The sequence below is a fragment of the Streptomyces sp. LMG1-1-1.1 genome, assembly GCF_040815545.1.
Lineage (GTDB): Bacteria > Actinomycetota > Actinomycetes > Streptomycetales > Streptomycetaceae > Streptomyces.
The window spans coordinates 115,344-225,572 of record NZ_JBFPNH010000001.1 but is presented as its reverse complement, the minus strand read 5'-3'; the positions used below and the strand labels follow the sequence as shown (position 1 = coordinate 225,572).

Below are 110,229 nucleotides of genomic sequence, written 5' to 3'. Positions count from 1 at the left end.
CCGGGCTCCGGCGAGGTGGTGGCCGACGCGCTGACCCCGTCGGCCTCCGCCGAGGCCGGCGCGGGCCGCGAGGTCCGTTCGGTCGGCGTCGCCGGCTCGGGCACGATGGCGTCAGGCATCGCCGAGGTCTTCGCCAAGGCCGGTTACCAGGTCGTCCTGGCCGCCCGCTCCCAGGAGAAGGCGGACACCGCCAAGGCCCGGATCGCCAAGTCGCTGGCCCGCTCCGTCGACAAGGGCCGGATGACGGGCGAGGCCCGTGACACCACGCTGGGGCTGATCACCGCGGCGGGCACGCTCGACGCGTTCGCCGAGGTCGACCTGGCCGTCGAGGCGGTCGCCGAGGACCTGGAGATCAAGCAGGAGCTGTTCGCGCGGCTCGACAAGATCTGCAAGCCGGGCGCGGTGCTCGCCACCACGACCTCCTCGCTGCCGGTCGTGGCCTGCGCCCGCGCCACCACGCGCCCGCAGGACGTCATCGGGATGCACTTCTTCAACCCGGCGCCGGCGATGAAGCTGGTCGAGATCGTCCGTACGGTCCTGACCGCGGACGACGTCCACGCCACCGTCCGCGAGGTCACGGCGAAGATCCGCAAGCACCCGGTGGACTGCGGCGACCGGGCCGGCTTCATCGTGAACGCGCTGCTCTTCCCGTACCTGAACAACGCGATCAAGATGGTCCAGGAGCACTACGCGACCCTGGACGACATCGACGCGGCGATGAAGCTGGGCGGCGGCTACCCGATGGGCCCGTTCGAGCTGCTCGACGTGGTCGGCCTCGACGTCTCGCTCGCGATCGAGCAGGTGCTGCACCGCGAGTTCCGCGACCCGGGCCTGGCCCCCGCCCCGCTCCTGGAGCACCTCGTGGCAGCCGGCTGCCTCGGCCGCAAGACGGGTCGCGGCTTCCGCGAATATGCCCGACGCTGAGCCCCGCACGCCCGGCTGGGGCGGTCTGCTGAGCTCCCCGGGCACCGCCGGTGCCCCGGGGGGCTCCCCGCCCCCACCTGGGCACACTCCCACTCCGATGCAGTACGTTCGGACCATGCCCAAGGCCGCGAAGACACCCCGTGCCACGTCCACGTCCGACGCTCCCGAGAGCGCGGCGGGCACTCGTGCCGCCGCCCAGCGGCTCAAGATGCGCCGGGAGCTCGCCGCGGCGGCCATGGAGCTCTTCGCCACCAAGGGGTACGAGGCCACCACGGTCGACGAGATCGCGGCCACGGCCGGGGTCGCTCGGCGGACCTTCTTCCGCCACTTCCGCTCCAAGGAAGAGGCGATCTTCCCCGATCACGACGACACGCTGGTGCGGGCGGAGGCGGTGCTGAACGCCGCCCCGCCGCACGAGCACCCGCTCGACACGGTGTGCCGGGGCATCAAGGAAGTCATGAAGATGTACGCGGGGTCGCCCGCGGTCTCGGTCGAGCGCTACCGGCTCACCCGTGAGGTGCCGACGCTGCGGGAGCGCGAGATCGCCTCGGTGGCCCGCTACGAGCGGCTGTTCACCCGCTATCTGCTCGGGCACTTCGACGAGCGCGACCACCACGACGGCAACGACGACCCGCTGCTCGCCGAGGTCGCCGCGTCGGCGGTCGTCACGGCCCACAACCACGTGCTGCGCCGCTGGCTGCGGGCGGGCGGCCAGGGCGACGTGGAGGCGCAGCTGGACCACGCCTTCGCCATCGTCCGGGAGACCTTCGGCTCGGGCATAGGCGCGGGCCGTCCGGCCCCTTCCCCGCAGGCCGAGCCCGCGCCCGTCGCCCGGGTCTCCACCACCGGCGACGTGGTCGTCGCCGTGGCCCGTACGGACGCACCGCTCGACGAGGTCATGCGCACGATCCAGCAGGCGCTCAAGGAAGCCTGAGCACCGTTCCACGACGAGGGCCGCCCCCGGTTTCCGGGGGCGGCCCTCGTGCGTTCGCCCAGCTCAAGGGCGGTTTCGATCGATCATCGCTCATCCGTGACGGGCAGATTGCATCTGAGTGAAATTGTTGGCACGCAGTGCCTTGTCAGGTGACACGGCGTGCCATACGTTGATGTTGTCCGGGTGGCCGGCGCGCAGAGATCACACCTCGTGCGCCGGCTGTCCCCACAAGCCGCCCCCGTGCTCCTCGGGCAGGGGGGACCCCCGGCTCGTGCGCCCGGACGCCTGCGTCACAGGCACCCCGCGCTCCACCACACAGCGCAGCCACCGCACCACCCAGCCGAACCGACGGCACACCTCCACAGCAGCAGCACTCACCGCCGTAACCCCCAGGCGTCCCTCCCTCAGGACGCTCACCGCCGGAGGCAACCCGTGAAGGAAATCCTGGCCGCGATCCAGTCGCAGGACGCCACGTCCGCCGACTTCGCGAACATCCCGCTCCCCGAGTCCTACCGGGCCGTGACCGTCCACAAGGACGAGGCCGAGATGTTCGCCGGCGTCGCCAGCCGCGACAAGGACCCGCGCAAGTCGCTCCACCTCGACGACGTGGCGCTCCCGGAGCTCGGCCCGGGCGAGGCGCTCGTGGCCGTCATGGCGAGCTCCGTCAACTACAACTCGGTCTGGACCTCGATCTTCGAGCCGGTGTCGACCTTCGGCTTCCTGGAGCGCTACGGCCGCCTCTCCGAGCTCACCAAGCGCCACGACCTGCCGTACCACGTCATCGGCTCCGACCTCGCGGGCGTCGTCCTGCGCACGGGCCCGGGCGTCAACGCCTGGAACCCGGGCGACGAGGTCGTCGCGCACTGCCTCTCGGTCGAGCTGGAGTCCTCCGACGGCCACAACGACACGATGCTCGACCCCGAGCAGCGCATCTGGGGCTTCGAGACCAACTTCGGCGGCCTGGCGGAGATCGCCCTCGTCAAGTCGAACCAGCTCATGCCGAAGCCCGGCCACCTGAGCTGGGAGGAGGCGGCGGCCCCGGGCCTCGTCAACTCCACCGCCTACCGCCAGCTGGTCTCCCGCAACGGCGCCGGCATGAAGCAGGGCGACAACGTCCTCATCTGGGGCGCGAGCGGCGGCCTCGGCTCGTACGCCACGCAGTTCGCCCTCGCCGGCGGCGCCAACCCGATCTGTGTCGTCTCCTCCCCCGAGAAGGCCGACATCTGCCGGTCCATGGGCGCCGAGGCGGTCATCGACCGCAACGCCGAGGGCTACAAGTTCTGGAAGGACGAGAACACCCAGGACCCGCGGGAGTGGAAGCGCTTCGGCTCCAAGATCCGCGAGCTGACCGGCGGCGAGGACATCGACATCGTCTTCGAGCACCCGGGCCGCGAGACCTTCGGCGCCTCCGTGTACGTCACCCGCAAGGGCGGCACCATCACCACCTGTGCCTCGACCTCGGGCTACATGCACCAGTACGACAACCGCTACCTGTGGATGTCCCTCAAGAAGATCGTCGGCTCGCACTTCGCGAACTACCGCGAGGCGTGGGAGGCCAACCGCCTGATCGCCAAGGGCAAGATCCACCCGACGCTCTCCAAGGTCTACTCCCTGGAGGACACCGGCCAGGCCGCCTACGACGTCCACCGCAACCTCCACCAGGGCAAGGTCGGCGTCCTCGCCCTCGCCCCGCAGGAGGGCCTGGGCGTGCGCGACCCCGAGATGCGCGCCCAGCACATCGACGCCATCAACCGTTTCCGCAACATCTGAGCCCGGGACCATAGATGACTGAGCGCCAGAAGGACCGGCCGTGGCTCATGCGGACCTACGCCGGTCACTCCACCGCCGAGGCGTCCAACGAGCTGTACCGGCGCAACCTCGCGAAGGGTCAGACCGGCCTCTCGGTCGCCTTCGACCTGCCGACGCAGACCGGATACGACCCCGACCACATCCTCGCCCGCGGCGAGGTCGGCCGGGTCGGGGTCCCCGTCTCGCACCTCGGTGACATGCGCAGGCTGTTCCAGGACATCCCCCTGGAGCAGATGAACACCTCGATGACCATCAACGCCACGGCGATGTGGCTGCTGGCGCTCTACCAGGTGGCCGCCGAGGAGCAGGGTGCGGACATCACCAAGCTCCAGGGCACCACCCAGAACGACATCGTCAAGGAGTACCTGTCGCGCGGGACGCACGTCTTCCCGCCCGGCCCGTCGCTCCGCCTGACGACGGACATGATCTGCTACACGGTCAACAACATCCCCAAGTGGAACCCGATCAACATCTGCAGCTACCACCTGCAGGAGGCCGGGGCCACGCCGGTCCAGGAGATCGCGTACGCGATGTCCACCGCCATCGCGGTGCTCGACTCCGTCCGCGACTCCGGGCAGATCCCCCAGGACCGGTTCGGCGATGTCGTCGCCCGCATCTCCTTCTTCGTGAACGCGGGCGTCCGCTTCGTCGAGGAGATGTGCAAGATGCGCGCCTTCGGCCGCATCTGGGACCAGATCACCCGTGAGCGGTACGGCATCGAGGACGCGAAGCAGCGCCGGTTCCGCTACGGGGTCCAGGTCAACTCGCTCGGCCTGACCGAGGCCCAGCCGGAGAACAACGTCCAGCGGATCGTGCTCGAGATGCTGGCCGTCACCCTCTCCAAGGACGCCCGCGCCCGCGCCGTCCAGCTCCCCGCCTGGAACGAGGCCCTCGGCCTCCCCCGGCCGTGGGACCAGCAGTGGTCGCTCCGCATCCAGCAGGTGCTCGCCCACGAGTCCGACCTGCTGGAGTACGAGGACATCTTCGCCGGCTCCCACGTCATCGAGGCCAAGGTCGACTCGCTCGTCGAGGAGTGCCTGGCCGAGATCGGGCGGATCCAGGAGATGGGCGGCGCGATGGCGGCCGTCGAGTCCGGCTACCTCAAGTCGCAGCTGGTCTCCTCGCACGCCGAGCGGCGCGCCCGGATCGAGGCCGGCGACGAGAAGATCGTCGGCGTCAACATCTTCCAGTCGACGGAGGAGAACCCCCTCACCGCCGACCTGGACACCGCGATCATGACGGTCGACCCGGCCGTCGAGGCCCGGGTGGTCGGCTCGCTGAAGTCGTGGCGGGACAACCGCTACCAGCCGCCGTTCAACCACCCGCGCCCCTGCAAGGCCCTCGAACGCCTCAAGGAGGCCGCCAAGGGCACCGGCAACCTCATGGAGGCCACCCTGGAGTGCGCCCGCGCCGGCGTCACCACCGGCGAGTGGACCGGGGCCCTGCGCGAGGTGTTCGGCGAGTTCCGGGCGCCCACCGGCGTCTCCTCCGCCCCGGTCGCCGTGACGGCCGAGGCCGGCACGCCGCTGGCGGTCGTACGGGAGAAGGTGGCGCGGACCGCCGAGGAGCTGAACTCCGGGCGGCTGCGGCTGCTCGTCGGGAAGCCCGGCCTCGACGGGCACTCCAACGGCGCCGAGCAGATCGCCGTACGCGCGCGTGACGCCGGTTTCGAGGTGGTCTACCAGGGCATCCGGCTGACCCCCGAGCAGATCGTCGACGCGGCGCTCGCCGAGGACGTGCACTGTGTGGGTCTGTCGATCCTCTCCGGCTCCCACTCGGAACTCGTCCCCGACGTCCTGGACCGGCTCCGCGAGGCCGGCGCCACCGACATCCCCGTCATCGTCGGCGGGATCATCCCGAACGCCGACGCCGCAGAACTGAAGCGCGCGGGTGTGGCCGCCGTCTTCACACCGAAGGACTTCGGTATCACGGAGATCATCGGCCGTATCGTCGACGAGATCCGGACAGCTAACAAGCTCAGCCCCCTGGAGGTCCCCGCATGACCAGCCCCGTGAACCGGCTCCGCCCCCGCCGCTCCTGCCTGGCGGTTCCCGGCTCCAACCCGCGGTTCCTGGAGAAGGCCCAGGGCCTCGCCGCGGACCAGGTCTTCCTCGACCTGGAGGACGCCTGCGCCCCGCTGGCCAAGCCGGACGCCCGGCACACGATCGTGAAGTTCCTCAACGAGGGCGACTGGACCGGCAAGACCCGCGTGGTCCGCGTCAACGACTGGACGACCCACTGGACGTACCGTGACGTCGTCACCGTCGTCGAGGGCGCCGGCCAGAACCTCGACTGCATCATGCTGCCGAAGGTCCAGGACGCCCAGCAGATCGTGGCGCTCGACCTGCTGCTGACCCAGATCGAGAAGACGATGGGCTTCGAGGTCGGCAAGATCGGCATCGAGGCGCAGATCGAGAACGCCCAGGGCCTCACCAACGTCAACGCCATCGCGCAGGCCTCCCAGCGCGTCGAGACGATCATCTTCGGCCCGGCCGACTTCATGGCCTCCATCAACATGAAGTCGCTGGTCGTGGGCGAGCAGCCGCCCGGCTACCCGGCGGACGCGTACCACCACATCCTGATGAGCATCCTGATGGCCGCCCGCGCCAACAACCTCCAGGCGATCGACGGCCCCTACCTGCAGATCCGCAACCAGGAGGGCTACAAGGCCGTCGCGCGGCGCGCCGCCGCCCTGGGCTTCGACGGCAAGTGGGTGCTCCACCCGGACCAGGTCGCCGCCGCGAACGAGATCTTCTCGCCGTCGCAGGAGGACTACGACCACGCCGAGCTGATCCTCGACGCGTACGACTACTACACGTCCGAGGCGGGCGGCAAGAAGGGCTCCGCGATGCTCGGCGACGAGATGATCGACGAGGCCTCGCGCAAGATGGCCCTGGTCATCTCCGGCAAGGGCCGCGCCGCCGGCATGCAGCGCACCACCAAGTTCGACGTCCCGGAGGCCTGAGCACCATGCAGTTCGGTCGTACCTACGAAGAGTTCGAAGTCGGTGCCGTCTACAAGCACTGGCCCGGGAAGACGGTCACCGAGTACGACGACCACCTCTTCTGTCTGCTGACGATGAACCACCATCCGCTGCACATGGATGTGAACTACGCCGAGAACACGACGGACTTCGGCAAGAACGTCGTCGTCGGCAACTACATCTACTCCCTGCTGCTCGGCATGTCCGTGCCGGACGTGTCCGGCAAGGCCATCGCCAACCTGGAGATCGAGTCGCTGCGGCACGTGGCGCCGACCTTCCACGGCGACACGATCTACGGCGAGACCACCGTCCTCGACAAGACCCCGTCGAAGTCGAAGAACGACCGCGGCATCGTCTACGTCGAGACCAAGGGCTACAAGCAGGACGGCACCCTCGTGTGTGTCTTCCGCCGCAAGGTGATGGTGCCCACCGAGACGTACATCAAGGAGCGCGGCGGCGAGCAGCCCGGCCGCCCCGAGCTGATCGAGCCCGCCAAGAAGACGGAGAAGTAGCCATGGCCCGACTCGCCCAGACCGCCGGGCTCACGGACGTCCAGCAGGAGATCCTCAAGACCGTCCGGGAGTTCGTCGACAAGGAGATCATCCCGGTCGCCACCGAGCTGGAGCACCGCGACGAGTACCCCCAGCAGATCGTCGACGGGCTCAAGGAGCTCGGCCTCTTCGGTCTGATGATCCCCGAGGAGTACGGGGGCCTGGGCGAGTCGCTGCTCACCTACGCGCTGTGCGTGGAGGAGATCGCCCGTGGCTGGATGTCGGTCTCCGGCATCATCAACACCCACTTCATCGTGGCGTACATGCTGAAGCAGCACGGCACCCAGGAGCAGAAGGACTACTTCCTTCCGCGGATGGCGGCCGGCGAGACCCGCGGCGCGTTCTCGATGTCCGAGCCGGGCCTCGGCTCGGACGTGTCGGCCATCACGTCCAAGGCGGTCAAGGACGGCGACGAGTACGTCCTCAACGGCCAGAAGATGTGGCTGACGAACGGTGGAACGTCAACGCTGGTGGCCGTTCTCGTCCGAAGTGACGAAGGACACCCGGAGGGCACCGCCCCCCACAAGTCGATGACGACCTTCCTCGTCGAGAAGGAGCCCGGCTTCGGAGAGGTCCGCCCCGGCCTCACCATCCCCGGGAAGATCGACAAGATGGGTTACAAGGGCGTCGACACGACCGAACTCATCATGGACGGACTGCGCATTCCGGCCAATCGGGTACTCGGCGGGGTCACCGGCCGAGGGTTTTACCAAATGATGGACGGCGTCGAGGTCGGCCGCGTGAACGTGGCGGCCCGTGGTTGCGGTGTCGCACAGCGTGCTTTCGAACTCGGTGTCTCGTATGCCCAGCAACGTCACACTTTCGGCAAGGCCATCGCCCAGCACCAGGCGATTCAGTTCAAGCTGGCCGAGATGGCTACCAAGGTCGAGGCCGCTCATGCCATGATGGTGAATGCAGCACGCAAAAAGGACTCCGGGGAACGAAACGACCTGGAAGCAGGGATGGCGAAGTACCTCGCCTCCGAATACTGCAAGGAGGTCGTCGAGGATGCCTTCCGCATTCATGGTGGGTACGGGTTCTCGAAGGAGTACGAGATCGAGCGTCTCTACCGCGAGGCGCCGATGCTGCTCATCGGTGAAGGTACCGCCGAGATCCAGAAAATGATCATTGGTCGTCGGCTGCTCGAGGAGTACCGATTCCAGGGTTGATTGTCGCGTTTGAGTCGTTTCGGCCGCGAAGAAGATCACACCCTGTGTTCGTCTTCCGGCCGTCGACTCGGTTCCTGGCTTGCCCAGTTGCGCCCCGCAACCGATAGCATCGCCGGAAAGCCGCCGTCCCCCCGTTGCCAGCGCGGCATCATCCGCTACGAAGGTCATCCATGCCCCACAGCCAAACCTCTGCACACCGCGACAGCCTTGCCGGCGTACGCCTCGCGCGCGGAGCATCGCCGTGGCTCCTCCCGACCGTCGCCACCGCGGCGCTCAGCCTCGTGCGCGCGCGCAAGTCGAGGCGCGCCGCGGCCATCGCCGTGCCGACCACCGCACTCGCGGCCGGCATGCTGTGGTTCTTCCGCGACCCCGAGCGCGAGATCGCTCAGGGCCGGGTCATCTCCCCCGCCGACGGTGTGGTGCAGAGCATCATGCCGTGGAAGGACGGACGCACCCGGGTCGCCATCTTCATGAGCCCGCTGAACGTGCACGTCAACCGCGCACCGCTGGCCGGCACGGTCACGTCCGTGGAGCACGTCCCCGGCGGGTTCGTCCCGGCGTTCAACAAGGAGAGCGAGAACAACGAGCGCGTTGTCTGGCACTTCGACACCGAACTCGGCGACATCGAGATGGTGCAGATCGCGGGCGCCGTCGCACGGCGCATCGTGCCGTACATCCCGCAGGGGACGAAGGTCGAGCAGGGTGACCGGATCGGCCTGATCCGCTTCGGCTCGCGGGTCGACATCTACCTCCCGGAGGGTGTCGAGGTCGCCGTCGAGGTCGGGCAGGCCACGACCGCGGGGGTGACTCGCATTGACCGTGATTGATCCCGACACACGGGCCTCCGAGTGGGGCGCCGACGCCGACGCGGAGGCGGCCGAAGAGGCCGAGGAGATGCCGCTGTCGCTGAGGCTGTCCATAGCGGACGCCCTCACGCTCGGTAACGCCACGTGTGGCTTCATGGCGGTCTACTTCACGACGACCGGCATCCTGATCCCGCACCTCACCGGCAGCACCGAGACGGGAATGGCCCGCAACAGCGCCGCCACCGCGGTGATACTGATGCTGTGCGCGGCGATCTTCGACCTCTTCGACGGCATCGTGGCGCGCAAGCTCCGCAGCTCGCCGATGGGTGCCGAGCTCGACAACCTGTCGGACCTGATCAGCTTCGGTCTCGCCCCGGCCTACTTCGTGCTCGTGTACGGCATGGTCGCCGACGACGCGCAGCAGAAGGTCTCGGCCGTGGCCGCGATCGTGGTGCTGCTCGCGGTGGTGCTGCGGCTGGCGAGATTCTCCTGCGTGACGATGAAGGACGGCATGTTCCAGGGCATGCCGAGCCCCTTCGGCGCGCTGACGGTCGTCTCGATCGTGCTCCTCGAGCTGCCGTTCATCCCGACGCTCCTCGCGATCATCGGGGTGGCCTGGCTGATGGTGAGCCGGGTCGAGTACCCGAAGCCGCGGGGCATCCTCGCGGTGGCGATGCTCAGCTGGATCGTCGGTGCGATGGCCATGCTGGCGGCCTGGGCGTTCGACGCTCCGGGCGGGGCGTTCCTGCTCCAGACCGGCTGCGCCCTCCAGGTCGTGCTGGGCGCCGTGATCCCCCTCTTCGCGACGGCCCGCCGGGTGAACACCTTCCGCGACAACCGGCGTGAGAGCCGGGAGGCACGGACGGCGCAGCTGCCCTAGCGGACGAAGCGGTACGAGAAGGGCCCCGGGAGGCGATCCGCCTCCCGGGGCCCTTTCGCGTGCCCTGGCCGCTACCCGAGGCGCTTGTAGTAGAGCGTGGTGGGGCGCAGGGTGCCGGACGGGTCGGCGGCGAAGTCCGGGATGGTGCCGGCGGCCGTCCAGCCCGCGCCGCGGTAGAGGCGCTCGGCGGGGCTGTCGGTCTGGGTGTCCAGGACGAGCAGGGTGAGGCCGCTGGCGGCGGCGTGCGCCTCGGCCGCGGCGAGCAGGCGCCGTCCGAGGCCCCGGCCCCGGGCCGAGCGGTGGACGAGGAGGCGGGCGATCTCGCCGCGGTGCCTGCCGTTGGCGGTGCCCGCGCGGACGAGGGTGACGACGCCGAGCGGGAGCCCGTCCGGGCCGAGGGCCGCCCAGACGTCCCGTACGCCCTCGGCGGCCTCCTCGGCGACCCGGGACCACCAGGCGGCCGCCTCGGCCGGATCCAGGGGTGCCGTGAAGCCGACGGAGGCGCCGCCGTCCACGGCGTCGACGAGGAGCGTGGCGAGGCCGTCGGCGGCATGGGCGCGCACGGCCGCGGGGGACAGCCGCTCCACGGCGTCGAGCGGCCTCTCCAGACAGAGCAGGTCCGGCCGGTCGTCCCAGGGCGCCACGGTGGCGAACCCGAGGCTCTGGTAGAGGGCGAGCGGCTCGTCGCGCCAGGACCACACCGTGAGGCGCACGGCGGGTGCTCCGGACGCGGCGGCCCGGCGCAGGGCCTCGGCCATCAGCGCCCTCGCGAGACCCTTCCGCCGGGCCTCGGGCGCCACCCAGAGCCGCTTGATCTCGGGGGCGCGGCCGTCGCGGGGGGCCTTGAGGACGACGCAGCCGGCCGGCGCGTCGGCGCCGGCCGGGGTGGCGAGCAGGACCGTGTCGGCGGCGAAGGCGGCGGCCGGGTCCTCGGCCTCGACGCGGTATACGGCCGGGAGCTCGGCGACCGTCCCCACCGCCGTCCCCTTCTCCGCCTGGTTGACCAGGTGGTAGGCGCCGAGCAGGTCGGCGAGCCGCGGGTGGGAAGGGTTCTCCTCGATGCGTGTCTTCATGGGGCCGAGCTTCACACCGAGATGTTTCGGGCACGTGAAGATCACCCGCGCCCGCGACCCTGTGGGTCCCGGGCGGGTTCCTGGCGGGTCCCGGTCCGCCCGGGGCGGCGGACCGGGTGCGGGATCAGGGGGTGTAGGACTTCGCCGCGTCCGAGACGAACGGCTGCCGGACCGTGCGCATGCCGCCGGGGACGGACTTGTCGGGCTGGAGGATGACGGACTCGCGGGACGACGGTGCCTCGGGGTCGCCGAGGTCGTGGGTCATGCCGAAGCCGGCGTCGTGGGCCTTCATGGTGAGGAGGGCCTTGTCGACGCCCTCGCGGGTGAGGTCCTTGTCGGCGCAGGCCTTCTTCAGCGCCTCGCCGAAGACGCTCGCGGCGGTCCAGCCGGCGACGATGCCGTTGTCGAGGCCCTCGCCCGGGTAGGCCGCCTGGTAGTCGGCGACGAGCTTCTTCGCGGTGGGGGTGTCCGCGCCGATGGGCAGGCTCGGGGAGGCGAACCAGTACATCTTCTCCAGGGCGGGCCCGGCCTGGGTGCCGAGCAGCTGGGGGGCGAAGGCCGAGTTGTTGCCGACGACCGGCACCCTGAGGCCGGTGGCGGCGGCGACGCCGACGAGGGAGGCCGCCTGGCGGGGTCCCGCGCTGATGACGACGGCCTTGACCCCGGCCTGCTTGAGGGCGGCGACCTGCGCCGACATGTCGTTGTCGGTGGGCTTGATCTTCTGCTCGACGACGGTCAGACCCGCCTTGCCGGCCGCGTACTTCGAGCCCGTGAGCGCGTTCTCGCCGTAGTCGCCCTCGAAGTAGACGTGGCCGAGCTTGTCGCCCGCCTTCAGGCCCTTGTCCTTGACCAGGAAGTCCACGGCGTTGATCGTCTCGACGTCGTACGTGGCACCCAGGACGCGGATGTACGGCGAGCCGAGCAGCGAGGCCGACCAGGCCTGCGGCAGGACGAGGCCCTTGTCCTGGCCGTCGACGCGGGACTTGACGGCGGCGACGAACGGGGAGCCGATGAACTGGGTGTAGCCGACGACCTTCGGCTCCAGCTCGGTGTAGGCGGCGAGCGCCTTCTGCGGGTCGTAGCCGTGGTCGCGGACCGTCAGCTCCAGCTGCCGGCCGCAGATCCCGCCGGCGGCGTTGACCTGCTTCACGTACAGCTGCTGGGCCTGGGTGACGCTCTTGCCGAGGGTCGCGTACACCCCGGTCATGTCGGTGAGCGCGCCGAGGGAGATCGTCTTGTCCGTGACGCCCTCGCCGGTCTTCACCCCGCCCGCGCCGGTCTCCTTGCCGTCACCGGTCTTCGCCTTGGAACTGCATCCGGCGGCGGTGAGCGCGACCAGTGCGGCGAGCGCCGCGGCCAGGCCCCGCACGGCCTGTCGTCCGTGGTTCATCGTGCCTCTCCTGAGGGTCGGTCTGACGTGGGGGTCTTGCGTGTCCGGGCGGCGAGGCGGACCAGGCCGCCGGGCAGGAACAGCACCACCGCGACGACGGCGGCGCCGTACAGGTAGCGCGCGGCCTCCCCCGGTGCGATCCCGCCCGTCCCGGGGGCTGAGACCAGGGGCAGGGCGTCGCTGTAGCGGGTGAGGAGCTGTGGCAGGAGGGAGACGAAGACCCCTCCTGCCACCGCGCCCGCGACCGAGCCGAGACCGCCGATGACGATCATGGCCAGGTATTCGAGGGACAGCGCCATGCCGAAGTACTCGGGCACGGTGCGCTGGAAGACCAGGGCGAGCAGCACGCCCGCCAGGCCCGCGTACATGGACGACAGGACGAAGACGGCGGCGCGGTAGCGGGCCACCGGGATGCCCATGACGCCGGCGGCGATCCGGTGGTCCCTGATGGCGTTCATCGCCCGCCCGGGACGCCCGCCGAGCACCCCGCGGGCGAAGAGGACACCGCCGGCGAGCAGCACGAGCCCCAGGTACCAGAGCTTCTCGACGGCACCGAACGGCACCTGGGCGACGAGGAGTTCCGTGTCGTCGAAGGTGAGGCCGAAGAGGGAGAGCGGGGGCACGGCGCGGCCGTTGTAGCCGCCGGTGACGTCGTGGGCGTTGAACAGCACGTGCTGGCCGATGAAGATCAGCGCGAGGGTGGCGATGCCCAGGTACGCGCCGCGCAGCCGCCCCGCGATGGGGCTGAACACCCCGCCCGCCAGGCCCGCCAGGGCGACCGCGAGGACCGCGGCGAGCCAGCCGGGCAGGCCGAGGCCCGCCAGGCCGTCCGCGCCGTCGCCGGCGAAGGCGCAGTAGCCGTAGGCGCCGACGGCGAGGAAGAAGGCGTGCCCCATCGACAGCTGGCCGGTCGCGCCGGTCAGCAGGTTGATGCCGACGGCCCCCAGCGCGGCCGCCATCGCGAACAGTCCGGCCTGGAGCCAGAAGCGGTCCAGGTAGAACGGGAGCGCGGCGAGCAGGAGGCCCGCGGCGGACCAGCCGTACACCCGGGTGCGGACCCGGACGGCGGGGCGGGTGAGGGTCTCAGACACGCGCGAGCTCCTTCGTGCCGAACAGTCCGGCCGGGCGGATCAGCAGCACCGCGACCATCACCAGATACGGGGCGACGTCGCCGATCCCCCGGCCGAGGAACGCCAGGTCGCCCTGGTAGCCGGTGGCGAGGGACTCGGTGATGCCGACGAGCAGCCCGCCGACGAGGGCGCCCGTGGTGGAGTCGAGGCCGCCGAGGATGGCGGCGGGGAAGGCCTTCAGGGCGGCGAGCGACGTGGCCCGCTCCAGGCCGGGGGTGGGGAAGACCGTCAGGAACAGCGCGGCGACGGCGGCGAGAGCGCCGGCCACCGCCCAGGCGCCGAGCGACACCCGGCCGAGCCGGATGCCCATCAGGGCGGCGGTCTCCTGGCTCTCGGCCGCGGCCCGCATGGCCACGCCCCAGGACGTGTACCGGAAGGCGAGCAGGAACGCCGTGATCAGCAGGGCGGCGGCGAGGAGCGCCGCGATCCGGGTCTCGGCGATCGTCACCGGGCCGACGGTGACCACGGCGTCGCCCCACGGATCGCCGAGGGCCAGGATGTCGGTGCCGATCCGCCGCGTCAGCTCCGTGGCGAGGAGGATGTCGACACCGATGGTGACGATCGCGAGGACGCTGTGGTCCCCGCCCCGGTGCCGGCGCATCACCAGGAACTCGACGGCCGCGCCGACCACCGCCGCGCCCGCCACTCCGGCGAGCAGCGCGGGCCAGAAGCCGATCGTGTCGTGCAGCACCGCGGTGACGTAGCCGCCGGCCAGCAGGAGCGAGGCGTGGGCGAAGTTCACGACCTCCGTGGCGCGGAAGATCACCACGAAGCCGAGGGCGATGAGGGCGTAGATCGAGCCCAGCGAGACGCCGTTGATCAGGAATTCGGCGAAGGTGCTCACGCGGCGGTCTCCTCTCCGAGGTAGGCGCGGACGACCGCCGGGTCGTTCTGCACGTCGGCGGGTGCCCCGTCGGCGATCCGGCGGCCGAAGTCGAGGACGGTCACGGAATCGGCGAGCCGCATCACCAGGCCCATGTCGTGCTCCACCAGGAGCACGGAGATGCCGAGGCTGTCGCGGACCCCCGCGATGACCGAGGCGGTCCGGCGCCGCTCGTCGGCCGTCATCCCGGCCACCGGCTCGTCGAGCAGCAGCAGCTTCGGCTCCATGCACAGGGCGCGGGCCAGTTCGGCGAGCTTCTGCTGCCCGTACGGCAGCGAGCCCGCGGGCCGCGCCAGCTGCTCCTCCAGGCCCACGAAGGCCGCGATCTCCCGGACCCTGGCCCGGTGCCTCGCCTCCTCGCGCGCCGCCGACGGCAGCCGCAGCCCCGCGGCCAGGAAGCCCGTCCGGGTCAGCCGGTGCCGGCCCAGCATCAGGCTGTCCTCCACGGTGGCGCGCGGCGGCAGCGCCAGGTTCTGGAAGATCCGGCCGACCCCGAGGTCCGCGATCCGGTGCGGCGCCAGGGCGGTCAGCTCGTGCGGGCCGAACCGGACCGAGCCCCCGGTCGCCCGGTAGACGCCCGAGAGCACGTTGAAGCACGTGGACTTCCCGGCTCCGTTGGGTCCGATGAGGGCGTGCACGGTGCCCGGCCGCACCGTGAAGCCGACCCCGTCGAGAGCGGTCAGCCCGGCGAACCGGACGGTGACGTCGCGGACTTCGAGGGCGGGGACGTCGGGCCCGGGCGGTACGGCGGCGGCGGCCCCGACAGGCTCCGGCTCCTCCCCCGGCGGTCGGGTGCGCGTCATCGGGATTCCTCCCAGCGGGACAGGACCGGATGGGCGGCGCGTGCCTCGGCGGCATCGGCGGCGGCCGCCTCGTCGACGACACCCAGATAGCGGCGGCGGACCTCGTCCGAGGCGGCCAGCTCCGCGGCGGGACCCGAGAGCGTGACCTCGCCGACCTCCAGGACGTACGCGAGGGAGGCGAGCCGCAGCGCGAGCGCCGCGTTCTGCTCGACGAGGAGCACCGCCGTGCCCTGCGCGTTGATCTCCCGGACGGCGTCGGCGATCCGGGCCGCCATCAGCGGCGCGAGGCCGAGGGACGGCTCGTCGAGGAGGAGGAGCCCCGGCTCCGCCATCAGCGCGCGACCGACGGCGAGCATCTGCTGCTCGCCCCCGGAGAGCAGCCCGGCCTGCTGACGCGCCCGGTCCGCCAGGACGGGGAAGAGCTCGTGGACCCGCCGCAGCGCGGCCGCCTTCGCCGACCTGCCGCCGCGCCCGCCGAGCGCGCCCGCCCGCAGGTTGTCCTCGACCGACATCCGGGCGAAGACCTGGCGGCCCTCGGGCACCTGCGAGACGCCGGCCGCGACGACCCGGTCCGGCGGCAGCCCGTCGAGCGGCCGGCCGTCGCGGCTCACCGTGCCTGAGACCAGGGCGCCGCCGTGGAAGCGCAAGGTGCGCGAGACGGCCCGCAGCAGCGTGGACTTGCCGGCTCCGTTAGCTCCAAGGACCGTGACGACGGCGCCGGCCGGCACGGTCAGCGATACCCGCCGCAGCGCGTGCACGGGCCCGTATCCCGCCGTCAGGTCCGTCACCTGGAGGGCGGGTGCGGTGCCTCCCATGGTTCCCCTTTCCCCGGCCGCCCTTGTTCACCGGCCGTTCAGTGGCGCTCACCCCAGCACCGCCCCCGACCGCCCGTCCACGCCCCGCGGCCGAAACGCTGCCGGTGACCAGCGGGCGCGGCGAAGGGCTGTGCATGCGCACAACGCTGCGCGTCAGGGCTGTGCCCAGGGGGCCCGGGCAGTGGATCCTCCCGGCATGGGACGGCGCAGACGGCGGACCGGTGACGACTGGAAGGTGCTCGCCCAGGCGTGCGCGACACTTCTGGAACGGGTCCCGGAACTGGTGGACGAGCATCTACGGGAGCTCCACGCGTACGAACCCGCCTACGGGCGGATCCTCCCGTACGACCAGCACTGGCAGGAGGCCCAGGAGGCCATGCGGATCGGGATCGAGATGATCTCGGCGCCCCGCGACTCGCCCCGGCGCGACCTCGAACACGCCGACGAGATGGGCCGGCGGCGGGCCGCCCAGGGCATGCCCCTGGAACTCGTCGTCCACGCCTACCGGCACGCCGGGCACCTGGTCTGGGACGCGCTCATCGAAAGCGCGGGGACCGACACCGGGCAGCTGGCCGCGCTCATGCAGTCCGCCACCACCGTGTGGTCCGCGGTGGACGCCCAGGCCGACACCGCCTCCGAGGCCTACCGGTCCGCCGAACTCGAACTCCGCCGCCGCACCGACGAACAGCTCAAAGCCCTCCTCGACGCCCTCCTCCAGGGCCAGCGCTCCCCGGAACTCGTCTCACGCGCCGCGGCCGGCCTCGACCTCCCCGAACACGGGCGCTACGCGGTCGTCGTCCTCCGCTACGACCGCCGCGAGGAACGCGAACCCTTCCACCGGCAGGTCCAGGGCGAAGGCGTCCGCTTCCTCTGGCGCATGGGAGCCGACTGTGAACTCGGCGTCGTGGCGCTCGCCGGCGACACCGGCCTCGACGCGCTCTCCGAACTCCTCGACGGCCGCTGCCCCGGCCCCGGCGGCATCAGCCCCGTCGTCGTCGGCCTCACCGAACTCGGCCGCGCCAGGCGGCTCGCCGAGCTCGCCCTCCGCACCTGCCCGCCCGGCAGCCGCGCCATCGTCCGCCTCGACCGCCGGATGTCGGCCGCGCTCGTCGTCTCCCAGCCCGACATGGCCCACCTCCTCGTCTCCGACGTCCTCGGCGCGCTCCTCGAACTCGACCCCGCCGACCGGGCGGTCCTCCTCGAAACCCTCGACACCTGGCTCGACTGCGAAGGCTCCGCCGGGCGGGCCGCGGGGCGGCTCTACTGCCACCGCAACACCGTCTTCAACCGCCTCCGCCGGCTGGAGCAGCTCACCTCCCGCTCCCTCTCCCGACCCCGCGACCTCACCGAAATGACCCTAGCCCTAGACGCCTTCCGCCTAACCTCCCCCAACTGACCCCCACGCCCGGCCCGCGGCGACCTGCGCCGACGCGCCCGCCAGTCTCCCTCCGGGCCACGCCCACTTGCCCCTTGCCGCGGTCCGCACCCGCGCACCCGCCGCGTCCGGGCTGCGCCTGCCCGTCCCCGTGCGGGCAACCCCCGCCTACCCCATGCGCGGTCCGCACCCGCACGCCCGCCACGCGTGCGGGCCGCGCCCGCGTGGAGTCACGCCTGCCCACCCCCGTGTGGGCAATCGTTCCGCTGGGGCGGGACGGGTTGGCACACGGGACGGCGCCCTTGGCGGCGCCTCCGCCCCCTGTACCTGCCCGCACCCGCTGTGCGCCGTTCCGCTGGTGCGGGTTCGGGCGCGGAAGCCTGGGCCCGGCAGGGGGCGCCGTCCGTTGTGCCCACCCGTTCCGCCCCAGCGGAACGATTGCCCACAACGAGGGGGGCTGGGAGTGGGGCGGGTGGGCACCGCCTCAGGGGCCGCAACGGGGGGGGAAGGCAGGAGGGGCACGGCCCCAGGCGCCGCAAGGAGGGCTAGCAGGAGGGGCACCGCCTCAGGGCCCTCAACGGGGGCGGGCCCTGGAGGGTTGGCACCGCCCCGGGGGCCCAGTACGGGGGCGGGCCGGAGGGGCGCACCGCTCCGGGCCCGCGGTGGCGGGGCTCCCCTGGGGCGGGGCGGTGGGTGGGGTTAGAGGAGGAAGTCGTGGGCGATGGTGGAGGCGGTGGTTTCGAGGAGGGGGCCGGCGTTGGCGATGCACTTGGCGGTGTCGGGCTCGAGGGCGGTGAGGGGGTAGGCGCGGCGGATGCCGGCGGCGCCGAGGGCCTCCGGGGGGAGGGCGAGGCGGCCGCAGACGGCGACGACCTCCTTGCCGGCGGCGCGCGCGGCGGCGGCGACGCCGGCGGGGGCCTTGCCGTGGAGGGTCTGTTCGTCGAGGGAGCCTTCGCCGGTGATGACGAGGGTGGCGCGCTCCAGGGCGGGGGCGAAGCCGAGGACGTCGAGCATGAGCTCGATGCCGGGGCGGAAGCTCGCACCGAGGATGAGGGCGCCGTAGCCGATGCCGCCGGCGCCGCCTGCGCCGGGGGCGAGGGCGGCTTCGGCGGCCTTGGGGCCGACGGCCTTCTCGAGGACGGTGGCGAAGTGGGCGAGGGCCGCGTCGAGGGTGCGGACGTCGTCGGGGGTGGCGCCCTTCTGGGGGCCGTAGACGGCGGGTGCGCCCTTGGGTCCGGTGAGCGGGTTGTCGACGTCGCTGGCGAGGATGAGGTCGATGTCCGCGAAGCGGGGGTCGAGGCCGGTGAGGTCGGCGGTGGCGAGGTCGGCGAGCGGCGCGCCGCCGGGGCCGACGGGCTCGCCGGCCGCGTCGAGGAAGCGGGCGCCGAGCGCGGCGAGCATGCCGGCGCCGCCGTCGGTGGTGGCGCTGCCGCCGACGCCGAAGACGATGGTGGTGGCGCCGGCGTCGAGGGCGGCCCGCAGGAGCTCGCCGGAGCCGTAGGTCGTGGCGGTGAGCGGGGCGAAGACCCCGGTGGGGAGGAGCTGGAGGCCGGAGGCCTCCGCCATCTCGACGACCGCGGTGGTGCCGCGCAGCGCGTAGGCCGCGACGACGGGTTCGCCGAGGGGGCCCGTCACGGGCACCTCGCGGCGTTCGAATCCGGCCGCCACTGCCGCCGCGACGGTGCCGTCGCCGCCGTCGGCGACGGGCAGGGTCTCCACGGTGAGGTCGGGTACGACCTGCCGGAGTCCTGCGCTGACCCGCTCCGCGACCTGCACGGCCGTGAGCGAACCCTTGAACTTGTCAGCCGCCACGAGCACGTGAGCGACCTGAGTTGCTGCTCCGTCCGTCACCTTGCATCCCTTGCTTTCGAACGTGCAGTCGCGCCGAGCCTGACCCTATCCGTACCCCCAGACGGCGTGCCACCCCCGGATAGGACGATATTCCGCACCATAGTGGGGTCACATGAGTACGGAACCGATCGAACGGGCCCCGCGTGAGCGGCACGCGCCCGATGGCAAGGTCATCGGGATCGGGGTGGCGGCCGTGGTGGGGGCGGTCGCCTGGGCGGCACTGGGCGAGGATTCCTTCGACAGCGCGTCGTCCACTGCGCTGACGTGGGTCCTGTCGAATTTCGCCTGGCTTTTCGTGGTCGCCGCGGACACGTTCCTGGTGTTGTGCGTGGTGATCGCGCTGAGCCGGTTCGGCCGGATCAGGTTGGGTGCGGACGATTCGGAGCCGGAGTTCACGAACCTGGCGTGGATCGCGATGATGTTCAGCGCCGGCATGGGTATCGGTCTGATGTTCTACGGGGTCGGGGAGCCGCTCCAGCATTTCCTGAGCCCGCCGCCGGCGAGCGGTGTCCCCGCGGAGTCGGGTGCGGCGGCTCGTACGGCGCTGGAGTACTCGTTCTTCCACTGGACGCTGACGCCGTGGGCGATCTACGGCATCGCGGGGCTGGCGCTGGCGTACGCGGGCTTCCGCAAGGGCCGCGGGAACCGGCTGAGCTCGGCGTTCGTGCCGTTGATGGGGGCGCGCCGGGCGAGCGGGTGGCCGGGGAAGGCGATCGATCTGCTCGCGGTGTTCGCGACGGTGTTCGGTACGGCGACGAGTCTGGGGCTCGGCGCGCTCCAGGTGGCCGAGGGGCTGAACCTGACGATGGACGTGGAGAACTCCACGTCCACCCAGCTGATCATCATCGTGTCGCTGTCGGCGGCTTTCGTCCTGTCGGCGTTCTCGGGGCTGCACAAGGGCGTGAAGTGGCTGTCGACGCTGAACATCGTCCTCGCGGCCTGTCTGATGCTGTTCGTCTTCCTGCTCGGCCCGACCGTGTACATCCTGGACACGATCCCGGCGTCCGTCGGCGGCTATCTGGACCAGTTGCTGCCGATGGCGAGCCGTACGGGCGCGTTCACGGACCGTGCGTGGCTGGGTACGTGGACGATCTTCTACTGGGCGTGGTGGCTGTCGTGGGCGCCGTTCGTCGGTACCTTCATCGCCCGGATCTCGCGCGGCCGGACGATCAGGGAGTTCCTGATGGGGGTGCTGCTCGTGCCGTCGGGTGCGACGGTCGTGTGGTTCTGCGTGATGGGCGGTACGGCGATCCGGCTGCAGTCGACGGGTGCGGCGGACCTGGCGACGGCGGTGGAGGACGGGGTGGAGGCCTCGCTGTTCGCGATGCTGGAGGCGCTGCCGATCGGCACGGTCACCTCGTTCGTCGCGATGCTGCTGGTGATGACGTACTTCGTCACCAGCGCCGACTCCGCCTCGCTGGTCATGGGCTCGCTGACGAGTCGCGGCTCGTTGAATCCCCCGACGTGGCTGGTGGTGACCTGGGGCGTCCTGATGGCGGCGGTGGCGGCGGTGCTGCTCGTGGTGGGTGGCCTGAGCTCGCTGCAGACGGCGACGATCCTGGTGGCGCTGCCCTTCGTGGTGGTGATGCTGGTGCTGTGCTTCGCCCTCCTGAAGGAGCTGCGCGAGGACCCGGGAGCGGGTCCGGCCCGGCACCACGCCCTGCACGGGTTGCGGGACGCGGTGCGGACGCTGGTCGGCGAGGCGATGACGGAGCGGGCCGACGACGGCCGGGACCGGCCGCGCCGGGCGTCGACGGCCGGGACCGACACGGAGCGTCCCGAGGGCGGGGCCTGACGTGCCCGGCGCGTACGGGGGGCTCGCGGACCGGATCCTGGGCGGCTGGACGGGCCGGATCGCCGGGAACATGCTGGGCAAGCCGGTGGAGCGCGGTGACCACTGGACGCGTGAGCACATCGACGCGTATCTGCGGCTGACGGACGCGCTGCCGCTGACGGACTACCTGCCGCCTCCGCCGCCGGGGGCGACCGGGTTCGAGCTGCGGCCCGAGTGGCCCCTGTGCGTGCGCGGCGGGATCGACGGGAGCTGCCGGGACGACGACGTCGACTGGTCGATCCTCGGGCTGCACGTCCTGGAGACCCGCGGCTTCGCCTTCACGACGGAGCAGCTCGGCGAGGAGTGGCTGCTGCGGCTGCCGTACCTCCAGACGTTCACGGCCGAGCGGGCCGCGTACCGGAACCTGGTGAACGGGCTGCGGCCGCCGCTGTCGGCCACGTACGACAATCCGCACCAGGAGTGGATCGGCGCGCTGATCCGGGCCGACGTGTACGGCTGGACGTGCCCGGGCGACCCGCGCCGGGCGGCCTCGCTCGCCCGCCGGGACGCGGTCCTCTCGCACACCGGGAACGGGGTGTACGGGGCGATGTGGGCGGCGGCGGTGATCGCGGCGGCCTTCACGGCGCCGGACGTCCGGTCCGCCCTTGAGGCGGGGCTGGCCCAGGTGCCGGCGGGCAGCCGGCTCGCCCGTACGGTCCGCGGGACCATCGCCCTCCACGAGTCGGGCCTCGACTGGTCCGCGGCCCTCGGCGAGCTCGCGGAGCGCACGGCGGGACTCGGCTGGATCCACGCCGTCCCGAACGCGGCCGTGCTGACCGCCGGACTCCTTTACGGGGAGGGGGACTTCACCCGCACGTTGGCGCTGACCGTGCGGGGCGGCCTGGACACGGACTCCAACGGGGCGACGGCGGGTTCGGTGGCGGGGGTGATGTGCGGGGCGGGCGCGATCCCGCCGCAGTGGTCGGAGCCGCTGCGGGACCGGGTGCGCAGCGCGGTGTTCGGCTTCGACGGCGTCCGGATCAGCGAACTGGCCCGGCGGACGCTGCGGTTGGCCGCGCCTGACGGGTGAGGGGCGGGGAGCCCGGCCCGGCTCAGCCCTGCGGGGGCTCGGGCGGGACGATCTCCCCGGTGCGGTGGGGCTCGTCGCGGCTGACGGCCCGGGCCTCGGTGCGGTGGCCGCGGGCGATGTAGTCGCGGACGACGGCTTCGACGGCGTCCTGGGGGTTGCCGATTCCGGCCAGGACCATGACTTCCACGACGATTTCGGCATCGAGTGCGATGTTCACCTTGGCCATGGCGGGAACCTAACACCCGGAAACCGGTTAGCGGGGGCGGATTCCCGTGCCTAGGGTCATTGGTATGACCATGGTCGCGATTCTCAGTGGAGCCGGTATCTCGACGGACTCGGGCATCCCCGACTACCGGGGGCCGAACGGAGTCTGGCGGCGGGACCCCCAGGCCGAGCGGCTCGTCACCTACGGGCCGTACATGGCCGACCCGGAGATCCGCCGCCGTTCGTGGCGCATGCGGCTCGACGGTCCGGTCCTGAGGGCCGAGCCGAACGTGGCGCATCACGCCATCGCGGCGTACGAGCGGACGAGCGGCAACGCGCTGCGGGTGATCACGCAGAACGTGGACGGCCTGCACCAGGCCGCCGGGGTGTCCGAGCGGAAGGTGCTCGAACTCCACGGTTCGGCGCGGTCGGTGGTGTGCACGGGGTGCCACGCCCGTTCGTCGATGGCAGAGGCGCTGGACCGGGTGCGGGCCGGTGAGGCCGACCCGGCGTGCCGGGTGTGCGGCGGGATCCTGAAGTCGGCGACGGTGATGTTCGGGCAGCGGCTCGATCCGGAGGTCCTCGGCCGGGCGATGTCGATCGCCAAGGCCGCCGAGGTGTTCGTCGCGGTCGGCAGCAGCCTCCAGGTCCAGCCCGCCGCGTCCCTCGCGGGGATCGCGGCCGAGCACGGCGCCCGCCTGATCATCGTGAACGCCGAGCCCACCCCGTACGACCCCGTCGCCGACGAGGTCGTCCGCGAGCCGATCGGCACGGCGCTGCCCGCGCTGCTCGACCGGCTCCGGTAGCCGCCCTCAGAAGAGGGCGTCGGGTTCCGTCGTACCGGCCTCGAAGGCGAGGAGCCGCTGCTTGCGGTCGAGGCCGCCGCCGTAGCCGGTGAGGCTGCCGCCGGCGCCGATCACGCGGTGGCAGGGGACGATGATGCTGACGGGGTTCTTGCCGTTGGCGAGGCCGACGGCGCGGGAGGACCCGGGGTTGCCGAGCTCCTCGGCGAGTTCGCCGTACGTGCGGGTCTCGCCGTAGGGGATGTGGAGCAGCCGGTCCCACACCCGGAGCTGGAACGGGGTGCCGATGAGGTTCAACGGCAGGTCGAACGCGGTGAGTTCGCCGGCGAAGTAGGCGTCGAGCTGGCGGACCGCCTCGGTGAAGGGGCGCGGGTCGGGTGCGCCGAAGGTCTCCTCGGGCGGGCGGTGGCGCTGGCCGGTCATGTGGACGCGGCTGAGGACGCCGTCGACGGCGACGAGCGTCAGCGGGTCGTAGGGGCTGTCGACGACGGTGTGCCGGACGGAGGGGGCCATGGCGGTTCAGTGTCCTTCGCTGGGCAGGTGGTTGATCGGGTGGTCGTCGGTCGCCCACAGGTACTGGACGGCGTAGGCGCGCCAGGGGCGCCAGTGCGCGGCGCGGGCGGTGAGGGCGGCCGGGGTGCCGGGCAGGCCGAGTCCCTCGGCGGCGCGGCGGACGCCGAGGTCGCCGGGGAGGAAGGCGTCGGGGTCGCCGAGGGCGCGCATGGCGATGACCTCGGTGGTCCAGGGGCCGAAGCCGGGCAGGGCGAGCAGCCGGGCGCGGGCCTCCTCGCGGTCGTCGGCGGGGCCGAGGGTGAGCGAGCCGTCGGCGAGGGCCCGGACCAGGGTGAGGAGGGTGGTGCGGCGGCTGCGCGGCAGCGCGAGGCCGTCGGGGTCGAGGGAGGCGAGCGCCTCGGGGCTCGGGAACAGGTGGGTGAGGCCGCCCTCGGGGTCGTCGACGGGGACGCCGTGCGCGGTGACGAGCCGGGCGGCGTGGGTGCGGGCGGCGGCGGTGGAGACCTGCTGGCCGAGGACGGCCCGGACGGCGAACTCGGCGGGGTCGACGCTGCCGGGCACCCGGCGGCCGGGCGCCGCGTCGACGAGGGGCGCGAGGAGCGGGTCGGTGCGCAGCCGTTCGTCGACGGCGACGGGGTCGGCGTCGAGGTCGAGGAGCCGGCGGCAGCGGCTGATCGCGTGGGCGAGGTCGCGCGGGTCGGTCAGGGAGAGCCGGCAGGCGATGTGGTCGGCGCACGGGGCGAGGGTGACGATGCCGTGTCCGTACGGGAGGCTCAGCGTCCGGCGGTAGGCGCCGTCGCGCCATTCCTCGACGCCGGGGACGGCGGTGGCGGCGAGGTGGCCGAAGAGGTTGGAGGGCTCCAGCGGGGCGCGGAAGGGCAGTCTGAGGCTGATCATGCCGGGGGTGGGGGGCGGCCCGGCGGGTGAGCGGCGGGTGGCGCGGGCGCGGAGTTCGCCGGGGGTGAGGGCGAAGACCTGGCGCACGGTGTCGTTGAAGGTGCGGATCGAGGAGAAGCCGGCCGCGAAGGCGACCTGTCCCAGGGGCATCGGTGTGGTCTCGATGAGCACCCGCGCGGTCTGGGCGCGCTGGGCGCGGGCCAGGGCGAGGGGGCCCGCGCCCATCTCGGCGAGGAGCTGGCGCTCGATCTGGCGGGTGGACCAGCCGAGGCGTCGGGCGAGCCCGGGGACTCCCTCCCGGTCGACGACGCCGTCCTGGATGAGCCGCATGGCGCGGGCGACGGCGTCGGCCCGGACGTTCCAGTGGGGCGAGCCGGGGCTGGTGTCGGGCCGGCACCGCTTGCAGGCGCGGAAGCCGGCGCGCTGGCAGGAGGCGGCGCTGGGGTGGAACTCCATGTTCTCGGGCTTGGGCGGGACGGCGGGGCAGCTGGGCCGGCAGTAGATCCGGGTGGTGCGGACGGCGGTGAAGAAGACGCCGTCGAAGCGGGCGTCCTTCGACTGGACGGCCCGCACGCAGCGCTCGGTGTCGGTGTGCATGCTTCCAGGATCGGGGACGGACGACTCGCGGGCTGGCGAGAAAACGACATGGCCGTCCGGCCCCGGTCCCGGGGCGGGCGCTGCGGCCGGGGCGTCAGACGGTGACGGTCCGGTAGTGGGTGGTCAGCCTGCCGTCCTCGCCCAGGATGTGGAAGGCGAGGCCGGGCGGCAGCGTGAGGTGGACGTGCTCGTCCTCCGGGCTCGGGTTCTCCCAGGGCAGCCGGAGGGCGGAGACGACGCCCGGCGCGACCAGCAGCGGGAGGCCGGCGAAGGTGGTGGCGGCGGCCGTGTGGGCGTGGCCGGCGAGGAAGGCGGTGAGGTGGGGGTGGCGGTCGGCGAGCGCGGCGAGCCGCTCCTCGCCGAACTGGCGGATGCCGTCCACGTACGGGGTGTGCAGCGGCACGGGCGGGTGGTGGAAGCCGACGAGCACGGGCACCTCGTGCGGGGTGTCGGTGAGGACGCCGTCCAGCCACTCCAGCGTCTCGTCCTCCAGGTACCCCTCGTCCTCGCCGGGGACGGAGGAGTCGCAGAGGGCGAGGGTGAAGCCCTCGCCCCGCAGCACCTGGTTGACGGGCGCGTCGGGGCGTACGCCCGCGCCCTCCGGGAGGAGGCTCTTCCGGAAGGCCTCGCGGACGTCGTGGTTCCCGGGGCAGACGAGGAGCGGGTGCCGGGAGACGAGCAGCTCCCGCGCGATCGCGTACCCTTCCGGGTTCCCGAGGTCCGCGATGTCCCCGGTGACGAGCACGGCCGCGAGGTCGTACGGGAGTTCCTCCAGGTACCGCATGACCGCGCGGGTGCGGTCGGCACTGCGCGGCTCCCCGTCGACATGGATGTCGCTGACATGGGCGATGACGATCACGTGACTCTGTCCTCCGTCGGTCCGGTGAGCGGATGCCGACCCGACCGTACGGTGATCACGGTCCGTTCCGTAAGGGCCGCCGCGCGGGCGATGGCCCGTTCCCGCCGCCCGTTCCTACTCGAACCGCGTGGTGTCCCCGGCCCCGCGGCGCAGGATCTCGGGCTCGCCGCCGGAGAAGTCGACGACGGTGGTCGGTTCGGTCCCGCATTCGCCGGAGTCGAGTACCGCGTCGACCTGGTGGTCGAGGCGCTCCTTGATCTCCCAGCCCTGGGTCAGCGGTTCGGCCTCGTCGGGCAGGAGCAGGGTGCTGGAGAGGAGCGGCTCGCCGAGTTCGGCGAGGAGCGCCTGGGTGACGACGTGGTCGGGGATGCGGACGCCGACCGTCTTCTTCTTGGGGTGCAGCAGCTGGCGCGGCACCTCCTTGGTGGCGGGCAGGATGAAGGTGTACGCCCCGGGGGTCGCCGCCTTGACCGCGCGGAACACGTCGTTGTCGATCTGCACGAGCTGGCCCAGCTGGGCGAAGTTCTGGCACATCAGGGTGAAGTGGTGCCGGTCGTCGAGGTCGCGGATCGCCTTGATGCGGCTGATGCCGTCTCGGCTGCCGAGCCGGCTGCCGAGCGCGTAGCAGGAGTCGGTCGGGTAGGCGACGAGCGCGCCGTTCCGGATGCTGTCGGCGACGGCGGCGATCGTGCGGGACTGGGGGTTGTCCGGGTGGACGTCGAAGTACTTGGCCATGGGGGTCAGTCTATTTTCGCAGCCGCCGCCACACGGCCTTCGCCGCGTTGTGGCCGGACATGCCGTGCACGCCGGGGCCGGGCGGGGTGGCGGAGGAGCAGAGGAACACCGCCGGGTGCGGGGTGTCGTAGGGGCGCAAGGAGAGGGTGGGGCGCAGCAGCAGCTGGAGGCCGCGGGCGGCGCCGCAGGCGATGTCACCGCCGACGTAGTTGGCGTTGCGGGCGGCGAGTTCGGGCGGTCCGGCGGTGGCACGGGCCAGGACGAGGTCGCGGAATCCGGGGGCGAAGCGCTCGATCTGACGCTCGATCGCGTCGGTGAGGTCGCCGCGCCAGCCGTGGGGCACGTGGCCGTACGCCCAGAAGACGTGCTTGCCGTCGGGGGCGCGGGACGGGTCGACGAGGCTGGGTTGTGCGGTGATGAGGAAGGGGGCGTCGGGTGCGGTGCCGGAGGACGCCTGGTGCAGGGCGGTGTCGATCTCGCCCGCGGTGGGGCCGATCTGGACGGTGCCGGCGCGCCGGGCTTCCCCGGCGGTCCACGGCACCGGGCCGTCCAGGGCGTAGTCGATCTTGAAGACACTGGCGCCGTAGCGGTAGTGGTCGTAGTGGCCGCCGAAGCCGGCGATCCGGGCGAGGGCGGTCGGCGAGGTGTCGAAGACGTAGGCGCGGGCCGGCGGCAGGTCGTCGAGGCGCTTGACCTCGAAGTCGGTGTGGACGGCGCCGCCGAGGTCCTTGAGGTACGCGGTGAGGGCGTCCGAGATCGACTGCGAGCCGCCCCGGGGCATGGGCCAGCCGCCCGCGTGCGCGGCGAGCGCGAAGACCAGGCCGACGGCGCCGGTGGCGAGGCCGCCGAGCGGGGCGATGACATGGCCGACGAGTCCGGCGAAGAGGCCGCGGGCCTTCTCGTCGCGGAACCGCCGCATCAGCCAGGTGGAGGGCGGCAGCCCGGCGAGGCCGAAGCGGGCGAGGGTGACGGGGTCGCGGGGCAGCGCGGTGAGCGGCAGCTGCATGAAGTCCCGGGCCAGGGTGTCCCACTTGCCGAGGAAGGGCGCGACGAGCCTGCGGTAGGCCCCGGCGTCGCGCGAACCGAAGGAGGCGGCGGTCTCGGCGACGGAGCGGGCGAGGACGGCGGCGGTGCCGTCGTCCCAGGGGTGGGCCATGGGCAGTTCGGGGTGGAGCCACTCCAGGCCGTACCGGTCCAGGGGCATCGTCCCGAAGACGGGCGAGCCGGCTCCCAGGGGGTGCACGGCGGAGCAGGGGTCGTGCCGGAAGCCGGGGAGCGTCAGTTCCTCGGTCCTGGCCCCGCCGCCGACGGTCGGCTCGGCCTCGAAGACGGCCACCGACAAGCCCCGCCGGGCCAACTCCACGGCCGCGGTGAGTCCGTTGGGCCCCGCCCCCACGACGACCACATCGAGCATCGACGTCCCGTTCGTCACGTTCGAACTCCTTCGTCAGCCGATGGCCAGGGCCCCCCAGGATAGGCCGGTGGCCCGTCCGGGCTCACCGTCCCCCGAGGAGTCTCCGGATCCGCTCGGCCGTCGCCGCGTCCCTGGCGGCGGTGAACGGAAGCACGTTGCCGCCGGCGACGCGGAACCGGTCCCCCGCGACCGTCGCGTCCGTGCCGCCGGCCTCCTCGACCAGGAGCAGTCCGGCCGCGTGGTCCCACGCGTACTCCCAGCCGAACGCGGTGGCGTCGAGCGCGCCCCGCGCCACCGCGAGGTACTCGAGCCCGGCGGAGCCGCACGGACGGCGGCGCACGCCCTCCGTGTCGAGGGCGAGCAGCGCGCGCTTCTGCTCGGGCGTGCTGTAGTCCGGGTGGGAGGTGGCGACCTCCAGGACCGCGCCGGGCAGCGGCGATCCGGAGCGCAGTGGCCGCCCGTCGAGGGTGGCTCCCCGGCCGCGGACCGCGACGGCCATCTCCTCCAGGGCCGGTGCGAAGGTCCACGACGCCAGGACCTCGCCGTGCCGTGCGAGGGCGACGAGCGTGCAGAACGCGGGGTCGCCGTGCACGAACTGGCGGGTCCCGTCGACGGGGTCCACGATCCACACCGGGGCGTCTCCGCGCAGCGCCTCGTAGACGGTCGGGTCGGCGTGCACGGCCTCTTCGCCCACCACGACGGAGCCGGGCAGCAGTGCGGTCAGGGCGGCGGTGAGGTGCGCCTCGGCAGCCCGGTCGGCCACCGTGACCAGGTCGTGCGGCCCGTTCTTCTCGATGATCTCGTCCGCGGCCAGCTGCCGGAACCGCGGCATGATCTCGGCGGCGGCCGCCTTGCGCACGGCCTCCTCCACCTCGCCCGTACCACCGTCGAGGACGTGCTCCAGGAAGTCTCCGATCATGCCCCCAGCTAAGCACGCGCCCCTGACATCCGGAACGCCACGCCCGCCACCCTCCGTTTCCCCGCAGGGCGCCTGCCGGCCGGGTGGGGCGACCGGGCTCGCCGAGGAGATCCTCCCCGGCGAGGTCGTCAGCACGCGCTCGCACGTGGGTGACCCACTCTCCGGGGCCGTCCCGGCATCGGCCGGGCGTCAACCGTCCGTGACCGGTGTCCGCTGTGATCGTTGACGAGCCGACGGGCCGGGAGCGGATGGCGGGACGGAGAGAGGAAACGTCTCCGCAGTGCCGGGGTCCGGGAAGACGTCGTCGACGGTCGGAGAGTTCATGGGATGGGCGCGGAAGGTGACGGGCGTGCTGGCGGGGGCGGTCGCGGTGCTGGGGGCGCTGGGCACCGGGCCGGCGGCGGGGATCGTGGGAGGGGAGGAGGCGAGGCCGCACCGGTATCCGTTCATGGCGGGGCTGGTGGACCTGGAGGAGCGGCGGGTGATGTGCGGCGGGGCGTTGATCGGGGAGCGGTGGGTGGTCACGGCGGCGCACTGCGTGACGGGGTCGTACGGCAGCACGGACAGGGTGGGGGTGCTGCTCGGCGAGCACGACCTGACGTCGCGGGAGGACAGCCCGAACGCGGTGCTCGCGGCGCCCGCGCGGATGGTGGTGCATCCGGACTACGACCCGGAGAGCCAGCGGAACGACATCGCGCTGGTGCGGCTGGCCGAGCCGGTCGCGGTCAACGGCGACGTGCGGCCGATCGCGCTGCCGCACTCGTTCGCGCGGGGCGCGTTCGACCACACGCGGGTGGAGGCCCCCGGCTGGGGGGCCACGTCGTTCGGGGGACGGACGTCGGCGGTGCTGCGGACGGTGACCCTGGACACGATGAGCAACCCGGTCTGCGGGACGAGGGGGATGCCGCAGGTGACCCCGTCGCAGCTGTGCACGTACGCCCCCGGGCGGGACACGTGCCAGTACGACTCCGGCGGACCGCTGGTGCACACGGTCGCGCGGAAGCCGTACCTGATCGGCCTCGTGTCGTACGGGAAGGGGTGCGCGACCGAGACCCCGGCGGTGAACACCCGGGTCTGGTCGTACCTCAACTGGATCGAGCGGACGACCGGGAGGCTGCCCCGCGCCTCATGAGGAGGGTGTAGAGGAGCAGGGAGGTGGCGAGGCCGACGGCCCAGCCGTAGTCGGCGAGGGGCTTGAGGAACGGGATGAGGCCGTCCTCGGGGAAGGGGCCGGTGCCGGGGGCCGAGTGGGAGCCGCCGACGGCGAGGACGCCGCCGACCGCGAAGGCGAGGACGGCCGCCGGGTTCCAGCCGCCCCGGTACCAGTAGGGGCCGTCGGGGCGGTAGAGCCCGGCGAGGTCGAGGACGGTGCGGCGGACGAGCCAGTAGTCGGCGATGAGGATGCCGGCGACCGTGCCGAGGAGGCCGCCGACCAGACCGAGCCAGGTGAAGATGTACAGCTCGGGGGTGGCGGTGAGCTTCCACGGCATGATGAGGACGCCCACGACGCCGGTGGTCAGCGCGCCCGTGCGGAAGTTCACCAGTTTCGGCGCCAGGTTGGCGAGGTCGTACGCCGGGGAGACGACGTTCGCCGCGATGTTCACCGAGAGGGTGGCGACCAGGACGGTCACCAGGGCGAAGAGGAGTCCGAAGACGCTGTCGGTCCGGGAGGCCAGGGCCACCGGGTCCCAGACGGGCGCCCCGTACACGGCCTGCGAGCCGGAGGTGACGAGCACCGAGAGCAGCGCGAAGAGCGTCATCGTGGTCGGCAACCCGAGCGTCTGGCCCAGGACTTGGGACCGCTGACCGGATCCGAAGCGGGTGAAGTCCGGGATGTTGAGGCTGAGGGTCGCCCAGAAGGCGATCATGCCCATGAGGGCGGGGAAGAAGACGGCCCAGAAGTCGGCGCCCCAGCCGAGCGCGGACGGCTGGTCGAGGAGCGGTCCGAGACCGCCCGCCTTGGCCGTGATCCACCCGAGGAGGGCGAGCGCGCCGACGATGACGAACGGCGCGGCCCAGTTCTCGAAGCGGCGCAGCGCCTCCATCCCCCGGTAGATGATGGCGAGTTCGAGCGCCCAGAAGAGGACGAAGCAGAGCCAGAGGGTCCAGGGCTGGCCGCCGATCCGCGACGTGTCCGCCCAGCTGACGCCGAAGAGCGCACCGAGGACCTTGTCGAGCAGGACGAAGACGCCCTGGCCTCCGATCCAGGTCTGGATGCCGAACCAGGCGCAGGCGACGCCGGCGCGGATGAGGGCGGGCAGGTTGGCTCCGCGCAGCCCGAAGGAGGCGCGGGCGAGGACCGGGAACGGGATGCCGTACTTGGGTCCGGCGTGCCCGGTGAGCAGCATCGGGAGCAGGACGATGACGTTGGCGAGGGCGATGGTGAGGACGGCCTGCTTCCAGTCCATGCCGAGGGCGACGAGACCGGAGGCGAGCATCCAGGACGGGATGTTGTGGGCCATGCCGACCCAGAGGGCGGCGAAGTTGTAGGTGGTCCAGCGGCGTTCCGCGACGGGGACCGGGAGCAGGTCGTCGTTGACGAAGCGGGGGTCGTCGGGGGCGGTGCCGGGCGCGAGTTCGACGCGGCCGTCGTGGGCGTCGTACGCGCCGGGTGTCGCGGCGGGAATTGCCGGGTCTCCGGGTCTTCCGGAGGGGGCGGTCGCGGTCATGGGCCGAACCCTTCGTTCGGGGACGGAACGAGGCCGTGCGGGGCGTGGGGTTCTTGGGATGTGCGGAGTCTGGTCCCGGGCGGCGGGGCCGTCAAGGTGGGTTGCCGCACCGGTCGTTACGATCTTCGGACGTGTACCGGCGCGACGCGTCAGAAGGGGCGGAATGATGGCAGCGCTTTCGGATGTCGAAGCCCTGTTGGGCGAATCCAGGTTCAACTGGTCGGATCCGGCGCCGTGGATCGCGGCGGAGCGGGAATTCGGCATCGAGTTCCCCGCGGACTTCCGCGAGATCGTCGACGCCTACGGGTCGATCGTGATCAACGGGCAGCTGTACCTGAAGCATCCCGCTCCCCATCTCCTGCACGATCTGGGGACGATGGTCAGGCAGGACCTCGAGTTCTGGCGCGAGGAGGACATGGCCGAGTACCTGCCGGGTCCGGCGGGGACGAACCCCGGCGAGGTCGTGCCGGTGGCGACGGCCACGACGGGCGAGGCGATCTTCCTGCGCGTCCCCGACGAGCCGTCGGCGCCCTGGCGCGTCGTGGTGCAGGAGATGGACAGCCCGGCGTGGACCCTCTACGAGATGACGTTCGGCGAGTGGCTGCTGGCGTATCTCAAGGGGAGGGACGTGACCCTGTGCGCGCGCGACCGCGCGCCCGACGGCCCGACGTACGAGTTCCTTCCCTGAGGTCCTCGGGACCGGCGGGGCCCCGCCGTCACCCGGCGGGGCCCCGGTCGCTGCCGGGGCGCTACGCGTCCGCGAGGGCCGGGATGATGTCGGAGCCGTACGCGTCGATGGTGGCCTCCTTGGCGTCGTGCATGTCGTAGACGGCGAACTGGTCGACGCCCAGGGTCCTGAGGTGGCGGAGCTTGTCGATGTGGGCCTCGGCGGGGCCGAGGAGGCAGAAGCGGTCGACGATCTCGTCGGGGACGAACTGCGTGTCGGGGTTCCCGGCGCGGCCGTGGTGGCTGTAGTCGTAGCCGTGCCGGTCCTTGATGTACGCGGTAAGCTCCTCCGGCACCATCCCCGAGTGCTCGCCGTACTTCGCCACCAGGTCGGCGACGTGGTTGCCGACCATGCCGCCGAACCAGCGGCACTGGTCCCGGGCGTGGGCCAGGGCCTCGGGCGAGGCGTCGGCCGTCACGTAGGCGGGGGCGGCGACGCAGATCGTCAGGGCGTCGGGGTCGCGGCCGGCGTCGGCGGCCGCCTGCCGGACGGCCTTGACCATCCACTCGGTGAGGAACGGGTCGGCGAGCTGGAGGATGAAGCCGTCGGCCTTCTGCCCGGCGAGGGCGAGCGCCTTGGGGCCGTAGGCGGCCATCCAGACGGGCAGCTTCCCGTCCTTCACCCACGGGATGCGGATCGCGTTGCCGTCCACCTCCGCCTCGCGTCCCTCGGCGAGGTCGCGGATGACGTCGATGGCCTCGCCGAGCCGGGCGAGGGTGTTCGGCTTGCGGCCGGCGACGCGCATGGCGGAGTCGCCGCGGCCGATGCCGCAGACGGTCCGGTTGCCGTACATGTCGTTGAGGGTGGCGAAGGTGGAGGCGGTCACCTCCCAGGTGCGGGTGCCGGGGTTGGTCACCATGGTGCCGACGTGGAGCTTGGTGGTGTGTTCGAGGATGCGGCTGTAGATGACGAAGGGTTCCTGCCAGAGCACGGCGGAGTCGAAGGTCCATCCGTAGCGGAAGCCGTTGCGTTCCGCCCTGCGCATCAGCCCGACGACCTCCGAGGCGGGCGGGTCGGTCTGCAGGACGAGTCCGAAGTCCAACGTCGTTCTCCTAGTTCAGGTACTGGCAGGTGGAGCGGGGGGTGAAGGCGCCGTGTCCGGCGCGGCCGGTGAACTTCCGCTGGTCGATGACGGGTTCGCCGCGCGAGAGGACCGTCTCGACCTGACCGGTGATCTCCTTCCCCTCGTACGCGGAGTAGTCGACGTTCATGTGGTGGGTGGCCGCGGAGATCGTCTGGCGGGCGTGCGGGTCGTAGATGACGATGTCCGCGTCGGCGCCGGGCGCGATCGTGCCCTTCTGCGGGTAGAGGCCGAACATCCGGGCCGGGGTCGCGCAGGCGATCTCGATCCACCGGCGGCGCGAGATGTGCCCGTCGACGACGGCCTGGTGGAGGAGGTCCATGCGGTTCTCCACCCCGGGCAGGCCGTTGGGGATCTTCGAGAAGTCGCCGCGGCCGAGGTCCTTCTGGCCGGTGAAGCAGAAGGGGCAGTGGTCGGTGGAGACCACCTGGAGGTCGTTGGTGCGCAGCCCGCGCCAGAGCGCGGCCTGGTGCTCCTTCGGCCTCAGCGGTGTCGAGCAGACGTACTTGGCGCCCTCGAAGCCCGGCTCGGCGAGGTTGTCGGTGGACAGGAAGAGGTACTGGGGGCAGGTCTCGCCGAAGACCGGGAGACCCTTGTCGCGGGCCGCCGCGATCTCGGCGACGGCCTCCTCGGCGGAGACGTGGACGACGTAGAGCGGCGCGCCGGCGACCCGGGACAGCTGGATCGCGCGGTGGGTGGCCTCGGCTTCCAGGAGGGCCTTGCGGACCTCGCCGTGGTAGCGCGGGTCCGTCTCGCCGCGGGCGAGTGCCTGTTCGACGAGGACGTCGATGGCGATGCCGTTCTCGGCGTGCATCATGATCAGCCCGCCGTTGTCGGCGGAGCGCTGCATGGCGCGCAGGATCCGGCCGTCGTCGCTGTAGAAGACGCCCGGGTACGCCATGAACAGCTTGAACGAGGTGATGCCCTCCTGGACGAGCTTGTCCATCTCCTTGAGCGTGTGCTCGTTGACGTCGGAGAGGATCATGTGGAAGGCGTAGTCGATCGCGCAGTTGCCGTCGGCCTTGGCGTACCAGGTGTCGAGCCCTTCGCGCAGGCTGTGGCCCACGCTCTGGACGGCGAAGTCGACGATGGTGGTGGTGCCGCCCCAGGCCGCGGCGCGGGTACCGGTCTCGAAGGTGTCGGAGGCGGAGGTGCCGCCGAACGGCAGCTCCATGTGGGTGTGGGCGTCGACGCCGCCGGGCAGCACGTAGCGGTCGGTGGCGTCGATGGTCCGGTCGGCGGTCCAGCCCGCCGCCGCGTCCGAGCCGTGGGCCGCGAGGGCGGCGACGCGGCCGTCCTCGATCAGCACGTCGGCATGGACCTCGTCGGCGGCGGTGACGACGAGACCGCCCCTGATCAGGGTTCGGGTGCTCACGGGACTGCTCCTCTCCCGGCTGGGGGCGTACTAGAGGGTCCGGAGGGCCTGTTCGAGGATGGCCGCGCCTTCCTCGGCCTCGGCGACGGTGAGGGAGAGCGGCGGGGCGATGCGCAGGGTGCTGGTGTTGTGGCCGCCGCCCTTGCCGATGAGCAGCCCGCCCTCCCTGGCCGCCTCCAGGACGGCGGCGGCCGCGTCCGGGGCGGCCCGTTCGGTGCCCGGCTCGGTCAGCTCGATGCCGATCATGAGGCCGCGGCCGCGGACCTCCCGTACCTCGGGGACTCCGGCGCAGGCGGCCCGGACGCGTTCGATGAGGAGGCCGCCGACGCGCCGGGCGTTGCCCTGGAGGTCGTTCTCGAGGAGGTACGAGAGGTTGGCGAGCCCGGCGGCCATGGTGACCGGGGAGCCGCCGAAGGTCGAGATGGAGTTGGCGTCGAGGCTGTTCATGACCTCGGCGCGGGCGACGACCCCGCCGACGGACATGCCGTTGCCGATGCCCTTGGCGAAGGTGAGGATGTCGGGCGGCCCGGCCTGGCCGTGGGCCTGCCAGCCCCAGAAGTGCTCACCGGTGCGGCCCCAGCCGGTCTGCACCTCGTCGGAGATCCAGAGGATGCCGTGCCGGTCGAGGACGCGGCGGAAGGCGGCGTACAGGCCGTCGGGCGGGGAGGTGAAGCCGCCGACGCCCTGGATGGGTTCGGCGATGAGCGCGGCGACGTTCCGGGTGTGGCCGAGCAGGTCTTCGAGGTCGGCGACGCAGGCCTCGGTGAACCGCTCGTCGGTGTACTGGGCGTACGGGCCGCGGGTGCGGACGCCGCCGTGCACGTACAGGGTCTGGAGCGGGGAGAGGCCGGTGGGCGACCAGGCGCGGTTGCCGGTGATGCCGACGGTGGAGAAGGAGCGGCCGTGGTAGCTGTTCCGCATGGCCAGGATCTGGTTCGACCCGCGGTGGGCGGTGGCGAGGAGGAGGGCCGTGTCGTTGGCCTCGGTGCCGGAGGTGGTGAAGAAGACGCGGGCGTCGGGGATGCCGGAGAGGCCGGCGATCCGTTCGGCGAGCTCCACCATGGGCCGGTTGAGGTAGAGCGTCGACGAGTGGATGATGCGCCCGGCCTGCTCGGCGACGGCCTTGGTGACCTCGGGCAGGGCGTGGGCGGTCATGGTGGTGAGGATGCCGCCGAAGAAGTCCAGGTACCTGCGCCCGTCGGCGTCCCAGACGTGGCGGCCCTCGCCGTGGGTGATCTCGATGGGGTCGCGGTAGTAGAGGGCGACCCAGTCGGGGATGACGGCCTTGTGCCGGTCGAAGAGGCTGCTCACGGCCGCACCAGCCCGTCGTACGCGTCGGGGCGGCGGTCCCGGTAGAAGGCCCACTGCTGACGCACTTCCTCGATGAGGCCGAAGTCCAGGTCGCGGACGACGAGTTCCTCCTCCTTGTCGGAGGCGACGTCGCCGACGAACCGGCCGCGCGGGTCGACGAAGTAGCTGGTGCCGTAGAAGTCGTTGTCGCCGTACTCCTCGACGCCTACGCGGTTGATCGCGGCGACGAAGTACTCGTTGGCGACGGCGGCGGCGGGCTGCTCCAGCTGCCAGAGGTAGGAGGAGAGGCCGCGGTGGGTGGCCGACGGGTTGTAGACCAACTGTGCTCCGTTGAGTCCGAGTTGGCGCCAGCCCTCCGGGAAGTGCCGGTCGTAGCAGATGTAGACCCCGACCCGTCCGACGGCGGTCTCGAAGACCGGCCAGCCGGCGTTGCCCGGGCGGAAGTAGTACTTCTCCCAGAAGCCCTTGACCTGTGGGATGTGGTGCTTGCGGTACTTGCCGAGGTAGCTGCCGTCGGCGTCGATGACGGCGGCGGTGTTGTAGTAGAAGCCCTCGCTCTCGACCTCGAAGACGGGGACCACGATCACCATCCCGGTCTCCCGGGCGAGCTCCCGCATCCGCGAGACGGTGGGACCGTCGGGGACGGGCTCGGCCCAGCGGTAGTGCACGGGCTCCTGGACCTGGCAGAAGTAGGGGGCGTTGAACACCTCCTGGAAGCCGATCACCTTGGCCCCCTGCCGGGCCGCCTCCCGGGCGTGTTCCTCGTGTTTGGCGATCATGGATTCGGTGTCGCCGGTCCAGGTCGCCTGGACGAGTGCGGCGCGTACGACGTCGGTCATGAGCTGCTCCTTCGGCACGGCGTCAGAGAGCCTCTACGCACGTAGACGCGGTGCGTAGGAGGAGAACGTAAGCCCCGTCACACCCCGGAGCAAGACCGCCGCCGCGAAGCGGCCGGGTCGATCATGTTTCATACCCGAGTGGTCCACGTCGGACACGCACCGACACGTACGGACCAGTGCGGACCCGTACGAAAGGTCCGCTGCCCGGTCCGTGCGAGCGAGGGCCTCCAGGCCCCCGCAAGGCCCGCCTCGCTGCCTCCTCGACACTCCCCACCGGCCCCGTCGGACCCCGTCGGACCCCGTCAGGCGCCCGCCAGGCCCGCCACGCGCAGGGCGTGCAGCAGGTCGCGCTCGCGGGAGGCGGACACCGCGCGGGCGGCGTCGAGGAGTTGCGGGACGAGGCCGCGCGGGTCGGCGCCCGCGAGGCGGGCGGCGTCCTCGGGGGCACGGACCCGGACGAAGGCGGTGAGCAGCTCGTGCGCCTCGCGGTGGTGGCCCTCGGCGCGCAGCGCGGCGCACGCCCCGACCAGCTCCTCGACCGGCCGGGCCACGCCCTGGCGCAGGAGCTGCTCGCAGTCGGCGGCCCGGCCCGCGTCCGCCAGCGCGCCGGCGACGGCGGCGAGCCGGCCCGGCGGCAGCGAGGCCGCCTCCCAAAGCAGGGTGGCCCAGTCGGCGTCGAGCCCGGCCCGGTGCAGCTCCGCCGCGAGGGCGGGCAGCCGGGTGGGCGGCCCGCCGAGCGCGTCGCACAGCAGGGCGTGCGCCTCGCCGCTGCGGCCCTGGGCGCGGAGCCTCCGGAGTGCGTAGACCGCGTTGGCCGCGGCCCGCAGGGCCTCCTCGGAATCCGGGCGCGGGATCCCGGCCGCGACGCCCCTCCCGTCGGGTTCGGCCACTCCCCCGAAGCGGGCCCCCCGGGGCGCGGCTCCCCCCGCCGGGAGTGCGGGCAGCGGCTCGGGCGCCGCCGTCGCCTCCGGCTCCTCGGCACTCTCCTCCAGCCAGGCGTACCGGGCACCCCGCGGTCGCCGCTTGCCCCGGACGCTCTTCGCGCCGTCCACCGGCGGCGCCCCGGTGGGGCCCTCGGCCCGGCCCTGCGCGGCGGCCGCGGGTGCGGAAGGCCGCTCCGGTGCGGCGAGCACCGGCCCGACAGGCCGGACGGCCGCGGCGGCCACCGGTCCGGCGGTCGCCGCCACGGCCGGCCTCCGGGCCCCCTCCCGCACCCGGGTGAGCCGGGCGGTCAGGTCGTGGACGCGGGCCACCGCCCTGGCGTGGTCGTCGCGGGTCCAGGCGAGGTCGTGCTCCAGGCGGGCGGCCGCGTCGGGGCCCGGCGCGGGGGTCGCGCGGAGGCGTTCGCCGAGTTCGCGGGCGCGGGATTCGGCGTTCCGGCGCTCGGCTTCCATCAGGTCGCGGCGTTCGGCGAGCGCGTCCGCACCGCCGGGCCGGCGGTCGTACGCGGTGGCGGCGGCCGCGTACAGGGCCCGCCCCTGGGCGGCGACCATCCCGTCGGCGGCTTCGCCGGCGTCCTGGAGGAGGGACTCGACGACGTCCCAGGGCAGGAGTTCCCTCCCGTCGAAGCAGGCGCGCAGCCCGTCCGGGTCGCGTTCGGCGAAGACGCCGTACCAGCCGGCGCCCGGCCGGAGGCGGCCGGAGAGCCCTGTCAGCCATTCCGTGAACACGGCGATATCCGCCGGTAGTTGATACACCGTCATGCGTCACGCACCTGCCCCGCGGTCGACTGGAACCTTCCGGTCCGCGAGGTATTGGACCGCAGTCGTGTTACAGGACGACTACGGACCGTTTTCAGAACGTCACGACGATCCCGGTGTGCGGGCGCTTGCCGAGTCGGACGATCATGGCGGGGACGTCGGTCAGCCAGAACTGCCAGCTGTACTTGCGCGCCAGCAGGCGCCTGATCCGGTGCAGCTCCTCGCCCTCCACGAGCCGGCCCTCGCCGGTCACCCGCTCGGCCCCCTCGGGGACGTTCCCGCGCACGTCGCACACGGCGACCACGACCCGGGGGTCCTTCCGGAGCCGCTTGACCTTCCAGGAGTCGGTGCGGGTCCAGGCGTACAGCTCGGAGCCCTCCACCGCGTACCAGACGGGCGTGGCGACCCCGGTGCCGTCCTTGCGGAAGGTGGTCAGGCTGACGTAGCGGCCGCGCCGCAGCTCTTCGGAGATCATGCTCGGAGCCTAAGGGGTGTCTCGGCGCCCATCGCCTCGTACGCGGAGGGCCATCGCGCGCGGCCCGGGCCTCGGTGGGATCAGACAGGGGCCGGGGCGCAGAGCACGACGAGCTCGTCCATGGAGAGGTCGAGGACCCCGGCGATGGCGGCGACGGTGAAGAAGGCCGGCGTCGGGGCCCGGCCCGTCTCGATCTTGCGGAGGGTCTCGGCGGACAGTCCGGCGGCCGCGGCGATCTCGACCATGGACCGCTCGCCGCGCGCCGAACGCAGCAGGAGGCCGAGGCGCTCGCCGCGCTCGCGCTCTTCGGGGGTCAGGGGTGTGCGCACCATGACGCCATTCTAATACCGGTATAGTAATTGGCATGGTGGAGATCAAGACGAACGAGTCCCTGGCGGCCATGCGCGAGGCCGGCCGCGTGGTGGCCCGCGCCCTCGCGGCCGTACGGGAGAAGGCGGCGCCCGGCGTCGCGATGGCCGAGCTCGACCGGGCCGCGCGGGATGTCCTGGCGGAGGCGGGGGCCGGGTCGCCCTTCCTGGACTACCACCCGGAGTGGGCACCGGTGCCGTTCCCCTCGGTCGTGTGCCTCTCCGTCAACGACGCGATCGTGCACGGCATCCCCGGCCCGGGCCGGCTGGCCGACGGCGACCTCGTCTCCGTGGACTGCGGCGCGCTCCTGGACGGCTGGGCCGGCGACGCGGCCGTCAGCTTCACCGTCGGCCGCGCCCGACCCGAGGACACCCGCCTGATCGCCGCGGCGGAGCGGGCCCTGGAGGCCGGCATCGCCGCGGCCGTCGTCGGCAACCGCATCGGCGACATCGCGCACGCCGTCGGGCGGGTCTGCCGCGACGCGGGGTACGGCATCCCCGACGGCTTCGGCGGCCACGGCATCGGCCGCGCCATGCACGAGGACCCGGGCGTCCCCAACGAGGGACGCCCGGGCCGCGGCATGAAACTCCGGCACGGCATGGTGCTCGCCATCGAACCGATGCTCATCGGCGGCGGCACGGACGACCACTACACCGCCCGCGACGGCTGGACCATCCGCACCTCCGACGGCTCCCGTGCCTCCCACGCCGAGCACACGGTGGCGATCACGGACGACGGTCCGCGCGTCCTCACCGCGCTGTAGTACGAGCAGGGACACCGCGCTGTCATACGGGCCGGGACCTACGGCGCCGGGCGGACCACCATCGCCGAGCCGCCGCCCCTCCGGACCGTCTCCGCCGCGGCCAGCCAGCGGCCGTCGGGGAGGCGCTGGACGCCGGTCGCCGCGCCGATCTCCGGGTTCTGCCGGAAGCCGTGCCCGATCCCCTCCAGTTCCGCCCTCAACGGGCTGTTCCACAGGGCGGGTTCGAGCTCCGTGGTGGCCTGGTTGCGCTGGCTGGCGCGCGGTGCGGCGATGGCGTCGACGAGCGGGAGGCCCCGGTCGACGACACCGGTGAGGGTCTGGAGGACGGTCGTGATGATGGTGGCGCCGCCCGGGGACCCGAGGGCGAGGACGGGCCGGTCGTGGTGGTCGAGGACGATCGTCGGCGAGATCGAGGAGCGCGGCCGCTTGCCGGGACCCGGCAGGTTCGGGTCGTGCACGGCCGGGTTCGCCGGCGCGAAGGAGAAGTCGGTCAGCTCGTTGTTGAGCAGGAAGCCCCGGCCCGGCACGGTGATCCCGCTGCCGCCGGTGGACTCGATGGTCAGCGTGTAGGCGACGGTGTTGCCCCACTTGTCGGCCACGGTCAGATGAGTGGTGTTCTCGCCCTCGTACGTGGTCGGGGCCGCCGTGCCGCCGCTCGCGCAGGGCACCGGATTCGCGGGGTCGCCGGGCGGGAGCGGGCTGGTCAGGGCGGCGGCGTCGCTGATCAGGCAGGCCCGGGAGTCGGCGTACCGCTGGGAGAGCAGGCCCCGGGTGGGCACGGACTCGAAGGCCGGGTCGCCGACCCAGCGGCCCCGGTCGGCGAACGCGATGCGGCTGGCCTCGATGGAGCGGTGCAGGTACCCGGCCGGGGAGGCGGCGGCGAGGTCGGTGCCCTCCAGGATGTTCAGCGCCTCCCCGACGCTCGTACCGCCGGACGAGGAGGGGGCCATGCCGTACACGTCGAGCCCCCGGTAGGAGACCTTGGTGGGCTTGCGGAACACGGTCCGGTACGCGCCGAGGTCACCCTCCGTCAGGTCGCCGGGGCGTACGGTCCGGGTGGCGCCCGCGCGGACCGGGGGCGTACGGACGGTGTTCACGATGTCCCGGGCGAGCGGCCCCCGGTAGAGGGCTCCGACGCCCTCGCGGCCGAGTTTCTCGTACGTACGGGCCAGGTCGGGGTTCTTGAACGGGGCGCCGACCGCGGGCAACTGTCCGCCGGGCAGGAAGAGTTCGGAGGTGGCGGGGAAGTCGCGGAACCTGGCCTCGTTGGCGGCGGTCTGGGCGCGGAAGGTCGCGTCGACGGTGAAGCCGTCGCGGGCGAGGCGTTCGGCGGGTTCGAGGAGGGTGCCGAGCCGCCGGCTGCCCCAGGCGTCGAGCGCGGTCTGCCAGGTGGCCGGGGTGCCCGGGGTGCCGACACCGAGGCCGCTGGTCTGGCCCTCCTCGAACGGGATGGGCTTGCCGTTCTCCGTGAACAGGTTCGCATCGGCGGAGCGGGGCGCCGTCTCGCGCCCGTCGATGGTGTGCACGGTGCGGCTCTTCGCGTCGTAGTACACGAAGTACCCGCCGCCCCCGATGCCCGCCGAGTACGGCTCGGTGACGCCGAGGGCGGCCGCGACGGCGACGGCCGCGTCCACGGCGTTGCCCCCCTTGCGGAGCACCTCGACGCCGGCGGCCGAGGCGTCGGCGTCGACACTGGCGACGGCGCCCCCGTAGCCGACCGCGACGGGTTCCTTGACGGGTGGCGGCGCGGCCGTCGGCGGGGACTGGGCCGGGGCGGCGGCACCCATCGAGAGCACCGTCGCCGCGACGGCGAGAACGGAGACCTTCCCAGCGGCGGAGCGACGCATTCCTACCTCCAGTCAACAACCGTCCGCGCAGCGTAACTTCCCCCCGCCCGTTCCGTCAGGACCGCCTCGAACAAAAGGCCGGTCGACCGCTACCATGCGCGCCCATGAACGAAGACGTGCGGAACATCGTGCTGGGAGTCCTGGCGACCGGGGTCAGCGCCTCCCTGGGCTGGTTGGCCCGCACCTACCTCTGGCGGCGCAGGCTCCGCCGCAAGCAGGCCTTCTTCGGGCTGCCGGGCGGCTCGGAGTGCCTGCTGGTGGTGAACCGGGAGGCCGGCGGGGACAACGTCGTGCACCGCTTCGACGTCTTCGCCCTGCTCGAACTCTCCGCCCTCGTCAAGGACTGCGGCGCGCAGGCCCGGATACTCGCGCACGACGTAGCCCACCAGGGCTTCGGCGACCGCACCGAGTTCTGCGTCGGCGGCCCGTACTCCAACCGCCGGATGGCCGCCCACCTGTCCACGCTGCTGCCGGGCGTGACCATGAACGTGGACGTCCAGCCGTCGGGCACCCAGGGGCAGATCACCGTCGGCACCCAGCACTACCTCATGGACAAGGGCGTCTCCGAGTACGTGATCCTCGCCCGGCTGACCGCGGGCGAGGGCGGCCGTCCCGTCTTCCTGTTCTGCGGGCAGCGCGCCATCACCAACCAGGCGGCGACCCGCTACCTCGCACGCCACCACGAGTCCCTGGCCCGCACCCACCGCTCGGGCTCCTTCGTCCTGCTCCTCAAGGTCGTCAACACCCAGGCGTACGGGCCCGACGTGGTGGAGCTGGTCGCCGACGTCACGCGGCCCGCCCTCACGGCTCCCGCAGCCGAACCGGCAGCGCCTTGATCCCGTTGATGAAGTTCGAGACGAGCCGACGGGGCGGCCCGGCGGGCGCCACTCCGCCGCAGGTCGCGCGGGCCTCCTCGTACAGCACCCGGAGCTGAAGCCGGGCGAAGTGGGCGCCGAGGCAGACGTGCGGCCCGTCCCCGAAGGAGACGTGCGGGTTCGGCGTCCGCCCCAGGTCGAGGCGGTGCGGGTCGACGAAGGCACGCTCGTCGTGATTGGCGGAGGCGTGGAACACGACGACCTTCTCCCCCGCCCGGATCAGCTGCCCCGCCAGCTCGGTGTCTCGGTGCGCCGTGCGCCGGAAGGAGAGCACCGGCGGGTGCACGCGCAGGAGTTCGTCGACGGCCGTGTCCATGGCCACCTCGCCGCGCCACAGCCTCCGCTGCTCGTCGGGGTGTTCGGCGAGCGCGAGAAGACCGCCGGGGGCGGCGCTGCGGACGGTGTCGTTCCCCGCGACGGTCAGCAGGAAGAAGAACATCTCCAGTTCCGCGTCGGCGAGTTCGGAGGTCGCCAGCGAGGTCATCACGTCGTCGGCGGGATGCTCCCGCTTGTGGGCCGCCAACTCCTGTGCGTACCCGAACATCTCGGCCAGCATCGCGGGTGACCGGGGGTTCACCGGCCGGCCCTCCGCGTCGAGCACGGGCGGCTCGTCCGGGTCCTGGTAGGCGATCACCCGCTCGGTCCAGGCGTGCAGCAGTCCCCGGTCGCTCGCCGGCACCCCGAGGAGATCGGTCAGGTTGAGGAGCGCGTAGTCGTCCGTGACGCTCCGGACCAGGTCCACCTCGCCCCCCGCGGCGACCGCCCCGGCGAGCAGCTTCCCGGCCCGCTCCCGCGCGGTCGCGGCGAACCGCTCGATCCGCCCCGGAGTGAAGGCCCGACTGACCAGCCGCCTCAACCTGCCGTGCTCCGGCGGATCCTGATTGAGCATCATCCGGCGGATGAACGGCAGATCCGCCGGATCGGGATCACGGATCTGCGTCGCACCGAGGTGCGAGGAGTACGTCCCCGAGTCCTTGAGCACGCGGACGACGTCGGCGTGCCGGGTGACGGACCAGAAGCCGGACCCGGCGGGCCAGCCCAGGATCTCGGGCTCCTCCTGCCGGGCGACCGGGTGACGGTCGCGCAGGGCCCGGAAGCGGTCGTGCGGGATGCCCGCGGCGTAGATCCGCGGATCGAAGACGTCGGGTACGTCGGCCCGTTCCCCCACCGTGCCTCCCGCCGGCAGCCGCCCCAGGGGTGATGACGTCTCCATCATGACAGGTCAGGGCCGGTTTTCGTAGGGCGGAACGCACAGTTCGCGAACCTTGTCCGGGCTGCCGCCCGACTCCCAGAATCTCCGTCGTACCTCATTCGGAGAACAGGGGGCCCATGGGAGACACGGCGAAGGTCGATCAGGACACGGTGCTGCGGGCGCGGGTGCTGCTGCTGGGGTCAGGGAGGCTGACGGTCCGGGAGCGGGTCGGGGCGTACCGGGTGCTCGCGGTGGTGAGCCCGCAGGCGTATCTGCCGAAGCTGGTCGACGCGCTCATCGAGCGGACCTACGAGCTCGACGCACCGGAGCTGCACGTGGCGCTGTACGCCGAGGCGTTGGACGCGGCGCGGCGGCTCGACGCGGACGCGCCGCACCGGGAGGAGCGGCTGAGCCGCTCCCTGAGCGGCTACGAGCACGCGCTGTTCGCCACCGGCCGGCGGGCGGAGGGCCGAGCCGTGTGCGAGGAGTCGGCGGAGGCCGGGCGCTACGGGCGCCTGGCGATCGTGCTGGCCGAGGAGGGGCGCCACGCGGAGGCGGCCGCACTCCACGGCGGGCACGTCGGGACCGGGGAGGCGGACCGCGTGTCCCACTGGACGCTGATCGAGTGGGCGGCCGAACTCGACGCGGCGGGACGGCACGAGGAGGCCCTTGAGGTGTTCGCGCGCATGGTGGACGACGGCCGGCGCGGGGCCGCGGCGGACCGCACGCCGCTGGCGTCGCTGGTGGGGAAGCTGGACCGGTACGCCCGGATGCTCGGGGCCGCCGGCCGCCGGGGCGACGAGGTCGCCGTACGGCGCGAGGCGCTGGCTCTGCTCACCCGTCTCGCGCGGGGCGGCGAGCCGGTGAGCTGGAGCAACATCCAGGCCTTGTGGGTCACCCTCCTCGGCCTCTCGGGCCGGCCGGACGAACCGGCCGCCACTCCCTGTGCCCCGCTGCCGGCGTTCGGGGCCCACGTGCTCCACGGCTGGTCCCCGGACGCGCGGGAGGACTACTTCGCCTCCGTGGCCCTTGTCGAACGGCGGACCGCCGCCCTGCGCGCGTCGGGCGACCTCCCCGGGCTGATCGTCGCCCAGCGCCGCCTGACCGTCCGCCGGGCGCTCCGCTGGGAGAGCTCCGGCCGCCGGTCGGAGGACACGCTGCGCCCGGCCTTCGACGAGGGCGTCGCACTCGCCCGCCGTTCTCCGGCGGACCCTGGCGTCCTCGCCCGCGCCCTCGCCGACCGGTCCATGTTCCTCCTCGCCGTCAAGAGGTACGGGGAGGCGCTCGCGGACTTCGCCGAGGTCGTCGCCCTCCTCGACTGCCCCACCCCGCACCCAATCGTTACCCGCACGTAACTTACCGACTGGTTACCACGGGTAAGCCGCCCCGGTTACCGTCGGGTCACTTTCACTGCCCCCCATCAGTGCCCCCAGTGAGGAGTGACCCGTGCGCACATCCCTGGTCCTCGCCGTCTCGGCCGCCCTCGTGGCCGGGACGGCGCTCGGGCTCGCGCCCGCCGCGCAGGCCGCCGAAACCGCCGCTTCCCTCCGGTTCGTCGACATCGCGGGAGACGGCGGCACCGTCCTCAAGGCGAACGTCGTCACGCCGGCGGGCGGCGACGGGTCCACCCGCTACCCCGTGATCGTGCTGCCCACCAGCTGGGCCATGCCCCAGATCGAGTACCTCGCGCAGGCGCAGAAACTCGCCGACTCCGGCTACGTCGTGGTGAGTTACAACTCGCGCGGGTTCTGGCAGTCCGGCGGCGAGATCGAGACCGCGGGACCCAAGGACATCGCCGACGCGTCGAGGGTGATCGACTGGACCCTCGCGCACACGCCCGCGGACCCGGCCCACATCGGCATGGCGGGCGTGTCGTACGGCGCCGGCATCAGCCTGCTCGCCGCCGCGCACGACCCGCGGATCAAGGCCGTCGCCGCACTGAGCGGCTGGGCGGACCTGATCGAGTCGATCTACAGCGGGCGGACCCAGCACCTGCAGGCAGCCGGGCTGCTCGGCGGCGCCGGCTACCTCACGGGCCGCCCCGGGCCCGAACTCCAGGAGATCCTGGGCGACTTCCTCTCGTCGAACCTCGACAAGGAGGACGAGATGATCGCCTGGGGACGGACCCGGTCACCCGCGACCTACCTGGACCGCATCAACGCCAACGGCGCCGCGATCATGCTCGGCAACGCGTGGGGGGACACGATCTTCCCGCCCAACCAGTACGCGGGTTTCTACGAGAAGCTCACCGGTCCCAAGCGGCTGGAGTTCCGCCCCGGCGACCACGCCACCGCCGAGGCCACCGGCCTGTTCGGGCTCCCCAACGACACCTGGACCAGCGCCCACCGCTGGTTCGACCACTACCTGAAGGGCGCCGACAACGGCGTCGACCGCGAGCAGCCCGTCCAGCTCAAGTCCCGCTCCACCGGCGGCTACGAGGGCTACCCGGACTGGAAGTCGGTGAACGCGAACCAGCGCAAGTTCGGCCTGGGCGGTACGCAGCGGATCTGGGCGAACATCGACTCCGGCGCCAACGGCGGCATCACGCTGCTCACCAACGCCCTCGACCAGTTCCTCCGCACCCCGCCCCTCGTGTCCGTCCCGCTCCTCCCCCGCGCGTTCGCCGGCGTCTGGCAGTCCGAGTGGTACGACACCCCGCAGCGCGTGCGCGGCACGGTGAAGGTGCACACGACGGTGACCCCGACCGAGGAGAGCGGCACCCTCGTCGCGTACCTCTACGACGTGGGTCCGCTCGGTGTCGGAAAGCTCGTCAGCAACGCGCCGTACACCTTCCACGACCGGACGCCGGGGAAGCCGTTCGCCGTCGACCTGGAGCTGTTCTCCACGGCGTACGACGTGCCGGCCGGACACCGGCTCGCGCTGGTCGTCGACACCGTCGACCCCCTGTACATCGAGCACAACCCGACCGGTGCGCAGCTGACCTTCTCCTCCCCCTCGGCCGACCCGTCGTACGTGTCGGTTCCGCTGCGGGACGAGTGATCACCGGCTGCTGCCGGGCGGGCAGGGCCTCTTACCAGGAGAGCAGCACGCACATCCCGATGCGGATCGGGGAGCTGACGAGCACGACGGGGAGGAACGGCAGGTCGTGGTCGACGTTCGACGCGATCAGCCACCCCGCGTGCGGGAACTCCTCGTGGGTGAGGAGGAATCCGTGCGAGGTGGGTGGCGCTTGTTGACGCCACGCGGTTCGATCAGCGGATCGACGACGGCCATGCGCTGCCCTGCCCCCTCCTCAGCGGTGTCGCGGTCAGCGCAAACTATCCACGAGAAAAAGGGACTTCACGGTCGACACGCATGAGACCCGGATAAGCCGTATTTACTGCGGCAGGGTGGTGCGGGCGGGGCCCGGGATCAGTACTCGGCGGCCTCGGCGTACACCTGGTAGAGCTCCGGCGAGCCCGTCATCGCCCAGTCGAGACCGGCCTCGACGACCTGGATCTCCCGGCCGGAGGCGAGCCGCACCACCGGTCCGCCGCCCGGCCACACCTGCCACCGCGCGTCCGGCACGTTCCGGACGATGACGGTGCCGAGGTAGAGCCCGGCGTCGTTCCCGATCCAGGGCAGCTCCTCCGAATCGTTCCGCCAACGCGGCGGCAGCTGGTCGAGCTCCTGGAGGGACCGCGGGGTGTCGTCCAGGACCACGCCGGACGTCCCCACCCGGGCGCGCAGCAGCTCGCACTCGGAGAGCAGCTCGGCCACTCCCTCCGGATCGCGGTCGAAGGCCGCGGCCAGGGGGGAGTCGGCCGGCTCGGGCTCATGCCGCTTGCGCCAGTTGTCCAGAAACGGGATGTTCATCCGAACAGCCTCGCACCGTCACCTCCCGGTCGACCACCCGGCGCGCGGAAACGATCTCCGCCGCCGGGACGGGCCCCCGCCGCACGGCGGGGGGAATCACGCTCGGACGTCGAGGTCCACGACCACGGGGGCGTGGTCCGACGCGCCCTTCCCCTTGCGCTCCTCACGGTCCACATAGCTGTCCGAGACCGCTCCGGCGAACGGCTTGTTGCCGTAGACCAGGTCGATGCGCATGCCCTTGTTCTTCGGGAAGCAGAGCTGGCGGTAGTCCCAGTACGTGAACGGGTGGTCGTACTTGAGCGGGCGCGGGACCACGTCGGTCAGACCGGTCTCGCGCAGGCCCGCGAGCGCCGCCCGCTCCGGCTCCGTGACGTGCGTGGCGCCCTCGAAGACCGCCCGGTCCCAGACGTCCTCGTCCGTCGGGGCGATGTTGTAGTCGCCGAGCACCGCGAAGGGGCGCTCCCCCGCCGCGTCCTCCGCGACGGCCGCCTTCAGCGCCTCCAGCCAGCGCAGCTTGTAGGCGTAGTGCTCGTGGGCCACCTCCCGGCCGTTCGGCACGTACACCGACCAGACCCGGACCGGGCCGCAGGTCGCGGAGATCGCCCGGGGCTCGTCCGCCCCGCCGTACTCCGGGCCGCCGGGCAGACCCGTGACCACGTCGGCGAGACCGACGCGCGAGACCAGGGCCACGCCGTTCCACCGGCCGGTGGCGTTGACCACCGACTCGTACCCCAGGGCGCGGAGCTCCTCGGTGGGGAACTGCTCGGCCGTGCACTTGGTCTCCTGGATGCACAGCACGTCCGTGCCGGTGCTCTCCAGCCAGGCCAGCAGCCGCGGCAGCCGAGCGGTGATCGAATTGACGTTCCAGGTGGCGATGCGCATGCCCGCAAGCCTACTGGCGGGGTGTGACAGCCGACCGGTGCGGCGGCACCGGAAGGCGCCCCCGGCTTGCCGGGACGGTCTTCCGGGGCCCCGCTCAGACCTCGGCTGACGCGCCCGACGCGAGGCGGGCGTGGTCGGTGCCGCCGAGCGCGCCGATCTGCCGGTCGTAGATCGGCCGGGCGAGGTCGGTGAGCAGGGCGTCGTGGATGTCGTACGCCCGGCGCGGCTTGACCTCCCGGACGTAGTCGATGACCTCGGAGATCTTGTTCCACGGAGCCATGACGGGCAGCAGCAGCGTGTCCACGGGCCGGTCGGGCACGGTGAGCGCGTCGCCGGGGTGGAACACGGAGCCGTCGACGAGGAAGCCCACGTTCGTGATCCGCGGGATGTCCGGGTGGATCACCGCGTGCAGCTCGCCGTGGACCTGCACCTCGAAGCCGGCCGCCGTGAACGTGTCACCGTGCCCCACGGTGTGCACCCGCCCCGGGAATGCCGCCGAGAGCTGCTCCGCGACACTGCGCAGCGTCCAGATCTCGGCGGCCTCGTCGGCTTCCAGGGCGGCGCGCAGCCGCCCCTCGTCGAAGTGGTCGGGGTGCTCGTGGGTGACGAGCAGCGCGTCCGCCCCGCGGACCGCGTCCTCTTCGGTGAACATGCCGGGGTCCACGACGAGCGTCCGCCCGTCCTTCTCCAGCCGTACGCACGCGTGGGACTTCTTGGTCAGCTTCACGCCGCCAGGTTACGCCGGAGGCGTCGTCTCCTCCTCGATGACGCGGGCGACCACGCGCAGGCCCGTCTCGGCGGCCGGCAGCCCGCAGTACACGCCCGCGTGCAGCACGATCTCGCGGATCTCCTCCGGCGACAGACCGTTGCGGAGCGCGGCCCGCGTGTGGTCGGCGAGCGCCTCCCGGTGGCCCCCGGCGATCAGCGCGGTCAGGGTCACCGCGCTGCGCGTACGCCGGTCGAGCCCCTCCCGGCCCCAGACCTCGCCCCAGGCGTACCGGGTGACCAGCCCCTGGAACGCCCCGTCCGGGTCGTCCGCGAGCGCCTGGTCCACATGCGCGTCGCCCAGCATCTCGCGGCGCAGCCCGAGCCCCTTCTCGTACGGATCGGGCCGCCCGCCCTCGCCCGCCTCGGCCACCGGCGCGGCCGGCACGGGCTCGGCGGCGGGCGCCGGCCCGGCGGGCAGCGGCGGCACCGTCAGCGTCCCGCTCGCCTCCTGCGCGCTCCCCGCGAAGTGCTCGCACAGCAGGTCCGTGACGGCCGCGGGCTGCTCCACCGGCGCCAGGTGCGAAGCGCCCGGCACCACGGCGAGCCGCGCGTCCGCGATCCCCGCCACCAGCGTCCTCGCCTCGGCGGGGCCGGTCACCTGGTCCTCGGACCCGACGAGCACCAGGGCCGGCACCCCGATCCTCCCCAGCGCCTCCCGCACGTCGAACACGGCGAGCGCCTCACACGCCGCGATGTAGCAGGCGGGGTCCGTCGTCCGCACCATCTGCACGGCCCAGTCGACGATCGCCGGCTGCGCTCCCGCGAACACCGGCGTGAACCACTGCTCGGGCGCCATCCTCGCCATCGGCTCCAGACCGTTCGCCCGGACCATCACGCCCCGCTGCCGGAACTCGTCCGCGCTCCCGAACCGCGGCGACGTCGCCACCAGCGCCAGCGACGCCACCCGGTGCGGCGCCCTCAACGCCAGGTCCAGCCCCACGGCCCCGCCCAGCGAACACCCCGCGTACCCGAACCGCTGCACCCCGATCCCGTCCAGCGTGGCCAGCAACCGGTCACCCAGCTCCGCCACCGACGTGAACGGCTGCGCCGGCGCACCCCCGTGCCCCGGCAGATCGAACCGCACCACCCGCCACTCCCGGGTGAGCTCGGGTATCTGCCGGTCCCACATGTGCCATGTCGTCCCCAACGAGGGCCCGATGACCAGGACCGGCGCGTCCTCCCGCCCGTCGACGCGGTATTGCAGGGTGTTCGTCGATGTCTCACTCACCCGCAAGACCCTCTCATCTCTCACCGGAGCCCGTACGTCCGGGGGGCGCGTTCCAGCCGGAGGCCTACGGGTCCTCCTCCTCGCTCTCGACGAGGACTCCTTGCTCCGGAACGCTGATCTGCCTCGACCGCCCCCGCAGCTCGATGGAGTAGTCGAGGTCGTGACGAGCGGTGAGGGTGTCGGGATGCTCCGGCCCCAGGACCCGCTCGGCGTCACGGAGCACCCGCTCCTGAAGGGCGACGGCCTCGTCGATCCGCCCGGCCTGCTGGTACGAGAAGGCGAGGTTGACGCGGGCGTTGACCGTGTCGGGATGATCGGGGCCCAGGGTCCGCTCGCGGATGGCCAGGACCGGTTCCTCCAGCGCGATGGCCTCGTCGCTCCGCCCCATCTGGTAGTAGGAAATGGCGAGGGCGGCGCGGGCGCTGACGGTCCGTGGATGCTGCCGGCCCAGGGCCCGTTCCCGGTCGGCGAGCACACCTTCCTGCAGGGCGACGGCCTCGTCCAGCCGCCCCGCCTGCCGGTAGGAGGAGGCGAGGTTGGCGCGGGCCGCGACGGTGTCGGAGTGATCGGGCCCGAGGACCCGCTCGCGGACGGCCAGCACCGGTTCCTCCAGCGCGATGGCCTCGTCGCTCCGCCCCGCCTGGTAGTAGGAGAAGGCGAGGCTGACGCGGGCGTTGACCGTGTCGGCATGCTCCGGGCCCAGGGTCCGCTCGCGGACGGCCAGGACCCGCTGCTCCAAGCGGATGGCCTCGTCGGTCCGCCCCACCTGTCTGAGGGAGAAGGCGAGGTCGGCACGCGCGGTGAGGGTGTCGGGGTGCTCCGGCCCCAGGACCCGCTCGAAGTCGACGACCACCCGCTCCTCCAGGGCGATGGCCTCGTCGAACCGGTCCGCCTTCCCGTAGGAGAAGGCGAGATCGGCGCGGGCGGTGATCGTGTCGGCGTGCTCCTGGCCCAGGACCCGCTCGCGGGCGGCCACGACCCCCTCCTGCAGGGCGATGGCCTCATCGGTCCGGTCCACTCGTCTGAAGGCTCGCGCGAGGTCGGCACGGGCGGTGAGAGTGGCGGGGTCGTCCGATCCGCGGGCCCGCTCGGAGTCGGCGACCACTCGCTCCCGCAGGGCGATCGACTCGTCGAGGCGCCCCGCCCTCCAGTAGCTGAAGGCGAGGGTGGTCCGAGCGGTGAGGGTGGAGGGGTGGTCCGGGCCCATGACCCGCTCACGGACGGCCAGGACCCGCTCCTCCAGGACGACGGCGTCTTCGGTTCGCCCCGCCTCGTAGTACGAGAAGGCGACGGCGGCCGCAGCGGCCAGAGTGGCGGAATGCTCCGGGCCCATGACCCGCCCCCGGTCGGCCAGTACCTGCTCTTCCAGGGCGATCGCCTCGTCGAGCCGCCCTGCCTTCCGGAGGGAGTAGCCGAGGTCGGCACGCGCGACGAGGGTGTCGTGATGGTCCGCTCCCAGCACCCGCTCGGAGTCGGCACACACCGTGTCCAGCAGAGCGATGGCCTCGTCGAAGCGCCCCGCGTCCCTGAGGGCGAAGGCGAGGTCGGTCCGGGCACCGAAGGTTTCGGGATGGTCCGCGCCGAGAACCCGCATCCGGTCGGCGAGTTCGTGCTTCCGCAGGGCGATGGCCACGTCGTTCCGCCCCACCTGCCCCGGGGAGGCCGCCGAGCTCTCCGGACCCTCCTCGCCGGACACCTCCTCGCCGGGCCCCTCCTCCCCCGGGTCGACCGCACCCACGGCGGCCGAGACGACGAGGGAACCGGCGTCCTGGTACTCCGGCCGGTACGGCTCCGGGTCCTCGGGGTGCGGGACCGGGGTCACGGGGTGGGCGAGGGGGTCGCCGTCGTTCGGGGCGCTGGTCCGCGGCGCGTCCTCGGTCTCCGGCAGGGGTGGGATGCCGAGCCGGGTGAGGAGTTGGGACCGGATCCAGCCGAAGGAGCGGTCGGGGTGGTCGATGAGGGCGGTGCCGTCGGGGTGGCCGACCCAGGCGGGGAAGACGGGGGCGCGGCCGATGGCGGATTCGAGGCGTCGGGTCAGGGCGTCGGCGGTGTGGAGGAGTTCTCTCGGGGGGACGGCGGTGAGGAGGGCGCGGCTGGCATCGGGGGCGAAGTCGAAGCGGCGGAGGTGGGGCAGGGGGCGGGGCTCGGCGGGGTCGACTTCGTGCATGAGGCCGCCGAGGAAGACCTCGGTGAGGTGGCCGGGGTCGGTGGGTGGGCCGAGGGCGGCTTGGACGAGGCGCATGACGGGGGGTGTGACGGGGGCGACGGCGGCCATGTGGGCGGCGAGCCGGTAGGCCTCGATGGAGGCGGCGGCCTTGAAGCGGAGGACGGACGCGGCGCCGGTGGTCCGGGGCTCGCTGTCGGGCGGGTCCTGGTCGGCGGCGGCGGCCGGGGCGGTGAGGCTCCGGTCGGCGTCCCACAGCGGCAGGAGTGCGGTGGCGCCGGGTGCGGCCACGAGGCGGGCCCATTCGCCGACGGCGGTGGGCGTGGGTTCGAGGACGGGGACGGGGACGGAGTCGAAGCGGACGAGTTCCGGGGGAAGGTCGGGGTCGGTGACCTGCCAGGACCGGGTGGGGCCGCCTCGGCCGGGGGTGGTGACCTGCCAGGGCCGGGCCGTGATGCCGGTGCTCGGCCAGAGGCGGGTGGGGAGGGCGTGGAGGATGGCGGTGGGGCCGGAGCGGGCCCAGGAGCGCATGACCCGGTGCATGCCGCCGTCGCGCCAGGCCTCGCCGACGCCGTCGCTGAGCACGAGGACGAGGGTGTTGCCGGTCGGGTCGCAGAGGGCTTTCGGGGACTCGGGGCGGCCGTCGTGGCTGTACGGGCTGCTGCGCAGGGTCGGGGTGCCGCCGCGGGTGTCGAGGCCGTACACGCGGACGTCGCGGAAGGATCCGGCGCGTTCCATGAGGGTGCGGACGTCGGAGGCGAGGCGCTGCCAGAGGACCATGGAGACGCCGTCGTCGACGACGAGGGCGAGGGTGAGCCAGCGGGTGCGCAGGGGGCGGGTGACGGTCTCGCGGACGCCGGTCTCGGCGATGGCGGCGACGGTGCGCGGGATGTCGAGGGCGTGGCGGCGGGGGTCGGGGAAGCGCTGTCTGAGGGGGCGGAGGGACTTCTCCAGGCGGAGGCGTCCGGGGCCGAGGGAGTGGCGGTCGGGGACGGTGACCGGGTGGGCGGGGGTCGGGCCCTCCGCTCCGTCTGCGGCGGTCCGGTGTCCGTCGGCGGAGGCCAGGAGCGGGTGGGTCGGGCGGGGTGGTCGCCGTGTCCGGGCGGGCGCGGACTCCGACGCCGGGTCGGGGGTCTCGGGGTGCGGTGCCGGGGTGCCGTCGGGGTCGGACGGCTCGTTCCGTTCCGCGGCCCGTGCGAGGGGGCCGGCGCCCTGGGGCAGCCTTCCGGCCAGCCACAGGGCGTCGAGGAGCTCCTCGTGGGAGAGGTCGAGACCGCTTGCGGCAAGGAGTTGCGTCACGCGTGAGATCACGGCGTCACACGGCTCCGCCGAGGCGGTGCAGGACGGCCTGGAGGAGGGGGCCCGCGTCGAGGTTGATGCCGCCCTTGCGGAGGAAGACCGCGTTCAGGAGCTGGTCGGTGGCGAGTTCGCCGGCGGCGCGGCGTTCGAGGAAGGTCTCCAGGAGGTCGTCGACCTGGTCGAGGGCGGAGTCGCCGAGGTGGGCGGCGACGATGTCCCGGAGGCGCCGCTCGTCGGGTTCGGGCAGGTCGAGGCGGATGCAGCGGCGGAGGAAGGCGGGCGGGAACTCGCGTTCGCCGTTGCTGGTGATGATGACGACGGGGAACTCGGCGCAGCGGACGTGGCCCCGTTCGACGGGGGCGGGCTTGTCCGGGTGGTCGGTCTGTACGTGGACGGGTGCGTGGTCCTTGGGGAGCCGGGCGAGTTCGGGGATGACGAACTCGCCCTCCTCGAAGACGGTCAGGAGGTCGTTGGGGAGGTCCACGTCGCCCTTGTCGAGTTCGTCGACGAGGAGGACGCGCGGGCGTTCCCGGTGGACGAGGGCGTTGCCGAGGGGGCCGAGCTGGATGTACTGGCCGATGTCGGGTTCGGTGCCGTCGGCCTCGCGCGGCAGGGTGGCCTCGCGCAGCCGTCCGACGGCGTCGTACTGGTAGAGGGCTTCCTGGAGGGTGGAGCGGCTGTTGACCGGCCAGTGGAGGACGCGGCCGAGGCCGAGTTCGTGGGCGATGGCGTGGGCCAGGGAGGACTTGCCGGTGCCGGGCTGCCCGGTGACGAGGAGGGGCCGGCGCAGGTGGAGTGCGGCGTTCACCACGTCGGACTCGTCGGGGCCGATGAGGTAGGGCCGGGGGTAGGGGACCTTGGCGCCGGTCTTGGAGTCCGGCCGGTCGAAGCGGCGCCACGGGGGTGCTTCGGGGAAGGCGACGGGGCGGCGCTCGCCGTCGCCGCGGAAGAGGCGCCAGTCGTCCCCGGCGGGTGCCCGCTCCGGGGAGCCGGAGCCGGTCGGATGGTCGTAGCTGGTCATGACGCGTGGGTTCCTCTCCAGGGGTCCCTCAGGTGGAGCAGTTCGGTCCTCGGGTAGGAGCCCTCGGGTTCCCAGACGAGCGAGGGGCGGGCCCGTCGTTCCTCCGGGTGGGCCGCGGTGCGGCTGCGGAAGACGCGTACCCGCTCGGCGAGTCCGTCGAGCGCGCCGGAGGGTGCCAGTTCGCCGAGCCGGTCGGCGTCCTCGTAACCGGTGGCGTCGCGGTCCCACAGCACGACGGGCACGCCGAGGGCGAGGCAGACCTGGAGCCAGGACTGCCGCTGGTCGGCGGGGCCGTGGAGGACGACGCGGGCGGTGTCGCGGTGTTCGGTGCGGAGCAGGTGCATCAGTTTCCGCGCGTCTCCGCAGGAAGGGCCGGTGACGACGACCGCGGTCCGGCCCTTCTTCCAGCGGCGTTCCTGGTCCTGGCCCCGGTCGGCGACGATCCGGTCGAACTCCGGGCAGCTGAGGGAGACCTGGTAGTCGGCCCCGATCGGCGAGGAGGGGAGGACGTCCTCGGGTGCTCCGGCCTCCCATTCGTCGACGGCCAGGTGGAGGCCGTGCCGGTCGACGACGACGGTCACCCAGGGCACGTGGTCGAACCTGCCCGGCTCCTGCCGTGCGGCGCTGACGGCGTCGGCGAGGGCGCTCGCGGCCTCCTGGGGGGTCTTGGGCTCCGACTCCGGGCCTTTGAGGACGCGGTGGGTGCCGTCGGTGCGGACGAGCAGGATGCGGCACCGGTACCGGTCGCCGTCGCCGGTGCCGTCGTGTTCCAGTTCCATGACCACGCGGGAGACGAGGGAGTCCCGGCGGCGCTCCGCCCACCTGGCGGCGTCCATGCGCCGTTCGGCGAGGGCGTCGCCGTGGATGCCGATCCGGTCGGCCGTGCGCGTGGACCAGGCGCGCAGGTCGTGGCGCTGCTCGCCTTCCACGGAGGCGGCCACGTACTCGACGAGGCGGAGCAGCGCCGGGACGGGCGGGCTGCCCTCGGGGACGCTCTCTCCGTCGGGCAGTTCCTCCAGCGCCTCGATGGTCGCGGCGAGTTCGCCGTCCTCGATGGTGGGGCGGTCGAGCGCGGCGGGGAGTACGGCGTACGGGAGGGCGTCGCGGGCGGCCTGGGGCAGGAGCGCCGACTGTTCGCGGCCGATCTCGCGCAGCAGGCGCAGGAGTTCGTCGAACTCGTCCGGCGAGAGCAGGGGCCCTCGGCCGAGTGTCCGCGCCTGGGTGAGGAAGGCGGTGAGACGGGAGCGGAACGCCGGGTCGGCGGCGCGCGGCGCGAGGGCCTGGCCGAGTGCGGCGTGCGCGCGGGGGTGTGCCTGGAGGAGGGCGACGAGGTCGGCGGTGGTGGGGTGGTAGCCGCCGGTCTCGTAGCCGAGGTCGCCCGCCAGTTCCCGCGCGTAGGCGGTGCGGGCGCCCGGGTCGGCGAAGAGCGGGAGGAGCAGTGCCTCCAGGGCGCGTTCGACGGGCGTGCGCTCGGCGCCGGGTGCGGCCCTTGGCGCGGGTACGCCGATCGCGACGAGGTCGGAGACGGCGCAGGCGTGCTCGGCGAGGTGGTGCAGGAAGCCGGGGTCCTGGACGAAGGAGTGCGCGGGGACGGCGAGGAGCCGCCGGGCGCCGTAGGCCTCGGGTTCCTGGGCGACGACGCCGACGAGGGTGTCGCCGCAGAAGACCGCGGCGCCGGACGCGCCGCCCCAGGCGTTCGTGCCGTCCGTGGCGGCGACGGGCGCGGCCCTCTGGTCGAGGACGTAGTACCGGCCGTTGCCGGAGAGGGGCGAGAGGACGCCCTCCAGGGTTTCGACGGCGCGGGTGCCGGTGGTGGCGGCCTTCGGGTAGCCGAGGCCCCGGTAGGGCAGCGGCACCCGGCCGGTGGGCCGGCCCCAGGTGACGGCGCCGGGGATGTCCGCGGCGTGGTCGACGCGCAGCAGCGCGATGTCGAGGTCGTCCTGGGGGGTCCACAGCAGTTCGGCCGCGATGCTCCGCGTCGGCCCGTGCTCGAAGTGGCCGATCCGGACCCGGATCGTCGGCCACGGCTCGCCGGTCTCCCGGTTCACCAGGACGTGACGGGCGGTCAGCACGAGCCGGGGGCCGATCAGGTAGCCGGAGCCGGTGCTTCGGGTCTCGTCCTGCGTACCGCCGCGGATCAGCGCCAGTCTGGCCTGATCCACGTCACTCCTCGTCGTCCCAGGAGCCGGTGCTGTCGTCGCTGACCTCGGGGCGGGTGCCACCGGCGGCCTTGTCGGAGACGGAGAGCCTGATCTTCAGCTTGTGGGTGCGGACGGTGGCCCGCTCGCCACCCCCGCCGGCGGTGACGACGCCGAAGGAGAGCTTGCCGTCGCCCTTCAGGGAGTGGCGCAGTTCGAGCTGGAGTTCCAGCTCCGCCTCTTCCACTCCGAAGGCGAACTGCTGGCCGACGCCGTTGCGCTGCGCCTCGTACAGCTCTTGCCGCAGCTCCTCGATGGCCGCGGCCAGACCGATCGTCGACATCCCGGCAGCTCCCCCGCTCCGACCTTCGGACAGTCACAAGAACACTAGGTCAGCGGTACGTTACAGCGAACGGGGGGGGCGTCTCACACCGGCCTGGGGACAATCGGCCAAGGGGCGGGGACGGCCTGCGGAATTGCCCGCCGTGCGCGGGCGGCCCCGGCGTAGGCTGCGACCGGCGTGAACGTGAGGGGGCGGGGCACATGACGGACGGCTCGGAGCAGCGGTGGGGGTCGGCGCTGGATTCGGTGGTGGTGTACGCGCGGGGCGCGGTGTGCCGCCGGCTGGCGCGGGGGACGGTGGGTCCGGACGGCCGGGTGCGGGTGACGGGGCTGCCCCGGTCGCTCGACCCGGGGTCGCTGCGGGCCCGTGTGCTCGGCACGCCGGGGGTGCGGGTCACCGAGGCGCGGGTGGTGGTCGAGGCGTCGTCGCTCGGGGAGGCCGCGCCCGAGGGCGCCCAGCACGAGTTCGACCGGGTGAGGGACGCGCGCGAGGCGGCGGAGGCGCGGCGGGACCGGCAGTTGGCGCGCATCAAGGAGGTCGCCGGGATCCATCCGGTGGCGCCCGGCCGGAAGCGGGACGATCCGCACCGCCGGACCCCGGTCGACGCATGGCTGGAACTCGCCGATTTCGTCGACGAGCGGCTGACGGGGATGCACGCGCGTCTCGCCGAGCTGGAGGAGGCGCTGCGCGGCGCGGAGCACGCGCTGTCCGTCGCCGCCGACCGGCTCCGCCGTGCGTCCACGGACGCGCTGTCGGCTCATGTGGGAACGCTGGTCTGCGCGGACCTGACCCTCGACGGTGCCGGTGACGCGGCCGTGGAGGTGGAGCTGGAGTACGGGGTGCCGGGCGCCGTCTGGGTGCCGACGTACCGGCTGGCGCACCGTCAGGGTGACGGCAGCGGACGCCTGCTGATGCGGGCCTCGGTCGCGCAGCGGACCGACGAGGACTGGACCGGGGTGCGCGTCGCCCTCTCCACCGCCGATCTGCGGCGCCGCACCGACCTGCCGCGGCTCCGGTCGATCCGGCTCGGCCGCCGTCAGGACGCCCCCGCGCCGTCCGGCTGGCGCGAGCCTCCGGCCGGACTCGCGGATCTGTTCTCCGGGTACGACGCGGCGGGCCCCCGCCCGTTCGCCGTCTCGGCGCCGGGAGCCGCCGTGGTCGGATCCGCGGCCGACGCGGGCGCGCCCGTGCCCGCTTCCGTCGCGCCCCCGCCGGCGCCCGTGACGCGTGCCCGGCGTCCCGCCGTGCCGCCCGCGCCCCAGGCGCCGGGGGGAGCGTACGGCGCTCCGCCGGCGTTCGCGGGCGCCCCGGCCGGCCTCGTGCCCTCGGCTCCCCAGGCTGCCATGGCGCCGCCTCCGCCTCCGCCTCCCCCGGGTCCGCCGCAGCCGAGCGGTGCCGAACTCGACTACGCGGCCCTCGTGCTGCGCGGCCCGGACGAGCGGGGCGGTCGCCGGGGCCTGTTGTTCCCCGACGCTCCCGTCGACGCGGTGGCGACCGAGTACCGTCGCCGTGCCGAGGCGGTGGCCGCGCTGCCGCTGCCCGGACAGGCCGTGTGGCCCCGCACGTCGGCGGGCTCCTTCGACCACCGGTTCGACGCCGCCGCCCGCGCCGACATTCCGTCGGACGGCACCTGGCACACCGTCACCGTCGGCGAGATCGCGGTCGGTCTGCGTACCGAGTACCTGTGCGTGCCGTCCGTCGAGCAGACCGTGTACGCGACGCTGGTCCTGTCCAACTCGACCGATCAGGCGCTGCTCGCCGGCCCGGTGGAGGTCACCGTCGACGACGACTTCCTGCTGACGGCCGCGCTGCCCACGCTCGCGCCGGGCGGGGTGCGCCGGGTGGGGCTCGGGCCCGCCGAGGGCATCCGGGTGACCCGCCGCACGAACCTGCGCGAGTCGACGGCCGGGCTGCGCAACAACACCACCGTGCTCGACCACCGGGTCCACGTGGAGCTGGCCAACCGGCTCGCGCGGCCCGTCACCGTCGAGGTCCACGAGCGGGTGCCGGTCACCTCCGACGGGGACGCCCGGATCGAGGAGAGGGCCGACTGGACGGCGCCCGAGGAGGGCGCGGGCGGCGACCGCCTCGCGCCGGGTACCCGCGTCTGGCGCCTCGACCTGCCCGCGGGCACCACCGCCGCCCTCGACGGCGGCTACGAGATCCGCATCCCGACCGGCAAGGCCCTGGTCGGCGGAAACCGCAGGAGCTGACACCGCCATGACCACGACCACGACCCCGATGCCGATCGCCCTCCCCGTCACCGCCGTGACGTGTCTGGAGGACCGCGCCCACGTCGAGCGCACCGCCGTGCTCGACCTGGCGGCCGGCGTGCAGCGGCTGCGCCTCGGCCCCGTCAGCGCGCTGGCCGTCGACCGGACCCTCCACGCCGAGGTGACCGCCGAGCACCCGGCGACCGTGCTCGACGCGCGGATCGTCCGGACCTGGACCCCGCGCGCGCCGCTGCCGTCCGGCGACGGCGACTCCGCCCTGCGCCGGCGCGTGGACGCCTTGGAGGAGGAGCAGGCGTCCCTGGAACGGCAGGCCGACCGGCTGCGGGCCCGCCTTGGGCTCCTCGACCGGATCGCCGCCGACCTGCTGCGGGATGTCGGCGAGGGCGCCGGCTCCGGGGAGAGCGACCGGCCCCGCTGGTCCGCCGAACTGGACCGGGTGGACGGTGAGCGCGACACCTACGGCGAACGGCTCCGGGCCGTGCGCGCCCGGCTGGAAGCGCTCGAGACGGAACTGTCGGAGACCGAGCACGCCCTGTACGCGTCCGAGGAGGAGCCCGCCGAACTGGTCGGGCACGTCGAGCTGACCGTGGAGGCCGCGGCCGCCGGTCCCGCGGAGCTGCGCCTGAGCCACCTCACCCCGTGCGCGCTGTGGCGGCCCGCCTACCGGGCCGTGCTCGACGGCGGCTCCCTGACCGTCGAGACCGACGCGATGGTCTGGCAGCGCACCGGTGAGGACTGGTCGGGCGTACGGCTGACGCTGTCGACGGCCCGGTCGGCGCTGGCCACCGATCCGCCGCGGCTCGCCGAGGACCGGTTGACGCTGAAGGACCGCTCGGCGGCGGAGCGCCGCACGGTCGACGTCGAGCTCCGCGAGGAGGAGATCGGCGACCTCGGCCCGGCCGCCGTGCTCGGCCTGCCGGGGGTGGACGACGGCGGCGAGGCGCGGGTGCTGAGCGCCCCCGCACCGGTCTCGGTGCCTTCGGACGGCCGCGCCCACCGGGTGCCGGTCTCCGCGTTCACCACGGCCGCGCGTACCGAGTACGCCTGCTCGCCGGAGTTGTCCCCGCTGGTCACCCAGGTGGTGCGGGGCGACAACCTGTCCGGTCACGTGCTGCTCGCCGGGCCCGTGGACCTGGTCCGCGGCAGCGGGTTCAGCGGCCGCGGCACGCTGGACTTCACCGCGGCCGGCGCCTCCGTCGAGCTGGCCTTCGGCAGCCGGGACGACTACCGGGTGGTCCGGGAGACCGAGGAGTCCCGCGACTCCGTCGGCCTCACCCAGCGGACGGTGGTCACCCGCACGGTGCGGCTGCACCTGTCCCGCTTCTCCGCTCCCGGGGAGCGCGACGAGCGGACGGTCGTCCTGAGGGAGCGGGTCCCGGTCTCCGAGGTGTCGGCGGTGGAGGTGCGTCTCCACAAGGACGCGTGCTCCCCCGCGCCGGACGTGGTCGACGCCGAGGGCATCGCCCGCTGGGAGCTCGCCCTCCCGCCCGGCGGGCGCCGCACGGTCACTTTGGTGTACGAGCTGTCGGCGGGTGCCAAGGTCACCGGGCTCTGAGGTCAGGGGCTGGTGGCGGACACCGCGTACACCCGGGGGAACGCCGGGTCGGTGAGGTCGACGGTGATGTCGGTGTCGGGTCGGGGTTCCTCGCGGGTGACGGTGGTCCCGGCCCAGGCGGTGGTGTCGTCGAAGGTCCAGTCGACGATGTCGGCGTCGCGGTCGCCGACCGTGACGCTGCCGGGGGTGAGCCGGGCGCGGCTGGTGCCGGACTCGGCGAGGAACGTGTCGAGGCCGGTGGCGTTGGTCGTGAACTGGACGTAGAGCCGGCTCGTCTTCCAGTTGCTGGTCTCGTAGTAGGCGACGTCCCAGGCGCCGGCGGGGATCGGGACCTCGAAGACCCGCCGCTTCATGAGGGAGGGCCAGTTGGCCTGGAGGCCGGCCGCCGAGGACTCGCGTTCCTTGTCGCGGCCGCTGTCGCGGCTCTGGCCGGCGGAGATGACCAGGTAGCCGGCGGGGATGCCGACGAGCAGCACGATGATGACGGCCGTCAGCCAGCGGCGGCGGATCATGTGCCTGCGGTCCTCGGGCATCCTGGCCTGCGGTTCGCGCGGCGGGGTGGTCTGGTGGGGCACGGTCATGAAGCGGGGTCCTCGGGGGTGCGGGCGGCCCGGCCCGAGGTCCCGTTGCGCAGGGCCTGGGCGTAGCGCTCGTACCGTTCGTACCGCTCGACGCGGCGCCGGTTGGCGCGGCGGAAGCGGCGGGCGACGAGCCGGGCGAGGTCGGCGGCGCCGACCATGCCCGCCTCGGGTCCGAGCTGGGCGCGGGTGATGCGGGCCTCGGGGCGGTAGCCGCGGCCGGTGAGGTGGCGGCGGAAGGCGTCCCGGGCGGGGCCGATCAGGAGGTCGTCGGCGGCGGAGACGCCTCCGCCGATGACGAAGCAGGAGGGGTCGAGGGCGGCGGCGAGGTTGGCGATGCCGACGCCGAGCCACTGGCCGATGTCCTGGAGGAGCTCGACGCACATGGCGTCGCCCTCGCGGGCGAGCTGGGTGATGAGGGGCCCGCTGATCTCGGGGATGTTCCCCTTGACCCGTTCGATGATCTCGTAGGCGACCGGGGAGTCGGCGGCGGCCAGCTCGCGGGCCTCGCGGACCAGGGCGTTGCCGGAGCTGTACTGCTCCCAGCAGCCGCGGTTGCCGCAGGGGCAGCGGTGGCCTCCGGGGACGACCTGCATGTGGCCGAACTCGCCGGCGACGCCGTACTTGCCGCGCTTGACCTGGCCGTCCTCCAGGATGGCGCCGCCGATGCCGGTGCCCAGGGTGATCATGACGAGGTGGTCCTCGCCGCGTCCGGCGCCGAAGCGCCATTCGGCCCAGGCGGCCGTGTTGGCGTCGTTGTCGACCATGACGGGGACGGCGAGCCGGCCCTGGAGGGCGTCGCGGAGGGGTTCGTTGCGCCACGCGAGGTGCGGGGCGAAGAGGACCCTGGCCCGGTCGGCGTCGACCCAGCCGGCGGCGCCGATGCCGACGGCGTGCACGTCGTGCCGGTCGGACAGGTCGAGGACCAGTTCGACGATGGTGTCCTCGACGACCTTGGGGCTCTTGGACTTGTCCGGGGTCTCCGTGCGGAGCTTCTCCAGGATGTTGCCGTCGGCGTCGACGACCCCGGCCATCACCTTCGTACCGCCGATGTCGATGCCGACGGTCGGCACCCGGGGCGCCGTCAGGTGGGAGCGCCGCTCGCGGGTCCCGACGGTCCGCAGGACGGTGCCCCGGGCCGAGCCCCGGTGGGTGAGGTCGCGGTAGGTACTCATCGGCTCCGATTCTGCCAGCTGTGGAGTGGGCGGGCCGTGAGGTCGGCCGCGGCGGCCGTCACGTCGCGGAGGGCCGCTCCAGTTCGTGGCGGAGGTCCTCCAGCTCGGTGCCGCCCGCCATCTGCCGGGTCAACTCGTCGAGCGTCACGGAGTCCTTGGTGTGGCTGCCGGCCATCACGCCCCGCTTGAGGAGGACGAAACGGTCGCCGACGAGGTAGGCGTGGTGCGGGTTGTGCGTGATGAGGACCACGCCGAGGCCCTGGTCGCGGGCGGCGGCCACGTACTTCAGGACGACTCCGGACTGCTTGACGCCGAGCGCGGCGGTCGGCTCGTCGAGGACGAGGACCTTGGCGCCGAAGTGGACGGCGCGGGCGATGGCCACGCACTGGCGCTCGCCGCCGGAGAGGGTGCCGATGGGCTGGTCGACGTCGCGCAGGTCGATGCCCATGCGGAGCAGCGCCTCGCGGGTGGTGGTCCGCATCAGGCCGACGTCGAGCCGCTTGAAGGGTCCTGAGCCCTTGGTGGGCTCGGAGCCGAGGAAGAAGTTCCGCCAGACCGGCATGAGGGGGACCACGGCGAGGTCCTGGTAGACGGTGGCGATGCCCCGGTCGAGGGCGTCGCGCGGGTTGGCGAGGGTGACCTCCTCGCCCTCGATGCGGAAGGTTCCGGCGTCGTGCCGGTGCAGGCCGGCGACGATCTTGATGAGGGTGGACTTGCCGGCGCCGTTGTCGCCGAGGACGCAGGTGATCTCCCCGGAGCGGACCTCAAGGGACACCCCTTCGAGGGCTCGGATGTTGCCGTAGTACTTGCTGACGTCGTCCAGCTCGACCAGGGAGGCGGAAGCGGTCTCGGTCGTCATTTGGTGGCCTCCACGCGCTTGCGGATCCAGGCGTTCAGCAGGGTCGCGAGCAGCAGCATCGCTCCCAGGAAGAACTTGAACCAGTCCGGGTTCCACTCGGCGTACACGATGCCCTTGCTGGTCATGCCGAAGATGAGGGCGCCGACCGCCGAGCCGATGGCGGAGCCGTATCCGCCGGTGATCAGACAGCCGCCGATGACGGCCGCGATGATGTAGATGAGCTCGTTGCCGACGCCTTCGCCCGACTGGACGACGTCGAAGGAGAAGAGCAGGTGCTGGCCGGAGATCCAGGCGCAGAAGGCCACGCCCAGGTAGAGGCCGATCTTCGTCCGGTAGACGGGGACGCCGACGGCGCGGGCCGCGTCGGCGCCGCCGCCGACGGCGAAGATCCAGTTGCCGAAGCGGGTGCGGAGCAGGATCCAGGTGGCGAGGGCGACGAGGCCGAACCACCACAGGATGGTGACCTTGAACTCGACGCCGCCGATCGTCAGCTGCGAGGCGAAGAGCTTCCGGGCGGAGTCGAAGCCCTCCATGTCGGCGATGGTCTTGGTGGAGACGGTGCCGCTGATCAGCTTGGTGAGGCCCAGGTTCAGGCCGGTCAGCATGAGGAAGGTGCCGAGCGTGATGATGAAGCTGGGCAGTTTCGTACGGGTCAGCATGAAGCCGTTGAAGGCGCCGATGGCCAGGGTGACGAGCAGCGAGACGCCGACGCCGACCCAGACGTTCGCGGTCATCTGGTAGCTGAACATCGACGAGATCAGAGCGGAGCTCGTCACCAGCACGCCGGCGGAGAGGTCGAACTCGCCGCCGATCATCAGCAGGGCGACGGGGACGGCCATGATGCCGATGGTGGAGGCCGCGTAGAGGACGGTGCCGAGGCTGGAGGCGCGCAGGAAGCTGTCGGCGACGACCGAGAAGAAGACGAAGACGGCGAGGGCGCCGACGACCGAGCCGAGTTCGGGGCGGGCGAGCAGCTTCTTCAGCGGGGTGGTGCGCAGGAGCCGTTCGTCGACGTGGTCGACGCCGTCCGACGGCGGGGCGGTGGAGCTCATCGGGTGCCCCGCTCCGCGTAGCCGACGAGCGCGGCGGCGTCGTCCTTGGTGATGATCTGGGGGCCGGTGAGGACCGGCTTGCCGCCGCCGAGGACGTCGGCGTTGTAGCGGTAGAGCCAGAGCAGGTCGACGGCCTCGTAGCCCTGGAGGTAGGGCTGCTGGTCGACGGCGAAGCCGAGGGTGCCGGCCTGGAGGGCGGTGGCGACCTTGGCGTTCAGGTCGAAGGTGTCGACCTCGGCCTTGCTGCCGGCGCTCTTCGCGGCCTGGACGGCGGCGTCGGCGAAGGGGGCGCCGAGGGTGACGACGGCGTCGATGTCCTTGTCGGACTGGAGCTTGGCCTCGATGGACGCCTTGACGTCGGGCATGTTGGTGCCGTCGACGTAGAGGTTCACGAGTTCGCCGCCGAAGGTCTTCTTCGCGCCGGCGCAGCGCTGCTCGTGGCCGACGTTGCCCTGTTCGTGCAGGACGCAGAGGGCCTTCTTCTTCCCTCGTTCGTCGAGCTCCTCGCCGACGGCCTCGCCGGCGACGGTCTCGTCCTGGCCGATGTGGGTGAGCGCGCCGTAGGCCTTGGACTGTTCGGCGCCCGAGTTCACGGTGATCACCGGGATGCCGGCCTTGACGGCCTTCTCGACGGCGGCCTTCATGGCGTCGGGCTTGGCGAGGGTCACGATCAGCCCGTCGACGCCCTTGGCGACGTACGAGTCGATCAGCTGCGCCTGCTGCTGCGCCTCGTCGCTGTGGGCGTAGAGGAAGTTGATGTTGTCCTTGGCGGCGGCCTGCCGGGCGCCCTTCTGGACGATGTCCCAGAAGGTGTCGCCGTCTCCCGAGTGGGTGACCATGGCGAAGGTCCACTTCGGGGTGTCGACGGCCGCCCGGCCCTGTGCCTGCGCCTGTGCCTGCGCGGCCTTGCGGGCGTCCTCCGCGCGCTTTCCGCCGGTGCTGCTGCACCCGGCGAGCGCCCCTGTGAGTGTGAGCGCGAGCACGGCGCCGATGACGGCGCGCACCCCTCCGGTCCGAAGCCTGGTCACGAGGCCGTGCCCTCCTTTGCGTCCTTCTGCGTGCATTGCAGTATCGGTCATGCGGATCGCGGCGCTCGTCACGGGGGCCTGCCCCGGTCGGTACACCCCCTACGGACGGACCATCAGCTGGAACTCGAAGGAGTAGCGGGCGGCCCGGTAGAGGTGGGAGCCGTACTCGACGGCGCGGCCGGTGTCGTCGAGGGTGGTGCGCTCCATGGTGAGGAGCGGGGCGCCCTCCCGCTCGTCGAGGAGCGCGGCCTCGGCGGCGGTCGCGGCGCGGGCGCCGATCGACTGCCGGGCGCTGTGCAGGGTGAGGGCGGCGGAGCGGAGCATCCGGTACAGGCCGGTGGTCTCCAGGAGTGCGGTGTCGGGTGCGAGGAGCCCGGCGGGGAGGTGGTTGCGCAGGTACGCCATGGGTTCGCCGTGTGCGGTGCGGAGCCGTTCCAGGTAGTGCACCTCGCTTCCCTCGGGTACGCCGAGGGCGGCGGCGACGGGTCCGGTGGCGGGTTCGAGCCGGTTGACGAGGACCCGGGTGGCGGGGCGCTGTCCGGCGGCGTCGAGGTCGTCGTAGAGGCTGCTGAGTTCCAGCGGGCGCCGGACCCTGCTGTGCAGGACCTGGGTGCCGACGCCCCGGCGGCGGACCAGCAGGCCCTTGTCGACGAGGGTCTGGATGGCCTGGCGGACGGTGGGGCGGGACAGGCCGAGGCGGGTGGCGAGGTCGATCTCGTTGCCGAGCAGGGTGCCCGGGGCCAGCGTCCCGTCCTCCACGGCGCTCTCCAGCTGCCGGGCGAGCTGGAAGTAGAGCGGGACCGGGCTGGTGCGGTCCACGGAGAGCGGGGGCAGGGCGGATCCGGACTGCTTGGACACGGGGGGAGCGTAGCCCGGTGGGCCGAGGACAGGAAGCTTCATGACGGGAAGTCGTGACGTCCGGATGTCCTGACAAATCCTTGACAGTCGGGCAGGCCGCCCCCACGGTGGGGGCATGCGCATCGGACTCATCGGTACGGGACGGATCGGGAGCTTTCACGCGGGTGTACTGGCCCGCCATCCGGAGGTCGGTTCGCTGGTCGTGGCGGACGCGGACGCGACGCGGGCGGCCGGGGTCGCGGGGGCGCTCGGGGCCGAGGCGGCGCCGGACGTGGACGCGCTGCTGGGGCATGCCCTGGACGCCGTGGTGATCGCCTCGGCGACGGCGGCGCACGCGGAGCTGATCGCCCGTGCCGCCGGGGCGGGGCTGCCGGCGTTCTGCGAGAAGCCCATCGCGCTGGACGTGGCGGGGACGGCGACGGCGCTCGCGGCGGTGTCGGCGGCGGGTACGGAGCTCCAGCTGGGGTTCATGCGCCGCTTCGACGCGGGGTACCGGGCCGCGCGCGAGGCGGTGCGGTCGGGGCGGCTCGGCCGGCTGCACACCGTGCGGGCGGTGACCTCGGACCCGGAGCCGCCGCCCGTCGCGTATCTGCCGCTGTCCGGCGGTCTCTTCCGGGACTGCCTGGTGCACGACTTCGACATCGTCCGCTGGGTGACCGGCCGGGAGGTCGTCGAGGTGTACGCGACGGGCTCGGACGCGGGTCCGTCGATGTTCCGGGAGGCGGGTGACGTGGACACCGCCGCCGCCCTGCTCACCCTGGACGACGGCACGCTGGTGACGGTGACGGGGACCCGGTGCAACGGCGCCGGGTACGACGTCCGGATGGAGCTGGCGGGCGACCGGGACCAGCTCGTGGTGGGCCTGGACGACCGCGCCCCGCTCACCTCGCTGGAGCCGCAGGGGCCGCCCCCGCCGGGGAAGCCCTGGCCGGGCTTCCTCGACCGGTTCGGCCCCGCGTACGAGGCCGAGCTCGACGCCTTCGTCCGCCTCGTGCGCGGCGAGGCGGCCAACCCGTGCGACGGCCGGGAGGCCCTGGCGGCGCTCCGGGTCGCCGAGGCGTGCGAACGCTCGCGCCGGGAGCGGCGTCCGGTACGGGTGGACGCGTAGGGGCCCTGTCCGGAAAGTCCCGCCCGGCTCAGGGGCTTCCCGTGGATCGGGCCGGGCTCGCGGTCACCAGCGGACGGGGAGGCTGCGGACGCCGCGCATGAGGAGGCCGGGCAGCCATTCCCAGGGGGCGCCCTCGGGGTCGAGTGCGAGGTCGGGGAAGCGGTCCAGGAGGGTGCGGAGCGCGATCCTGCCCTCCAGGCGGGCCAGCGGGGCCCCGAGGCAGTAGTGGATGCCGTGGCCGAAGGCGAGGTGGCCGCGGGTGTCGCGGCGGATGTCGAACCGGTCGGGGTCGGGGAAGCGGGCGGGGTCGCGGTCGAGGGCGCCGATCCCGACGAGGACGCTCTGGCCGGCGGGGATCTCCGTGCCGCCGATGTTGACGGGTTCCCTGGTGAAGCGGAAGGTGCCGGTCTCCACCGGCCCGTCGTACCGCAGGGACTCCTCGATCGTGCCGTCGAGGAGGTCCGGGTCGGCGCGCAGGGCGGCGAGCTGCTCGGGGTGGGTGAGCAGGTTGCGGACGGTGTTGGAGATCAGGTTGACCGTCGTCTCGTGGCCTGCGATCAGCAACAGGTAGGCCATGGCCCGGAGTTCGGGCCCGGAGAGCCGGTCCCCGTCCTCGGCGCGGGCGGCGATCAGACCGGAGAGCAGGTCGTCGGCGGGCCCGGCGGCCCGCTTGTCCTCGATGAGCGCGTCGAGGTATCCGCCGAAGCCTTCGAGGGCGTCCTGGATGCCGCGCTCGCCGGTCGGCACGACGAGCTCGTGCGACCAGTGGCGGAAGGTGTCGCGGTCCTCGGCGGGGACCCCGAGGAGTTCGCAGATGACGGTGATCGGCAGCGGGAACGCGTAGGCGTCGACGAGGTCGGCGCGGCCGGCCGGTTCCATGGCGTCGGCGAGTTCGTGGGTGAGGCGTTCGATGCGGGGCCGCAGGCCCTCGACCCGGCGCCCGGTGAACTCCGCGGTGACCAGGCGGCGCAGCCGGGTGTGGTCGGGGGCGTCCGCCGCGAGGAGGTGGACGCCGATGACGTCCTCCTCCGGCGGTCGTACGCCGATGACGGACGGGGACTTGGCGAGGCGCGGGTCGGTGAGTGCCGCGCGCCCCTCCTCGTGGCCGACGACCAGCCAGAACAGGAAGCCGTCGGGCATCCGCACCTCGTGCACGGGGCCGGCTTCACGGAGCTTCGCGTAGTAGGGGTACGGGTTCGCGGTGAAGTCCGCGCCGTACTCCCCCAGTTCGATGACGGACATCGACGCAGACTATCCGACTAGCGGTGCGGGCCACCGGTGTCGCCGGCGCGGCCGCCGCGGGCGTCGCCGTCGTCCTCGGCGCCGTCCAGGAGGCCGGCGTCGTGGACGAGGAGGGCGATCTGCACGCGGTTGTTGAGGTCGAGTTTGGCGAGGACGCGGGAGACGTGGGCCTTGACCGTCGGGACGCTCATGTACAGCTCGGCGGCGATCTCCGCGTTGGAGCGGCCGTGGCCGACGGCGACGGCCACCTCGCGTTCGCGGTCGGCGAGGCGGGTGAGGCGGTCGGCGGCGACGGCGCTCCGGGGCTGTTCCGGCCTGCCGGCGACATGGGTCATGAGCTGGCGGGTGACGGCCGGGGAGAGGACGGGGTCGCCGGCGGCGACCCGGCGGACGGCGGCGACGATCTCGGCGGGAGCGGTGTCCTTGAGGACGAAGCCGGCGGCACCGGCGCGCAGGGCGCGGAGCACCTGTTCGTCGGCGTGGAAGGTGGTGAGGACGACGACCTCGGGGGCGCCCGGGTGGGCGCGGAGGCGTTCGGTGGCGGTGAGCCCGTCGACGCGGGGCATGCGGATGTCCATCAGGACGACGTCCGGGGCGTGCCGGGCGACGAGTTCGGGCACCTCGTCGCCGTCGGCGCCCTCGCCGACGATCTCCAGGTCGTCGGCGCCGCCGAGCATCAGGGTGAGGCCCGCGCGGACCAGGGGGTCGTCGTCGACGATGAGCAGCCGGATGGTCATGCGGGCCACGGTAGCCAGGCGTGCAGGGCGAACCCGCCGTCGGGGTCAGCACCGTGGTCCAGCCGGCCGCCGGCGAGCGTGGCGCGTTCGGTGAGGCCGATGAGGCCCTGGCCGGAGCCGGGGACGTGCGGGACGGGTCCGGCGGGGGCGGGGTTGCGGACGTCGACGGTGAGGCCTTCGCCGGGCCGGCCGCGGACGGTGACGGTGACCGTGGTGCCGGGCGCGTGCTTGCGGGCGTTGGTGAGGCCCTCCTGCGCGATGCGGTAGACCGTGCGGCCGGTGGAGGCGGGCACGGCGGCCGGGTCGTCGACGGTGGTGTCGAGGACGACGTCCGCCCCCGCCTCGCGGGACTCGGCGATGAGCGCGTCGAGGGTGGCGAGGGTGGGCTGGGGGCGGTCGCCGTCGCCGTTCTCGCCGGGGGCGCGCAGGACGCCGATGATCTCGCGGAGGTCCTGGAGTGCCTCGTGGGCGCTGTCGCGGATGACGCCGGCGGCGCGGGCGATCTGCTCGGGCGGGGCGTCGGGCCGGAACTCCAGGGCCCCGGCGTGCACGCTGAGCAGGGTGAGCCGGTGGGCGAGGACGTCGTGCATCTCGCGCGCGATGGCCTCGCGGGCCAGCCGCTGGGCCTGGGCGGCGCGCAGTTCGGCCTCGGCCTCGGCGCGGCGGGCCCGTTCGCGGAGCGCCTCGACGAGCCGGCGCCGGGAGCGGACGAGCATGCCCCAGGCGGTGACGAGGAGGATGAGGACCGAGCCGAGGGCGAGGGAGACGGCGACGTTGGTCGTGGGGTCGGGGCGGACGAAGGCCTGGACGGCGGACGTGGCGACGGCGAGCGCCCCGATCCAGGCGACCTCGCGGAACGGGCGGCGTACGGCGACGCTGAACAGGCTCGCGAGGAGCGCTCCGGCCGCGACCGGGGCCACGACGTTCAGCAGGGCGAGGGCGACGGCGAGTCCGACGGGCCACCGCCGGCGCAGCCAGAGGGCGCCGCAGGCGGCGGCTCCGGCGAGCTGGTCGAGGAGGGTGACGGTGTCGCTGGTGTACTCGGCGCTGGTGTCGGCGGCGATGAGGCCGACGAACGCGGCGAGCAGGAAGAGCGAGGTGTCCACGACCCAGTCGCGGGCCGTGCGGCGGGGCCGTGCCCCACTCCCGCCGTGTTCGGCCAGGTCGGAGGGGAGCAGCCAGCGCTGCCGGTCCGTACGCGTCATATCCGCAATGTACGCAGATCAGGGGCCCCCACCGGTGACGTGCGGCCGGGGACGCTACCGAAGTCGCGCGGGTCGATACTTCGGTAGCGGTGGCCGTCGACCGGAGGCGGACGCGGCCGCGCGCCCGCACCGGCCATGATCACGACATGAGGAGATTCCTGGAGATCGCCGGCTTCCTGCTCACCGTCCTGGGTGTCTGCGGGGTGATCCGCGAGCTGACGGACGGCTGGTTCCGGGTGATGGGCCTGACCCGTTTCCTGACCGGGAACGTGGCGTTCCTGGAGGGCCGGGAGGTGTTCGCGAACATCGTGATCGCGGTCCTCGGCCTGGTCCTCATGATCGTGTCGGACCGGGTGCCGAAGGCCTGACCCGCCGGCGCCGGCGAGGAGGGCTCAGGCGCCCGCGTCGGCGGCGCGGCGGCCCCACGTCGTGCCCGCGAGGACGAGGGCGGCCCCGGCGAGGCCGAGGACGCCGGGGCGGTCGCCGGCGACGGCGATGCCCGCGGCGGCGGCCCAGAGCGGCTCCGTGCCGAGGAGGAGGCTGACCCGGGACGGCGAGGTGCGGCGGACCGCCCACATCTGCACGAAGAACGCGAAGAGTGTGCAGAAGACCGAGAGGAACAGCAGCCCGGCCCACTCGGCCGGCCCGAAGCCGAGGGCCGTGGACCACGGCGAGGCGCCGGTGCCGGGGAAGACCGCGATGACGGCGAACACGGCGACCGCCGAGCCGAGCTGGACGGTGGTGAGCGAGAGCGAGTCGGCCGACCGGACCGCCTTGATCCGGGACATCGCCAGGACGTGGACCGTACGGGCGAGGGCGGCGAGCAGCATGAGCAGGTCGCCGAGGGAGGGGGCGGTGAAGCCGCCGCCCTGGGTGAGCAGGACCACGCCCGCCACGGACAGCGCGGCGGCGGCGAGGAAGGCGCGCGGGGGCCTGGCCTTGGTGACGGCGGCCTCCGTCAGCGGGGTGAAGATCATCGTGAGGCTGATGATCAGGCCCGCGTTGGTGGCGGAGGTGTGCACGACCCCGTACGTCTCCAGGAGGAAGATCCCGCTGAGGACCAGTCCGAGGGTCGCGGCGCCGCGCCACTGGGCCCCGGTCAGTGCCCGGAGCTTGCGCCACCCCGCGGCGACGAGGACCGGCAGGACCACCGCGAACCGCAGGACGAGGACCGCGACGACCGTGTGGGTGGTGGTGATTCCCTTGGCCGCGAGGTAGCTGGCGCCCCAGACGACGGCGACGAGCAGGACGGGCAGGTCGGTGAGCCAGGCCCGGCGGGGGGCGTCCAGGGACAGGGGTGCGGCGATCGACGACGAGGCTGCCATGACGGCCGTCTCCAACTCTCTGGGCGGGGTGGAGACTTCGACGGCTCGCACTCGGAGCGATCACCGTACCCGGACGGGCCCGTGGCGGCTACACCTTTCTTCTCCCGGATCAGTAGCTGCCGTACGCGGGGCGGCCGGCCAGCTCGTACGTGTGGAGGGCGACGCCCGCGGCGGTGGTGCGCGCGTCGGTGAGGCGGAAGGCGGTGGGGCGGACCCCGTCGGTGAACAGGCGGCGCCCGGTCCCCAGGACCACGGGGAAGACGTGCAGGTGGAGGGTGTCGATGAGGTCGTGGTCGAGGAGCGTCCGGGCGAGGCCCGCGCTGCCGTGCATCTGGATCTCGCCCTCGGTGCGCTCCTTGAGCGCGGCGACCTCCTCGACGACGTCGCCGCGGAGCAGCGTGGTGCCCTCCCAGTCCGCCGAGGTGAGCGTGGTGGTGGCGACGTACTTGGGGAGGGCGTTGAGCTTGGAGGCGACGGGGTCGGCGGGGTCGGTCTGCTGGGGCCAGTAGCCCGCGAAGATGTCGTAGGTGCGACGGCCGAGGAGGAAGGCGGTCGGCCGGGCGAAGATCTCGGTGATGCGCTGCCCGAAGTCCTCGTCGCCGAACGGCACGGACCAGCCGCCGTGCTCGAAGCCGCCGCTGGGGTCCTCCTCGGGGCCTCCGGGGGCCTGGATGACGCCGTCGAGGGTGAGGAACTGGGTGAGGCTGAGGGTGGCCATGGCGGATGCCCTTTCTGTTCTCCGGACCATCGTGTCCCACCCCTTCCGACTCCACCGCCCGGCGGAAGTCATCGGTGGCCGGGTCGGCGTCCGATTCCCGCCGGTTTCCCGACGCCCGGCCGACTTTCATTGAACCCGCAACCACTCAGTGCGACTTACGGAGGTTCGGGATGTCCACGATGAACGGCACGGCGGTCCTGGTGACGGGTGGCAGCCGGGGGATCGGCGCCGCCACGGCCGTACGGCTGGCCCGGGAGGGCGCCGACGTGGCCTTCACCTATGTCCAGGACGAGCGACGGGCCGCGGCGGTCGCCGCGCGGATCGAGGCGGCCGGCCGGAAGGCCCTCCCCCTGCGCGCGGACGCGTCCGACGCCGGCGACGCCGCGGGCGCGGTGGAGTGGGCGGCGGACGCCCTCGGCCGGCTCGACGTCCTGGTGAACAACGTGGGCGTCGGCGTCCTCGGCCCGCTGGAGTCCCTCACCCTCGCGGACGTCGACCGGGTCCTCGCGGTCAACGTCCGGGCGGCCTTCCTCGCCTCGCAGGCGGCCGCCGCGCGGCTCCCCGACGGCGGCCGCATCGTCACGATCGGCTCCTGCATGAGCAGGCGGGTGCCGGGCCCCGGCGGCACGCTCTACACGGCGAGCAAGTCGGCCCTCGTCGGCCTCACCAAGGCGCTCGCCCGCGAGCTCGGCGGACGCGGCATCACCGCCAACATCGTCCACCCCGGCCCCGTCGACACCGACATGAACCCCGCGGACGGCCCGTACGCCCCGGGCCAGGCGGCCATGACGGCCCTCGGCCGCTTCGGCACCCCGGACGAGGTCGCCTCCCTGGTCGCCTTCCTCGCGGGACCCGAGGGCCGGTACGTGACGGGCGCCGAGTTCTCGGTGGACGGCGGGCACGCGGCGTGACGCCCCCGCGCGGGACGAACCGAGCCCCGGGGAAAAAGGGGGCGCGAGGGCACACCGGTGCTGTCGGGTCGGTGCGCCCTCGCGGGCCGGGCGGGGTGTCGTTCCCGCCCAGTCAGGGGGAGCCGGGCCGCGCGGGCGCGCCGGGCTCGGGGAGCCGGGGGCTGTAGGGCCTATCCGGCTCGGGGAGCCGGTGGCGTCAGCCGCCGAGTTCCTGGTGGCGGGCGGTCAGGCGGGCCGTGCCGGCCTCCGTGAGCGAGCCGAAGAGGCGGAGGCGGGAGATGCCGCCGTCCGGGTAGATGTCGATCCGGACGCGGGAGCCGACCGCGGGGGTGTCGAGGACGAAGCGGTGGTTCGTGTCGGGCTGGAGGCGGGTCCGGGGCAGGACCTCGGTCCAGTCGTCGGAGCCCTCGGCCGCGACGGAGAGCGCGGCCCAGCCGGCGCTGTTGCCCTTGAGGTACGCGGTGTCGATCTCGACGGCGCGGATCTCGGACTCGGCGGCCAGGCCGTAGCGGATCCAGTCGTTGCCCTTGTCGCGGCGGCGGCGGGTCTCCCAGCCGTCGTCCATCTTGCGCGAGCGGCCCGGCTGGATGGTGTTGGTGGCCGGGGAGTAGAAGCGGTCGGAGGCGTCCTCGACCCGGCCGCCGTTCTCCAGGGCCGCGAGGTCGAAGGTGCCGAGCACGCCGAGCCACGCGGGGTCGGGGGCGACCTCGCCGTAGACGCGGAGGCGGGCGATGCCGCCGTCGGGGTGCTGGTTGACGCGCAGGTGGGTGAAGCGCTGCTCGACGTCGACGGCGAAGCCGTTGGCGGCGTGGCCGCCGACGGCGGTGCGCGGGACGAGCGTCGTCCACTTCACGTCGTCGGCGAGGAGCTCCTCGGGCGAGGGCGAGCCGGTCACGGAGGCGGCCTCGACGGAGACGGCCTGCGGGTAGTTGCCGCGGAAGTGGGCGGTGTCGACGACGATGCCGCGGACGACGCCGGGGGCGCCGAGCCGTACGAGGGCCCAGTCGTGGTCGTCCTCGGTGGGGTGCGGCTGCCGGGCCGAGATCCCGCGTCGGCGGCGGGTCTCCCAGCCGTCCATGATCTTGCCCTTGTGGCCGAAGTGCTCGGGGTCGAACTCGGCGGGCTCGGGCTTGAGCAGGTTCTCCCGCTCGGCGAAGAACTCGTCGTTGGCGGCGACGATGCCGGCGCCCAGACGCCGGTCGGCGAGGTCCGCGTACTGGGTGAAGGGGAAGTCGGCCGTGCGGTAGTCGGCGTACGGGTCGCCGCCTCCGAAGGGGCTGGCGTCGCCGGTGAAGGAGGGTATGCCGGTGCTCACGGGTCAGTTGTTCCTTTCGAGGAGGCGGCCGGAGGGCTCGGCGAGGGTGCCGTGGTCGACGATCCGCTCTCCGCGCAGCCAGGTGGAGGTCACGACGCCGGTGAGGGTCCTGCCCGCGTAGGCGGTGATCCGGTTGCGGTGCTGGAGCTCGGCCGGGTCGACGGTGAAGGTGGCGTCGGGGGCGAGGACGGCGAAGTCGGCGTCGCGGCCGGCCTCGATCGCGCCCTTGCGGGTGAGTCCGGCGAGCCGGGCGGGGGCCTCGGACATCCAGCGGACGACGTCCGTCAGGTCGAAGCCGCGGCGGCGGGCCTCGGTCCAGATGGCGGGCAGGCCGAGCTGGAGGGAGGAGATGCCGCCCCAGGCGGAGGCGAAGTCGGGGGTCTTGAGGTCCGCGGTGGACGGGGAGTGGTCGGAGACGATGCAGTCGATCGTCCCGTCGGCGAGCCCCTGCCACAGGGCGTCCTGGTTCGAGGCCTCGCGGATGGGCGGACAGCACTTGAACTCGGTGGCGCCGTCCGGGATCTCCTCGGCGGTGAGCGTGAGGAAGTGCGGGCAGGACTCCACGGTGATCTTGACGCCCTCGGCCTTGGCGGCGGCGATGAGGGGCAGCGCGTCGGAGGAGGACAGGTGCAGGACGTGGACGCGGGCGTTCAGCCTGCGGGCCTGGTTGACCAGGTTCTCGATGGCCGTGTTCTCGGCGTCCCGGGGGCGGGAGGCGAGGAAGTCGGCGTACGCGCCACCGGAGCGCTGGGGGGCCGCGGCGAGGTGGTGCGGGTCCTCGGCGTGCACGATCATCAGGCCGTCGAAGCCGGAGATCTCGGCGAGCGAGGTCGCCAGCTGCTCCTGGTCGAGCGAGGGGAACTCGTCGACGCCGGAGGGCGACAGGAAGCACTTGAAGCCGAAGACGCCCGCGTCGTGGAGGGGCCGCAGGTCCTTGACGTTGTCGGGCAGGGCGCCGCCCCAGAAGCCGACGTCGATGTGCGCCTTGCGGCGGGCGACCTCCTGCTTGACGCGCAGGTTGTCCACGGTGGTGGTCGGGGGCAGCGAGTTCAGCGGCATGTCGAGCAGCGTGGTGATGCCGCCGGCGGCGGCCGCGCGGGTGGCGGTCCAGAAGCCCTCCCACTCGGTGCGGCCGGGGTCGTTCACGTGCACGTGGGTGTCGACGAGTCCGGGCAGGACGACGTCGTCGCCGACGTCCTCGAGCCGGGCCCCGGCGGGTACCTCGGCGTCGTACGGCAGCACGGCCGCGATCGTCCCTCCGGAGACGGCGATCGACGCCGGGCGCGTCCCCTCGGGGGTGATGACGCGTGTCGAGCGCAGGACCAGGTTGACGTCCACCCGTACCCCTTCTTCAAGCACTTCGGCGAGAAAATTCAACGAACTGTTGAAGGAGTCTTCACTTCCGGACGACATGTCGTCAAGGGCACACTTCCAGCATCGCCCCTCGGCGAACCCGGCTTGGACGTTTCCACAAAGTGGAATGGAAATTCCGTACAGTAGAACGTAGCTCCGCACATGTGGGGCGGACCCGGATCCTCCCGGGCCCTCGCCGACACCGGACAAACACCCCCTGACCGGCCCGTACCCCGGGCCCGGGACCATGTGTCCCGGCCGGTGGCCCGGTAGGCTGCTGCCTTGCCCGCCTGCCTCGAAAGGACCGTTGACGTGCCGACGTCCAGCGCCAGCACCACCGACGCCGCCAAGCCCTCCGCCGCGAGCGGTGGCGTCCAGTCCCTTGAGCGTGCCTTCGACCTCCTGGAGCGGATGGCCGACGCCGGGGGCGAGGTCGGGCTCAGCGAGCTCTCCGCCAGCAGCGGACTCCCGCTGCCCACCATCCACCGCCTCATGCGCACCCTCGTCGCCTGCGGTTACGTGCGGCAGCAGCCCAACCGCCGGTACGCGCTCGGCCCCCGCCTCATCCGGCTCGGCGAGTCCTCCGCCCGCCTCCTCGGCACCTGGGCCCGCCCCTACCTCGCGCGGCTCGTCGAGGAGACCGGCGAGACGGCGAACATGGCCCTGCTCGACGGCGACGAGATCGTGTACGTGGCCCAGGTGCCGTCCAAGCACTCGATGCGCATGTTCACCGAGGTCGGCCGCCGGGTGCTGCCGCACTCGACCGGCGTCGGCAAGGCGCTCCTCGCGCACACCCCGGCGGACGAGGTGCGCGCGCTGCTCGCCCGTACCGGCATGCCGGCCGCCACCGAGAAGACGATCACCACGCCGGACGGCTTCCTCGACGCGCTCGTCGCCGTCCGCGAGACCGGCTACGCCGTCGACGACAACGAGCAGGAGATAGGAGTCCGCTGCCTCGCGGTCTCCGTCCCGGACTCCCCCACCGCCGCGGCCATCTCCATCTCGGGCCCCGCCGGCCGCGTCACCGAGGCGGCCACCGAGAAGATCGTCCCGATCCTCCAGGAAGTGGCCCGCGAGCTCTCGGCCGCCCTCGCGAACACGTCGGGCAACGGCCAGGCCTGACACCGCGCTGCGCTCCGACGTCGACGGGGTGATCGAGGTGCGCGCGGCCCGGCGGTTCGTCCCGCCGGACGGCGACGGGGCCCCGGTCTGGACGGCCCTGCGAGAACGGGCCGCCGTCCACGGGGACGAGAACGTCCCCCTGGTCGCCCGGTTCGGCTGACCGCGCGGGCCGGCCGCGTGGTTCAGGCCCTGACCGGCGCCGTGAGCCTGCCGTCCTGGACCGTCACCGTGTGGTCCGTTCGGGCGAGGTGGGCGCGGTCGTGGGTGACCAGGACCGTCGCCGTCCCCCGCTCGACGGTGAGGGTGGCGAGCAGGTCCATGACCGCCGCCCCCCGCTCGTGGTCGAGGGCGCTGGTCGGCTCGTCGACGAGGAGGACGGACGGCTCGTTCATCAGGGCCCGAGCGATGTTGACGCGCTGCCGCTGACCGCCGGACAGCTGGTGCGGCCGCCGGTGGGCCTGGTCGGCGAGGCCCACCGCGTCCAGGAGGTCGAGGGCCCGGCCCCGTACCGTCTTGGGCGGACGCCCGGAGAGATGGGCCATGACCTGGAGCTGCTCGGCCGCGCTGAGCGAGGGCAGCAGATTGGGCTGCTGGAAGACGATCCCGATGTGCTCGCGCCGCAGCTCCGCCTTGGCGGCTGAGGTGAGCGACCCCGTGTCCGTACCGGCGACGACGACCCGCCCCTCCTCCGGGGTCACCAGGGTGGCGGCCACCGCGAGGAGGCTGGACTTGCCGGAGCCGGACGGTCCGACGACGGCGGTGAGCGTGCCCGCGGGCACGTCGAGGGAGACGGCGTCGAGGGCGGTGAGCCGGCCGTCGCCGTCGGGGTAGGTGAGGGTGACGGCGTCGAGGACGAGACTCATCGGGCGCTCCCGAGGGCGGTGAGGGGGTCGACGGCGGTGATCCGCCGGATGGACAGGGCGGCGCCGAGCACGCCGAGGACGACGATGACGCCGGCCGGCCCGAGGACCGTGAGCGGCTCCAGGACGAAGGGCACGTTCCCGCCGCTGACCAGCGCGCCGATGCCGACCGCGAGCGCGGTGCCGAGCAGGGTCCCGGCGGTGAGCATGAGGACGGCCTGCCCTAGGGCGTCCTTGAGGAGGTACGGGGTGGAGGCCCCGAGCGCCTTGAGGACGGCGACGTCACCGCTGCGCTGGATGGTCCAGACGGTGAAGAAGGCTCCTATGACGAGCGCGGAGATGGCGAACAGGAAGCCGCGCATGAGCTGGAGCGAACCGTTCTCGGCCTGGTAGGACCCTATGGCGGTGAGGGCGCCGTCGGGCGTCCTCGCCTCGGTCCCCGCGGCCTTGTCACCGGCCGCCCAGTCCACGTCGTCGCCGCCGCTCAGCGCGATGACGGTGGCCTGCTCCTGCGGGGTGGTGCCGCTGCGGCCGAGTTGCTGCCAGTCGTCGAGCGAGGTCCACACCACCGGGGTGTGGCTGTAGGAGGCGTCGCCGGAGACCGCCGTGACGGTGACCTCCAGGGAGCCGAGGCGGACGGCGTCGCCCGCCTCGGCGCCCAGCTCCTCCGCGGCCGACTCCGACAGGACGGCCTTCCCCGCGCCGACGGACACGGGCGCGATCCCCGCGTCCGGCTCCGTGCCGAAGGCGGACACGGCGGCGGTACGGTCCCCGGCGGCCGCGTTGAGGGTACGGATGCCGATCGGATCGGCACCGGTCACCCCGGTCTGCCCGGCCCACCGCCGCCACTGCTCCTCCGTCACCGTCGAGTTGGTGAAGGAGGCCGACTGCCCGGACGGCGGCGCCGCGAAGGCCAGCCGGTCGGCGGGCAGACCGGTGATCGCGGAGACGTTCTCCCGCGCGAGTCCGGCGGTCAGCCCGGACAGCAATCCCACGAGCAGGGTGATCAACACGATCACGGTGCCCATGAGGGCGAACCGCCCCTTGGCGAATCTCAGGTCTCTCCATGCCACGAACATGCTGACCAGAGTGGTCGGCGGAGCCCCCTGCGGGCATCGCGCCACGGATGGCTCCACAGTCAAACTTTCGGTTGAGTCCGGATTGTCTCCGGCTGTCTACCCTGGAGGGATCATGGATCCCCGCTCCTCCCTCCACCCCGCCCGGCGCCCCCTCACCCCCGCCCTGCGCGCGCTGCGCCTGTGCCTGCACCTCCTGATGGCGGGCCTGCTCGTCCTGGCGGCGGTACGGGCGCACTCGGCCTCCGGGACGGCGATGGCGGTCGTCACCGGCGCCGTCTACGCCGCCGGCTCGTCCCTGCCCTCCGTGCGGAACTCCCAGCGGGCCGCCGCCGTGTGGCTGACGGCCCTGGGCCTGTCCTGGCTGGTGCTGCTCTTCCTGACCCCGGAAGCGCTCTGGCTGGCCTTCCCGCTCTACTTCCTCCAGCTGCACCTGCTGCCCGCGCGCTGGTCGCTGCCGGCCGTGGCGCTCACGGCGGTCGCGGCGATCCTCTCGTACGTGGGGCACGGCGCCGCGCTCAACCCGGGGGTCTTCATCGGGCCCCTGCTCGGCGCGGCGGTCGCGGTGGCGACGGTCCTCGGCTACCAGGCCCTGTACCGGGAGAGCGAGCACCGGCGCAGGCTCATCGAGGAGCTGATCGAGACGCGGGCCGAGCTCGCGGCGGCGGAGCGGCACGCGGGCACGCTCGCCGAACGGGAGCGCCTCGCGCGGGAGATCCACGACACGCTCGCGCAGGGCCTTTCCTCGATCCAGCTGCTGCTGCGGGCGGCCGAGCGGGTCCTGCCGCCCGACTCCCCCGCCGCCGGGCACATCGGCCGGGCGCGCGAGGCGGCGCAGGACAACCTGGCGGAGGCGCGGCGCTTCGTCCGCGCGCTCTCCCCGCCGGACCTGGAGCACGGCTCCCTCGCCGCGGCCCTGGAGCGCCTGTGCGAGCCGGTCACCGGTGTGGCTCCGGGGGCCGGGCCACGGGTCCGCTTCTCGATGAGCGGGACGCCGGTCGAGCTGCCCACCCCGTACGAGGTGGCGCTGCTGCGGATCGCGCAGTCGGCGCTCGCGAACACGGTGCGGCACGCCATGGCCTCGCGGGCGGAGATCACCCTGTCGTTCATGGGCGCGTCGGTGACGCTGGACGTGGTCGACGACGGCCGCGGCTTCGACCCCTCCTCCGTACGTCCGTCGTCCGACGGCGGCTTCGGGCTTCCGGCGATGCGCTCGCGGGCGGAGTCGCTGGGCGGCACGTTCACCGTCGAGTCGTCACCCGGCCAGGGCACGGCGGTCGCCGTCTCCCTCCCCCTCCCCGCTGGAGCGTCCGCATGACCATCCGACTTCTGCTCGCCGACGATCACCCGGTGGTACGGGCGGGCCTGCGCGCGGTCCTCGACACGGAGCCGGACTTCGCCGTGGTCGCGGAGGCGGCCACGGCCGAACGGGCCGTGGAGCTCGCCGCCGCCGGGGACGTGGACGTGGTCCTCATGGACCTGCAGTTCGGCTCGGGCATGCACGGCTCGGAGGCGACGGCGGCCATCACGGCGGCGCCGGACGGGCCGAAGGTGCTGGTCCTGACCACGTACGACACGGACGCGGACATCCTCGCGGCGGTGGAGGCGGGCGCCTCCGGCTACCTCCTGAAGGACGCTCCGCCCGAGGAGCTCGCGGCGGCGGTCCGGACGGCGGCGGCCGGGCAGTCGGCCCTCGCGCCCGCGGTGGCGCACCGGCTGATGGACCGCATGCGGACACCGGCGGAGGCGCTGACCAAGCGCGAGCTCGAGGTCCTCCAGCTGGTGGGCGAGGGCCTGTCCAACCAGCAGATCAGCAAGGCCCTGTTCCTGAGCCAGGCGACCGTGAAGTCGCACCTGGTGCACATCTTCGCGAAGCTGGGCGTGGACTCGCGCACCGCCGCGGTGGCGACGGCGACGGCCCGGCGGCTGATCAGGCGGTAGGCGGTGTCCGGTGGGGGCGCCGGGCCGGTAGGTACGCCGGTCAGACGCCGGTGCGCCCGTCGGGACGCCGGTCAGCGCGCGGTCGTCGGGGTGCCGCGGTCGCCCATCAGGTCCTGGAAGGAGCGCATGCACGGCAGGCAGTGCCGGTCGGTGCGCGTTCCGTCCGCGCCGCGGTCGACGGGCTGACCGCACAGGCTGCTGACGGCCTCCTTCGCGATCACGTGCCAGACCAGCAACCCGCTGGAACAGTCGGGGGCGATGTGCATCTCGTACATGGCAGGTTCCGTTCTCCGGGTGTCCGGGTTCCCACCCAACTCCCGCCCGGCGACTGTGGCACGGCGGCCAGGTCAAGCGGGTGAAACAGAAGCACACCGTCCCCCGAGCGGCCCTGGCTCACGTGCGCTTCGCGGCGGCGCCCCCGGACTTGGCGGGTGCTGCGGACTTCCGGCCCCGGGGCGCGGGGGCGGACGACGCGGTCTTGGGCTTCGCCTTGGGTTTGGTTTTCGGCTCGGTCCTGGCCGTGACCTTGGGTTCGGCCTTCGGTTCGGCCCTGGGCTCAGGCGTGGACTCAGGCTTGTCCCCGGCCTCGCCCTCGGGCTCGGCGTCGGGCTCGTCCTTGGGCTTCTCCTTGGCCTTCGACCCACCGCCCGTCGGCCACTTCAGTTCGATCTCCAGCTCGATCTCACCGTCGCCGACCTCGAACTCCACCTCGCTGCGGAATTCCTCGGGGACCCGGAGGCTCAGCACACCGGGCCCCAGCGGGAGCTCGGCTTCGTCTCCCTCCCTGAAGGCCGCGGCGAGGGCTTCCAGCAGCTCCGCGGCCTCGATCCGGGACAGGGAGCTCTTCTGTTCGAACTTCAGGTCCTTCACGGCTACCTCCCGGTGGTGGCGCGCTCGTCATCGCCTCGGTCGACGCACAGGGCCCAGATGATGAACCCGGACATCGCGATCATGATCACGGACCACACCGGGTAGTACGGCAGGGACAGGAAGTTGGCGATGACGACGAGTGCGGCGATGCCGACGCCGGTGTACCGCGCCCAGGCGGCCGCCCCGAACAGTCCGAAGCTGACGAGCACGGCGACCACGCCGAGCGCGAGGTGGATCCAGCCCCAGCTGGTGAGGTCGAACTTGAAGACGTAGTTGGGCGTGTTGACGAAGACCTCGTCTTCGGCGATGGCCATGATCCCGCGGAAGATGCCGAGCAGTCCCGCGAGGGCGAGCATGACGGCGGCGAAGACCCGAAGGCCCCCGGCCCACGCGTACTTCGCCGATGACGCGTGAGCGGTGTGCGTGGCGGTCATCTCAGTCTCCTCTTTCGTCCGACCCGGCTCACTGACGGGGGGTGGTCGTGCCCGTGCCGGAAGGCGTGGACGGGCGGTCGTCGTTCAGGACGAGGTCCTTGGCCCGGCGGAACTCCTCCTCGCTGATGTCACCCCGCGTGCGGAGTTCGGCGAGCCTGCCGAGTTCCTCGGCCTTGCTGGGAGCGCCGCCGCCGGTGGCGGTGTCGCGGACGTAGGCGTCGAAGGCCGCCTGCTTCTGCTGGGCGCGCGCGATCTCCCGCTGCCCCATCGTCTTGCCGCGGGCGATGAGGTAGACGAACACGCCGAGGAACGGCAGCAGGATGACGAACGCGAGCCAGCCGGCCTTGCCCCAGCCGCCCAGGGTGTCGTCGCGGAAGATGTCGCCGATGATCCGGAAGAGCAGGATCAGCCACAGGATCCACAGGAAGAACCACAGCATGGTCCAGAAGGCGCCCAGCAGCGGATAGTCGTAGGCGAGATAGGTCTGCGTGTCCATGTTTCAGCTCCGTTCCGGGCCGTTCTCCGCGCAGGTCCGCCCTGGTCACTCCGGCAGTCGCCGCAGTTCCGCCAGGTGCAGTCCGAGCGACTGGAAGCGGGCCAGCAGGCCGTAGAGGTGTCCCTCGTCGACGAGGGGGCCGTACAGCACCGTCTGGCCGGAGATCACCACGTGCTCCAGCTCAGGGAAAGCTCCGATCAGCGTCTCCGACATGTGCCCGTCGACGCGGATCTCGTACTTCATGAGGTGCCCTCCCGAGGGTGGCTGCCACGGGGCCGGTCGTGCCCGTACCGCCATGATCCGCCGTCAGGCCCCATTCCGCCTCACCCGGAACGGGTGACTCACCGCCCTCAGGGGCCCCTCCCGTACCCCGGTCACAGCAGTCCCAGCTCGCGGGCGCGTCGTACGGCGTCGTTGCGCCGGTGCACCGACAGCTTCCGGTAGGCGCTCTTGAGGTGGGTCTTCACCGTGTTCACCGACACGTACAGATCGGCGGCGATGTCCTCCGTCGACATCGTCCGCGCGAGCCGCTCCAGGACTTCGTGCTCGCGCGGGCTGAGCTGCTCCAGCAGGGGTCCGGGGTCGTCTCCGCCCCGGTTCCGCTCGGCGTGCGTCGGCGCGGGGCCGGGCCGGGTCGGACCGGCGTGCGCAGGCGCGGGGGCGGGCAGGGTCCGCTCGGCGTGCGTCGGCGTGAGGTCCGGTACGAGCCATCCGGCGGCCAGGGACCGCAGGGGTGGCTCCGCCAGGAAGGGGAGGATCCAGGGGCCGGCCTCCCGAAAGGGGCGTCTCAGCTCCTCTCCACGCCCCTCCAGCAGCGCCTGGGCGAGCAGTCCGCGGGCGGTGGCGGCGTCACCGGTGAGCTTCGCCGCCTGGGCCCGTACCAGCATGGCGGGTACGACCACTCCCGGGCCGGCCCGGGAGTGGTCCGGGTGGCCGTCGAGCAGGCGGAGGGCCGCGCCGGGGTCGCCCGCGGCGACGAGGGCCCGCGCCGCGCCGACGGTGCACAGCGGCTGTTCCCCGGCCACCCGCCGAAGGGCTTCGCCCGCCGCGTCCGGGTCGCCCTCGGCCAGGTGGGCGGCCGAGGCGACCAGGGCGGCGCGGCCCTGGGCCCAGGGCGAGTGGTCGGCGGCGGGGACGGCCTGGGCGGCGACGGCCAGAGCGGCCCGCGTACGGCCCCGGGCCAGGAGCACACCGGCGGTCACGAAGCGGCGGGCCGCGGCCGCCACCGGGTCCGCCGGCGGCGGATCGTGCGCCGTGTCGGCGAGGAGGGCCTCGGCGCGGTCCACGTCGTCCCGGTCGAGGGCGACTGCGGCCAGGACCAGCTGTCCGAGGCCGGAACCCGACGGCTGGGGGGCGCCGTACCGCTCGGCCTCGGCCGTCATCGCGTGGACCTTGCGTTCCGCCGCGCTCGGCCAGCCGTGGAGGTGGTCGACGAGCGCCAGGTGCTCCAGGGCCCCCATCCGCGGGAGCACCGTGGCCGCCGTACGGGGACCGCGGGACACCGCGGTGAGGGCGGCCCGGGCCTCGTCGAAGTGTCCGGCCCACAGCCGGGACGCGCCCACGTGGGTCAGCAGCAGGGCGCCCAGTTCCGGATGCCCGTCCACCAGGCGGGGCGGCAGCTGCGGCATGAGGCGGCCGGCCGACCGGGCGGCTCGTTCGGCCCGGTGCGCGGAGCCGGACAGCCGTCCCGCCAGCGCTTCGAGGAGGGCGCGGCTGAGCTGGGCCGCGCGGGAGCCGCCGTCGTCGGCCGCAAGCTGTTCCTCCGCGCGGCGCAGGTGGGCCAGGCCCTGGCCGAGGTCGAAGCGGGACAGCTCACGGGCGGCGCGGACGAGGTTCGCGGCCGGGTCGCGCGTCTCCGCCTCCAGGCCCGCGAACCATTCCGGGGGCACCTCGGTGCCCAGGCCGGTGAAGAGCTGCCCGATCGCCAGGTCCTCGACCAGGGCCCGGGCGACGTACGTCCAGTCCTGCGCGGCGGCGCCGTGGGCGAGCATCTCCGGGAGCGCGCCGGAGCGCCGCAGCCAGTGTGCGGCGCGGCGGTGCAGCCGTGGTTCGAGGCCGGGGGCGCGGCGGCGCAGATGGGCCCGGAGGATCTCCCGGAACAGCGGGTGGAGCCGGTACCAGCCGTGCCCGAAGTCCTCGACGAAGGCGTTGGCGCGGTGCAGTTCCGCCAGGATCTCCGCCGCGTCGGTCCGCTCCGTCAGCTCGTCCGCCAGCTCGGGGCGGAAGCGGTCGAGCACGCTGATCCGCAGCAGCAGGTCCTGGGTCTCGGGCGTCTGCCGTTCCAGTACCTCGGCGAGCAGGAAGTCGGCGATCGCGCCCCGCCCGGCCTCGAACTCCTTCAGGTAGCGCTCCGGGTCCGGGCTCGACCGCGCGGCCAGGGCGCAGAGCCGGAGTCCGGCCGCCCATCCCCGGGTGCGTTCGACCAGCGGCCGGGCCCCGGGGACGTCCAGGGGCAGTCCGTGGAGTCCGAGGAGCGTGACCGCCTCCTCGGGGGTGAAGGCCAGCTCGGCGTCCCGGATCTCGGTCATCTCACCGGCGACGCGGTAGCGGTGGAGCGGGAGGAGCGGCTCGGTGCGGGTGACGAGGACGAGGCGCAGTCCCGGCCTCGCGTGCTGGAGGACGAAATCCAGCTGCCGCGCAACCTCCGGGTCGGTCATCTGGTCGTACTCGTCGATCACCACGACGACGGGGCGGTCGCGACCGGCGAGTTCCGCGGCGAGCCGGCTCAGCAGCGTGTGGTGCACCCGGGTCGCGTCGGCGGGGAGGCCGATCGCCGCGGGTATCGGCACACCGGCGGCGTCGAGGGACCGGATCAGATGGGCCCAGAACATGCCGGGCCCCTCGACCGCCGCGTCGAGCGTGAGCCAGGCGACCGGCTGGTCCAGGCGCTCGGCCCAGTCGGCCACCAGGAGGGTCTTGCCCGCCCCTGCACAGCCGTTGACCAGCGTCAGCGGGGTCAGCAGGGCCTGGCCGAGGTGCTCGTCGAGCCGTGCACGGCGCAGGAACGTGGCGGGCCTGCCCGGAAGGGTGAACCGCGTCCTCAGGTACGGGTCGCCCAGGGGGTCGAGGCCGGGGAGCGAGGTATCCGGAGGGACCTCGTCTCGCGTCGCAGCCACGCCCACCACCGCCTTCCGGTCGGGGCCCGCCTGCGTCGGGCCCCCTCCAGGATGGAAGTGTTCTCCCGTACTCGGCCACCGCACAGGGCTCCGCGGACCCCTGCCCGGTACCCGAAGGTCCCGGTCCGGCGGGGTGGTCGGCCGATCCGGTCAGGCCTGGCCGGAGCCGGGCGGCCCGAAGAGTTCGATGGCGCGGCGGACGCCGGCGAGGCCCTCGGCGAGGGCGCTGACCGAGCCGACGGACCCGGCGACGAGGAGCAGGGAGCGGCGCAGCCGCCGTACCTCCGGGGCGCCGCTGAGGGCCATGGCGTCCAGCGCGGCGAGCTCGTCCTCGGCGATGCCGCGGTCGGCGAACTCGGCCCGGTGGCCTGCCAGTTCTCGCCTGAGCCGGGACACGGCGGAGCGCAGTTCGGCCACCCTTGGGTCCACACCCTCGCCGGTCACTCGCCTCTGCCCCACGCTTCGCAACATGGTTCTCCCCCCGCACGACATCGTGCGCAGAACTCCGTACGACGAACACTCCGAGCACTCCGGACGGACCCGCCGGACGACGGCCGGGCGCCGCGAGCCGCGGGCCAGTTAACTCCTTCGCCACCCCGGCGCGCCACCCTTGGTGGGCGGAATTCAGGCGACCGTGTCATTCCGCCGCATGCGGTATGCAGTCCTCATGACAACCGCAGAAGATCGAACCCCGCTCATCGCCGGCCTCCTCCTCGCCGCCGGGGGCGGCAGGCGGCTCGGGGGGCGGCCCAAGGCACTCCTGACCCACCGCGGGCGCCCGCTGGTCGAGCACGCGGCGGGGGTCCTGCGGGCGGCCGGCTGCACGGTGGTGCACGTGGTGCTCGGGGCGTCGGCCGGCGTCGTGCGGGAGCGGGCGGAGCTGGACGGGTGCGTGGTGGTGGAGAACCCGGAGTGGCCGGAGGGCATGGGCTCCTCCCTGCGGGCCGGCCTCGCGTCGCTGGCGGCGGACCCGCGTGGCGTGGACGCGGCCCTGGTCATGCTGGTCGACCAGCCGGGCATCGGCGCCGAGGCGGTGGCCCGGGTCCGGGCGGCGTACGGGTCGCGGGACTCGCTGGTCGCGGCGTCCTACGACGGGCACCGGGGCCATCCGGTGCTCTTCGGCGCGGGGCACTGGGCGGGCATCACCGAGAGCGCCGTGGGCGATCGGGGCGCGCGGGACTATCTGGCGGCGCACCGGGATGCGATCACGCCGGTGGACTGTTCGGATGTGGCCGAGCCCTACGACATCGACACGGAGGCGGACCTCTCGCACCTGGAGTGAACGGGTTGGCACCGAGAGCCGCGGTCTGTCGATCCGGAGAATCTCGACATCAACAAACCATTGAACTTCCACCATGAGGAAACTAGTATCCACTGTTCAGAAGCGCCTGCTAGTTCAGAGGGCGCTCGCGGCCGTATCTCGGCGCCCGCGGCACTCCGTGCCCTCCCGTGACGCCCGGCGGCCGCTTGGCACCGCCCGTGAAGTCCGCTGAAGGAAGTGACAGTTCATGTCCGCACCAGCGCCGTCCCCCCTGGTCGTCGTCGATGCCGAGCCCCTGCCGCGTCAGGAAGAGGTGCTCACCGAGGCCGCCCTGGCCTTCGTCGCCGAGCTGCACCGGCGGTTCACCCCGCGCCGGGACGAGCTCCTCGCCCGCCGGGCGGAGCGCCGCGCCGAGATCGCCCGTACGTCCAGCCTGGACTTCCTGCCGGAGACCGCCGCGATCCGCGCCGACGACTCCTGGAAGGTCGCGCCGGCCCCGGCGGCCCTGAACGACCGCCGCGTCGAGATCACCGGCCCGACCGACCGCAAGATGACGATCAACGCGCTCAACTCCGGCGCGAAGGTCTGGCTCGCCGACTTCGAGGACGCCTCGGCGCCGACCTGGGAGAACGTCGTCCTCGGCCAGGTCAACCTGATCGACGCGTACTCCCGGAAGATCGACTTCACGGACCCGCGCTCCGGCAAGACGTACGCCCTCAAGCCCGCCGACGAGCTCGCCACGGTCGTCATGCGGCCGCGCGGCTGGCACCTGGAAGAGCGCCACCTCACCTTCGACGGACGCCCGGTGCCCGGCGCGCTCGTGGACTTCGGCCTCTATTTCTTCCACAACGCCCAGCGCCTGATCGACCTCGGCAAGGGCCCGTACTTCTACCTGCCGAAGACGGAGTCGCACCTGGAGGCCCGCCTCTGGAACGACGTCTTCGTCTTCGCCCAGGACTACGTCGGCATCCCGCAGGGCACCGTCCGCGCCACGGTCCTCATCGAGACCATCACGGCCGCGTACGAGATGGAGGAGATCCTCTACGAGCTCCGCGACCACGCCGCCGGCCTCAACGCGGGCCGCTGGGACTACCTCTTCTCCATCGTCAAGAACTTCCGTGACGGCGGCGCCAAGTTCGTCCTCCCGGACCGCAACGCGGTCACGATGACCGCGCCGTTCATGCGCGCCTACACCGAACTCCTCGTCCGCACCTGCCACAAGCGCGGCGCGCACGCCATCGGCGGCATGGCCGCCTTCATCCCGTCCCGCAAGGACGCCGAGGTCAACAAGGTCGCCTTCGAGAAGGTCAAGGCCGACAAGGACCGCGAGGCCGGCGACGGCTTCGACGGCTCCTGGGTCGCCCACCCCGACCTCGTCCCGATCGCCATGGCCTCCTTCGACGCCGTCCTCGGCGACAAGCCGAACCAGAAGGACCGCCTCCGCGAGGACGTCTCCGTCGCCCCCGGCGACCTCATCGCCATCGACTCGCTCGACGCCAAGCCCACCTACGACGGCCTCGTCAGCGCCGTCCAGGTCGGCATCCGCTACATCGAGGCCTGGCTCCGCGGCCTCGGCGCCGTCGCCATCTTCAACCTGATGGAGGACGCCGCCACCGCCGAGATCTCCCGCTCCCAGATCTGGCAGTGGATCAACGCCGGCGTCGTCTTCGAGAACGGCGAGACCGCCACGCCCGAGCTCGCCCGCAAGGTCGCCGCCGAGGAACTGGCCGCCATCCGCGCCGAGATCGGCGACACCGCCTTCACCGCCGGCAAGTGGCAGCAGGCCCACGACCTCCTCCTCCACGTCTCCCTCGACGCCGACTACGCCGACTTCCTCACCCTCCCCGCGTACGAGCAGCTGGTCGACTGACCTCGGCACCACCCCGCACAGGCCCCGCCCCCGGTGAACGCACAGCTCCGGGGGCGGGGCTCTGCCGTGTGGCCTGTGGGGCACCAGGGGACGTGACGGAACCGAGATATGCAGCTACCTAGCGGTAACAAGCCGGGACGTGTCAGATTCCGCCATGTCACCGGCGCCGGCGGCTGTCCCCCACATCACTGCGTACCGCAGGAGCACAGCCATGCCTTCGTCCCCCCACCGTGCGCTGCGCGCACTCCTGGCACTGTGTACCGCCGCCGGGCTCGCCTCCGTCGCCGCCCCGTCCGCTCACGCCGCGCCCGGCACCGGCCCGACCGCCGTCGTCACCATGGGCGACAGCTACATCTCCGGCGAGGCCGGACGATGGCTGGGCAACAGCCTCACGAACTCCGGCAGCCGCAACGGCACCGACCGGGCCTGGACGGGGAGTGGATACGACCCGTCGCGGGTGTACGGCTCCACCGCCGGCGGGTGCCACCGCTCGGACACCGCCGAGGTGAAGAGCGCCGGGGCGCTCGCGACTTCCATGATCAACCTCGCCTGCTCCGGGGCGACCACGAAGAACGTCATCCGCGCCTCCCGCGGCGGCCAGGCCTACAAGGGCGAGGCCCCGCAGGCCGACCAGCTGGCGGCGGTGGCCGCGGCGAACGACGTGGAGCTGATCGCGCTCTCCATCGGCGGCAACGACCTCGGCTTCGCCGACATCATCACCACCTGCGCGACCGACTACATCGTCTGGTACTCGTACTGCCACGACGACCAGCAGGCCGAGGTCGACGCGAGGATCGACGGCGTGATGGCGGACGTCGCCACGTCCGTCGACGAGATCCGGGCGGTCATGTCCGCCGCCGGATACGCCGCCTCGGACTACCGGATCGTCCTCCAGTCGTACCCCTCGCCCATCCCCCGAGCCGCCGACAACCGGTACGGCGAGAGCGGCTGGGCCCGTACCAACACCGGCGGCTGCCCCTTCTGGAACGCCGACTCCGACTGGGCGCGGGACTCCCTGGTCCCCCAGCTCGCCAACCGGCTGAAGGGCGTCGCCACGGCCAAGGGCGTGCAGTTCATGGACCTGCGGGACGCCCTCCAGGGGCGTGAGGTCTGCGCCAAGGCGAGCAAGCAGGTGACGTCGACGGTCCCCGCCTCCGCGACGACGAGCGAGTGGGCGCGCTGGATCGACAGCCAGAGCACCCAGGGGCTCGTCCAGGAGTCTATGCACCCCAACGCCTACGGCCAGCAGGCCCTCGGCCGCTGCCTGGCCCTCGTCCACGCCCGCCCCACCGGCAACCACAGCTGCCGGAACACGGCGGGGTCGGGGGCCTCGGGGATGTACCTCACGACGGGCTGAGGCCCACCCCCTGAAGCGCGTTCAGTTCACGGTGATGCCGAGCGGGCCGAGGACCCGCTCGGCCTCGTGGCGGTCCGCCGCCGCCATCGCCCGGACCAGGGCGGCGGAACCGCCGGGCCAGGCGGCCGCCGCCTCGTCGAAGGCGGTACGTCGGGACTCCAGGGGCCCGTGCTTGCGGGGCAGCGCGTCGAGGACGTGCAGCGCCCGCGCGGACGTCCCCACCTGGATCGCGTCCGCCGGCTCGTCCCGGTCGAGCAGGGCCTGGAGGGCGTACGCGCCGATGACCGGGTCGCGGAGGGCTCCGCGCAGGGCGTCGGCCGGGGCGGCGGCGGTGTCCAGGACGGCGAAGAGGCCCCGTACGGCGGCCGCGTCGGCCGTGCCGGCGTGGACGGTCCCGAGCGCGGCGAGCAGCGAGGACCAGGCCTCGGCGGTGTCCCCGCGCGCGTGGAGCCAGTCGGCGAGCACGCGCGCGGCGACGCACTCGGGCCAGCCCTCGGCGGCGGCGACCAGGTCCGGCGCGCTCCACACGGCGGCCTGGGCCGCGGTGGGCGCGGTGATCCCGCGCACCCGGAGGAGATAGCGCACGACGCCCGCGCCGCGCGGGGTCAGCCCGAAGGCGTCGCCGCGGCGGAACACCAGGCCGGTGGCGGCCAGCCGGTCCACCACCGCGGCCAGGTCCCGGGCGGGCCCTTCGAGGCGGGCCCGGTCGGCCTCGTTCAGGTCCGCCGTGCCGAGGAGCCGGACGAGCTCCGGCAGCGGCGGGGTCGTGTACGCCTCCGGTGCCTCGTCCGGCACCGCCACGGGCAGGTCCTCAAGGGCCGGGTCGACGGCCCAGTCCTCGTACTCGGCGGCCTTGCGCGCGACGGAATCCGCGGAGCAGCCGCGCTGGTAGACCACGTACAGCAGGTGCGGAGCCTCGCCCCCGTAGGGCTCGAACTCCTCCTCGGCGAGCTCCTCGACGGCGGCGATCAGGGCGTCCGCGTCCGCTTCCACGGCTCCGGTTCCCGGCCCGGTCTCGATGGCGGGCGGCGGGGGTACGGGGGTGACGGGGTCCTCGTAGTAGTCCAGGTGCTCGTCGAGGAGCGCGTCGGCGAGGACGAGGTGCGGGAAGGCGTCGGGCCCCGGCGCGAACCGCGCGTACGGCCCGGCGAGCTGCTCGGCAAGACCGGCGGCGGTCCACCGGTCCTGGAGCGCGGCGGCCACCTGCCCGATGCCGGTCGCGACGGCGTGGTCCGTGAGCAGCGGCCCGGCGGCCGGCTGCCCCTCGGCGTCCCGCACGTACGCCCGCGTGAGCGCCTCCGCGAGGAGGACGTCCGCCAGGGCCGTCCGCCCCATGAGGTCGGCCCGGTGCACGCCGTCGGGCAGCGGCGCGCCGTCCAGGGCGGCAAGGCGGCGCCGTACGTCCTCGGGATCGGCGAGGTCCGCGCCGCAGCTGCGCAGCAGCGCGGCGTACCAGCGGTGCCACGTCAGGTTCCCGGGGTCGTTCATGGCCCGTTCGAAGTCGGGCCCCGACTCCGCGACCACCGCGGCGATCCGCTCTCCGCGCCCTCCGTCGAACCGCGCCGCGAGCGCGCCGAGGACGGCCGGGTAGGCCGCCAGTTCGCCGGGCGGCGCGTACACGAACGTCGGCAGGTCCTCCACGAGCAGCTGCCGCACGAGCCCGGGCGTCGGCTCCGGCACCCCCGTGCCGCGGTCGGCGCCTCGGAGGGCGAGAAGCCCCAGCACCGCCTCGGCGGCACGCGTGAACACGGGGTCCCGGCGCTCGGGTGTTCCGTCGAGGAGTTCGAGGAACCTGTCGAGCCCGGTGTTGGTGAGTACGGTCTCGGCCACGCTTCCCAGGGTAGTTCCGGGCCGGTGCATCCGGGCGGCAAGGCGCACGGGGCAGGTGTGTCGGCGCGCGGGTCGGCGTGTGTCGGCGCTCGTGCTCAGTGGTCTCGGCGGAGCTCGCGGGCCACGTGGGTCAGGTGCTGGAGGTGGCCGGCGCAGATCCAGGCGTCCGGGTGGGCGGTGCCGGGCGGGCCGCTGCCGTCCGCGCAGGCCTGGAGCCAGCGGTCCCCGCGGCTGTAGGCCGCGCCTCTGAAGTCGGCGGTGTCGACGATGTCCCGGGCGTGCGCGCGGACCGTGAGGTGGTGGTCGGGACAGTCGGCGCGCACCTCGCCCACGAGGAAGGTGCGGGTGGTCGTGTAGCGCACGGCGCCGCGGAAGGGGTCGTCTCCGGTGTCCGAGACGCGGTCGGCGCTCGCCGGGTCGTGGGCTCCGTAGTCGCCGTACACGGGCTGCGGGCCGAGCCGGCCGGCGGTGTGACGCAGCAGGTCGCGGAGGTCGTGGTCGGCGCGTCCGGTCTCGGTGAGGGCGGCGCCGTACCCCTCGGGGTGGGTCCGGGGGAACGAGCCGGCGAGGAGGACGACGGAGCGCCAGGGGTGGAGGGGCCCGAGGAGGTCCAGGGCGTGGAGCGCCCTGCGGTGGGCGGCGTGGTCGGCGTCGTCGACCGGTCCCAGGTCGAGGAGGAGGTCCAGGGGGCAGCGTGCGAACGCGATCCGGTGCAGGAGTCGGCCGATGTCCTCCGCCCACCGCTCGTCGGAGACGGCCCGGGACGGGCGCACCCGGATGCCGAGGCCGCCGCCGCCCGCAGCGGCTGCTTCGGCGCACGCCACCTGCTGCCACGCGGCGCGCTCGGCGCCGGTCACCGGCCGCAGGGGGGCCGGTCCCGTGGCGAAGGCGCGGGGCCCGCTCTCCACGTGGCGGGTGTCGACCCATGCCGGGCGGTCCCGCTGCACCCGCGCGATCCCGGCCAGGGCGCGGTGCACATGGCTCCCGAGGGCGAGCGCGTCGGGGTCGGCCGGGGGCGGCCACCCCCGGCCCGGGGCCCGTGGGGGTCCGACGCGGGGCGGGACGGTCCAGAGGGGGGTGACGGCCGCGCGGACGTCCGGCGTCAGGGCGCCGTACGCGGCGAGCGCGTTCCGCCGGGCGGGCAGTGCGGGTACGTAGGTCGGCTCGGTCATCGGCTCGGTCATCGGCGCCCCCCAGCAGCCCGTCGTGTCCCCTGGTGGCAGGGTGCGGGGCGGCGGTGGACGGCGAAAGGGTGCGATTTCGGCCAAGGTAAGGGGAGTTGGGTGTCTCGTTCCGTCGCGGCGGTCAGTGGGCGACGACCGTCCTCGGTGCCGAGAAGTCGCCGTCGTGGTCAGCGGACGACGACCGTCCTCGGTGCCGAGAAGTCGCCGTCGTGGTCAGCGGACGACGACCGTCCTCGGTGCCGAGAAGTCGCCCCAGGTGCCGTCCGGCAGTTGGGCGCGGAGGGTGACGGTGTAGCGGGTGCCCGGGGGGTCGGGGACCGGGAAGGTGTAGGTGGCGAGGCCGGGGGGTGGGGTGGTGCCCCAGATGATGGTGGTGGCGAAGCCTCCGTTGAGGTGGAGTTGGTAGTGGGTGACGGGGGCGCCGGTGTGCGGCGGGTTCCAGGTGAGGGTGATCTCGCCCTTGGCTGCGGTCGCGGTGAGGTCCTTGGGGGCGGTGTTCGGGGGCGCGCCGGGGGCCGAGGCGGTGGTGAGGTCGGCGGGGGCGCTGTCGGGGGAGGAGTTCTCGGCGGCGTCGCGGGCCCGGACGGTGAACGCGTAGGCGGTGCCGGGGCGCAGGCCGGTGAGGTGGGCGGAGGTGGCGGTGCCGGGGACGGTGTGGATGCGGGTGTCGGCCTGGTAGACGTCGTACGCGGTGACCCGGGTGTCGTCCCGGGCGGGGGTCCAGCGGAGGGTGGCGGCGCGGCTGCCTTCGGGGGTGGCGCGGAGGGCCGCGGGCGCGCTGGGGGGCGTGCGGTCATCGGCGGCGGCCCGGAGGGTCGTCGCGGTGACGGGGGTACTAGCGGGTGAGACGTTGCCCGCGGCGTCGCGGGCGCGGACGGTGAAGGTGTGGGGGGTGGCGGGGGTGAGGCCGACGACGTCGGTCATGAGGGTGGTCGCGGCGAGGTCCTTGACCTTGCGGCCTTCGCGGTAGACCGCGTAGCCGGTGACGGCGCGGTCGTCGGTGGCCGCGCTCCACATGACGTGGACGGTGCCGGCGCTGCCGGCGGTCGCGGTGACCCCGGCGGGGGCGCTGGGGGCGCGGGTGTCCTTCGCCTCGGATGCGGCGGTGGCGGAGCAGGCGGTGAGGGCGAGCGTCAGGGCGAGCCCCGCGGCAGTCAACAGGCTTGTGGGGAGCGGGCGTTGCACGGGCCGGCCTCCGTCCGTCGAAAAGGTCCAGACCTATATCGCACAGTCGGGCCCACCCGGGCAAGGGGTCGTTGTCAGTGGGGTGCGCTTCACTGGAATCGTCACGCTCCGTAATCACTTCTGGGGGAATCATGACGGACCGTACGACCTATGTGACGTTCGCCGGGGTGCGCCGGCGCGGCTGGACCGACGCGATGGTGCGGGACCTGCTCGGCACGCCCGACGTGCAGGGGCGCGACCCGCGCCGCTGGTCCCTCACGCCCGTCCGGCTCTACCTCCTGGCCCGGGTGGAGACCGTGGAGCGGACCCCCGAGTTCGCCGAGACCTCGGTGCTGTCGCCGGCCCGCTCCGCCGCGGCCGGGGCGTACGCCGAGCGGCGCCGGTCCGCCGTCCTCGCCGCGATCCGCGCGGAACCGATCGAGGTGCCCCGGCTGCCCGGCCCCGAACTGGAGCGGCGCGCCGTCCGCCACCGGCACCTCCTGACGGGGCGGATGACGGGCCGAAGTCCCTCGGCACCGCCGCCGTCCGCGCCTCCGGCCGGGGCTCCGGGCGTCCCGCCCGTCGGCTCGCTGGTGCGGTGGCAGGTGAGCTATCTGCGGCACGCCCTGTCGCGGTACGAGGCGCTGCTCGACGGCCTGTACGGCGCGACCGGCCGTGGCGAGGCCGAGCGGTTGCTGCGCCGACGGCTGTACGAGTCGATCGCCGCCGCCTACCCGGCACTGGCCGCCGAGTGCCGCCGCCGCATCGCGGTGGAGCGGTGAGCGGGCGGCCCGCCGGGCCCGCCCTCGGGGCGCGGCTTCGGGCGGTTCAGGCGGCCGGCAGACGGGTGATCGCGCGGATCGCCGCCGGGATCGGGGCGACGACCGGGATCGCGCAGCGGGCGCGGAGTTCCTCGGCGGCCTCGCCGAGCGGGCCGCCGCCGATGACGACGGCCCGTGCGCCGTCGCGTTCGACGCAGGCGCGGACGGCCCGTTCCAGCCGGTCGAGGAGGAGCGCCGGGTCCGCGGAGAGGCGCTCGGGGGCACCGGCGGTGAGCCGGAGCCCCGTGTACCGGTCCGCGAGGCCGAGGGCCGTGACGCGCGCGGTGATGGCGTCGGCGAGCAGCGGGGTGGTGGTGGCGATGCCGAACGGGGTGCCGCCCGCGGCCGCTTCGGCGAGCGCCGCCTCCCCCAGACCCACCACCGGCAGGCCGGTCGCCGCCCGGAGCTCCTCCAGCCCCGGGTCGCCGAAGGCCGCGACGAGCAGCGCGGCGCAGTCGCCGTCGCCCACGGCGCGCAGGCCCGCGGCGAGCACCTCGGGGGCCGCGGCCCGCAGCGCCTCGGGATCGGTGAGCATGCCGGGGCCGCGGGAGACGGTCACCCCGCGCACGGCGAGGGTGCGGGCGCCTGGGCCGTCGGCGCCCAGGAGGTGGGCGAGGGTGCGTCGGGCGATGGTGGTCATCGTCGCGGTGGTGGCCGTGGAGGTGTTGGGGTTGATCAGCACCACGGCCCCGGGCCCCGCGGCGTGCGCGGGGACCGGGGCGTGCGGTGGGGCGAGGTGCGGGTTCAGTGGGCGTGCGCCGCCTTCGTCGTGTGGCTGCCGGAGATCTCCTCGCCGGGCTCCATCGGGGCGGTGACGTCGTCGTCGTCCTGTCGCCGGCCGAGGTGGTTGAAGACCACGTTGAGCAGGACGGCCGCGACGCAGCCGGTGGAGATGCCGGAGTCAAGGATGATCTGGGCCGTCTCCGGGAAGGCGTGGTAGAAGTCCGGCTTGGTGATCGGGATGATGCCGACGGCCAGCGAGACGGCCACGATCAGGACGTTGTTGTCCTTCTCCAGGCCGGCCTTGACCAGGGTCTGGATGCCGCTGGCGGCGACCGAGCCGAAGAGGACGACGCCCGCGCCGCCGAGGACGGGCCGGGGCACGACCGAGATCAGCGAGGCGGCGACCGGGGAGAGGCCCATCAGGACCAGGAAGCCGCCGCCGCAGGCGACGACGAAGCGGCTGCGGATCCGGGTCATGGCGACCAGGCCGATGTTCTGGGCGAAGGCGCTGCACATGAAGCCGTTGAACAGCGGGCTGATCGCGGAGCCGAGGGTGTCGGCGCGCAGTCCGGCCGCGATGGTCTTCTCGTCGGCGGGCCGGTCGACGATCTCGCCGAGCGCCAGCATGTCGGCGGTCGACTCGGTCATGGAGACCAGCATGACCACGCACATGGAGATGATCGCGGCGAGCGCGAACTGCGGGGCGCCGAAGTGGAAGGGGGACGGGAAGCCGACGATGTCGGCCTCGGTGACCGGGGAGAAGTCGGTGACGCCGAAGGGTATGGCGATCAGGGTGCCGATTGCGAGGCCGACCAGGACGGCGATCTGCTTGACGAAGCCGCGGGTGAAGCGGCGAAGCAGCAGGACGACGACGAGCGTGATGCCGGCGAGCGAGAGGAAGGTCGTCGAACCGTAGTCCTCGGCCTTGGGATTGGGCCCCTGGGCCCAGCCGAACGCGACGGGGAGGAGGGAGACGCCTATGAGGGTGATCACGGTGCCGGTGACGACCGGCGGGAAGAACCGCACGAGCCGGGAGAACCACGGTGCGGCGAGGAAGCCGAGGAGTCCGGCGACGATGATCGCGCCGAAGATGACGGGGAGCGCGTCGGCCTTGTCGTCGGTCGTGTCGACGATCGCGAGCATCGGTGCGACGCCGGCGAAGGTGACGCCGTTGACGAACGGCAGCTTGGCGCCGATCTTCCAGACGCCGAGCGTCTGCAGGAAGGTGGCGAGGCCGGCGGTGAAGAGGCTGGCTCCGGTGAGGAAGGTGAGTTCGGTGCCGGAGAGGCCGACGGCCGCTCCGACGATCAGCGGCGGGGCGACGACGCCCGCGTACATGGCGGCGACGTGCTGAAGGCCGCTGGTGAGCATCTTGAGTGGGGGCAGCGTCTCGTCGACCGGATGCTTCTCGCGGTCTTCGGGGGCGGGGCCTGCGTCTGGTGCATTGCGAACCTGGGGCTTGGCGGCCACGGCGGTTCCTCCGGTCGGTTACACGTCGGCGTGACGCGGGGTTCAGGGAGGTGGTGCGATGCGGTGCGGGGTGCAGGAGGTGCGGCTCGTTGCGGGGAGGTGCGGGTGGGGCGGGTGCGCCGCGGAGGGGGTGCGGCAGGAGGACGGGGCCCGGTGGGGGTGCGGGCGTGCTTCACCGTCCCGGGGGTGCCGTACGTCTTCTGCGTACGGCACCGCCCGGTCCGGCTGCCGCGGACCCCGCTCGGGTCCGCGGCGACCGACCGAGGGCCGTCCCCCTCGGTCGGACTCCGTGGGGAGGATCAGCCCTGGGCCGTGATGCGGGCCAGGCGCTGTGCCTCCGCGCGCGCGTCGCGCGCGATCTGCTCCTCGTCGGCGAACAGCAGTCGGTTGTTCTCGACGATCTGCCGGCCGTTGACGAAGGAGGCGGTGACCGGGGCCGCGGCGCCGAAGACGACGGCGGTGACCGGGTCGGCGATCGAGGAGTGGCCGAGGCCGTCGATCTTCCAGAGGACGAAGTCGGCGAGCTTGCCCGCTTCGAGGGAGCCGATGTTGTCGGCGCGGCCGAGGACCTGCGCGCCGCCGTAGGTGCCGAGGCGCAGGGCCTGGCGGGCGTTGAGCGCGGCCTCGCGGTGGGCGCCGAGACGGTTGATGAGGAGTGCGTTGCGCAGCTCGGTGTGGAGCTCGCCGGACTCGTTGGAGGCGGTGCCGTCGACGCCGAGGCCGACCGGGACGCCCGCCTTGAGCATGTCCGGTACGCGGGCGATGCCGGCGGCGAGGCGCGCGTTCGAGGAGGGGCAGTGCGCCACGCCGGTGCCGGTGCGGGCGAAGGCGGCGATGTCGGAGTCGTTCATGTGGACGCAGTGCGCCATCCACACGTCCTCGCCGAGGAAGCCGGTGGACTCGAAGTAGTCCGTCGGGCCCATGCCGAAGAGCTCGTGGCAGAACTTCTCCTCCTCCACGGTCTCCGAGCCGTGGGTGTGCATCCGTACGCCGAGCCGGCGGGCCAGCTCGGCACCCTGCTTGAGCAGCTGGGTCGAGATGGAGAACGGGGAGCAGGGGGCGACGGCGACCTGGGTCATCGCGTCGAAGGAGGCGTCGTGGAACTTCTTCACCGTCTCCTCGGTCGCGGCGAGCGCGCCCTCGGTGGTCTCGACCGCGAAGTCCGGCGGCAGGAAGCCGTCCTTCTCGCTCATGTCCATCGAGCCGCGGGCGAGGGTGAAGCGGACGCCCATGTCGGAGGCGGCGCCGATGATGGCACCGGACAGGTCGCCGGAGTTCTTCGGGTAGACGTAGTGGTGGTCCATGGCCGTGGTGACGCCGCCACGGGCCATCATCGCCAGGGAGCCCTGCGCCGCGACGCGGACCATCGACTCGTCGATCCGCGACCACGTCGGGTAGAGCGCGACCAGCCAGTTGAAGAGGTTGTGGTCGGTGGCCAGGCCCCGGGTGATCCACTGGTAGAAGTGATGGTGGGTGTTGACCAGGCCGGGCGTCACCAGGTGGCCGGTGGCGTCGATCCGTCGGACCACGTTCTCCAGGCCCTCGGGCGCCTTGCCGGCACCGATGGACTCGATCTTGTTGTCGGCCACGACGAGGTAGCCGGAGGCGTACTCGGTGTCGTTCGCGTCGACGGTCGCGATCGCCGCGTGCTCGATGACGATGCGCTGGGCTGCCGAAGGTGCTGCCATGGCGGTGGTTCCTTCATTCCTCTGTGGTGGTGTGGGCACGGCAGGACCCTAGGAGGATTTGAGTGCCGGAGCGGTGTGACGGCTCCGGGTGCCGAGATGGTGGAAGAACAGGTTGAGCAGGACGGCGACGAGCGCGCCCGCGCTGATGCCGGAGCCGAGCACGGTCTGCGCCCAGGCCGGGAAGCCGGCGTAGAAGGTGGGAGCGGCGAGCGGGATGATGCCCGCTCCGAGCGCGACGGCCACCAGGATGATGTTGGAGCTGTCGTCGAGTCCGGCTTCCGACAGGGTGCGGATGCCGCTGACCGCGATCGAGCCGAAGAGGACGATGCCGGCGCCGCCGAGGACGGGCATCGGGACCGTCGAGACGACCGCGCCGAGGACCGGGAAGGCTCCGAGGACGATCAGGGCGCCGCCGGCGACGGCGACGACGTACCGGGAGCGGACCCGGGTCAGCGAGACGACGCCGACGTTCTGGGCGAAGGCCGAGGTCGGGAAGCCGCCGAAGACGGGGCCGAGCAGGGTGGCGATGCCGTCGGTGCGCAGGCCGCGGGTGATGGTCCGCCCGTCGCTGCGGCGCTCGCAGATCTCGCCGAGGGCGAGCATGCCGGCGCTGGACTCGGTCATGAGGACCAGCATCACGATGCAGAGCGACAGGATCGCGGCGGGCTGGAACTCGGGTGCGCCGAAGGCGAAGGGCGCGGGCAGGGCCGCGACGGGTGCCTCGCGCAGGGCGCCGAAGTCCGCCATGCCGAAGGGGATCGCGGCGAGGGTGCCGATGAGCAGGCCGAGGAGCAGGGCGATCTGCTTGACGAAGCCCTTGCCGAAGCGCTGGAAGAGCAGGATGACGACGAGGGTGAAGCCGGCGAGGGCCAGGTGCTTCATGGCGCCGAAGTCGGCGGCGGTCTTGTCGCCGCCCTGGGCCCAGCCGACGGGCACGGGCATCAGGGTGACCCCGATGAGGGTGATGACGACGCCGGTGACGAGCGGCGGGAAGAAGCGCAGGAGCTTGCCGAAGAAGGGTCCGACGGCGATGCAGAAGACTCCGGCGACCATCACCGCGCCGTAGATGGCGGGGAGTTGGTGTCCGGGGGCGCTGGTCTCGGCGATGGCGAGCATCGGCGCGATTCCGGCGGAGGAGGCGGCGTTGACGAACGGGAGCCGGTTGCCGGCGAAACGTCCGATGCCGAGGGTCTGCAGGATGGTGGCACAGCCGGCGATGAGGAGGCTTGCCGCGATGAGCCGGGTCATTCCGGCGGCGTCCAGGCCGACCGCCTGGCCGATGATCAGCGGAGGGGTGACGACGCCCGCGTACATGGCGGCGATGTGCTGGAGTGCCGCGGGGAGGAGCCGCGAGGCGGGGAGCTTCTCGTCCACCGGGTGGCACTCGACCGCGGCCGGGGTGGTGGACTGCGTGGTGGAACACGGGCCTTCGGCGGTTGCCGGCCCCTTTGCAGGCTGTGCCATGGTTGTTCCCTCCGGTCCGGTGCACCGGCCCCGCCCGACTGCGGGCGGGCGGGGCCGGTCACGCGGATGCCGCTTAGAGGTTGGTCATGTCGACCGGGATCAGCGCCGTGGCTCCGTCGCGGAGGACGGTGGCCTCGATGAGGCCGTACATGCGGTCGGCGGCGTAGTAGACCTCGTTGTCGTTCTTCAGACCGAAGGGCTCGAGGTCGACCAGGAAGTGGTGCTTGTTCGGGAGCGAGAAGCGGACTTCGTCGATCTCCGAGCGGTGGTTGATGATGCGCGTGGCCATCTGGTACAGCGTCTGCTGGAGGGAGTACGAGTACGTCTCCGAGAAGGCCTCGAGCATGTGCTTCCTGGTCTGCTCGTAGGACCGCTCCCAGTTGGGCATGCGCTGCTCGTCGTCGGTCCAGTTGAACCGCCAGCGGGCGGACACCTGCGTGGCCAGGATGCGGTCGTACGCCTCCTGGAGCGTCGTGTACCGGTCCTTGATGTAGCCCCAGAACTCCGAGTTGGTGGAGTTCATGACGACGAGGTCCTTGAGGCCGGAGATGACCTCCCACTTCTCGCCGTCGTAGGTGATCTGGGTGACGCGGGTCTCCTGGCCCTTGCGGGCGAAGGAGTGGTTGACCTCGTCGGAGCCGATGAACTTGGAGTTGGCGTCCGAGGAGGCGATGCGCTCCCAGGAGTACTCCTCGATCCGGATGCGCGCCTTCTTGATCGGCTCCTGGCTCGTCACGAAGTGGCGGGCGAGGTGGATGCCGAACTGCTCGGCGGACTCGATGCCGTACTCCTTGGCGAACGCGAAGACGGTGTTCTTCGTCGTGTCGGTGGGGAGGCAGTGGGCGTTGGAGCCGGTGAGGTGGACGTCGTCGAGGTCGCCGGAGAGGGCGACGGAGACGTTCAGGTCCTTGATGTGGTGGGTGGCGCCGTCCCGCGTGATCTTGACGACGCGGTTCTCTGCTTTGCCGTACTGGTTCTGGCCGAGAATCGTGGGCATGTCTGCTAGCTCCCTCGGTAAACGGAGTAGCCGAACGGGTTGAGCAGCAGCGGTACGTGATAGTGCTCGCCCGGCTTGACGGCGAACGTGATCGCCACCTCCGGGAAGAACGCACCGCTGTCCCTTACGCGGGGGGCGTCCTGCTGCGCCTCGGCTTGCTTCTTGGCGAAGTACGTCTCGGTCTCGAAGTCGAGACGTACGTGGGTGGTTTCTTCCGGCAGCGCCGGCAGGTCCTTGCAGCGCCCGTCCGCGTCGGTGGCGGAGCCGCCGAGCGCGACCCATTCCGCGTCGGAGCCGCTGCGGGCCGCGAGCGTGATGGCCACGCCCTCGGCCGGGCGGCCGACGCTGGTGTCCAGGATGTGTGTGGACACCGAGGCGGTGGTGTCGGTGCTCATGCGGAGCTCTCTTCCTCGGAGGTCTCGGAGGTCTCGGGGTCCTCGGGGGTCTCGGGGTCCTCGGAGGCCTCCACGAGACGGGTCAGCCGGATGCGGTTGATCTTGCCCAGTTCGGTGCGGACGATCTCCCGCTCCTCCTCGGGCGAGTTCCCGATCCGCTCGCGGACCGCGTCGCGCATCTGCTCGCCGGTCCTGCCGGTGGCGCAGATGAGGAAGACGTGACCGAACTTGTCCTGGTAGGCCAGGTTGAGTTCGAGCATCTCGGCCTTGAGTGCCGCGGAGGCGCCGGCCATCCCGCTCTGCTCGCGGGAGGAGGTCGGGTCCCCTGCCTTCGGACGACCGATCGGCGGGTGGCCCGCCATCGCGTCGGCCAGGTCCTCGGCGGTCAGCTCGGCCATGGCGGCGTCGCTGGCGAGGAAGAGGGCTTCGGCGGTGGTGTACGGGCGCTGGGCGAGCAGCTTGCTCCCCCACGCCGAACTGGAGCACACCTCGTGGAGCGCGGCGACGGCGTCGCTGTCCGCCGAGGTGTTGAACCGGGTGAGGCCCGGTGTCGTTCCTGAAGTCACGGGAAGCCTCCGTGGCTGTTTTTCGCTGTGCGTCGGACGGGCTGCGGATAGCTAACGCCCTCCGCAACACAACGTCAACACTTTGTTGAAAACTCGGCCATACAAAAGCCGTCGTCCCGACATCCGGACGACGGCTCGTGGCCACACATGATCAACTACTCGCCCTTGGCGGCCTTTTCCCTGTTCAGGGCGGTCTCCCTGTTCAGGTAGTTGTACACGGTGAACCGGCTGACACCGAGTGCCCCGGCCACCGTCTCCACTCCATGGCGTACGGAGAAGGCGCCGCGCGCCTCCAGGAGGCGGACGACCTCCTGCTTGGCCTTGCGGTCGAGTTCGGCCAGCGGCATCCCGTGCCGCCGCTCCATCGCCGCCAGGATGTGGTCGAGGGAGTCGGACAGCTGCGGGAGCCGTACGGCGAGGACGTCCTCGCCCTCCCAGGACAGGACGACGTCGTCCGGCTCCGCCTGCGCGGGCACCAGCAGTTCGGCGCCCATGGCGTCCACCAGGGGCTTCACGGCCGCCACCAAGGGGTGCTCGGTCACTTCTCCCCCTCACCGATCACGTTGACCTGGAGCGAGACGCGGGTGGCGCCGGCCGCGAGCGACTTGCGCAGCAGCGCGTCGACCGCGGTGAGCACGGCGTCGGCACCGCCTTCCGCCGTGTTGCCGAAGGGGCCGACGTCGACCGCGTCCAGTTCGGCCGACTGGATGACCTCACGGGCCACGACCGCGTGCGCCGGCGCCTCGTCGAGGTCGAACGGCTCGGTCGTGAACTCCACTCTCAAACGCACCATGGCCCCAAACTACGGCCCCGATCCGGCCGACGGGAGCCCCGGACCTGCGGGGACCTCTTGACAAGTGGGGCAACCCCCTTGCAACATTCCGTCAGACAGAAACTTACTTCCGCGATACGGAAGGAGCGCCGCCCCTCATGGGATTCACGGACCAGCGCTTCGATGTGAACCTGTCGATCCTCTTCACGGAACTCCCGCTCCTGGAGCGCCCCGCGGCCGCCGCCGCGGCGGGCTTCACCGCGGTCGAGCTGTGGTGGCCCTGGATCGACACCGCCACCCCCGAGCAGAGTGAGCTCGACGCCCTCAAGAAGGCTCTTGAGGACGCCGGCACCCAGCTGGTGGGCCTGAACTTCTACGCCGGGCAGCTCCCCGGCCCGGACCGCGGAGCCCTCTCCGTGCCCGGGGAAGAGTCGGACCGCTTCCGCGCCAACATCGAGGTGGCCGCCGACTTCGCCGCCTCGGTCGGCTGCAAGGCGCTCAACGCGCTCTACGGCAACCGCGTCGAGGGCGTCGACCCGCAGATCCAGGACACCCTCGCCCTGGAGAACCTGGTCCTGGCCGCCCGCGCGGCCGACCGGATCGGCGCGGTCCTCCTCGTCGAGACCCTCAACAAGCCGGAGTCGCCGCTCTACCCGCTGGTGAGCGCCCCCTCCGCCATCGAGGTGATCGACAAGGTCAACGCGGCCACCGGCCTCGGCAACGCCAAGTTCCTCCTCGACGTGTACCACCTGTCGATGAACGGCGAGGACGTCGCCCAGGTCATCGCGGAGTACGCCGCCAAGACCGGCCACGTCCAGATCGCGGACAACCCGGGCCGCGGCGCGCCGGGCACCGGCGACCTGCCGCTCGAACAGCTCCTCGACGAGCTGAAGAAGGCCGGCTACGACGGCTGGGTCGGCCTGGAGTACAAGGCCGCCGACGCCGCCGCGTCCTTCGAGTGGCTCCCGGCCGAGGCCCGCCCGGCCCGCTGACCAGCGACTTCTCCCGTACCACCTGTTTCGAGAGGCACCCTCACCATGAGCAATCTCCCCAAGATCGCCTGGGTCGGTCTCGGCATCATGGGCTCCCCCATGTCCGAGAACCTGCTGAAGGCCGGTTACTCGGTCACCGGCTTCACCCTGGAGCAGGACAAGCTCGACCGCCTGGCCAAGGCCGGCGGCACCGCCGCCGCGTCGATCGCCGAGGCCGTCAAGGACGCCGACGTCATCATCACGATGGTGCCCGCGTCCCCGCACGTCGAGGCCATCTCCTACGGCCCCGAGGGCATCCTGGAGAACGCGAGGCAGGGCGCGCTGATCGTCGACATGTCGTCGATCACCCCGCAGACCTCGGTCGACCTCGCGAAGAACGCCGCCGAGAAGGGCATCCGCGTCATCGACGCCCCGGTGTCCGGCGGCGAGGCCGGCGCGATCGAGGCCGTGCTCTCGATCATGGTCGGTGGCGAGCAGGCCGACTTCGACGAGGCCCTCCCGATCCTGGAGGCCCTCGGCAAGACCATCGTGCTCTGCGGCCCGCACGGCTCCGGCCAGACGGTGAAGGCCGCCAACCAGCTGATCGTCGCGGTCAACATCCAGGCCTGCGCCGAGGCCGTCGTCTTCCTCGAGAAGTCCGGCGTGAACCTCCAGGCCGCCCTGGACGTCCTCAACGGCGGTCTGGCCGGCTCGACCGTGCTGACCCGCAAGAAGGACAACTTCCTGAACCGGGACTTCAAGCCCGGCTTCCGGATCGACCTGCACCACAAGGACATGGGCATCGTCACCGACGCCGCCCGCAACGTCGGTGCGGCCCTCCCGGTCGGCGCCGTCGTCGCCCAGCTCGTCGCCTCCCTGCGTGCGCAGGGTGACGGCGGCCTGGACCACTCGGCCCTGCTGCGCGCCGTCGAGCGCCTCTCCGGCCAGCAGGTCTGACCCACCCGCCCCCTCCCCGGGGCCCCTGAATTCCGGTCGGCGGCGGCGCTGACACCTGTCCTGTCGCGCCCAAGGCGTCGCCGTCGGCCGGAACACCACACTTCCTTTTCAACAAACTGTTGACGTTACGTTCGAGCCGAATTTACGCTCCTCGGACCGTCAGCAGAGCTCCCGTACGGAAGGTCACGATGTCGAAGCGCGTGCTTACGACCGAGTCCGGCGCCCCCGTCGCCGACAACCAGAACTCCGCCACCGCCGGCGTCGGTGGCCCGATCCTCCTCCAGGACCAGCACCTCCTGGAGAAGCTCGCACGCTTCAACCGTGAGCGGATCCCGGAGCGCGTGGTGCACGCCCGCGGCTCCGGCGCGTACGGCTTCTTCGAGGTGACCGACGACGTCACCGGCTTCACGAAGGCCGCGTTCCTCTCCGAGGTCGGCAAGAAGACCGAGACGTTCATCCGGTTCTCCACCGTGGCCGACTCGCTCGGCGGCGCCGACGCCGTCCGCGACCCCCGCGGCTTCGCGCTGAAGTTCTACACCGAAGAGGGCAACTACGACCTCGTCGGCAACAACACCCCGGTGTTCTTCATCAAGGACCCGATCAAGTTCCCCGACTTCATCCACTCCCAGAAGCGCGACCCCTTCACGGGCAAGCAGGAGGCGGACAACGTCTGGGACTTCTGGGCCCACGCCCCCGAGGCGACCCACCAGATCACCTGGCTCATGGGCGACCGCGGCATCCCCGCCTCGTACCGCCACATGAACGGCTACGGCTCGCACACCTACCAGTGGACCAACGAGGCGGGCGAGGCCTTCTTCGTCAAGTACCACTTCAAGACGAACCAGGGCATCCGCAGCCTCTCCGCCGACCAGGCCGCCGAGCTCGTCGGCAAGGACGCGAACTCGCACCAGACGGACCTGCTCCAGGCGATCGAGCGCGGTGTGAACCCCTCGTGGACCCTGTACGTCCAGGTCATGCCGGCCGCCGAGGCCGCGGAGTACCGCTTCAACCCGTTCGACCTCACCAAGGTGTGGCCGCACGGCGACTACCCGCTCCAGCGCGTGGGCCGCCTGGTCCTCGACCGCAACCCGGAGAACGTCTTCGCCGAGGTCGAGCAGGCCGCCTTCTCGCCGAACAACTTCGTCCCGGGCATCGGCCCGTCGCCGGACAAGATGCTCCAGGGCCGTCTCTTCGCCTACGCGGACGCCCACCGCTACCGCCTCGGCGTGAACCACACCCTGCTGCCGGTGAACGCCCCCAAGGCGACCACGGCCCAGAACTACGGCCGGGACGGCTTCATGGCCACCCGCAACGGTTCGCGCCACGACAAGAACTACGAGCCCAACTCGTACCAGGGCCCGGCCCAGACCGACGCCGCGCTCTCCGCGCCGCTCGCGATCCACGGCTGGACCGGCACCCACGAGGCGCCCGCGCACGCCAAGGACGACGACTTCTTCCAGGCCGGTGAGCTCTACCGCCTGATGTCCGAGGACGAGAAGGGCCGTCTGGTCGCCAACATCGCCGGCGGCCTGTCCCAGGTGTCCCGCGAGGACGTCATCGAGAAGAACCTCGCGCACTTCGCCGCCGCCGACGTGGACTACGGCAAGCGCGTGGCCGAGGCCGTCCGCGCCCTGCGCGAGGACTGATCCTCGAAGAACACCCAGACTGCGTACGGCACCTGACGGGAGGTCAGTGCCGTGCGCGGTCCGGATCGCCGGCCCGGATGAGGGGTGGTCGGCGGACCGGACAAGCGTGAGGACCGCGGCGGTGCCGAGCCAGTGCGGTGGTAAGGGCGCAAGGCCCCCTTCTTGACCTGAAAGAAGGGACCGGCCGGCGCGCCCGTCGGCACCGCCGCGGTCCCAACGCCCCCCCTTCGGGGGCCCGAGAACTCCGCCCGGCGGCGCGAACGTCCTGTCGCGCCAGCCTCGTGCCGTCGGGCGGTATCAAGCGGAAGAGCGCGGAACCAGGTTTACGGTCCCTGGTTCCGCGCTCTTCTACGTCCGCGGGCATCCGGCCGGGCCCGCGCCCGTACCTCTCCGCTCGCCGGCCCCCGCCCCGTCCGCCCTCCGCTCGGCGCGCTCGGCCAGGGCGAGGCAGAGTGTCACGGCGAGCGAGGCGGCGGCGAGGGCCACCATCCCGGTACGCGGTGACGTGTACTGGGCGAGCGTGCCTGCCAGGGCGGCGCTCACCCCCTGGAGGGCGAGCATCCCCGAGGTGTGCAGCCCGAGGGCGTGACCGCTCAGCTCCTCCGGCACCAGCTCCATCAGCCGTTCCTGGTGCAGCAGGCTCGCCCCGTACCCGACCGCCGACACGGTCACGGCGGCGACCGCCAGCGGCAGCCCCGGGTCGAGGGCGAACAGCAGGAACGGGGCCGCGAGCAGCGCCTGGAGCGGGAAGCGGATCCGGCCGCGCAGCCGCGGCGGTACGAAGCGGCCGACGGCGGTGTCCCCGGCCAGCATCCCGAGCGCGCCGCACGCGAAGAGCAGCCCGGCGCGCTCGGGGGCGTACGGCACGAAGAGCGACTCGCAGCCGACGACCAACCCGTTCGGCACCCAGAGGGCGAGGTAGGCGCGGCGGCGGGCGGGCGAGGACCACAGCCGCGCGTTGCTCCGCCGGGTCTCGGCGACCGAGGGCCGGCCGGCGGCCCGGGGCGGGCGTTCCCCGAGGCCGAGGCGGGCGACGGCGGAGGCCGCGAGGTACAGCCCGGCGCCGGCGAGGACCGCGCCGCGCGGCGAGAGCAGCGCGACGAGGAGCCCGCCGGTGGCGAAGCCGCCGATCTGGCAGGCGCCGGAGGCCATGTTCGTCACCGCACGGCCGAGCAGGTACCGCTCGCGCGGGAGGATCTCGTTCAGGAGCCCGTAGCGCACCCCTCCGCCGAGCGAGGCCGCGAGCCCCTCGGCGAGGAGGACCGCGAAGACCGCCCAGGCCGGCAGCGCGGGGATCGCCAGGACGGCGGTGGCCACCGCGAAGAAGAGGGCGATGCCGGAGAGCGCGGCGCGCGGCGGCAGCCGGTCCGCGGCGGAGAGCAGCGTGGTCGCGCCGAGCAGCTGGGCGAGCGACGGCCCGAAGAGCGCGAGCGCGGACAGGAACGGCGAGCCCGTCGCGCGGAAGACGAGGGTGGCGAGACCGAGTCCCGCGACGGTCTGGGCGGCGGTCTGGGCCGAGCCGGCCAGGAAGAGCGGGGTGAACTCGGGCGTACGGAAGACGGTGCGGTAGCGGACCATGCGGGGAGTCTCGGTGGGGGACGGCCGCGTCGATATTGTTTCGCGCGGAGGCGAAACACCGGACCTGGGACCGCGGGGTGTCGGCCGCGCACCGTGGGGTGCCGGGTGCGCCCAGGCCCGCGGGAGGGTGGGGCACCGGGCCGCGCGGAGCGGGCGGGCGGGGCGCGCAGGGCGGGCGAGGGGCGAAGGGTGGGGTGGGCGGCGTGGGGTGGTGGCGGATCGGTACGGACTCGCTGGCCGGGAGCAGGTTCCTCGTGTCGCCGCTCGCCGAGACGGTCGCGGCG

The 110,229-nt window shown here is 72.8% G+C and carries 103 protein-coding genes (2 of these 103 running past the window's edge); 36 read left to right on the top strand and 67 right to left on the bottom strand.

Annotation, left to right across the window (positions count from 1 at the left end):
* The 9 genes from MRBLMG1_RS00840 to pssA all read left to right on the top strand — a co-directional run.
* Nucleotides 1-924 carry the 3' portion of a 3-hydroxyacyl-CoA dehydrogenase family protein gene (locus MRBLMG1_RS00840; RefSeq protein ID WP_367819665.1) on the top strand. The gene continues 858 nt to the left of window position 1, outside the view, so only the last 924 of its 1,782 coding nucleotides appear in the window; its start codon lies beyond the left edge, outside the window; its stop codon occupies nucleotides 922-924.
* Between the two features lie 115 nt (nucleotides 925-1,039).
* A complete protein-coding gene (locus MRBLMG1_RS00835; RefSeq protein ID WP_367819663.1) occupies nucleotides 1,040-1,858 on the top strand; it encodes a TetR family transcriptional regulator in 819 nt (272 codons plus the stop codon).
* Between the two features lie 432 nt (nucleotides 1,859-2,290).
* On the top strand, nucleotides 2,291-3,628 hold the full coding sequence (ccrA, locus tag MRBLMG1_RS00830) for a crotonyl-CoA carboxylase/reductase (RefSeq protein WP_367819662.1): 1,338 nt from the start codon (nucleotides 2,291-2,293) through the stop codon (nucleotides 3,626-3,628).
* Nucleotides 3,629-3,642: 14 nt separating this feature from the next.
* Nucleotides 3,643-5,670, top strand: coding sequence for a protein meaA (locus MRBLMG1_RS00825; RefSeq protein WP_367819660.1), 2,028 nt, complete (start codon nucleotides 3,643-3,645; stop codon nucleotides 5,668-5,670).
* Nucleotides 5,667-6,632, top strand: coding sequence for an HpcH/HpaI aldolase/citrate lyase family protein (locus tag MRBLMG1_RS00820; RefSeq protein ID WP_367819658.1), 966 nt, complete (start codon nucleotides 5,667-5,669; stop codon nucleotides 6,630-6,632). The genes MRBLMG1_RS00825 and MRBLMG1_RS00820 overlap by 4 nt, the downstream gene beginning before the upstream one ends.
* A 5-nt stretch (nucleotides 6,633-6,637) precedes the next feature.
* A complete protein-coding gene (locus MRBLMG1_RS00815) occupies nucleotides 6,638-7,162 on the top strand; it encodes a MaoC family dehydratase (protein ID WP_030320137.1) in 525 nt (174 codons plus the stop codon).
* 2 nt (nucleotides 7,163-7,164) lie between these two features.
* Nucleotides 7,165-8,370 carry an acyl-CoA dehydrogenase family protein gene (locus tag MRBLMG1_RS00810; protein ID WP_015037484.1) on the top strand — a complete coding sequence of 402 codons (1,206 nt, stop codon included), beginning with the start codon at nucleotides 7,165-7,167 and terminating at the stop codon, nucleotides 8,368-8,370.
* Between the two features lie 170 nt (nucleotides 8,371-8,540).
* Complete coding sequence (locus tag MRBLMG1_RS00805; protein ID WP_367819655.1) at nucleotides 8,541-9,197, top strand: phosphatidylserine decarboxylase; 657 nt, start codon at nucleotides 8,541-8,543, stop codon at nucleotides 9,195-9,197.
* On the top strand, nucleotides 9,190-10,056 hold the full coding sequence (pssA, locus tag MRBLMG1_RS00800; protein WP_367820282.1) for a CDP-diacylglycerol--serine O-phosphatidyltransferase: 867 nt from the start codon (nucleotides 9,190-9,192) through the stop codon (nucleotides 10,054-10,056). Before MRBLMG1_RS00805 ends, pssA begins: the two co-directional genes overlap by 8 nt.
* A 71-nt stretch (nucleotides 10,057-10,127) precedes the next feature.
* Here the strand turns inward: pssA and MRBLMG1_RS00795 are convergent, their stop codons facing one another.
* The 6 genes from MRBLMG1_RS00795 to MRBLMG1_RS00770 all read right to left on the bottom strand — a co-directional run bounded on the left by MRBLMG1_RS00795 (nucleotide 10,128) and on the right by MRBLMG1_RS00770 (nucleotide 16,150).
* Entirely contained in the window at nucleotides 10,128-11,129 is a 1,002-nt protein-coding gene (locus tag MRBLMG1_RS00795) for a GNAT family N-acetyltransferase (RefSeq protein ID WP_367819653.1), read from the bottom strand.
* A 124-nt stretch (nucleotides 11,130-11,253) separates the two neighbouring features.
* Nucleotides 11,254-12,519, bottom strand: coding sequence for an ABC transporter substrate-binding protein (locus tag MRBLMG1_RS00790; protein ID WP_367819651.1), 1,266 nt, complete (start codon nucleotides 12,517-12,519; stop codon nucleotides 11,254-11,256).
* The gene (locus tag MRBLMG1_RS00785) at nucleotides 12,516-13,610 is read right to left on the bottom strand and encodes a branched-chain amino acid ABC transporter permease (RefSeq protein ID WP_367819649.1); all 1,095 of its coding nucleotides are present in this window, start codon (nucleotides 13,608-13,610) and stop codon (nucleotides 12,516-12,518) included. Before MRBLMG1_RS00785 ends, MRBLMG1_RS00790 begins: the two co-directional genes overlap by 4 nt.
* A complete protein-coding gene (locus MRBLMG1_RS00780) occupies nucleotides 13,603-14,493 on the bottom strand; it encodes a branched-chain amino acid ABC transporter permease (RefSeq protein ID WP_367819648.1) in 891 nt (296 codons plus the stop codon). The genes MRBLMG1_RS00785 and MRBLMG1_RS00780 overlap by 8 nt, the downstream gene beginning before the upstream one ends.
* A complete protein-coding gene (locus MRBLMG1_RS00775; RefSeq protein ID WP_367819647.1) occupies nucleotides 14,490-15,335 on the bottom strand; it encodes an ABC transporter ATP-binding protein in 846 nt (281 codons plus the stop codon). Before MRBLMG1_RS00775 ends, MRBLMG1_RS00780 begins: the two co-directional genes overlap by 4 nt.
* Nucleotides 15,332-16,150: an ABC transporter ATP-binding protein gene (locus MRBLMG1_RS00770; protein WP_367819645.1), complete on the bottom strand. Its 819-nt coding sequence runs from the start codon at nucleotides 16,148-16,150 to the stop codon at nucleotides 15,332-15,334. Before MRBLMG1_RS00770 ends, MRBLMG1_RS00775 begins: the two co-directional genes overlap by 4 nt.
* Nucleotides 16,151-16,346: 196 nt before the next feature.
* Here MRBLMG1_RS00770 and MRBLMG1_RS00765 point away from each other — a divergent pair, with 196 nt between their 5' ends.
* The gene (locus MRBLMG1_RS00765) at nucleotides 16,347-17,546 is read left to right on the top strand and encodes a PucR family transcriptional regulator (RefSeq protein ID WP_367819644.1); all 1,200 of its coding nucleotides are present in this window, start codon (nucleotides 16,347-16,349) and stop codon (nucleotides 17,544-17,546) included.
* A 678-nt stretch (nucleotides 17,547-18,224) separates the two neighbouring features.
* Here the strand turns inward: MRBLMG1_RS00765 and MRBLMG1_RS00760 are convergent.
* Nucleotides 18,225-19,376 carry a glycerate kinase gene (locus tag MRBLMG1_RS00760; RefSeq protein ID WP_367819642.1) on the bottom strand — a complete coding sequence of 384 codons (1,152 nt, stop codon included), beginning with the start codon at nucleotides 19,374-19,376 and terminating at the stop codon, nucleotides 18,225-18,227.
* A 112-nt stretch (nucleotides 19,377-19,488) separates the two neighbouring features.
* On the opposite strand from MRBLMG1_RS00760, the gene MRBLMG1_RS00755 reads away from it, so the two are divergent.
* Nucleotides 19,489-21,171 carry a BCCT family transporter gene (locus MRBLMG1_RS00755; protein WP_367819641.1) on the top strand — a complete coding sequence of 561 codons (1,683 nt, stop codon included), beginning with the start codon at nucleotides 19,489-19,491 and terminating at the stop codon, nucleotides 21,169-21,171.
* 1 nt (nucleotide 21,172) lies between these two features.
* Nucleotides 21,173-22,240, top strand: coding sequence for an ADP-ribosylglycohydrolase family protein (locus MRBLMG1_RS00750; RefSeq protein WP_367819639.1), 1,068 nt, complete (start codon nucleotides 21,173-21,175; stop codon nucleotides 22,238-22,240).
* Between the two features lie 22 nt (nucleotides 22,241-22,262).
* On the opposite strand, the gene MRBLMG1_RS00745 is transcribed toward MRBLMG1_RS00750, so the two are convergent.
* The gene (locus MRBLMG1_RS00745; protein WP_367819638.1) at nucleotides 22,263-22,466 is read right to left on the bottom strand and encodes a DUF2191 domain-containing protein; all 204 of its coding nucleotides are present in this window, start codon (nucleotides 22,464-22,466) and stop codon (nucleotides 22,263-22,265) included.
* Nucleotides 22,467-22,530: 64 nt separating this feature from the next.
* Between MRBLMG1_RS00745 and MRBLMG1_RS00740 the strand changes: the two genes are divergently transcribed.
* Nucleotides 22,531-23,250, top strand: a complete 720-nt coding sequence (locus MRBLMG1_RS00740) for an SIR2 family NAD-dependent protein deacylase (RefSeq protein ID WP_367819637.1) — start codon at nucleotides 22,531-22,533, stop codon at nucleotides 23,248-23,250.
* A gap of 6 nt (nucleotides 23,251-23,256) precedes the next feature.
* Here the strand turns inward: MRBLMG1_RS00740 and MRBLMG1_RS00735 are convergent, their stop codons facing one another.
* The 6 genes from MRBLMG1_RS00735 to MRBLMG1_RS00710 form a co-directional block, all read right to left on the bottom strand.
* Complete coding sequence (locus tag MRBLMG1_RS00735; RefSeq protein WP_367819635.1) at nucleotides 23,257-23,760, bottom strand: methylated-DNA--[protein]-cysteine S-methyltransferase; 504 nt, start codon at nucleotides 23,758-23,760, stop codon at nucleotides 23,257-23,259.
* A gap of 6 nt (nucleotides 23,761-23,766) precedes the next feature.
* Entirely contained in the window at nucleotides 23,767-25,254 is a 1,488-nt protein-coding gene (locus MRBLMG1_RS00730; RefSeq protein WP_367819633.1) for an AlkA N-terminal domain-containing protein, read from the bottom strand.
* Nucleotides 25,255-25,348: 94 nt separating this feature from the next.
* Nucleotides 25,349-26,113 (bottom strand): metallophosphoesterase, encoded by a 765-nt coding sequence (locus MRBLMG1_RS00725; protein WP_367819631.1) that lies wholly within the window; start codon nucleotides 26,111-26,113, stop codon nucleotides 25,349-25,351.
* Between the two features lie 114 nt (nucleotides 26,114-26,227).
* The gene (locus MRBLMG1_RS00720) at nucleotides 26,228-26,848 is read right to left on the bottom strand and encodes an L-threonylcarbamoyladenylate synthase (RefSeq protein WP_367819629.1); all 621 of its coding nucleotides are present in this window, start codon (nucleotides 26,846-26,848) and stop codon (nucleotides 26,228-26,230) included.
* Nucleotides 26,849-26,858: 10 nt separating this feature from the next.
* The gene (locus tag MRBLMG1_RS00715) at nucleotides 26,859-28,262 is read right to left on the bottom strand and encodes a phytoene desaturase family protein (RefSeq protein ID WP_367820280.1); all 1,404 of its coding nucleotides are present in this window, start codon (nucleotides 28,260-28,262) and stop codon (nucleotides 26,859-26,861) included.
* Nucleotides 28,263-28,344: 82 nt separating this feature from the next.
* Entirely contained in the window at nucleotides 28,345-29,181 is an 837-nt protein-coding gene (locus MRBLMG1_RS00710) for an inositol monophosphatase family protein (RefSeq protein WP_367819627.1), read from the bottom strand.
* A 322-nt stretch (nucleotides 29,182-29,503) separates the two neighbouring features.
* Between MRBLMG1_RS00710 and MRBLMG1_RS00705 the strand changes: the two genes are divergently transcribed.
* Nucleotides 29,504-30,313, top strand: a complete 810-nt coding sequence (locus MRBLMG1_RS00705) for a serine protease (protein WP_367819625.1) — start codon at nucleotides 29,504-29,506, stop codon at nucleotides 30,311-30,313.
* Here MRBLMG1_RS00705 and MRBLMG1_RS00700 read toward each other — a convergent pair.
* A complete protein-coding gene (locus MRBLMG1_RS00700) occupies nucleotides 30,267-31,850 on the bottom strand; it encodes an NCS1 family nucleobase:cation symporter-1 (protein ID WP_367819623.1) in 1,584 nt (527 codons plus the stop codon). The genes MRBLMG1_RS00705 and MRBLMG1_RS00700 overlap by 47 nt on opposite strands.
* Before the next feature lie 163 nt (nucleotides 31,851-32,013).
* Here MRBLMG1_RS00700 and MRBLMG1_RS00695 point away from each other — a divergent pair, with 163 nt between their 5' ends.
* The gene (locus MRBLMG1_RS00695) at nucleotides 32,014-32,538 is read left to right on the top strand and encodes an SMI1/KNR4 family protein (protein ID WP_367819622.1); all 525 of its coding nucleotides are present in this window, start codon (nucleotides 32,014-32,016) and stop codon (nucleotides 32,536-32,538) included.
* 61 nt (nucleotides 32,539-32,599) lie between these two features.
* On the opposite strand, the gene MRBLMG1_RS00690 is transcribed toward MRBLMG1_RS00695, so the two are convergent.
* From MRBLMG1_RS00690 to MRBLMG1_RS00660, 7 genes are all read right to left on the bottom strand, one after another.
* Nucleotides 32,600-33,619: a TIGR03842 family LLM class F420-dependent oxidoreductase gene (locus tag MRBLMG1_RS00690; protein ID WP_367819620.1), complete on the bottom strand. Its 1,020-nt coding sequence runs from the start codon at nucleotides 33,617-33,619 to the stop codon at nucleotides 32,600-32,602.
* 10 nt (nucleotides 33,620-33,629) lie between these two features.
* Entirely contained in the window at nucleotides 33,630-35,033 is a 1,404-nt protein-coding gene (gene hydA, locus MRBLMG1_RS00685) for a dihydropyrimidinase (protein ID WP_367819618.1), read from the bottom strand.
* Between the two features lie 30 nt (nucleotides 35,034-35,063).
* The gene (locus MRBLMG1_RS00680; RefSeq protein WP_367819616.1) at nucleotides 35,064-36,344 is read right to left on the bottom strand and encodes an aspartate aminotransferase family protein; all 1,281 of its coding nucleotides are present in this window, start codon (nucleotides 36,342-36,344) and stop codon (nucleotides 35,064-35,066) included.
* A complete protein-coding gene (locus MRBLMG1_RS00675) occupies nucleotides 36,341-37,183 on the bottom strand; it encodes a nitrilase-related carbon-nitrogen hydrolase (RefSeq protein WP_367819614.1) in 843 nt (280 codons plus the stop codon). The genes MRBLMG1_RS00680 and MRBLMG1_RS00675 overlap by 4 nt, the downstream gene beginning before the upstream one ends.
* Before the next feature lie 302 nt (nucleotides 37,184-37,485).
* Nucleotides 37,486-38,886, bottom strand: a complete 1,401-nt coding sequence (locus MRBLMG1_RS00670) for a UL36 very large tegument protein (RefSeq protein WP_367819613.1) — start codon at nucleotides 38,884-38,886, stop codon at nucleotides 37,486-37,488.
* A gap of 91 nt (nucleotides 38,887-38,977) precedes the next feature.
* Nucleotides 38,978-39,358, bottom strand: coding sequence for a PPOX class F420-dependent oxidoreductase (locus MRBLMG1_RS00665; RefSeq protein ID WP_367819611.1), 381 nt, complete (start codon nucleotides 39,356-39,358; stop codon nucleotides 38,978-38,980).
* Between the two features lie 80 nt (nucleotides 39,359-39,438).
* Nucleotides 39,439-39,690, bottom strand: a complete 252-nt coding sequence (locus tag MRBLMG1_RS00660; protein ID WP_367819609.1) for a helix-turn-helix domain-containing protein — start codon at nucleotides 39,688-39,690, stop codon at nucleotides 39,439-39,441.
* Nucleotides 39,691-39,722: 32 nt separating this feature from the next.
* Here MRBLMG1_RS00660 and map point away from each other — a divergent pair, with 32 nt between their 5' ends.
* Complete coding sequence (gene map, locus MRBLMG1_RS00655; protein ID WP_367819607.1) at nucleotides 39,723-40,490, top strand: type I methionyl aminopeptidase; 768 nt, start codon at nucleotides 39,723-39,725, stop codon at nucleotides 40,488-40,490.
* Nucleotides 40,491-40,528: 38 nt separating this feature from the next.
* Here map and ggt read toward each other — a convergent pair whose 3' ends face one another.
* A complete protein-coding gene (gene ggt / locus MRBLMG1_RS00650; protein ID WP_367819605.1) occupies nucleotides 40,529-42,337 on the bottom strand; it encodes a gamma-glutamyltransferase in 1,809 nt (602 codons plus the stop codon).
* Nucleotides 42,338-42,441: 104 nt separating this feature from the next.
* Between ggt and MRBLMG1_RS00645 the strand changes: the two genes are divergently transcribed.
* Nucleotides 42,442-43,173, top strand: a complete 732-nt coding sequence (locus MRBLMG1_RS00645; RefSeq protein WP_367819603.1) for a hypothetical protein — start codon at nucleotides 42,442-42,444, stop codon at nucleotides 43,171-43,173.
* On the opposite strand, the gene MRBLMG1_RS00640 is transcribed toward MRBLMG1_RS00645, so the two are convergent.
* Nucleotides 43,139-44,428 carry a cytochrome P450 gene (locus MRBLMG1_RS00640; RefSeq protein WP_414721450.1) on the bottom strand — a complete coding sequence of 430 codons (1,290 nt, stop codon included), beginning with the start codon at nucleotides 44,426-44,428 and terminating at the stop codon, nucleotides 43,139-43,141. The genes MRBLMG1_RS00645 and MRBLMG1_RS00640 overlap by 35 nt on opposite strands.
* 113 nt (nucleotides 44,429-44,541) lie before the next feature.
* Between MRBLMG1_RS00640 and MRBLMG1_RS00635 the strand changes: the two genes are divergently transcribed.
* Together MRBLMG1_RS00635 and MRBLMG1_RS00630 are read left to right on the top strand one after the other, a co-directional pair.
* Entirely contained in the window at nucleotides 44,542-45,759 is a 1,218-nt protein-coding gene (locus MRBLMG1_RS00635) for a hypothetical protein (protein ID WP_367819599.1), read from the top strand.
* Between the two features lie 91 nt (nucleotides 45,760-45,850).
* Nucleotides 45,851-47,404, top strand: a complete 1,554-nt coding sequence (locus tag MRBLMG1_RS00630; RefSeq protein ID WP_367819597.1) for an alpha/beta fold hydrolase — start codon at nucleotides 45,851-45,853, stop codon at nucleotides 47,402-47,404.
* Between the two features lie 372 nt (nucleotides 47,405-47,776).
* Here MRBLMG1_RS00630 and MRBLMG1_RS00620 read toward each other — a convergent pair whose 3' ends face one another.
* The 8 genes from MRBLMG1_RS00620 to MRBLMG1_RS00585 all read right to left on the bottom strand — a co-directional run bounded on the left by MRBLMG1_RS00620 (nucleotide 47,777) and on the right by MRBLMG1_RS00585 (nucleotide 58,063).
* Complete coding sequence (locus MRBLMG1_RS00620; protein WP_367819595.1) at nucleotides 47,777-48,220, bottom strand: DUF6278 family protein; 444 nt, start codon at nucleotides 48,218-48,220, stop codon at nucleotides 47,777-47,779.
* A 96-nt stretch (nucleotides 48,221-48,316) separates the two neighbouring features.
* Nucleotides 48,317-49,102: an exodeoxyribonuclease III gene (locus MRBLMG1_RS00615; protein WP_367819594.1), complete on the bottom strand. Its 786-nt coding sequence runs from the start codon at nucleotides 49,100-49,102 to the stop codon at nucleotides 48,317-48,319.
* Between the two features lie 94 nt (nucleotides 49,103-49,196).
* A complete protein-coding gene (locus MRBLMG1_RS00610; protein ID WP_367819592.1) occupies nucleotides 49,197-49,829 on the bottom strand; it encodes an MBL fold metallo-hydrolase in 633 nt (210 codons plus the stop codon).
* A 9-nt stretch (nucleotides 49,830-49,838) separates the two neighbouring features.
* Nucleotides 49,839-51,098: an alpha/beta fold hydrolase gene (locus MRBLMG1_RS00605; RefSeq protein WP_367819590.1), complete on the bottom strand. Its 1,260-nt coding sequence runs from the start codon at nucleotides 51,096-51,098 to the stop codon at nucleotides 49,839-49,841.
* 64 nt (nucleotides 51,099-51,162) lie between these two features.
* A complete protein-coding gene (locus tag MRBLMG1_RS00600; protein ID WP_367819588.1) occupies nucleotides 51,163-54,561 on the bottom strand; it encodes a tetratricopeptide repeat protein in 3,399 nt (1,132 codons plus the stop codon).
* A gap of 16 nt (nucleotides 54,562-54,577) precedes the next feature.
* The gene (locus tag MRBLMG1_RS00595) at nucleotides 54,578-55,582 is read right to left on the bottom strand and encodes an AAA family ATPase (RefSeq protein ID WP_367819586.1); all 1,005 of its coding nucleotides are present in this window, start codon (nucleotides 55,580-55,582) and stop codon (nucleotides 54,578-54,580) included.
* On the bottom strand, nucleotides 55,579-57,744 hold the full coding sequence (locus MRBLMG1_RS00590) for a trypsin-like peptidase domain-containing protein (RefSeq protein ID WP_367819584.1): 2,166 nt from the start codon (nucleotides 57,742-57,744) through the stop codon (nucleotides 55,579-55,581). Before MRBLMG1_RS00590 ends, MRBLMG1_RS00595 begins: the two co-directional genes overlap by 4 nt.
* Before the next feature lies 1 nt (nucleotide 57,745).
* On the bottom strand, nucleotides 57,746-58,063 hold the full coding sequence (locus MRBLMG1_RS00585) for a trypco2 family protein (protein WP_367819582.1): 318 nt from the start codon (nucleotides 58,061-58,063) through the stop codon (nucleotides 57,746-57,748).
* Nucleotides 58,064-58,263: 200 nt separating this feature from the next.
* Here MRBLMG1_RS00585 and MRBLMG1_RS00580 point away from each other — a divergent pair, with 200 nt between their 5' ends.
* Nucleotides 58,264-60,276: a DUF4139 domain-containing protein gene (locus MRBLMG1_RS00580; RefSeq protein WP_367819580.1), complete on the top strand. Its 2,013-nt coding sequence runs from the start codon at nucleotides 58,264-58,266 to the stop codon at nucleotides 60,274-60,276.
* Between the two features lie 7 nt (nucleotides 60,277-60,283).
* The gene (locus MRBLMG1_RS00575) at nucleotides 60,284-61,852 is read left to right on the top strand and encodes a mucoidy inhibitor MuiA family protein (protein ID WP_367819579.1); all 1,569 of its coding nucleotides are present in this window, start codon (nucleotides 60,284-60,286) and stop codon (nucleotides 61,850-61,852) included.
* A gap of 2 nt (nucleotides 61,853-61,854) precedes the next feature.
* Here the strand turns inward: MRBLMG1_RS00575 and MRBLMG1_RS00570 are convergent, their stop codons facing one another.
* The 6 genes from MRBLMG1_RS00570 to MRBLMG1_RS00545 all read right to left on the bottom strand — a co-directional run bounded on the left by MRBLMG1_RS00570 (nucleotide 61,855) and on the right by MRBLMG1_RS00545 (nucleotide 67,363).
* Nucleotides 61,855-62,433, bottom strand: a complete 579-nt coding sequence (locus tag MRBLMG1_RS00570) for a hypothetical protein (protein ID WP_367819577.1) — start codon at nucleotides 62,431-62,433, stop codon at nucleotides 61,855-61,857.
* Nucleotides 62,430-63,605 carry an ROK family glucokinase gene (locus MRBLMG1_RS00565; protein WP_367819575.1) on the bottom strand — a complete coding sequence of 392 codons (1,176 nt, stop codon included), beginning with the start codon at nucleotides 63,603-63,605 and terminating at the stop codon, nucleotides 62,430-62,432. The genes MRBLMG1_RS00570 and MRBLMG1_RS00565 overlap by 4 nt, the downstream gene beginning before the upstream one ends.
* Before the next feature lie 58 nt (nucleotides 63,606-63,663).
* Nucleotides 63,664-64,464 carry an ATP-binding cassette domain-containing protein gene (locus MRBLMG1_RS00560; protein WP_367819574.1) on the bottom strand — a complete coding sequence of 267 codons (801 nt, stop codon included), beginning with the start codon at nucleotides 64,462-64,464 and terminating at the stop codon, nucleotides 63,664-63,666.
* Nucleotides 64,461-65,516: an ABC transporter permease gene (locus MRBLMG1_RS00555; RefSeq protein WP_367819573.1), complete on the bottom strand. Its 1,056-nt coding sequence runs from the start codon at nucleotides 65,514-65,516 to the stop codon at nucleotides 64,461-64,463. The genes MRBLMG1_RS00560 and MRBLMG1_RS00555 overlap by 4 nt, the downstream gene beginning before the upstream one ends.
* A complete protein-coding gene (locus MRBLMG1_RS00550; RefSeq protein ID WP_367820278.1) occupies nucleotides 65,513-66,508 on the bottom strand; it encodes a sugar ABC transporter substrate-binding protein in 996 nt (331 codons plus the stop codon). The genes MRBLMG1_RS00555 and MRBLMG1_RS00550 overlap by 4 nt, the downstream gene beginning before the upstream one ends.
* Before the next feature lie 135 nt (nucleotides 66,509-66,643).
* Nucleotides 66,644-67,363, bottom strand: a complete 720-nt coding sequence (locus MRBLMG1_RS00545; protein ID WP_367820276.1) for a GntR family transcriptional regulator — start codon at nucleotides 67,361-67,363, stop codon at nucleotides 66,644-66,646.
* 154 nt (nucleotides 67,364-67,517) lie between these two features.
* On the opposite strand from MRBLMG1_RS00545, the gene MRBLMG1_RS00540 reads away from it, so the two are divergent.
* Entirely contained in the window at nucleotides 67,518-68,510 is a 993-nt protein-coding gene (locus tag MRBLMG1_RS00540) for a Gfo/Idh/MocA family protein (RefSeq protein ID WP_367819571.1), read from the top strand.
* Between the two features lie 63 nt (nucleotides 68,511-68,573).
* Here the strand turns inward: MRBLMG1_RS00540 and MRBLMG1_RS00535 are convergent, their stop codons facing one another.
* The 3 genes from MRBLMG1_RS00535 to MRBLMG1_RS00525 are packed head-to-tail and all read right to left on the bottom strand — an operon-like array spanning nucleotide 68,574 to nucleotide 71,694.
* Entirely contained in the window at nucleotides 68,574-69,752 is a 1,179-nt protein-coding gene (locus MRBLMG1_RS00535; protein WP_367819569.1) for a cytochrome P450 family protein, read from the bottom strand.
* A gap of 17 nt (nucleotides 69,753-69,769) precedes the next feature.
* Nucleotides 69,770-70,489, bottom strand: a complete 720-nt coding sequence (locus MRBLMG1_RS00530; RefSeq protein WP_367819567.1) for a response regulator — start codon at nucleotides 70,487-70,489, stop codon at nucleotides 69,770-69,772.
* The gene (locus MRBLMG1_RS00525; protein WP_367819565.1) at nucleotides 70,486-71,694 is read right to left on the bottom strand and encodes a sensor histidine kinase; all 1,209 of its coding nucleotides are present in this window, start codon (nucleotides 71,692-71,694) and stop codon (nucleotides 70,486-70,488) included. The genes MRBLMG1_RS00530 and MRBLMG1_RS00525 overlap by 4 nt, the downstream gene beginning before the upstream one ends.
* 146 nt (nucleotides 71,695-71,840) lie before the next feature.
* Here MRBLMG1_RS00525 and MRBLMG1_RS00520 point away from each other — a divergent pair, with 146 nt between their 5' ends.
* Nucleotides 71,841-72,062: a hypothetical protein gene (locus MRBLMG1_RS00520; protein WP_367819563.1), complete on the top strand. Its 222-nt coding sequence runs from the start codon at nucleotides 71,841-71,843 to the stop codon at nucleotides 72,060-72,062.
* A gap of 24 nt (nucleotides 72,063-72,086) precedes the next feature.
* Here the strand turns inward: MRBLMG1_RS00520 and MRBLMG1_RS00515 are convergent, their stop codons facing one another.
* Nucleotides 72,087-73,019, bottom strand: a complete 933-nt coding sequence (locus MRBLMG1_RS00515) for a DMT family transporter (RefSeq protein ID WP_367819562.1) — start codon at nucleotides 73,017-73,019, stop codon at nucleotides 72,087-72,089.
* Between the two features lie 109 nt (nucleotides 73,020-73,128).
* Nucleotides 73,129-73,737 (bottom strand): dihydrofolate reductase family protein, encoded by a 609-nt coding sequence (locus tag MRBLMG1_RS00510; RefSeq protein ID WP_367819561.1) that lies wholly within the window; start codon nucleotides 73,735-73,737, stop codon nucleotides 73,129-73,131.
* A gap of 170 nt (nucleotides 73,738-73,907) precedes the next feature.
* Here MRBLMG1_RS00510 and MRBLMG1_RS00505 point away from each other — a divergent pair, with 170 nt between their 5' ends.
* Nucleotides 73,908-74,648 (top strand): SDR family NAD(P)-dependent oxidoreductase, encoded by a 741-nt coding sequence (locus MRBLMG1_RS00505; RefSeq protein ID WP_367819560.1) that lies wholly within the window; start codon nucleotides 73,908-73,910, stop codon nucleotides 74,646-74,648.
* A gap of 196 nt (nucleotides 74,649-74,844) precedes the next feature.
* Here the strand turns inward: MRBLMG1_RS00505 and alc are convergent, their stop codons facing one another.
* Together alc and allB are read right to left on the bottom strand one after the other, a co-directional pair.
* Nucleotides 74,845-75,963: an allantoicase gene (alc, locus tag MRBLMG1_RS00500; protein WP_367819559.1), complete on the bottom strand. Its 1,119-nt coding sequence runs from the start codon at nucleotides 75,961-75,963 to the stop codon at nucleotides 74,845-74,847.
* Between the two features lie 3 nt (nucleotides 75,964-75,966).
* A complete protein-coding gene (gene allB, locus MRBLMG1_RS00495) occupies nucleotides 75,967-77,301 on the bottom strand; it encodes an allantoinase AllB (protein ID WP_367819558.1) in 1,335 nt (444 codons plus the stop codon).
* Nucleotides 77,302-77,628: 327 nt separating this feature from the next.
* Between allB and MRBLMG1_RS00490 the strand changes: the two genes are divergently transcribed.
* Both MRBLMG1_RS00490 and MRBLMG1_RS00485 read left to right on the top strand, forming a co-directional pair.
* Nucleotides 77,629-78,438 carry an IclR family transcriptional regulator gene (locus MRBLMG1_RS00490; RefSeq protein WP_367819557.1) on the top strand — a complete coding sequence of 270 codons (810 nt, stop codon included), beginning with the start codon at nucleotides 77,629-77,631 and terminating at the stop codon, nucleotides 78,436-78,438.
* Nucleotides 78,439-78,466: 28 nt separating this feature from the next.
* Nucleotides 78,467-78,598: a hypothetical protein gene (locus MRBLMG1_RS00485; RefSeq protein WP_367819556.1), complete on the top strand. Its 132-nt coding sequence runs from the start codon at nucleotides 78,467-78,469 to the stop codon at nucleotides 78,596-78,598.
* 22 nt (nucleotides 78,599-78,620) lie between these two features.
* On the opposite strand, the gene MRBLMG1_RS00480 is transcribed toward MRBLMG1_RS00485, so the two are convergent.
* Together MRBLMG1_RS00480 and MRBLMG1_RS00475 are read right to left on the bottom strand one after the other, a co-directional pair.
* The gene (locus MRBLMG1_RS00480; protein ID WP_367819555.1) at nucleotides 78,621-79,301 is read right to left on the bottom strand and encodes an ABC transporter ATP-binding protein; all 681 of its coding nucleotides are present in this window, start codon (nucleotides 79,299-79,301) and stop codon (nucleotides 78,621-78,623) included.
* Entirely contained in the window at nucleotides 79,298-80,377 is a 1,080-nt protein-coding gene (locus tag MRBLMG1_RS00475) for an ABC transporter permease (RefSeq protein ID WP_367819554.1), read from the bottom strand. The genes MRBLMG1_RS00480 and MRBLMG1_RS00475 overlap by 4 nt, the downstream gene beginning before the upstream one ends.
* 112 nt (nucleotides 80,378-80,489) lie before the next feature.
* Between MRBLMG1_RS00475 and MRBLMG1_RS00470 the strand changes: the two genes are divergently transcribed.
* Nucleotides 80,490-81,692 carry a sensor histidine kinase gene (locus tag MRBLMG1_RS00470; RefSeq protein ID WP_367819553.1) on the top strand — a complete coding sequence of 401 codons (1,203 nt, stop codon included), beginning with the start codon at nucleotides 80,490-80,492 and terminating at the stop codon, nucleotides 81,690-81,692.
* Nucleotides 81,689-82,315 (top strand): response regulator, encoded by a 627-nt coding sequence (locus tag MRBLMG1_RS00465; RefSeq protein ID WP_367819552.1) that lies wholly within the window; start codon nucleotides 81,689-81,691, stop codon nucleotides 82,313-82,315. Before MRBLMG1_RS00470 ends, MRBLMG1_RS00465 begins: the two co-directional genes overlap by 4 nt.
* Nucleotides 82,316-82,386: 71 nt before the next feature.
* Here the strand turns inward: MRBLMG1_RS00465 and MRBLMG1_RS00460 are convergent, their stop codons facing one another.
* The 7 genes from MRBLMG1_RS00460 to MRBLMG1_RS00430 all read right to left on the bottom strand — a co-directional run bounded on the left by MRBLMG1_RS00460 (nucleotide 82,387) and on the right by MRBLMG1_RS00430 (nucleotide 87,702).
* The gene (locus tag MRBLMG1_RS00460; protein ID WP_367819551.1) at nucleotides 82,387-82,590 is read right to left on the bottom strand and encodes a hypothetical protein; all 204 of its coding nucleotides are present in this window, start codon (nucleotides 82,588-82,590) and stop codon (nucleotides 82,387-82,389) included.
* Nucleotides 82,591-82,708: 118 nt separating this feature from the next.
* Nucleotides 82,709-83,185, bottom strand: a complete 477-nt coding sequence (locus MRBLMG1_RS00455) for an amphi-Trp domain-containing protein (RefSeq protein WP_367819550.1) — start codon at nucleotides 83,183-83,185, stop codon at nucleotides 82,709-82,711.
* 2 nt (nucleotides 83,186-83,187) lie between these two features.
* The gene (locus tag MRBLMG1_RS00450; RefSeq protein WP_367819549.1) at nucleotides 83,188-83,619 is read right to left on the bottom strand and encodes a DUF7144 family membrane protein; all 432 of its coding nucleotides are present in this window, start codon (nucleotides 83,617-83,619) and stop codon (nucleotides 83,188-83,190) included.
* A 28-nt stretch (nucleotides 83,620-83,647) separates the two neighbouring features.
* Complete coding sequence (locus MRBLMG1_RS00445; protein WP_367819548.1) at nucleotides 83,648-84,115, bottom strand: SHOCT domain-containing protein; 468 nt, start codon at nucleotides 84,113-84,115, stop codon at nucleotides 83,648-83,650.
* A 45-nt stretch (nucleotides 84,116-84,160) separates the two neighbouring features.
* Nucleotides 84,161-84,358, bottom strand: coding sequence for a hypothetical protein (locus MRBLMG1_RS00440; RefSeq protein ID WP_367819547.1), 198 nt, complete (start codon nucleotides 84,356-84,358; stop codon nucleotides 84,161-84,163).
* A 131-nt stretch (nucleotides 84,359-84,489) separates the two neighbouring features.
* A complete protein-coding gene (locus MRBLMG1_RS00435) occupies nucleotides 84,490-87,237 on the bottom strand; it encodes a LuxR C-terminal-related transcriptional regulator (protein ID WP_414721479.1) in 2,748 nt (915 codons plus the stop codon).
* 144 nt (nucleotides 87,238-87,381) lie between these two features.
* Complete coding sequence (locus tag MRBLMG1_RS00430; protein ID WP_367819545.1) at nucleotides 87,382-87,702, bottom strand: DUF5955 family protein; 321 nt, start codon at nucleotides 87,700-87,702, stop codon at nucleotides 87,382-87,384.
* A gap of 196 nt (nucleotides 87,703-87,898) precedes the next feature.
* On the opposite strand from MRBLMG1_RS00430, the gene MRBLMG1_RS00425 reads away from it, so the two are divergent.
* From MRBLMG1_RS00425 to MRBLMG1_RS00415, 3 genes are all read left to right on the top strand, one after another.
* Nucleotides 87,899-88,513, top strand: a complete 615-nt coding sequence (locus MRBLMG1_RS00425; RefSeq protein ID WP_367819544.1) for a nucleotidyltransferase family protein — start codon at nucleotides 87,899-87,901, stop codon at nucleotides 88,511-88,513.
* A gap of 226 nt (nucleotides 88,514-88,739) precedes the next feature.
* Complete coding sequence (gene aceB, locus MRBLMG1_RS00420) at nucleotides 88,740-90,362, top strand: malate synthase A (protein ID WP_367819543.1); 1,623 nt, start codon at nucleotides 88,740-88,742, stop codon at nucleotides 90,360-90,362.
* A 211-nt stretch (nucleotides 90,363-90,573) separates the two neighbouring features.
* Nucleotides 90,574-91,719, top strand: coding sequence for a GDSL-type esterase/lipase family protein (locus MRBLMG1_RS00415; RefSeq protein ID WP_367819542.1), 1,146 nt, complete (start codon nucleotides 90,574-90,576; stop codon nucleotides 91,717-91,719).
* Between the two features lie 21 nt (nucleotides 91,720-91,740).
* Here MRBLMG1_RS00415 and MRBLMG1_RS00410 read toward each other — a convergent pair whose 3' ends face one another.
* The 3 genes from MRBLMG1_RS00410 to MRBLMG1_RS00400 all read right to left on the bottom strand — a co-directional run bounded on the left by MRBLMG1_RS00410 (nucleotide 91,741) and on the right by MRBLMG1_RS00400 (nucleotide 95,918).
* Complete coding sequence (locus MRBLMG1_RS00410) at nucleotides 91,741-93,549, bottom strand: hypothetical protein (protein ID WP_367819541.1); 1,809 nt, start codon at nucleotides 93,547-93,549, stop codon at nucleotides 91,741-91,743.
* A gap of 95 nt (nucleotides 93,550-93,644) precedes the next feature.
* Nucleotides 93,645-94,733, bottom strand: a complete 1,089-nt coding sequence (locus tag MRBLMG1_RS00405) for a beta family protein (protein ID WP_367819540.1) — start codon at nucleotides 94,731-94,733, stop codon at nucleotides 93,645-93,647.
* Between the two features lie 213 nt (nucleotides 94,734-94,946).
* Entirely contained in the window at nucleotides 94,947-95,918 is a 972-nt protein-coding gene (locus MRBLMG1_RS00400; protein ID WP_367819539.1) for a fibronectin type III domain-containing protein, read from the bottom strand.
* Between the two features lie 131 nt (nucleotides 95,919-96,049).
* Between MRBLMG1_RS00400 and MRBLMG1_RS00395 the strand changes: the two genes are divergently transcribed.
* Nucleotides 96,050-96,679 (top strand): hypothetical protein, encoded by a 630-nt coding sequence (locus tag MRBLMG1_RS00395; RefSeq protein ID WP_367819538.1) that lies wholly within the window; start codon nucleotides 96,050-96,052, stop codon nucleotides 96,677-96,679.
* Between the two features lie 46 nt (nucleotides 96,680-96,725).
* Here the strand turns inward: MRBLMG1_RS00395 and MRBLMG1_RS00390 are convergent, their stop codons facing one another.
* The 9 genes from MRBLMG1_RS00390 to MRBLMG1_RS00350 all read right to left on the bottom strand — a co-directional run bounded on the left by MRBLMG1_RS00390 (nucleotide 96,726) and on the right by MRBLMG1_RS00350 (nucleotide 104,811).
* Nucleotides 96,726-97,403: an aspartate/glutamate racemase family protein gene (locus tag MRBLMG1_RS00390; protein WP_367819537.1), complete on the bottom strand. Its 678-nt coding sequence runs from the start codon at nucleotides 97,401-97,403 to the stop codon at nucleotides 96,726-96,728.
* Between the two features lie 59 nt (nucleotides 97,404-97,462).
* Nucleotides 97,463-98,911, bottom strand: a complete 1,449-nt coding sequence (locus MRBLMG1_RS00385; RefSeq protein WP_414721449.1) for a nucleobase:cation symporter-2 family protein — start codon at nucleotides 98,909-98,911, stop codon at nucleotides 97,463-97,465.
* 299 nt (nucleotides 98,912-99,210) lie between these two features.
* Nucleotides 99,211-100,599 (bottom strand): 8-oxoguanine deaminase, encoded by a 1,389-nt coding sequence (locus MRBLMG1_RS00380; RefSeq protein WP_367819536.1) that lies wholly within the window; start codon nucleotides 100,597-100,599, stop codon nucleotides 99,211-99,213.
* 48 nt (nucleotides 100,600-100,647) lie between these two features.
* Nucleotides 100,648-102,063, bottom strand: coding sequence for a nucleobase:cation symporter-2 family protein (locus tag MRBLMG1_RS00375; protein WP_367819535.1), 1,416 nt, complete (start codon nucleotides 102,061-102,063; stop codon nucleotides 100,648-100,650).
* 73 nt (nucleotides 102,064-102,136) lie between these two features.
* Nucleotides 102,137-103,060 carry a factor-independent urate hydroxylase gene (pucL, locus tag MRBLMG1_RS00370; RefSeq protein ID WP_367819534.1) on the bottom strand — a complete coding sequence of 308 codons (924 nt, stop codon included), beginning with the start codon at nucleotides 103,058-103,060 and terminating at the stop codon, nucleotides 102,137-102,139.
* A 5-nt stretch (nucleotides 103,061-103,065) separates the two neighbouring features.
* Nucleotides 103,066-103,455, bottom strand: a complete 390-nt coding sequence (gene uraH, locus MRBLMG1_RS00365; protein ID WP_367819533.1) for a hydroxyisourate hydrolase — start codon at nucleotides 103,453-103,455, stop codon at nucleotides 103,066-103,068.
* Nucleotides 103,452-104,021 carry a 2-oxo-4-hydroxy-4-carboxy-5-ureidoimidazoline decarboxylase gene (uraD, locus tag MRBLMG1_RS00360; protein ID WP_367819532.1) on the bottom strand — a complete coding sequence of 190 codons (570 nt, stop codon included), beginning with the start codon at nucleotides 104,019-104,021 and terminating at the stop codon, nucleotides 103,452-103,454. The genes uraH and uraD overlap by 4 nt, the downstream gene beginning before the upstream one ends.
* Nucleotides 104,022-104,176: 155 nt before the next feature.
* A complete protein-coding gene (locus MRBLMG1_RS00355) occupies nucleotides 104,177-104,515 on the bottom strand; it encodes a helix-turn-helix domain-containing protein (protein WP_367820272.1) in 339 nt (112 codons plus the stop codon).
* 44 nt (nucleotides 104,516-104,559) lie between these two features.
* Complete coding sequence (locus MRBLMG1_RS00350) at nucleotides 104,560-104,811, bottom strand: hypothetical protein (protein ID WP_351860476.1); 252 nt, start codon at nucleotides 104,809-104,811, stop codon at nucleotides 104,560-104,562.
* 140 nt (nucleotides 104,812-104,951) lie between these two features.
* Here MRBLMG1_RS00350 and MRBLMG1_RS00345 point away from each other — a divergent pair, with 140 nt between their 5' ends.
* The 3 genes from MRBLMG1_RS00345 to MRBLMG1_RS00335 all read left to right on the top strand — a co-directional run bounded on the left by MRBLMG1_RS00345 (nucleotide 104,952) and on the right by MRBLMG1_RS00335 (nucleotide 108,367).
* Nucleotides 104,952-105,785, top strand: coding sequence for a TIM barrel protein (locus MRBLMG1_RS00345; RefSeq protein ID WP_367819531.1), 834 nt, complete (start codon nucleotides 104,952-104,954; stop codon nucleotides 105,783-105,785).
* 45 nt (nucleotides 105,786-105,830) lie between these two features.
* Nucleotides 105,831-106,721, top strand: a complete 891-nt coding sequence (locus MRBLMG1_RS00340; RefSeq protein WP_367819530.1) for a 2-hydroxy-3-oxopropionate reductase — start codon at nucleotides 105,831-105,833, stop codon at nucleotides 106,719-106,721.
* A 188-nt stretch (nucleotides 106,722-106,909) separates the two neighbouring features.
* Complete coding sequence (locus tag MRBLMG1_RS00335) at nucleotides 106,910-108,367, top strand: catalase (RefSeq protein WP_367819529.1); 1,458 nt, start codon at nucleotides 106,910-106,912, stop codon at nucleotides 108,365-108,367.
* Between the two features lie 348 nt (nucleotides 108,368-108,715).
* Here MRBLMG1_RS00335 and MRBLMG1_RS00330 read toward each other — a convergent pair whose 3' ends face one another.
* Nucleotides 108,716-109,945, bottom strand: a complete 1,230-nt coding sequence (locus tag MRBLMG1_RS00330) for an MFS transporter (RefSeq protein ID WP_367819528.1) — start codon at nucleotides 109,943-109,945, stop codon at nucleotides 108,716-108,718.
* A 203-nt stretch (nucleotides 109,946-110,148) separates the two neighbouring features.
* Between MRBLMG1_RS00330 and MRBLMG1_RS00325 the strand changes: the two genes are divergently transcribed.
* Nucleotides 110,149-110,229, top strand: partial view of an ArsR/SmtB family transcription factor gene (locus tag MRBLMG1_RS00325; protein ID WP_367819527.1) — the 5' portion only. 906 nt of this gene lie beyond the right edge of the window; only the first 81 of its 987 coding nucleotides appear in the window; it begins with the start codon at nucleotides 110,149-110,151; the stop codon falls past the right edge of the window.

What these genes read in the sequence shown, in the direction of transcription:
- MRBLMG1_RS00440 (WP_367819547.1), bottom strand. Translation starts at nt 84,358, where the DNA reads ATGAAGTACGAGATCCGCGTCGACGGGCACATGTCGGAGACGCTGATC.
- MRBLMG1_RS00645 (WP_367819603.1), top strand. Translation starts at nt 42,442, where the DNA reads ATGAACGAAGACGTGCGGAACATCGTGCTGGGAGTCCTGGCGACCGGG.
- MRBLMG1_RS00505 (WP_367819560.1), top strand. Translation starts at nt 73,908, where the DNA reads ATGTCCACGATGAACGGCACGGCGGTCCTGGTGACGGGTGGCAGCCGG.
- MRBLMG1_RS00740 (WP_367819637.1), top strand. Translation starts at nt 22,531, where the DNA reads ATGACCATGGTCGCGATTCTCAGTGGAGCCGGTATCTCGACGGACTCG.
- MRBLMG1_RS00810 (WP_015037484.1), top strand. Translation starts at nt 7,165, where the DNA reads ATGGCCCGACTCGCCCAGACCGCCGGGCTCACGGACGTCCAGCAGGAG.
- MRBLMG1_RS00430 (WP_367819545.1), bottom strand. Translation starts at nt 87,702, where the DNA reads ATGTTGCGAAGCGTGGGGCAGAGGCGAGTGACCGGCGAGGGTGTGGAC.
- MRBLMG1_RS00695 (WP_367819622.1), top strand. Translation starts at nt 32,014, where the DNA reads ATGATGGCAGCGCTTTCGGATGTCGAAGCCCTGTTGGGCGAATCCAGG.
- MRBLMG1_RS00675 (WP_367819614.1), bottom strand. Translation starts at nt 37,183, where the DNA reads ATGACCGACGTCGTACGCGCCGCACTCGTCCAGGCGACCTGGACCGGC.
- MRBLMG1_RS00330 (WP_367819528.1), bottom strand. Translation starts at nt 109,945, where the DNA reads ATGGTCCGCTACCGCACCGTCTTCCGTACGCCCGAGTTCACCCCGCTC.
- MRBLMG1_RS00770 (WP_367819645.1), bottom strand. Translation starts at nt 16,150, where the DNA reads ATGGGAGGCACCGCACCCGCCCTCCAGGTGACGGACCTGACGGCGGGA.
- MRBLMG1_RS00535 (WP_367819569.1), bottom strand. Translation starts at nt 69,752, where the DNA reads ATGTCCGTCATCGAACTGGGGGAGTACGGCGCGGACTTCACCGCGAAC.
- MRBLMG1_RS00745 (WP_367819638.1), bottom strand. Translation starts at nt 22,466, where the DNA reads ATGGCCAAGGTGAACATCGCACTCGATGCCGAAATCGTCGTGGAAGTC.
- MRBLMG1_RS00570 (WP_367819577.1), bottom strand. Translation starts at nt 62,433, where the DNA reads ATGACCGTGCCCCACCAGACCACCCCGCCGCGCGAACCGCAGGCCAGG.
- uraH (WP_367819533.1), bottom strand. Translation starts at nt 103,455, where the DNA reads ATGAGCACCGACACCACCGCCTCGGTGTCCACACACATCCTGGACACC.
- MRBLMG1_RS00520 (WP_367819563.1), top strand. Translation starts at nt 71,841, where the DNA reads ATGAGGAGATTCCTGGAGATCGCCGGCTTCCTGCTCACCGTCCTGGGT.
- MRBLMG1_RS00805 (WP_367819655.1), top strand. Translation starts at nt 8,541, where the DNA reads ATGCCCCACAGCCAAACCTCTGCACACCGCGACAGCCTTGCCGGCGTA.
- MRBLMG1_RS00480 (WP_367819555.1), bottom strand. Translation starts at nt 79,301, where the DNA reads ATGAGTCTCGTCCTCGACGCCGTCACCCTCACCTACCCCGACGGCGAC.
- MRBLMG1_RS00450 (WP_367819549.1), bottom strand. Translation starts at nt 83,619, where the DNA reads ATGACCGCCACGCACACCGCTCACGCGTCATCGGCGAAGTACGCGTGG.
- MRBLMG1_RS00335 (WP_367819529.1), top strand. Translation starts at nt 106,910, where the DNA reads ATGTCGAAGCGCGTGCTTACGACCGAGTCCGGCGCCCCCGTCGCCGAC.
- MRBLMG1_RS00555 (WP_367819573.1), bottom strand. Translation starts at nt 65,516, where the DNA reads ATGAGCTCCACCGCCCCGCCGTCGGACGGCGTCGACCACGTCGACGAA.
- MRBLMG1_RS00460 (WP_367819551.1), bottom strand. Translation starts at nt 82,590, where the DNA reads ATGTACGAGATGCACATCGCCCCCGACTGTTCCAGCGGGTTGCTGGTC.
- MRBLMG1_RS00615 (WP_367819594.1), bottom strand. Translation starts at nt 49,102, where the DNA reads ATGCGCATCGCCACCTGGAACGTCAATTCGATCACCGCTCGGCTGCCG.
- MRBLMG1_RS00525 (WP_367819565.1), bottom strand. Translation starts at nt 71,694, where the DNA reads ATGACGCGTACGGACCGGCAGCGCTGGCTGCTCCCCTCCGACCTGGCC.
- MRBLMG1_RS00635 (WP_367819599.1), top strand. Translation starts at nt 44,542, where the DNA reads ATGGGAGACACGGCGAAGGTCGATCAGGACACGGTGCTGCGGGCGCGG.
- MRBLMG1_RS00565 (WP_367819575.1), bottom strand. Translation starts at nt 63,605, where the DNA reads ATGAGTACCTACCGCGACCTCACCCACCGGGGCTCGGCCCGGGGCACC.
- MRBLMG1_RS00465 (WP_367819552.1), top strand. Translation starts at nt 81,689, where the DNA reads ATGACCATCCGACTTCTGCTCGCCGACGATCACCCGGTGGTACGGGCG.
- MRBLMG1_RS00735 (WP_367819635.1), bottom strand. Translation starts at nt 23,760, where the DNA reads ATGGCCCCCTCCGTCCGGCACACCGTCGTCGACAGCCCCTACGACCCG.
- MRBLMG1_RS00560 (WP_367819574.1), bottom strand. Translation starts at nt 64,464, where the DNA reads ATGACGACCGAGACCGCTTCCGCCTCCCTGGTCGAGCTGGACGACGTC.
- MRBLMG1_RS00820 (WP_367819658.1), top strand. Translation starts at nt 5,667, where the DNA reads ATGACCAGCCCCGTGAACCGGCTCCGCCCCCGCCGCTCCTGCCTGGCG.
- MRBLMG1_RS00765 (WP_367819644.1), top strand. Translation starts at nt 16,347, where the DNA reads ATGGGACGGCGCAGACGGCGGACCGGTGACGACTGGAAGGTGCTCGCC.
- MRBLMG1_RS00340 (WP_367819530.1), top strand. Translation starts at nt 105,831, where the DNA reads ATGAGCAATCTCCCCAAGATCGCCTGGGTCGGTCTCGGCATCATGGGC.
- MRBLMG1_RS00585 (WP_367819582.1), bottom strand. Translation starts at nt 58,063, where the DNA reads ATGTCGACGATCGGTCTGGCCGCGGCCATCGAGGAGCTGCGGCAAGAG.
- MRBLMG1_RS00825 (WP_367819660.1), top strand. Translation starts at nt 3,643, where the DNA reads ATGACTGAGCGCCAGAAGGACCGGCCGTGGCTCATGCGGACCTACGCC.
- MRBLMG1_RS00815 (WP_030320137.1), top strand. Translation starts at nt 6,638, where the DNA reads ATGCAGTTCGGTCGTACCTACGAAGAGTTCGAAGTCGGTGCCGTCTAC.
- MRBLMG1_RS00395 (WP_367819538.1), top strand. Translation starts at nt 96,050, where the DNA reads ATGACGGACCGTACGACCTATGTGACGTTCGCCGGGGTGCGCCGGCGC.
- MRBLMG1_RS00415 (WP_367819542.1), top strand. Translation starts at nt 90,574, where the DNA reads ATGCCTTCGTCCCCCCACCGTGCGCTGCGCGCACTCCTGGCACTGTGT.
- MRBLMG1_RS00510 (WP_367819561.1), bottom strand. Translation starts at nt 73,737, where the DNA reads ATGGCCACCCTCAGCCTCACCCAGTTCCTCACCCTCGACGGCGTCATC.
- MRBLMG1_RS00475 (WP_367819554.1), bottom strand. Translation starts at nt 80,377, where the DNA reads ATGTTCGTGGCATGGAGAGACCTGAGATTCGCCAAGGGGCGGTTCGCC.
- MRBLMG1_RS00355 (WP_367820272.1), bottom strand. Translation starts at nt 104,515, where the DNA reads ATGGGCGCCGAACTGCTGGTGCCCGCGCAGGCGGAGCCGGACGACGTC.
- MRBLMG1_RS00730 (WP_367819633.1), bottom strand. Translation starts at nt 25,254, where the DNA reads ATGCACACCGACACCGAGCGCTGCGTGCGGGCCGTCCAGTCGAAGGAC.
- MRBLMG1_RS00795 (WP_367819653.1), bottom strand. Translation starts at nt 11,129, where the DNA reads ATGAAGACACGCATCGAGGAGAACCCTTCCCACCCGCGGCTCGCCGAC.
- MRBLMG1_RS00775 (WP_367819647.1), bottom strand. Translation starts at nt 15,335, where the DNA reads ATGACGCGCACCCGACCGCCGGGGGAGGAGCCGGAGCCTGTCGGGGCC.
- MRBLMG1_RS00670 (WP_367819613.1), bottom strand. Translation starts at nt 38,886, where the DNA reads ATGACGGTGTATCAACTACCGGCGGATATCGCCGTGTTCACGGAATGG.
- MRBLMG1_RS00405 (WP_367819540.1), bottom strand. Translation starts at nt 94,733, where the DNA reads ATGACCGAGCCGATGACCGAGCCGACCTACGTACCCGCACTGCCCGCC.
- MRBLMG1_RS00540 (WP_367819571.1), top strand. Translation starts at nt 67,518, where the DNA reads ATGCGCATCGGACTCATCGGTACGGGACGGATCGGGAGCTTTCACGCG.
- pucL (WP_367819534.1), bottom strand. Translation starts at nt 103,060, where the DNA reads ATGCCCACGATTCTCGGCCAGAACCAGTACGGCAAAGCAGAGAACCGC.
- aceB (WP_367819543.1), top strand. Translation starts at nt 88,740, where the DNA reads ATGTCCGCACCAGCGCCGTCCCCCCTGGTCGTCGTCGATGCCGAGCCC.
- MRBLMG1_RS00575 (WP_367819579.1), top strand. Translation starts at nt 60,284, where the DNA reads ATGACCACGACCACGACCCCGATGCCGATCGCCCTCCCCGTCACCGCC.
- MRBLMG1_RS00720 (WP_367819629.1), bottom strand. Translation starts at nt 26,848, where the DNA reads ATGGCCAAGTACTTCGACGTCCACCCGGACAACCCCCAGTCCCGCACG.
- MRBLMG1_RS00425 (WP_367819544.1), top strand. Translation starts at nt 87,899, where the DNA reads ATGACAACCGCAGAAGATCGAACCCCGCTCATCGCCGGCCTCCTCCTC.
- MRBLMG1_RS00515 (WP_367819562.1), bottom strand. Translation starts at nt 73,019, where the DNA reads ATGGCAGCCTCGTCGTCGATCGCCGCACCCCTGTCCCTGGACGCCCCC.
- MRBLMG1_RS00470 (WP_367819553.1), top strand. Translation starts at nt 80,490, where the DNA reads ATGGATCCCCGCTCCTCCCTCCACCCCGCCCGGCGCCCCCTCACCCCC.
- MRBLMG1_RS00640 (WP_414721450.1), bottom strand. Translation starts at nt 44,428, where the DNA reads ATGATGGAGACGTCATCACCCCTGGGGCGGCTGCCGGCGGGAGGCACG.
- MRBLMG1_RS00755 (WP_367819641.1), top strand. Translation starts at nt 19,489, where the DNA reads ATGAGTACGGAACCGATCGAACGGGCCCCGCGTGAGCGGCACGCGCCC.
- MRBLMG1_RS00375 (WP_367819535.1), bottom strand. Translation starts at nt 102,063, where the DNA reads ATGGCACAGCCTGCAAAGGGGCCGGCAACCGCCGAAGGCCCGTGTTCC.
- MRBLMG1_RS00705 (WP_367819625.1), top strand. Translation starts at nt 29,504, where the DNA reads ATGGGATGGGCGCGGAAGGTGACGGGCGTGCTGGCGGGGGCGGTCGCG.
- MRBLMG1_RS00380 (WP_367819536.1), bottom strand. Translation starts at nt 100,599, where the DNA reads ATGGCAGCACCTTCGGCAGCCCAGCGCATCGTCATCGAGCACGCGGCG.
- MRBLMG1_RS00620 (WP_367819595.1), bottom strand. Translation starts at nt 48,220, where the DNA reads ATGAACATCCCGTTTCTGGACAACTGGCGCAAGCGGCATGAGCCCGAG.
- MRBLMG1_RS00580 (WP_367819580.1), top strand. Translation starts at nt 58,264, where the DNA reads ATGACGGACGGCTCGGAGCAGCGGTGGGGGTCGGCGCTGGATTCGGTG.
- MRBLMG1_RS00835 (WP_367819663.1), top strand. Translation starts at nt 1,040, where the DNA reads ATGCCCAAGGCCGCGAAGACACCCCGTGCCACGTCCACGTCCGACGCT.
- MRBLMG1_RS00345 (WP_367819531.1), top strand. Translation starts at nt 104,952, where the DNA reads ATGGGATTCACGGACCAGCGCTTCGATGTGAACCTGTCGATCCTCTTC.
- map (WP_367819607.1), top strand. Translation starts at nt 39,723, where the DNA reads ATGGTGGAGATCAAGACGAACGAGTCCCTGGCGGCCATGCGCGAGGCC.
- MRBLMG1_RS00660 (WP_367819609.1), bottom strand. Translation starts at nt 39,690, where the DNA reads ATGGTGCGCACACCCCTGACCCCCGAAGAGCGCGAGCGCGGCGAGCGC.
- MRBLMG1_RS00530 (WP_367819567.1), bottom strand. Translation starts at nt 70,489, where the DNA reads ATGACCATCCGGCTGCTCATCGTCGACGACGACCCCCTGGTCCGCGCG.
- MRBLMG1_RS00710 (WP_367819627.1), bottom strand. Translation starts at nt 29,181, where the DNA reads ATGATCGGAGACTTCCTGGAGCACGTCCTCGACGGTGGTACGGGCGAG.
- MRBLMG1_RS00700 (WP_367819623.1), bottom strand. Translation starts at nt 31,850, where the DNA reads ATGACCGCGACCGCCCCCTCCGGAAGACCCGGAGACCCGGCAATTCCC.
- MRBLMG1_RS00665 (WP_367819611.1), bottom strand. Translation starts at nt 39,358, where the DNA reads ATGATCTCCGAAGAGCTGCGGCGCGGCCGCTACGTCAGCCTGACCACC.
- MRBLMG1_RS00715 (WP_367820280.1), bottom strand. Translation starts at nt 28,262, where the DNA reads ATGCTCGATGTGGTCGTCGTGGGGGCGGGGCCCAACGGACTCACCGCG.
- ggt (WP_367819605.1), bottom strand. Translation starts at nt 42,337, where the DNA reads ATGCGTCGCTCCGCCGCTGGGAAGGTCTCCGTTCTCGCCGTCGCGGCG.
- MRBLMG1_RS00445 (WP_367819548.1), bottom strand. Translation starts at nt 84,115, where the DNA reads ATGGACACGCAGACCTATCTCGCCTACGACTATCCGCTGCTGGGCGCC.
- MRBLMG1_RS00790 (WP_367819651.1), bottom strand. Translation starts at nt 12,519, where the DNA reads ATGAACCACGGACGACAGGCCGTGCGGGGCCTGGCCGCGGCGCTCGCC.
- MRBLMG1_RS00595 (WP_367819586.1), bottom strand. Translation starts at nt 55,582, where the DNA reads ATGACCAGCTACGACCATCCGACCGGCTCCGGCTCCCCGGAGCGGGCA.